The following is an 86,435-nucleotide window of genomic DNA, read 5'->3' as shown; positions in this document are numbered from 1 at the left end:
GTGGCAAGCGAGCTTGGAGGATGAGTCGGACGGTTGATGATCGCGCTGCGGGTAGTGGGAATAGCGCGTCAACCACGCCACAGCGCGCAGCCGGGAGCCGCCGACGCCGGGAATGGGTGGTTCGGCAACCACGGTCGCTTTTGTTCGTCGCTATTGGAAGATGCGGTTGCTTTTCATTGCGACCGAAAGGCACGCAAGCTTCGGGGTCGTGGCTGCCACTCAATGAAGCACAGCAATGGCTTTGTGCGGGTAACGGAGGCAAACAAGAGGCAACGCAAGCGCAGGCGTCATCGGTTGCGTAACATTGCGTAACGTCAGGTCATGTAGATGCCCCCAAAGGAAGTTCGGTCGTATGGGTTCCGTGTGGCGAGCTTATCCGCTGTGCAAGGGATGATTGAAAGAAGACGGACTCAACGAACGAGCCGAGAAAGAGGGGGCGAAGTAGCTTTGTCGGTCGACTTTCGAGTGAAGCTTAAAAGATGAAGAATGTAGCCAAGACCAACTCAGCATTGAGTTGGTCCAGCGACTTTCAAGCGAAGCTTCAAAGATGTGCCAAGGAGGTAGAGCATGGGAACCGAAAGGATCAACAATCAATTCCCGACTCAAATCGGTTCAACGCGCGCCGAGATGTGGCGGCAGCGCACGAGGGCGGAGAGCAAATTTGACAACACGATCCCGCGAAGCCGTTTCACAACGCAATCGGAGCGATCACGCGCGCTGCATGGAACGGGCGAACGTACCGAGAGCGATGAAGAGAGGCTTCGTCAGCGAACCATCGAAGAATTGAAAACCTTGGTGCAAGCGATTCAAAGCGGCATCACCGACCCATGGCAGTTGACCGATTTGATCTTCTACGCGCGCCACCCAGAGATGCGCGGCATCTCGCTAACGGAAGAGAACCGCGCGTTGCTCGATGAATGGAACCAAATCAGCGCGCTGCTCGTTCACCCGACGCTCAACGAAGTGAGCGATATTCTCGGATTGGACCTAAGCAAAAACGAGATAAGTTCATCGCGGGAGTTCGCAACGGCTTTTGAACGCGCTTTTGGTGATAGCACCGGACCTCTTCCGGGCGGGCATGTAGATCGCTTCGACGATGTCATCGTTCACGCTGTCGAATGGTGTCCCGGACTATCGCCGGCGATCTTGAAGAGCCTTCTGGCCCAAGAATCGAATTTCAATCCGAAAGTCATCAACCAGTGGGGTTACGCTGGCATCGCGCAGTTCGGACGCGAGGCCGCACGCGAAGTCGGCTTGCGTGTGGGTCTGGCCGGAAGCCCGATGGACGAGCGTTTGGATCCATACAAGGCGATCCCGGCGGCAGCCAAATTGCTCAACCTCAAAGCGCAAAGGCTCGGCCAGATCGCCTTCTCACGTTACGGACAGCCGAACGGCACGGAGTTTTGGAAGTTCGTTTTGGCGGCCTACAACGGCGGTGAAGGGACGGTCGCGCTCGCTATGGGCCATGCATACAGACGCGGTTTATGTCTGGCCCGCGAAAAAGGGTTGGTCGGCGCCGATGCCGTGCGATTTGCGCGTCAATACGCTTCGAAGTGGGAGAACGTCGTCGCCGGAGGACTCAGTTCTCCGCTCGGACTGGCCGTGGCGCGCTATTTCCCTCAACTCATTGAAATGAAGTACCGCGAGATCAGCAGCTATCCGACGGCCATCATCGCACGGGCCATTGGTGCCAAGGGATAGAGGCGAAAAGCGCATGTGCGCGATAAAAACGACCGCGCAAAGACCGTTTGCCATGGGACCGGGTAGCGAGTTGAAAATTCGAGAGCGATCGGGTCGGCAGCGGCCACTTTCACCGTCAACACCGGGAAGAGGGCTGAAACTGATAAGGAAGCGATGACGCGAACAAACGGGGAGAAGCGCAGATGAGCGATGTCAAGATTACTTCGGGAGACCGGCACATCGGGCCTGATGAGGCGCGTGATCCTCATGCATCCGCCAACAGCGGCGCAAACACACCATCAAAACCCGGTCACGATCCGAACTCCACTGCCCACTCTAACCGACCGGACAATCGCCACATCGGCCCACCGCAAGCAGAGCGCGGCGCGAAACATTCGCCCCCAGATCAAATCAAACGCGGCGCAGCAATGGACCCGCGGCACATTCCCGAGCCGAATGCGCGCGTCGCCGAACTCAAGGTGCTGGGCGATTACAAGAAGCACCAGACTCTTTCGCATCCGTCACAAAGACAATCGAAAAGTCCGTCCTCGGCTGAATCGAGCCACACCGGTGCGCGCCTTGGCACGAGCGTCGAAGTGCCAATCGGAGAGCGATCGGTTTCGGTCCGTGCAAACGTCGGCGGCGCGTCGAACACCGCGGCATCCAATTCCAATGCTGATCGGCAAGAAACGCGCCTAACCTCACAGGGACAAACCGCAGTCGAAGCGTCAAAAGGAACTTCCAGTCGCCCACAAACGACCGCTACAGAAGAAAAGCGGCGAAGCCAGCCAGAAAGAAGCGGGAAGACAACGGCGGCGCCCGATGAACGCTCGTCCGGCGAACGATTGAGCAGAGCTTCCAAGGGTTCAGGACGAACCGATCAACCCCCATTTGAAGAAGCCCCACGGGAAACGGCGCGCGCGCATGGAAAACATCACCGCGAAACCAGCATCAACCTCAGCGCGAACTCAGATGCGTCGCTCAACTCCACCCAATTGCGCGTTAGAAAACAGACAGACAGCGGCGCTGCCCCGACGCAAGAAATGGCTGATCCCATTGAGCAGTTCTTGGCGATTCTGGGCAGCGCGAAAGGAACAAAACGAGCGGCACGTGGAGCGGAACAACTGTTTTCATCCCTGCTGAAAGAGACGTTTGCATCGGACCAGCACGAACGCCTCACATCGCCGACGCTTCGCGCGGCTCTAGATGAGTTCACGCAAGCTGTTGCCCGGCTTTCGGGAAGAAACGATGGCGGAAGACAAGCGTTGGCCGAAGCGGTTGATCGCTTCTTGCAAGCCGTACAATTGGACAAATACCTGCAACGCGCCGGAAGAGCGAGCAGCGAAGCGGTCCGTCAAGCAGAAGCGAACATCGCCCGCGCGCTTTACGCTTCCAATTCAGAGCTTGCGCGTCGGGCAACGCAACAACTCCCTTACGCTGGGGAGATGAGCGGACTTTTGCTGGAAAGGCTGCGTCCGACCGTAGCGGAGGCGTTGCGCGATCTACGTGCTGGCCTGTTTTTGCCTGCGCAAGAGGCTCGTGGGCCTTTCATCTTAAACGAGCGTGCGCGCGTCGTTACCGAGTTGATGGAGCTGGCGCGTGCGCTTGATGGTATTGAGCGGCTGGCGCGTGCGCTCGAAAGATTCGAAGGACAGATCTCACAAGAGGCGAATCAAACGACAGGGATGCGCCCACTCTTGATTGAAGGCGATGGAGAAGCGAGTCGCAGTCTCGCGCCGTCGCTGGCGTTGGAGTTCGCCGGTCTTGCGCCTGAAGCTAGAGCCGAACTTGAATCCCTGCTTTCCCTTCTCTCGCAAGCTCTGCCCGGTCGCGCCGGGCGCAACGGCACTTTTCACTTCATCGTTGCTGCGGATGGCATGCTCGTTGATCCGCAAGGCCGCTTCTTGGCGCTGCGCGACACAGGCACGCCGCTTAAATTAAACCAACTGTTGCTTTTCGTCACCGCTCAGGGAACGCTCGAAGGGCCGGCGGAACCGATGACGTCGCGTCCGGCGCCGCTTTTGCTCTACGGACTCGACGCGCTTTACTCGATGATCGGCTTCGACGGACGCACGCTGGCCGCTCCACACTTCGCCGCAATTCACACCAACATTGAAGGCGCGAGACCTGAATGGGTCTTCGGACACGAAGAACTGAGCGAAGGGTGGCTGCGCGCGATCATCGAACGATTGAAGGACTCGGCCAACGTGCAACACAATGCGCTCGGCGAAATGCTTGAAGAAGCGCTGGCCGATGGCAGATTCCACTTGATTTTAATCAACGGTTCGCCTGCGGAAGAGTCGTACCATGTCGGCGCTTTCTTCCCCGGAGCACAAGCGCGCATAGCGGCTTGAGCAGCGCGATTCGATTTGACGCGCAGTTGAACGAAAATCCCACGAGTTTGAGGCGCACCACCGCACCTCGACCAAAATTTTTTCGGGCTAACAGCGCCGCCGCGACCGTTTTCATTCAGGTTGTGATGCCGGAAACTTTTCCATATACGTCGGGCAACTACGACCAGCGCTCGTTACAGCACGAACGACGCATGATCGCTGTTTATCGTCAACAAGCGCTCCGCGGCGAGGCGCTTCAACCCCTGGCCAACGCTTGCTGGCGCGCCGCAAGCTTCGAATGGGTGTTATATGGCGACCGTCAAACTGTGCGCCAACTTTGGGCCGAAGGGGCGCGCGCATTGGCTTTGGGCTTCAGCAAAAGAGGCGCGACTTTCGATCCGAGTCCAGATCAATACATCCTCTGTCTTCATCTGGCGCTTGCCGCCAGCGGTGAGCGCGACGCGCTCGCGCAGGCGTTGCGCCTTGCGCCTAATCTACGTGATGGAGCGCTGCGCAACGCACAAGCCTTTCGCCATTCGCGCACCCATTTTCATCTCGCTGAAGCATATGCGTTGACGATCTCGTCCGTCGTCGCCCGCCGGGCGTACGAAGCTCGCTTGGCCCTGTCTTCTGCGGAAGCGGCTTTGGCGACCGATCAAAGCGATTGGTGGGAAGGTCAGTATCCGAGTCCGCTCGAAGCCGCTTGGCATAGAAGCGAACACTTGGCCGTGTGTGAAGCGGTCCGCCTCATGGCACGCGCTCTTGCCGACCAAGGTGCGCCGCCGACGCCGTTTGACCGACATGAGTGGGGAGAAGAGCTAGCGCGCACGATGGATCGCGCGCTCGAGAGCCTGCTCGCTTTCGTCCAATCTTCTCCCAATCACCATCCGAAACTCTACGTCTGGCTGCCCGGCATCGCGCTCTGCAATCTCGCTACGCAGGCGGACCTCGCCATGGAATGGCTCGCCACGCGCAGCGAATTACCGAGTTATCAGCGCCTACCGCTGCCGCTGCTCACCTTAAGCGAGCAGCAATGATGAGAGGCTGAGCGTTCCGGCAAACGCTCGAAAACCCGCCTTGCGCGCCAGTTTCACATCGGACGTCGAGTTCGCGCCGCATTGCGCTTCGCCCAAACCTGCGTTCACCACGCGCTGACTACACATCGGACTCGAGTTCGCGCCCCCGCCATGACTCGCCGACCGTTGGCCGCTGGTGCTATCATCGGGCGCGCGTAAATCTTTCACGCGATCGAGACGCTTAATGAGAACGGTGAGCTTGTTGCGTCGCACAGCGCTCCTTTTGTTCGTCGTCTGGACGGTGGTGTCGGTGGTGACGCTGTTGATCGAACTCGTGCCGGGCGATCCAGCCTACGCCATCCTGGGCGATCAAGCGCGCCCCGAACAGATCGCGCAGTTCAGACAAAAGCACGGACTGGACCGCCCAGCCTTTTTCTTCTCGCTCGCCCGCGCTCAAGATGGGCAACTGCGCTTTGTCTGGCACGGGGCGCAGAACCGTTACGTGGAATATTGGAGCGGGCTGTTGCGCGGCGACATGGGGCTGTCGTTTCGCACCGATCGTCCGGTGAGCGAACTCATCCTGCAACGCTATCCGGCAACCGTCGAACTCGCCATTGCGGCGCTTTTGGTCGCCGTTGCCATCTCTATCCCGCTAGGCGTCGCGGCGGGAAGCCGTCGCGGGACGTGGATCGACAATCTGCTCTCGGTCGTCGCGCTCGTCGGCATCAGTCTGCCGAGCTTCGTCATCGGCCCATTGCTCATCTACATCTTCGCCGTCAAGCTCGGCTGGCTTGCGCCGTCGGGCCGCTTCGACTGGACCGATATCATCCTTCCGGCAGTGACGCTGGGCGCAGCGCTGGCGGCTTTTCTGACGCGCATGGTGCGCTCCTCCGTCATCGAGGAGATGACGCAAGATTACGTCCGCACGGCGCGCGCCAAGGGTCTGAGCGAACGGGTCGTCCTTTACAAACACGTCCTGAAGAACGGACTGATTCCGGTCGTCACCGTGCTCGGACTACAACTCGGCGTACTGCTTGCTGGCGCCATCATCACCGAAAAGATCTTCAACTGGCCCGGCCTCGGTCTGCTCTTGGTCGAAGAGGGCATCAACAAACGCGATTACCGCGTCGTGCAAGGTTGCGTACTGGTCATCAGCATCACGTACATCTTCGCCAACACCGTCACCGACATGCTCTATCGCGTGCTCGATCCGCGCATCAGAATCAGGTGAGCGAACGATGAATCGTCTGGCAAAGATCGGACTCGCCATCATCTTCGCGCTGACGATCGCCGCGCTGTTTGCGCCGTGGATCGCCACGCATGACGTCGGTGCGACTGACCTTTCGGCACGTTATCTGCCGCCATCGGCGACGCACTACTTCGGCACCGATGCGACGGGGCGTGACATCTTCTCGCGCGTCATCTATGGAGCGCGCATCTCGCTGCGCGTCGGCGTTACGGTGGTGGCGATATCGTCTCTCGTCGGAGTCGTCATCGGCGCGCTTGCCGGTTACTACGGCGGATGGATAGATCGTCTCATCGCCGGTTACCTTTTCAACGTCTTTCTCGCTTTTCCCGGATTGTTGCTGGCCATCGCCATGGTCGCTTTTCTCGGCGCTGGAATAAACAAACTGATCCTCGCGCTGGCGATCATCGGGTGGGTCGGGTACGCGCGCGTCATGCGCGCACAAGTATTGAAGGTGCGTGAATTAGATTTCGTACAGGCCGCGCGCGCGCTTGGTGCGAGCGACCTGCGCATCCTGCTCTTTCACGTCCTTCCGAATTCCATTCAACCGCTCATCGTGCAAGCCACTTTGGGAATGGCGGGGGCCGTGCTATCGGAAGCCTCGCTCTCCTTTCTCGGCCTCGGCGTGCCGCCGCCGTCACCATCATGGGGCGTGATGCTCGAAGAGGCGCGCGACTTGGCGACGCTGCAGATGGCACCGCACGCGCTCATCTTCCCTGGCGCAGCCATCGCTTTGACCGTGCTCGCCTTCAACTTCGTCGGCGATGGACTGCGCGAAAGGCTCGACCCGCGCCAACGCGCGCGCTAGATGTGAACGTGGAAGCCGCAGTGCAAATCACGGAGATGGCGAGCGAAGCGGCGCAAGATGCGCCGCGACGAGCCGCCATCGTGGCTGAAAACTTACACAAAACCTATCCGGTTCCGCTCGCGCGCCTTGGTCGTCTCCTGCGACGCCCGTTGCGCGAGCCGGTCGAAGCCCTGCGCGGCGTGTCGTTCGCCGTCGCAGAGGGCGAGATCTTCGGTCTGATCGGCAGAAACGGCGCTGGCAAAACGACCCTCGTCAAGATCATCGCGACGTTGGTTCAACCGACCGCTGGGCGCGTGCTGGTCCACGGTTACGACAGCGTGCGCGATGAAGTGCGCGTGCGCGCGCTGGTCGGGTTATCAACGGCTGAAGAAAGAAGTTTCTACTGGCGTTTGACGGTGGAGCAGAACATGCTCTTCTTCGCGCGGCTCTACGGTCTATCGGACGCGACGGCCCGACAGCGCGTCTGCGACTTGCTGGACCAATTCGAACTCTCCGCTCAAGCTCGTCGCCGCTTCGCCGAACTCTCCACCGGCAATCGGCAAAGACTGGCCGTCGCCCGCGCGATGCTTAATTCGCCGCCCGTGCTGTTGCTCGATGAACCGACGCGCTCGCTCGATCCGGTCGCTGCCGCCTCAATGCGCGCCGTCATCTCTCGCGCGGCGCGCACCGAACGGACGACCATTCTGCTTACGTCGCACAACCTGCATGAGATCGAAGAGCTTTGCGCGCGCGTCGCCATCATCAGCCGAGGCCGCCTCGTCGCGCTCGATGCGCCGCAAACACTGCGCGCACGTCACCGACAGACCGAGCGCGTGCACCTCGTTTTGCGAAGCATCTCCCGTACCGACGCGCTACGGTTGATCTCTCAGCTCGACATCGCAGCCGAAGGAGCGGAACGAAATGGCCTCGTCGAACTGAGCTTTCTGCGCGCGCCGGAAGACGAACTGCTCGATGCAGCGCTGCGCGCCCTTCAATCCAAAGGCGCGACGGTGCTCGATTGTCGGACGGAACGAGCGACATTGCTTGATGTGCTGGAAAGCTACGAACGCGATCAAATGCCCTCGCATGATGAACGCGAAACCGAAGCCGCTTCGCCAGTTTGATTGCAGAGCGCTTAAAAGCGTTCGCAAAGCGCTGATCGTTCAACGGTGACGGACGCACATGACCGACACCTCCTTGAGGGGAAAAACCGAAGGAACCGAATCGGGAGAAAACACGGATGAAAGCTTTGATCTTGTTGCTCCGCCGCGTGCGCGCTTTCGTCATACGTGACTTCCAGTTGACCGTCAGCTATCGCGTGGATTTCGCTCTGCGCGTGCTCTCGGTTCTGCTGGTCGTCACTACGCTCTTCTTCATCGCGCAGATCTTCGGCGGACAGAGCGCGACGCCGCTGGCCGCCTGGCACGATCCGCTGGCAGCGTGGATCACCGGTTTAGCCGTGCTCAACTATTTTATGACCGGCTTTTCGAGTCTCGCCAATGCTGTGCGCGCCGAACAGGCGCAAGGGACGCTTGAAAGCCTGCTGATGACGCCGATCAACATCCCGACGCTGGTGATCGCCAGTTCGGCATGGGACTTCGTGCAAGCGACCTTCTTCTCATCGCTTTACATCTTCTTCGGCTGGTTTCTCTTCGGCGTCCGCTTTCGCGGCAGCTTTATGCTCGCCCTTGCCTTTTTGATTCTGACGACGATGGTGCTCGCTTCCATCGGCATCCTTTCGGCCAGTTTCGCCATGGTCTTCAAACGAGGCGATCCGTTCAGCGTCTTTCTCGGCGCTGGCTCGGCCCTCTTCTCCGGCGTCTTCTTCCCGACGGAGTTCCTAGGGGACTTTCGCGCCGTGTCGCGCGTTCTCCCACCCACGTATGGACTTGAAGGCATACGCCGCGTGCTAATCGAAGGCAGATCGTTCGCAGAGGTGCGCGATCCTTTCCTTGCTCTCTGTGCTTTTCTCAGCGTGCTCCTCCCATTCTCTTTGTGGGTCTTCTCACGCGCCATCGCGCGCGCAAAACGCGAAGGGAGTCTCGTCCAGTACTGAACGACGCGACGCAGCGAAGAAGGATCGTCGGAAGCGCCGATTCATCTTTTCATCCGTCGCGCCTCTCTTTGCGAGGGGCATACGCAACGCTCTTTCGCGCGCCCGCCGAATTCGTCTTTTCACTCTTTCGTAACCGAACGCGCTTGGCATCACACGACAAGCTGCGTGATTTGAAAGCAGCGCCCGCCGAGTGCTAGACTTAAAGTTTGCTTTAGAAGTCTATTTCAGCTCGATCACACTGAAGGTTATGCAAGCTCTCATTCTCGCAGGCGGCAAAGGGACTCGTTTGCGTCCCTTGACTGTGCACACGCCGAAACCGATCGTTCCCATCTGCAATCGACCGTTTCTGCTCTATCAGATTGAGATGTTGCGTCGAGCCGGGATCACCGATATCACGCTGTCGCTCTCATATCAACCGCAGAAGATCGAGCAATTGCTCGGTGACGGCTCGGCCTTCGGCGTCAAGCTCCGTTATACGGTCGAACCGCAACCGATGGGCACTGCGGGCGCTTTCAAGTTCGCTGAAGATCTCATCCGCGAACAAACGGTTGTGCTCAACGGCGACATCTTGACGGATCTCGATTTAGCCGCCGTCATCCGCCAGCACAACGAACGCCAAGCGTTGGCGACCATCGTCTTGACGCCAGTGGACAACCCGAGTTCATACGGGGTTGTGGAGACGGATGAAGAAGGGCGCGTGCTTCGTTTCATCGAGAAACCGAACATCGACGAGGTCAGCGTCAACACGATCAACGCCGGAACCTACGTGCTGGAGCCGCGCGTCCTCGACCTCATTCCGACGGGCGAGAACTACTCTTTCGAGTACGGTCTGTTTCCGGATCTTTTGCGCCGCAACGAACCCTTCTACGCGCACATCCCGCAAAACACCTACTGGCTCGACATCGGCACGCCCGCACGCTACTGGCAAGCCCACGACGATCTGTTGAACGACCGCGTCGGAAGGATGCGCATCAGCGAGAGACGCGGCAAGTTCGAAGCGACCAACGCTGAGATCGACGAGCGTTCGATCATCGCCGACGACTGCGTGCTCAAGTCCGGTGTCGAAATCATCAACTCCGTGCTCGGACAAGGCTGTTACATCGAAGAGAAGGCGCGCATTGAGAACTCCGTCATCTGGCCGCACACGCGCGTCAGCACGGGAGCGCACCTTTCGGGCGCCATCGTCGGGCGCGGCTGTCACATCGGGCGCTTCGCTCAAGTCGGGCGCGGCGCCGTGCTCGGCGACAAGACGTCGCTCGCCGATTACACGCAAACGGGAGGTCAACTGTGAGCAGCAGAACAGAACGCGCAACGATCCGTTTCGGAACGGATGGCTGGCGCGCCGTGATCGCCGGCGACTTCACCTTCGCCAACGTCGCGCGCGTCGCCCAAGCATACGCCGACTACCTGCTCGAACAAACGCGCAACGAAGAGCTGCCGACCAGTCCCGAGCCGCGCGTCATCGTCGGTTACGACCGGCGCTTCTTGTCAGAGCATTTCGCCCTCCTGACGGCGGAAGTTCTCTCTGGCAACCGAATCGATGCGTTGCTCTTCGAGCAAGACATGCCGACGCCCGTCATCTCATGGACCGTGCGCGATCGTCGCGCACACGGCGGCGTGGTCATCACCGCTTCGCATAATCCGCCAGAGTTCAACGGCTTCAAGATCAAAGCCCCGTGGGGCGGGAGCGCGACGCCGGAGGTGACTTCGGCGGTGGAAGCGCTCGTCGATCGCCACGAACCGCAGCGTGAAGAGCATCGCCCACACGGGCAAGAAGAGCTAGCGCAAGCCGTCGCCAACTATCGCGTGCAAGTCGAAAGCTACGTTGATCTGGACCGACTGCGAGCCTTGCGCGCGCGCGTCATCGTCGATCCGATGCATGGCACGGGCGCGCGTTGGGTTGAGAGCTTCCTGCGCGGCGGCGCGCTCGAAGTCGAAACGATCCGTCCGAATCGCGATCCGCTGTTCGGTGGCGTCAACCCCGAACCAATCGATCAAAATCTCGGCCCGCTCAAAGAGCGCGTCACACAAACCGGCGCGCTCGTCGGACTGGCCACCGACGGCGACGCCGATCGCGTCGGCGCCGTCAACGAACTGGGCCAGACGATGACCATGCACGAGGTCGTGCCGCTGGTCCTTTTGCACTTGGCGCGCCATCGCCGTATGACGGGCGGAGTCGTCCGCACCTTCTCGCAGTCCGTCCTTCTGAAGCGCATTGCCGACGCTCATGGCCTCAAACTATACGACACGCCTATCGGGTTTAAGTACATCGCTGATCTGATGTTGCGCGAAGACATATTGCTCGGCGCAGAGGAATCAGGCGGCATTGGCGTCAAAGGGCATATCCCTGAACGCGATGGCATTCTGAACTCGCTCCTCTTTCTCGAAGCGATCGCGACCGCTGGCAAGCCGCCTTCAGAGATGGTACGCGATCTGCACCGCGAGTTCGGCGAGTTCTACTTCGGACGCCGCGATCTACACATGGAAGTTTCGCGCGGCAAGGCGCTGGTCGCTGAACTCGCTGAGAAGACGCCGACAGAAATCGCCGGCTACAAGGTGGCTTCGATCTCTACAATGGATGGGACGAAGCTCATCTTCGATGACGAATCGTGGCTTCTCTTCCGACAATCCGGGACGGAACCGGTGCTGCGCATATATGCCGAAGCGACCTCGATCGAAAAGATGAATGCACTGCTCGACGAAGGCTGCGCCATCGCGCAGGGGCCGCGCGCCGTCAAAGCTTAACTCATGCCGCATCCAAACGCGGAACACGCGAGCGCTGCGCTCAGCTATGCCCGAGCTACCAGAAGTCGAACTCGTCGCACAAGCGTTGAGGGAGTTCATCGTAGGTCGAAGCTGGACCTGCGCGACCATTCTGCGCCCGCGCCTTCTTCCAGATTCGACGCCGGAACGCTTCGCTGAAAGATGCCGCGGGGTGAGCGTCGTTGACGTGCGCCGCCGCGGCAAATACATCATCATCGAACTCGATAACGGCTTCGCGCTGCTGGTCCATCTGCGAATGTCCGGTCGCCTCCTGATCCTTCCGCCAGATCGCCCCCTGCCGAAGTTCACACACGCTATCTTCGAGATGGATGATGGGAGACGGTTCATCTTCTCCGACCAGCGCCACTTCGGAATGATGAAGCTCGTCGCAGCCGACCAGCTCGCGCAGGAGTTTCAGAAGCTGGCGCCTGAACCCTTCTCCGAAGATTTTTCAGCGGAGTATTTGCGAACGACGCTCGCCCGGTCGCAACGCACGCTCAAAGAGACGCTGCTCGATCAATCGAAAGTTGTCGGCTTAGGCAACATCTACGCGGCGGAAGCGATGTTTCTCGCGCGCATCAACCCGTTCATCAAAGCGGCACGGGTATCGCCGCGCCGCGTGTCGCGCCTTCATTGCGCCATTCTCGAAGTGCTCGCCGAATCGATCGCGTATGGCTCGACGCTCAACGTCGATCCAACCAATATCGACGGCAGCTACTACGGCGGAGCGTACGAGGGCCGGTGGCGCGTGTATGGACGCGAGGGCGAAAGGTGTTTCGTTTGCGGAGCACTGATCAAAAGGGCAGCGCAGGCCGGGCGTTCCACCTACTTCTGCCCGCGTTGCCAAAAAAGATGAGTTGCTGACCGATTAGCATCGCGTTTTGAAAGCGCGATGGTCAAAGTCTAAGGCTCGGCCATCGAGGTTGGGCGTTCGCGCAGCCGAGGGTTGAAAACTGCGAGGCTTCGAAACAGACGCTAGACAAGTCGGTTATCCTGTTCACATAAAGGTGCGGCCCCGTAGTCCAAAAAGCAGCGCCCTTGCCACGAGCGTGTTGCCAGGCGCGGCGGGAAATCACGAGAGGTGGACATCGGAGGTTGCCTCTGCGCAAGGCCAGTGGATAAAACGGAAAGCAACCGGGGCACGCTGTTACACGACAGCGTGCCCACAAATTGCAGAACGGTCTAGATCCGAACCGGTACGGACGAAGGCGGAATCGGGGCCGCTACTCGCTCCCCTATCCGCCTCACATAGTTGAACTTTAAGCAGCAATCTTGGGAAGAAAGCTTTCGCCCGCCTTCAGCCTCAAGCCGAAATTGTCGGCGATCGTTTGACCGATGTCGGCGAGCGAACGGCGCGTGCCGAGATCGACGCCGCGTCGCGTGCGCTTGCCGACCACGAGCAATGGCGTGAACTCGCGCGTATGATCCGTGCCGCGAAAAGCCGGATCGTTGCCGTGATCGGCGGCGAGGATCAATAGATCGTCCTCCTTGAGCGCCGCTTCGATCTCCGGCAGTCGCTCGTCGAAATACTCAAGCGCGCGTCCGTAACCTTCGACATCGCGGCGGTGACCGTAGAGCATATCGAAATCGACCAGGTTAGTGAAGATCAGTCCGCGCGTCGGCTCTTTAAGCGCGGCGATGGTCTGATCGATTCCTTGGGCGTTATCTTTGGACGGAAGCGATCGCGTGACGCCGACGTAATCGAAGATCGAAGCGATCTTGCCGACCGAAACGACATCCAGATCAGCATCGGCCAACGTGACGAGCAGGTTCTCGCGCGGCGGAGGCACGGCGAAATCTCGGCGCCGCTCCGTGCGACGGAAGTTTCCGGGCGCGCCGACGAAAGGACGAGCGATGACGCGCCCGACCTCATGCTCTCCGCGCAAGATGGCCCGCGCTTTCGCGCACATCGCGTAGAGGCGTTCAACGGGGATCACCTCTTCATGTGCCGCGACTTGAAAAACTGAATCAGCCGACGTATAAACGATCGGTTTGCCGGTCCGCATGTGTTCTTCGCCGAGTTCAGCGATGATCTCCGTTCCGGAAGCGGGCACGTTGCCGAGCACGCCCGGCACGCCCGTCTCGGCGATGAACCGTTCGATGATCGCTGGCGGAAAACCTTGCGGGTAGGTCGGGAAGGGACGCTCTAGAATGATGCCGGCGATCTCCCAATGGCCCGTCGTTGTATCCTTGCCGTTGGAAAGAAGCGCACATCGCCCATAACAGCCCGCCGGCTGGTCCACTGGTCCGATGCCACGCAGTGGACGGATGTTGCCGAGTCCCAAGCGCTGCATGTTCGGTAAGCGAAGCCCGCGTTGCTCGGCGATGTGTCCCAAAGTGTCTGCCCCTTGATCGCCCCACTCGTCGGCGTCCGGCATCGCACCGATGCCGACGCTGTCAAGAACGATCAAGACGACGCGCTCGAAAGGTCCTCTTGCTCTCATCATCTTCTCCTGAAAGAACTATCTCCGTTTACGCACCAACTGCACAACCGTCTCGATGTGATGAGTTTGCGGGAACATATCGAAGAGCGAGATGGCCTGAAGAGCGTACCCCTGCTCGACGATCTTGCGTACGTCTCGCGCCATGGCCGCCGGATCACATCCGACGTAAGAGATGCGTGCCGGAGCGAGCTGCAACACGCGCGCAACCGTTTCGTTCTCCAATCCGGCGCGTGGCGGATCGAGCAAGACGAAATCGACCGGCCCGGCGATTTCCGCTGCGCGTAACCAATCCAACACGGACGCGCACCGCACTTCGATGTTGACGGCATCGGCGCGCTGCGCGTTCACGCGCGCAAAGCGACAAGCGGATGGATTCTCTTCCACAGCAACAACGCGCGCAGCGCGCTTTGCCAGCGGCAACGTGAACAACCCAACCCCGCTGTATAGATCGAGCGCAAGATCGCCACCTGCGCCATCGGTTGCCGCTCGGATGAGTGGAGTCAAGACGTGCTCATTGACTTGAAAGAAGCATTCGGCGTCAAGGCGATAGGTCATGCCGTTCACCGTACGCTGCACCGCGCGCGGTTGTGCCCCCCATTCGGGCACAAGCTCTCCCACCGACGAGGGAGCAAGCGAGATGCTGCCGTCATCTCCAGCGAGCGCGTGAACCGACCGTACCGAAGGCGGCAAGCGACCGAAACGGTCGCGCTCGCCTAGCGCCACCAATGCCTTCATCAAAGGCGGCGCGAGCACGGGACATTCCTTGATCTCGACCACTTCGTGCGATCCGCGCATGAAGTAGCCAATTCTTCCAAACTCCCGATTCAACTGCCATTCGGCTCGCGACCTGTAGCCCCACTGCGCTGGCGACGGCACAACACTCAAAGGATCTGACTCCAAGCGCGCGATGCGGCGCAAACAATCGCGCACGATCTCGACCTTGGCGGCCAGTTGCGCGTTGTAGTCCAACTGCTGAAAGTCGCACCCACCGCAGCGCCCGAAGAACGGGCAGCGCGGCGCAACCCTCGCAGGCGAAGGCTCGATCAGTCGAGCGATGGAAGCGAACTGAACGCGCGAAGAGACGCGCTCAATTCTGACGCGCGCGCGGTCTTTCGGTGCCGCCAGCGCAACCATGATCGTTGCGCCATGCGCGTGAGCGAGTCCCCATCCGCCCGGAACGATCCTTTCGATTTCAACCTCTATTTCCTCTCCGATGCGCATTGGTCCCAGTTTAGCTTCGCGCCGTCAAACCGACAAACGAAGAGCGGCGTTCGGTTCGGAAGGAGGGGTTGCCGTTTGCTAGGGAACGAGAGCATCGAAACCGCTCCGCTGGAGCGGGTCAATTCGATCGAGGTTGTTATCCGTTAGCGGACGAAGGGATTTTGATCTCGGTCTCGGCAGGACTCTTGCGCCGATCCAGCGATCTTGGAAGCGGTGATAAACGCTTGCGCTCACAAAACGCCATGCAGCTCAAAGGCGTTTCGAGCAGTTCATAAACAAAAGCGAGCGCTTTACGCTTACACAGCACAGCGCAGCTCGAAGGCTTTCGCGCGCTTTGATCGCTTCGCCCGCCGCTGTTAACGCCCGACGCGCAAGCCGATAATCAAAAAGAGCTAGCCCGTCCGAAGGACGAGCTAGCTTTGAGGTGTGTGGATCGGCCCCACACGGTGCTGGAATTTATCGGTTCTTGCGACGGCGACGCGCCCACATTCCCGTTCCGGCCATTCCCGTGCCGAGCAACAAGAGCGTGGCCGGTTCCGGTATGGGCTGGCCAACGGGAGCCGCCAGCCCCGTAACGAGCAATCCGTTGCCGATTTGGCCGATGAGCGTGGCCGCTCCGGTGGCCAGATTGATCTGGTATAGCGAAGAAAAAGTCGCGCCGCGCGGCGTGAGCGCAGCGTAAGCGATCCCGGTCAACCCTGATATGTCGAACCCAGCGATGCTTTCGGCATCAATGCCGAGCGAACCGACGAGGTTGAGCGTCCCATTGTTGGGCGGGTTTTGGATGAAGAGTTGATCCGTAGATGAATCGATCACGTAAAGAGTGGTAGTCGTCGCTCCAGCGAAATTGTTCGTGTAGGCGGCGGCGACGACGTTCGGATTGCCCGGATTGAGCGTACCATCAACGATGGTCGCGCCCGTATCGACGTTGATCCGCAAGTTTTGATCGGCGTCGCTGACTACTCGCAGTCGGTCGGGAACCGGATTGAAGTCAACGCCGAAAGAGCTTCCGACGGGCGTCGTCGTCGTCTGCGACTGAAAGACGGCGACGCCGGTCAGAGGATTCAAGATGTAGATTCTTCCTTGGTTGGTGATGCCATAGAGTTGACCGTTGGCCGGACGCCGATCGATCCCGATCAAGGTCTCACCTGACACTAAGCCGGTGATGGCCGCCGTGTTGGTGATCGTGCCGGGCGCGGCGCTATCGAAAGTGACTAACGTGTTGGCCGAGGTCAACGCGACGAGAGGTTCAGCTTCGGCTCGTCGCGTCGCGCCGACAAGGCAGAGTAAAAGGGCGATCAGTGCTAGCAGCCCCCATCGTGTGTGGATCATCTTCAATTGCCTCCGTATCCTGCAAGTGATCTCGTCTGCTCAGGTCCTTGAAAGCGCATTCCAGATCACAATTGATTCAAAGAGGATGGCAGACCACTGCCGTCAACAAGATCAAAAGGGCGGAATGGCTCAAGCGTCTAGCTGTCGCACAAGCGCTTGCCAACCGAAAAACGCTCCTGACAAAATGAAACGCTCGGCCATTCCGCAGTGCGGGCCGCCTTGTCTACTTGCGCCGACGACGCCTCAAAGCGGCACCGATGCCAGCCAAACCGGTGCCTAGCAGGACCATTGTGGCCGGTTCGGGAACGGGCACGACAGCTCCCGGCCCATCAATGGTCGCCGTGAAGGCACCGGAATCTTCAAACGGTATGCCCGGCCCACCGTTCTTGCCCGTGACGACCAGAATGTAGTTCATTCCGGTTGACAACGTGCGCGTGAAGCCGGAGCGGGTCGTATCGCCCATGAGATCGTCATTGGCGACGACGAAATTGGTCAGAGGGCTTGAGGGGTTGAAGGAGGTAACATAAAGGACCAAAAACGGATCGTAGTTGACTGGTTCGAGCGATTGCAAGACGAACGAGTACGATCCCGGCGCCGACACCGAAAAGGCGAAGGCTTTGTAAGGCACGCTCGTCCCCAGGGGCGAAAGCATGGTCCCGCTCTCTTCCGGACGATTGAAACGTCCGTCGGAGTTGGTGAAAGTGTTGCCTGTGAACGTAAAAGTTGCGGCCTGTGCCAAGCTCAAAGCGCTGAGGATCAACAGAGCGGCAAACGCCATCTTGAAACGCATGGTCTATTCTCCTCCTTGATCGAGAATTTTCTTCGCCTATCGGATGGCACCGTTAAGACGGTTCGGGAAGAAACCAAAACCAGCCGACCGACCCCCGAGATAGACGATGCTGAGAACTTGCGTCGGCGTGCGGCTGAAAGCGATGCCGTTGGCATCTGCCGGGACGATGTTAGCCTTGCCGTTCATCACGATGCCCTGATCGAGATCAGCCGGACCGTCGGCCGCATCGCGCAAGTCCGAGATGCGCTGCGCAGCGTCGAAGAACCCGCGTGCGTAGAGCACCGTGCGAATGTTGCTCGCATGGTAAGCTTCCACCGCGAGGATGCCGGCAGCGGCTTCCAGAAAGTCTTTGTTTGACAGAAAACGCGCAGCCCCTTTATACGCCGTGACGCCGACGTCCTCGAAAATGTAGGCAGCGAGCAAGAAGTTGTTCTCGTTGGCGTATGGGTCGAAGGTTTCGGTTGGACCGATGAGGCCCGCGGCCCGCGCCGCCTTGGTGAAGCTATCTTGTAGATCGATGGTCGGACGCGCCACCGCGACGTTGCCCAAACCGGCGCGCAAGAAGCGGACGTGAGCTTCTTCGTCGGCGGCGATCTCTTCAGCGTACTCGCGTATGCTCTCCGTCGCGAAAGGCACTTGACGCCCGCCGATTACGGGACCGAGCCTGCCTGTGCCCGTTACGTCGCTGTCGCTCAAGCCACGACCGAAAGCGGCGCGAAGGTAGAATTCGGCTTCGAGGTACTCCAAGTTGAGAGCGAAATTGAGGATTTTGACGTCGTTGAGTTCGCCGCTCTGCGCTAGTAAATCCACCTCTCCGAGGTGAGTTGCGCCCAGAACGCCGAGCCCAGCTACTCCCGCTTGTTTCATGAACCGGCGACGAGTCGCGCGGCTTTGACGAATCTTCTCCAAAAGATCGGACATAAAATACTCCCTCCTTTCAAGCGCATGAAGACAAAGGTCGGCCTTCGTGCGCGACGGTGGTGATCGCAGCTTCAGTCTGTTTGGTGGGCAAGCCGTGTTCGCCCACATTATTCTTTTTCTGAATATATGTACGAATGCCAGCAGTCGATCGGATTTACCCCAGCGGCTTGAATTTCAAAGGATCGCACGCTCCGCACACCGACAAGAGCCGCGTCCACCGTTTCCGCGAAGAATCGATGTGGTCGAAGCTCGACCGAGCGCATACCGAAAGGCATCGCTGCGAAACAACCGAAGGCTGTGTTATACTCTCGAAGCTCTGAAGAGTTGTGGGCCATAAGCTTGCGCGAAAAGCGTCTCTTTTCGCGTCGAACTGGTGAGGTGGTAGAACCACGATTCAAAAACGAGTCCGACGTCGAACTCGTTCGCGCCATCGCTCAAGGCGACGAACAAGCGTTAGCTGCTCTCTATGACCGCCATGGACCAACCCTATTCGGCCTCCTGCTCCGTATATTAAATGACAGGTTGGAAGCCGAGGACGTTCTGCAAGACGTTTTCGTGCAAGTTTGGCAAGAGGCCTGTCGGTTCGACGAATCGCGTGGACGTCCTTTCACTTGGTTGGTGACGATCGCGCGCAGTCGAGCCATTGATCGGGTGCGTGCTCGCGGCTCGCGCGACCGTAAAGAGACGGAAGCGAGTCGTGCAAACTGGGAGGAGACATACGACATCGCCGACGATGCGATCCGTTCGGAAGAGAGCGAATTGATCCATCGCGCGCTCGCTGAAATCCCCCGCGAACAGCGCGAAGTGATTCTGCTCGCTTACTTTCACGGACTATCGCAATCGGAGATCGCATCGCGCACAGGCACGCCGCTCGGCACGATCAAAACGCGCATGCGCGCTGGGATCAAAAGGTTGAAAGCGATCTTATGCCAAAAGATACATGGAAGAGGGGACGAGAAAAACTGACGCGTTGCGATGACTTTCCCCGAGCATCGCACGGTCATGCAAGAAGAGAATGAACCACGAAGAATTCACAGAATTGATCGAACTCGAAGCGCTAGGCCAGCTCGATGAAAGTCAACGTCGAGCGCTGGAAGAGCATCTTGAAAGCTGCGCCGCGTGTCGCGAAGAGTTCGCTCAAACCAAAGATGCAGTGGCGATGTTGGCCTATCTCGTCCCACCAACGGCGCCGCCCGAACGAGCGCGGCGAAAGATCATCGCGCGCATCCGCCGGGAAAGATTCTCGCTCATCTCTTCCGAGCCGAGAACCAATGACCGAAGGCAAGGGCGACCATGGTGGCGATGGGGGCTACTTGCTGCATCGCTTGCTCTGCTCGTCTTCGGCACGCTCCTGCTTCTGCTTTGGCAAGAACGACAGCGGACGAAAGAGGAACTCGCGCGTCGCGAAAGCGCTCAGCGTCAGTTGCAAGAGCAGATCAAAGTTTTGGAAGAGAACCTCGAGCGCGAACGCCAACTGCGTCAACTGTTGTCTGACCCGAACACGCGCGTCGTGGAACTTTCCGGCACGAACGTCGCGCCGCAAGCCCGCGCCAAACTCGCCTACGACGCGCGTACTGGCCGCGCTGTGCTCTTCGCCACCGATCTTCCGCCGACGCCGCCAGACAAAGCTTATCAACTCTGGTACATCACGCCTGAAGGCAACGCGCTCCCCGGCAACGTCTTCCGGCCCGAGGCCGGAGGTCGCGCCGAGATCGCCGGATCAGTTCCATCTGCCGGACGCGCAGTCAAGGTTTTCGCCGTGACGCTGGAGCCAGCCACTGGCATGCCGGCCCCGACCGGGGAAAAATTTCTGATCGGCACAATTTCTTAACACTCGCGCAAAACTGCCAGCATACATTCATACGTAAATTAGGAGGTCGAACGAAATGAGTGCGGCCAGAGTGGCAACCGCTGGCCGGAAGCTTTCGCGGCTTCATTTTGGTTCCCCGGTTTGCTCAGCAAGGCCGGTCACAGGAAACAATCTCTCAGAGGGGGAAGATCAAGATGAAAACCAAAATGATGCAACTAGCTTTCGTCGCCATCGCCTGCGTGGCGTTTGCGGCTTCCACGCTGGCCCAGACCATGCAACAGTCCGGACAGATGGGCATGCAAGATGACATGTCCATGCAGGCCAGCAAAGACATCGTCGAAGTCGCGATGAGCGATCCGCGCTTTTCAACGCTCGTCTCGCTCGTTCAAAAAGCGGGCTTGGTCGATACATTGAAGGGACCGGGGCCGTTCACCGTCTTCGCTCCGACCAATGATGCCTTTGCGAAGATTCCGAAGAAGAAACTCGATGAGTTGATGAACAATCCGGACAAACTCCGTTCCGTGCTCCTTTATCACGTCATCAACATGAAAGTGACGGCCAGCGATGCGCGAACCATGCCGGCACCAACTGCTGCCGGGGCGCAACTGAGCGTCAAAACGAGCATGCGCGGCGGTATGAAGTCCGTCATGGTCGACAACGCCAAAGTGATCCAAGCCGACATCATGGCATCGAACGGCGTCATTCACGCCATTGATACCGTGTTGATGCCGAAGATGAATAAGATGGGCAAACAAAGGTCTGCAAGGATGCGCTAGGTCTCCTTTGCGGTCCGAAAGTAATAAAGCCCGCTCATCGCGAGCGGGCTTTATTACTTTCATCGAGAAGCCAATTTCAACCGCACGAACGAGCGGATTAGGGGTCATCTTCTGGCCCAACGCCGAAATAGCGCATCCATTCGTCCAGATCATCTTCGACTTTGAAGATGGGCCGGTCTTCATCCGATCTAGCTGACAGCTCTTCCACCTTGCATCGGAACTGGTCGCAGCTTATGACCTGCACGCCGCAACGCCGAACGTAATCGGCGAGCGTGCGGTCCGAGGTGACGACGATCAACGTCTGTCGGTCGCGAGACCTTTCGACCAACGCTTTGATCCGTTCATCCGCATTCGACCAACGCATCGCGTAAAACACGGTGATGCCGCGATAACGCGAACCATCGGGGAAAAAAGGATCCGGGGCACCATCGAAGACGACCGAAACCGATACGCCTTTGGTCATCGCAAACCAAGCTAACTCTTCCAAAAGTTGACGCCGTGCCCGTTGAATGTTGCGGTGCCAACCGACGCGCCGCGCCATCATGTTGTTTCCGTCAATGAGGTATGGCATAGGACCACCTGTGTGGAGAATCGGCCATAGCCCGCGCGGGTGAGCTACGGCGCTTTCTGCCATTGTCGCACGACGGAGACGAAAGGTGTCAATAGCGCGCTCGTTCGCAGCCTGAGGGTCGCCTCTTCCGAATGAGGTTGATCCCGAGTTCAGTCGCCATGGAGAGGACAGACGCAAGGGAAAGGTTGAACGAAATTCGGACTGGATCAAGCCTTGCGAAGTCAAATCCTGCTCTGCCCGTAATCACAATACTCGACGATGGGACAACGCTCGCAGCGTGGCTGGCGCGGGCGACAGATGGTGCGCCCTAAACGGATCAAGTTGATGTGAAACGAATAGAACTTGCCGGACGGGACCACGCGATCCATGACAGCATGCGCGCGAGCTGGCGAGCAACGCTCCGGCAACAGCCCGAGGCGCCGAAGCACGCGGAAGATGTGCGTGTCGATGGGAAAGATCTCTTTGCCGCAGGCGAACAGCAATGTGCAAGCGATGGTCTTCGGACCGATGCCGCGAAATTGCGCTAGATACGCCGCCGCTTCCTGCGTCGGCAGGGCGCAGAGAAAAGAGAGGTCTAACGAACCGCGCTCTTCTTTCAACTGACGCAGCAGGTCTCGAATCACGACGGCTTTTTGATTGGCCAGTCCGCCGATGCGAATGGCGGCGGCGATGGTCGAGAGCCGAGCCGAAAGCAGATCCTCCCAACGCGGGAAGCGCCGCTTCAAAGCGGCAAAAGCGCGGTCGCTGTTCGTGTCGCTGGTCGCTTGCGACAGTATGACGTTGATCAACGTTGCGAGCGGATCACCCCACTGTCGAGGCTGAGGCTCGCCGAAGGCGAGTTCGAGATTCCGTATGATCTGCGCAAGCGGTTTTTCTTCCAACGCTTGTGCGACGTGCTCGTCGAAGCTCTTGCCGCGACTTCTCGCGCCGCCTCGTTGGCGTCGCCGTTCGCTTCTCGCCACGACGCTTTCATCAGCCGATTCAGAACCGGCGATGTGAATACGCTCGCGACCAGACGTGACCTGCCGCGTCGCTCGTTTGCGCGCTCGGCGACCCCCCAACCCCTTCATGCACCGCCCCCGGTCAAGACCTTCTCGTAAAAAGCGATGTAGCGAGGGATGATGAGATCCGTGCTGTAGCGTTCGAGCGCGCGCTGGCGGGCGCGCCGCCCCATCTGTTGCCGTCTCTCCGGATCGCGCAGCAGCGCCACTGCGTCAGCGCTCATCTTCTCGACGTCGCCAACGTCGCTGAGCAAGCCGGTTTCCCCTTCCACGACCACTTCCGGCACGCCGCCCGTGCGCGAAGCGATGACCGGGACCTCACACGCCATCGCTTCGAGCGCCGCTAGACCGAAGGACTCATGTTCAGATGGGAGCAGAAGCAGATCGGCAACCGATAGGTAATCAACGATGCGCGGTTGCTTGCCGACGAAAGTACAGGCTTCGGCAACGCCCAAGGAGCGAGCGCGATGCTCGACGCGCGCGCGCTCAGGTCCGTCACCGACCATGACGAGACGCACCGCCAGCTTTTGAAGCAAAACGCGCGCTAATATCTCGACGCAATCGGCTGGGCGCTTCACGGGACGAAAGTTCGAGACGTGGACCAGAAGATGTTCGCCGCGCGGCGCAAGCTGCGCGCGCAATTCGGGAAAGGGTCGCCGACGGTACTCCTCACCGCAAACGAAATTGGGGATCACTTCGATCCGATCGAAACCAAAAGTTTCGATGGTCGCGCGCTTCAAGTATTCCGAAATGGCCGTCACGCCGTCCGATTCTTCCAGACAGTAGCGCGTGATCGGCAAATAGGACCGATCCGCGCCGACCAGCGTGATGTCAGTCCCGTGCAACGTCGTGATGACGGGCAAACGGCGCTCGGCGCGCAAGACCTCACGCGCTAAGATGGCGCTCACCGAATGCGGGATGGCGTAATGGACGTGCAGCAAGTCAAGTCGTTCGGCCTCCGCCACTTCGACCATTTTGGTCGCCAACGCGAGCGTATAAGGTTGATGCTCGAAGAGCGGATAAGACATCATCTCCACTTCATGAAAGTGGATGCTCTCGTTCAGCTCGGTCAAGCGCGTCGGCAACGCTGATGAGATGAAGTGGACCGTGTGGCCGCGCCGCGCCAGCTCTTTGCCCAGTTCGGAACCGACGATGCCGCTGCCACCGTAGCTCGGATAGACCGTGATGCCGACTCTCATAACATGTGCACGGAGGCGCCGAAAAGTTCAAGAGGCAGACGACCCTCGCTATCGCCTGCCTCTCGTCTCGCCCACCTACCCGTAGAGGATAGGTGAGCGAGACTGCTTGCAAACTACTTCTATCGGGCACGCTTGTCAAGGGCATGCACACAAAGGACTTGACAAAGGTCCGCGCAACCAGAGCTTTTCAGCCGACGGGCGCCGAAATCGGCCCCAGCGGCTTTTGGCCTTTCTCGATCCCGCGCGACATGCGCTCTCGTATCCAAAGAGGTATAATAATCGCCTAGGAGCGAAAGATGCCGAAGATAGCCGACATTCAAGAGACGCCCAACCCAAATGCAGTCAAGTTCGTGCTGCGCGAGCCGGTGTCTAACGCGCCACGCTCTTTCCAGAACGCGGACGAGGCCGCGAACGACCCGCTCGCCAAAAGGTTGTTCGACATCGGCCACGTCGTGTCGGTCTTCTACATGGACCGCATGATCACGGTCGAAAAGGACGACGAGGTTGATTGGGACGAGCTTTTGCCGAAACTCGCCGAACCCATTCGCGCTGCGGCACCGCTCGGCGAGCAAGTCTCAACGCCCAAGGCGATGATCGAAGCGGCGGCGAGCGACGATCCTCGTCTGCAACAGATCAACAAGATCCTCGACGAACGCATACGTCCCGCACTAGTCGGCGACGGTGGTTGGCTTGAAGTGGTCGGTCTCGATGGAAACACGTTGACCGTTCACTACCAAGGCGCGTGTGGCAGTTGCCCAGCTTCAGTGACGGGCACGCTCATGGCCATCGAGGGGATACTGCAGCGCGAAGTAGATCCGGATTTGGAAGTGATCGCCATCTAAAGGTCACCGGACCGCCTATGCCAAGCTGCGCTTTGGAGCGGCAGGACCAGCCCTTGCTTGCGCTCTGTCTCGCGGTCGCTCGAACCTACGAGTAGATATTCATCGGGCGCGTCAACAACGCCACTGGATCATCGACGTTCAACGCTTCGTGCACGTAGAAGGCTTCGCCAGCCGCGACGCCGATCAACGCGCCGTAGTAACGCATGCGCCATTCGATCTGCTCGAGAAACTCTTTGCGACTGATGCGCGTCTGCGGTTCATCGGCGTCCGGACGGTAGAACTGCGAGGCATGCGCGCGAATGGCGGCCATCTTCTGCTCAACGAAATCCGAAACGTCCACGATGAACGAAGGGACGACGCGGCGTGAGTGGACCGGATGAGCGATGGCGGGCATCCTGATCGTCTCCTGTCCGTGATGCTCATCGTACCGGCGCATGGTCGCCAACCGCGCCGCTTCGCGCACGATGCGGCTCGTATTGGCGTGGTCCGGGTGTGGGTCGTCCCAATGAGGCGCGAAGACAACGCGCGGACGGTAAGCGCGCAACACGCGCACGACGGCGCGCCGCGCCTCTTCCGTGACGTGTAGGTGGCCGTCCGGCAACTCCAAGTTGAGGCGCACGTCCAACCCGAGAAGGCGCGCCGCTTCGCGCGCTTCCTCGGCTCGCACTTCGGGCGTCCCGCGCGTGCCCATCTCGCCGCGCGTCATATCAACGATGCCCGTGCGGTAGCCAAGAGATTTCAACTTCAGCAATGTTCCGGCGACGCTCAACTCGGCATCATCCGGATGCGAAAAGATCGCCAGCACGTCCAATCCGTTCGATTCCATCTGTTCACCTGCAATCGCTTGAAGAAACGCCCCGAAAGTTTATCTACCACATCTCAACACCGCACGCGAAGTGGAGCAAGGCGAGTTTCGCGCCGGCTCGGCTTCGTGCGCCGCTCGGCACGCGAAGAGGAGCAAAAACTGCGCAGCGATTGCGGCTGTTCCCGGCGTTCATCTTATACTTGATGCTCGGCGTATGTTGGAATTCGACGTAATTGTTATCGGCGCTGGAATCGCTGGATTAGCGGCAGCAGAAAGGATCGGCGAAGCGGGACGTCGCACATGCATCATCGAAGCGCGCGAACGCATTGGCGGACGTGTGTACACGACCGGTTCGCCCGCGAGCGTGCCAATTGAATTGGGCGCGGAGTTCATTCACGGACGCCCGCCTGAACTGTGGTCCATCGTGCAAACGACCAAGCTGCGCATTGCTGAGGCGCGCGGCGTGAGCTGGTGCGCCCAAGATGGCAAGCTCGCGCCATGCAGCGAATTCGCGCGCGTGGGCGCAAGCATGAACCTGATTCTCGAACACGCGCCGCCGCCGGACCAACCGGACGTCCCTTTTCAGAAGCTGCTCGATGTTTATTTCGCCGAAGAACGTTTCGCTGAAATGCGCGCGGCAGCGACGCGCTATGTCGAAGGTTTTCATGCAGCGCGGGCCGAACGCATCAGCGCGCAAGCCTTGGTTCGTGGCGAAGCAGCTTCCGCCCGAACAGAAGGGGGTCGCGCCTTCCGTTTGCTCGACGGCTACGGAAAGGTAATCGAACATTTGTGCGCACGTTTGAGCGGCGATGTTCGCCTTGAGCTTTGCACTGTGGTCGAAAGGATCTATTGGGAACAAGGCGCGGTCAGCGTCTGCGCGCAAAGGGCCGATGGTACGGGCGCGACTTTCCGCGCTCGCGCCTGCATCGTGACGATCCCGCTCGGCGTCCTTCGCGCTTCGCCCGATGCCCGCGGAGCCATTCTCTTCTCTCCCGATCTTTCGGAGAAACGGGCCGCCATGCTCAAAATCGAGGTCGGTCAAGTCGTGCGCCTCAACCTGATCTTTCGCCGTCGTTGGTGGCCGGAATTTCTTCGCGCAAGATATGATCAGCGAAAAGCGACGGAGCGGATGGGCTTTCTTTTCGCGCGAGATGAGCCTTTTCCGACTTGGTGGACGCAGCATCCAGCGCACACGCCCGTGCTGGTCGGTTGGGCAGGTGGCAGCCGCGCCGAAAGGTTGCTCGCTAGCGGCGACGTCGTCGAGCAAGCCATAAGTTCCTTGTGCCGTATCTTCGGCAGCGAGCGGCGCGAAATGGAAGCGCTCATCGAAGAGGTTCGATGGCACGACTGGTCCGCTGATCCGTTCGCACGCGGCAGTTATTCGTACATCGGAGTCGGTGGGCTTTACGCGCCGCAGGCGTTGGCTCAGCCAGTGGCTGACACGCTCTTTTTCGCTGGCGAAGCGACGAACACAGCGGGACACGAAGCGACCGTGCACGGGGCGTTGCAGACCGGTCAGCGCGCTGCAGAAGAGGTGATCGCCGCGCTCGCTAAAAAGAGTTGAAGAGGAGACCCATCCTTTTCTTCGGAAGAGGGCTCGTCTTCTCTTCGGAATCGGGCGCCTCTATTCCCCATGCGTCAAGCGCAAGATCCGAAAGCGGACCCGTGCTCTATGCGAAATCCATCGGAGGCCATTTTCAGCGCGCCCGTTTCGTCAAACGATGCAACCGCTCGGCAGCAGCGAGCAATGTCTCTTCCTTTTTGCAAAAGCAGAACCGCACCTGTTGTGCTCCACGTGCAGGTTGACTGTAGAAAGAGGAGCCAGGCACGCAAGCGACGCCCACGTCGCGCACGAGAGCGCGCGCAAACTCGATATCATTGCTGAAGCCAAAGTGGCTGATGTCGGTCATGATGTAGTATGCGCCGTCGGGACGCCAGACGCCGAAGCCGGCTTCTTCGAGCGCGCCGAGCAGCAGTTCACGTCGGCGCGCGTAATCGCGGCGCAACGCGGCATAGTACTCGCGCGGCAGATGCATCGCCGCCGTTCCAGCCGCTTGCAATGGAGCGGCGGCACCGACGGTGAGAAAATCGTGCACCTTGCGAATCGCGCTGGTGATCTTTGGCGGCGCGATGCAGTAACCGACGCGCCAGCCGGTTACCGAATAGGTCTTCGACAAAGAGTTGACGATCACCGTTCGCTCGCGCATCCCAGCGATCTGCGCCATGGAGATATGCGCGCATGGCTCGTACACGATGTGCTCGTAGATCTCATCAGTCAAACAGAGCGCGTCGTATTCTTGGCAGAACGCGGCGATGCTCTCCAGCTCCTCGCGCGTGAAGACCTTGCCCGTAGGGTTGTTCGGATTGCAGAGGATGATCGCTTTAGTCCGACGGTTGAAGGCGCGACGCAATTCCTCCGGATCGAACTCCCAGCGCGGCGGATGAAGCGGCACGTAGCGCGGACGCGCCCCCGAAATGATCGCATCCGGCGCGTAGTTTTCATAGAACGGCTCGAAGATGATCACCTCTTCATCGGGATCGACCGTCGCCAGCATCGCCGCGATCATCCCTTCGGTCGAACCACACGTAACGGTGATCTCCGTTTCAGGATCGATTTCGAGTCCCAACGACCAGCGAACCTTGTCAGCGATCGCTTGGCGGAAAGGTTGCGCCCCCCACGTGATGGCGTACTGATTGACGTCGCCGGCAATCGCTTCGATGGCCGCCCGTTTGATCTCTTCGGGCGCGGCGAAGTCCGGAAAGCCTTGGGCCAGATTGATCGCGCCGTACTTGATCGCTTCGCGCGTCATCTCGCGAATGACCGATTCGGTGAACAGGCCCGCCTTGCGCGAAACGTGCTCTTTTTTCGGCTCAAGAGCGCTCATCTGTCCTCTCCTTTGTGTCGCTCGATTGTACCGAAAGAGGCTGGCAAAAAGCACCGTTTCGCGTTGACGCTGCCGCGTGGGGTTTGCTAACTTTCCCGCAGTCGGAAAACCGATCAAAGAGTGAAGATGAAGATCGTGATTCTGGGGTCGGGCACCTCCGTGCCGCATCCGAAACGCACGGCCTCTGCCCACTGGCTGGCCACCGAAAAGACCACGCTGCTGCTCGACTGCGGAGCGGATGCAGCTCATCGCATGGCCGCGCACGGACTCGCGTGGGAGGATCTCGGGGCGATCTGGCTCAGCCACTTTCACTTGGACCACATCGGCGGCCTGCTTCCTTTTCTCTTCGGCACCAAGTACGCGCCGCAGACCCAATCCCGCCGCCATCCGCTCGTCATCTACGGTCCGCGCGGGACGGCGCTCCTGCTCCAACGACTCGACCGCGCCAACGACTACGATCTGCTGGACCAGCCTTTTCCGCTCGAGGTGCGCGAAGTCAAACCAGACGAAGAGTTCGAGATTGGCCCACAACTCACGGCGCGCGCGTTCAAAACGCCGCATACCGACGAAAGCCTCGGCTTACGCTTGACCGACGAGCGCGGGCGCATCGTCGTTTACACCTCCGATACGGGTTTCGACGAAAAGTTGGCGACCGAAGCGCAAGGAGCATCGTTGCTCATCATCGAATGCTCGTTTCGGCGCGATAAACCCGTCGCCACGCATCTGGAGTTCAACGAAGCCGCTGAGATCGCAAAGCGTGCCGGCGCGGACAAAACGGTGTTGGTTCACCTCTACCCTGAATGGGATGACGCCGAGACGAACGCGATCAACGGTCTTAGGCTCGCCGACGATGGACTCGAAATCGAGCTTTGAAAGATTGCGCTGTCGTAGGTTGACCTGCGGATAAAGCGCAGCGCGTGCCCTTTGATTCAATCCCTTTGCGGCGCGTCGCTGTACCGATCACAGCTCGATCTAAGGCGCGGATCGAGCTGTGGCGATGCGCGAAGCGTCGAAAGTTCATACGAGGATGAAAGCTAAACTGATAGTCAATCCGGTCTCCGGGACAGATTCCGCTCCAGACTACTTGCAAACGATCAATCAGAGTCTGCGGCAGAAGTTCCTCGATCTTGACATCGTGATGACCACCGGCGCGGGCGATGCGATGCAAGCCGCCGCGCGCGCCGTCGAACAAGGTTGCACCCATTTGTTCATCGCTGGCGGCGATGGGACGTTGAACGAAGTCCTCAACGGCGTCATGCGTCTTGACGAAACTTCAACCGGCGTCATCTTCGGCTTGATACCGCTCGGAACGGGCAACGATTTCGCCGTCGCCCTCGGGTTGCCTGAGGACGTGCCGACGACGCTCGACATCTTGCTTGCCGGACGCACCGTTGAAGTCGATGTCGGACAATTGAACGACAGATTCTTCGTCAACGTCTCGGCGGGCGGGTTCATCGCCGAAGTCTCCGATGCCGTCGATCCGCGCTTGAAAAGCTTAGCTGGCAAGCTCGCTTACTTGGTCGGCGGCGCGCAAGTGCTCTTCGACTACGATCCGGTCGAAACGAGCGTGCAGATCATCGAAGAGGAGAAATCCTTCGCGCTCACGATGCAGATGTTCGCTGTCTGCAACTCGCGTCTGATCGGCGGAGGGCGGATGATCGCGCCCGATGCGCGCATCGACGACGGACTTCTCGATGTTTGTCTCATCGAAGCGATGCCGACGCTCGATTTCATCGGCTTGCTGACGCGCGTGTCGAGCGGCGACCATGTAGAAGAAGAACGCGTCCACTATTTCAAGGCGCACGAACTGAGAATGGAGTTCGCGCGCGCAGTCAAGGTGAACACGGACGGCGAGGTGTTCGAAACGCGCGAGTGCCGCTATCGTGTGTTGCCCAAAGCAGCGCGCTTCATCGCCGGCGAAGTGCCCTATTCATCTGATGACGCGACGTCGCAGTGACGCGCTTGGCTCGACGATGGATGCCTCATCGCGGTCTTCGCGTGGCGAGAGGCTGAGGTTCTGTTGTGAAAGCGACGCCAGATCATCGTTTTGCAACATCGCTTCCAACATCCCTGAAGGGCGCCGAAAGATTCGCTCCGCAAGCATCCAGCGGTAGTTCCGCTCTTCCGCTTTTGGCGTTAGAATTTGTGTCGTTATGCGGTGCAGTCTGGGTTTCGCTTGCATCCTCATTGCGGCGCTTTTTCTCCGCTCCGGCGCGGAATCCATTTGGTTCTCTTCGACTTGGGGCGACGACGCGGCGCTGCTCGAAACGGGAGCGCTTGCGCGCACGCCCGCGCCACGCGTGCCGCGCGAAATCAAGATCGTTTCGTACAACATACGCTGGCGCAGCGGCCAGGAATTGGAAGAGATCATTCGTCTTCTTCAAACCGATGTCGAGATCGGCAGCGCACAGATCATCGGATTACAGGAAGTCGATCGCCGAAAGAAGCGCAGTGCCTACACCAACACGGCGCGCTTGATAGCGGAAAGGCTCGGAATGAACTACGCTTGGGCCGCGCCGCCACAAGCGGCTGATGTCACAGAAGAGGAGACGGGCGTAGCCCTGTTCAGCCCTTATCCGCTGACCGAGATCGAAAGGCTCGTACTGCCGCACCCAGGTCCGCGCGCACGGCGTCGCGTCGCGCTGGGAGCGACGGTTCAACTCGCGCCCGACCGTTCGGTGCGCGTCTACGTCGTTCACTCGGAGACGCGCATTGAAGTTTGGCAGAAGATGGAGCAATTGCGCACCATCTTGAAAGACCTCGAACGACGTTCGCCGATCAACCGAGCCATCGTGCTCGGCGATTTCAACACGGCTGAAGTCGCCGCGATCAAAGGCACGCGCCGTCTCTTCGAGCAAGCGGGGTTTGCGACGCCGTTTGCCGACGATCAACCGACTTGGCAGTTCACAACGCTCGGGCTGAAGATGCTAGACCTTAAGCTAGATTGGATCTGGTTGCGCGGTTTCAAACCCACAGCTTGGGGCATCGCGCGCCGCATAGATTACTCCGATCATTGGCCGCTCTGGATCCGTGCCGAGTTGAATTGAAATGCGCTTGGCAGGAACGGCAGTGCTTACAGTCAACGGGCGAAGCGAGCGAAGGGACCGAATCGAACATTCCGGATCGCCGCGTCAGCCTTGAATCGATTGCGGGAAGGTGCCGAATTCGCACCTGAAGGCAAGCGACCTAGGGCTATTAGGGCTATTGTCGAGGAGACACGCGATTGTTTATCATCCGAAGATCTCGTTTGAACTCTGCTGGTTCGAGGTCAAATGGTGAAAAAAGCAGCGGTTGCTCTGATCGCCCCCGTTACAGTTCTGTTGATCGCCCATGCGCTCGGCGCGCAAGATGTCCGACAAAACGACGTGCTCGAGCTGCCGCGCCTGTTGCAGTTGCCGGGACTGCAAGCGCGCGTAAGCCTGCGTCGCGATGGGCGCGGCATTCCATACATCGAAGCCCAAACCGAAGATGATCTGTACTTCGCGCAAGGCTACGTGACGGCGAGCGATAGGTTGTGGCAGATGGACCTGCTGCGGCGCACGGCGCGCGGCGAGTTATCGGAGATCTTCGGCAAAACGACGCTCGAAGAGGACAAACGCCGAAGACTGTATGGCTTCGCATCGCTGGCCGAAGCGGCTTACGCCAAGGCGTCGCCTGAAACGCGCCGCGCCCTTGAAGCTTATGCGCGCGGCGTCAACGCTTTGATCGCGTCGCTTACCGAAGAACAACTTCCGGCAGAATTTCGCCTCTTGCGTTATCGCCCGCGCGCGTGGCAACCAACCGACTCGATCGTCGTTGGGAAGATATTCGCCGAAGTCCTCTCGACGACTTGGCAACTGGACCTGATGCGGGCCTCGCTGCTCGATCTTCCAGCAGAGAAGCGTCGCCAGTTGCTGCCAAGCGCGTCGCCGCTCGACGTCATCATCGTCGGGAGCGATCAACGGCGTGGACGGCCCGCGTTCGAGCAATCGAGCCGCATCGAAGTGGCCCACACGTCCGCTTCCGTGAGCCCATCGGTGCTGGCCGAGATGAAGCGCGCGATGGAGCTGGACCGGCGCGCGCTCGAAAGAGTCGGGCTGTACGTCGAGGATCTTGCCGCAAGCAACAACTGGGTCGTGGCGGGCGCACGATGAGCGGGCAACCGCTGCTCGCCAACGATCCGCACCTACCCGCGTCCGCGCCTTCCATCTGGCACATGGTTCACCTATCCGCCCCGGGCATGCGCGTGGCCGGGGTGACGGCGCCGGGCGCGCCGGGCGTCATTCTGGGCCACAACGAACGCATCGCATGGGGCGCAACCAACCTCGGTCCAGACGTACAAGACCTTTACCGCGAGAAGTTCGACCGCGCCGACCCGCGACGCTACCAGACGCCGCGAGGCTGGCAAGTTGCCGAGATGCGCCGCGAGGAGATCAAAGTCAGGCGCAACTTCACCGATACAGCGACGGATGTCGTGGTCCAAGAGGTGGCCGTCACGCGCCATGGACCGATCATTATCGAGCGCGGTGACGAACGCTACGCCCTGCGATGGACCGCTCTCGATCCGAACGCCATTGAGTTCGAAGCCTTTTACCGGCTCAACCGAGCGCGCAACTGGGCCGAATTCTGCGCCGCTTTGCGTCAGTATCGCGGCCCGACTCAGAACTTCGTTTACGCCGATGTCAACGGTCACATCGGTTACTACGGGGCTGGCATGATCCCCATCCGCCGTTCAGGCGATGGCAGCTTGCCGTACGACGGAGCGACCGACGAGGGCGAATGGATCGACTATATTCCGTTTGAAAAGTTGCCGCATGTTTTCGACCCGCCTTCGGGTGTGATCGTTACGGCCAATAGCCGCGTCGTCGGCCAAGATTATCCGTACCATTTGACGCACAATTGGTCCGCGCCATACCGTTCTCGCCGGATATACGAACTGCTGACCGCCAAAAGCAAATTGAGCATAGAGGACTTCGAACGGATTCAAGGCGACACTTATTCCATCGGCGGGCACCTGTTTGCGCGCGAAGCCGCAACGCTGCTCCGTGACTATGCTACCGATGAGGCGACGAAGCGCGCCGCTGACACGCTCGCCAGTTGGGATGGCAAGCTCGAGCCCGCTTCGCGCGCCGCGCCGCTCGTCGCCGAAATGAAGCAAGCTTTTCGTCAGCGCATCATCGCCGCAGCGATCGGACCGGAGCGTGCGCGCGATTTCCGTTGGGGCAACGAGGCGACCTTGCTCGACCGATTGATCGTGGAACGTCCGGCGGAATGGTTGCCCAGCGAATTCAAAACCTATCGAGAACTGGTGCGCGCCTGCTACGACGATGCACGTCGGGCGCTGATCGCGCGTTTGGGCCAAGACGAAAACGCATGGACTTGGGGGCGCTACGCTCAAGCCCGCTTTCCACATCCGCTCGCCTCCATCCCGTTGATCGGACAGGCGTTCGCCATCCCCCCTGTGCCGCAACGCGGTAGCGGCAACGGATTGATCGCGACGATCAACGTCGGAGCGGGCGTCTCGATGCGCTTCATCGCCGATGCGAGCGATTGGGATCGGACGCGACAAGGGATCGCGCTCGGCGAATCGGGCGCTCCATCAAGCGCACACTGGAAAGATCAACTCGAAGAATGGCTCGCCGCGCGCCCGAGCGCTTTCCCCTTCTCCGCCGAAGCCATCGCTGCCATGTCGAAACTCGTCACGGTGTTCTCCCCGTTGACGACAGCGAACGGGAAATAAATGGATCCTTCTCGCGTAAGAGAACGGCGGCGGATGCTTCTCCTAGTTCTGCGTTCCGAGCCCTGAACTCTGAGGTCTCTCGCGCACAATGAGAGCAACGGACAGACCGAAAGGATCGCGCGCAAACCACACGGAACGAGCGCGCCTCTTTTGCGCCATCGAGCTTCCCGCCGAGTTGCGCGCGCTCATCGCGGCCCGAAGCGAAAAGCTGCGTTCGTCTGCGTATGGAACGGCAGCGCGGTGGGAAGCGAGCGAGAAACTTCATCTGACGCTCAAGTTCTTGGGCGAGATCGAGACGACGCGGCTGTCGGCGCTGGCGCTCGCCGTCCAAAGAGCGACCGAACGAATCGCGTCCTTCGAACTACAATTGGGCGGACCAGGAGTCTTTCCGCCGCGTGGACCAGCACGCGTGCTCTGGATCGGCCTGAACGATCCGACCGGACGACTCGCCGCGTTGCAACAAAAGCTCGAAGCGGAGTGTCGCAAACAGGGCTTTCCGCCGGAGACCAAATCCTTTCATCCGCACGTCACCATCGCGCGACTTCGCACGCAAGCGCCGCCGCTCCTCGCCCTCCATCTGGAGACGGCGATCGAGAGTCGGCGTTTCACCGTTCGAGAGGTCGTCATCATGCGCAGCGAGCTTCGCCCCGAAGGCTCACGTTACACCTCGCTCGCCTCGTTCGACTTGGGCCATGAAGTTTAACCATCGAACGGCCCGCTCGCTTCAAAACAGGCATCTGAGTTGCGCGTTGAAGGAGCGCGGCGGCGCGTAGTTGGTTCCGCCGAAGACCGAAAGGAAGTTGTACAAACCAATGCGGTTCGTCAGATTGAGCGCGTCGAGTTGCAGGCGAAGGCGACGCGACGAGGACCTCGCGAGATCGTAACCGACGGAAAGATCGGATGTCGTGCGCGCGCACACGGGGTCCTCTGTGATGAACGTACTGCCACCAATCCTTTCCCGGCGGCTCCTCCCCTCGGCTACGAGCCGTGAGATGGTTGACTGAGACTTTGCTCGCCGTCAACGCCCGACTGATTCAATTCATCAGCGGGGCAGTTGGCGCGTGCGTCCTGGCGGGAGCGCGGCTGTGGTCTCTTCTTCATCCCGTTTTTCGCCGGTCTCGGTGAAGACCTCTTTGATCGCTCCGACGCTTGACAACACGCTGGCCGTTTCAACCGGCATGAAGATCACTTTTGAATTGTTGGCGCGCGCCATCTCTTTCAGGCTCTCGATGTAGCGCGTGGTCAACAAGTAGTGCGATGGGTCTCCCTGTCCGAGCAGGGATTGCGAAATGCGCGCGATGGCTTCGGCCTCTGCGGCGGCAGCACGCAGACGGGCTTGCGCAGCACCTTCGGCTTGCAGAATAGCGGCCTCCTTTTCGCCCTCGGCGCGCGTGATCGCCGCTTGCTTTTCGCCCTCGGCGCGCGCGATGGCCGCCTGCTTTTCGCCTTCGGCTTGAAGCACGAGCGCGCGTCGGTTGCGTTCGGCGGTCATCTGTTTTTCCATCGTCACGCGCACGTCTTCGGGCGGCGAGATGTTCTTGACATCGACGCGCGTCACTTTGACGCCCCACTTATCGGTCGCTTCATCGAGTATGACGCGCAGCTTCGAATTGATCTGCTCGCGCGACGAAAGCGTGTGATCCAAGTCCATTTCGCCGATCACGGAGCGCATGCCGGTGATGGTCAACTGGATGATCGCGCCGACCAAATCAGCTACTTCGTAAACGGCCTTGATCGGATCGGTGATCTGCCAATAGACGACCGAATCGACGTGGATCGTCACGTTATCGCGCGTGATCACGGGCTGCGGCGGCAGATCGATGAACTGCTCGCGCAGGTCGATGGAAGTAAGGCCGGAGCGCGTCCCAGTCCAGTAAACGGCGCGCGGCCGGTCCAGAAACGGGACGATGACGTTCAAGCCGCTGGTCGCCAACCGACTGAACCGGCCCAACCTTTCGATCAACATGACGGTCGCCTGCGGCACGATCTTGATCGTTTTGGAAGCGATCACCAAGGCGGAAATGGCCAGAAAGAAGAGGAGAAAAAGCGGGAAGAAATCCATGTCTCGTACCTCCGTTTCGCTGCTTGACCCGCTAGCCGACACGCCCGCGCGTGCGGTTCGGCGTGCGCGATCATGAGCGTCTCTTTGCTCAACGCGGGCGGCGCTCGACCGCGCGCTCGCTCCTTACGTTGAAGATTCTACTTCGCCCCCTGCTCCGCCACCAACAGCTCGATGAACTTTTTCGCCACTGTGCTCAACGCGCGGTCGCTGCGGTAGATGATCCCGACCGAGCGTTTCCACTCCGGCTCGGCCAGCGCCACCACGGCCAATTGTCCGCTTCGCTGTTCGTCGAGCACGCTCGGACGAGGCACAATCGCTAACCCCATGCCGACTTCAACGGCACGTTTGATCGTCTCGATGTTATCGAACTCGACCACGCGCCGGACCGAAACGCCGTAGGACCGCAGAATGCGGTCTGTCGCGCGTCGTGTCGGGATGTCGCGCTCGAAGAGGATGAAACCCTCGCCGTCGAGATCTTTGGCGCTCACCGTGCGCTTTTTCGCCAATGGATGGCCCGGCGGGCAGATGAGCACCAAACGGTCCCCTTGCAACGGAACCACTTCAAGGCCGCGTTTCTTCTCCGGATAGGCGACGATGCCGAGATCGACTGCACCGTTCAACACATCGCGCACGATGCGCGTCGTCCGGCTGTATTCGAGATCTATTTTGGCCTCCGGGAAAAGCGTCATGAAGCGTCGAACCACCGGCGGAAGCTCATGCAACCCGACGCTGTAAACGGTGGCGACGCGCACCGTGCCGCTGACGCTTCCGGTCAAAGAACGCATCCGCTCTTCCAGATTCTCGTACGCCGCGAGCACCTTGCGGCTCTCTTCGTAGAAGACTTCGCCCGCCTCCGTCAAACGGATATCGCGCCGCCCGCGCACGCGTTCCAGCAACCGTCGCCGAAACTTCTCTTCAAGCGCGCGCACCTGCTGGCTGACGGCCGATTGCGTCACCAAGTTGCGCTCGGCCGCTTGCGAAAAGCTCCGCGTCTCGACCAAGTCGCAAAAGATCTTGAGCGTTTCGAGTTGCATCGCCCTTGATTAGAAACCTTTAGATTCTTGGTCAAAATTTTTCATTTTACCTTATAAAGGATTATCGCTTAAAATAGGCTCGGTGTGCAATCACGAAGCGTTCAGAGGCGACGGAGTGGAAGATGGCTGTACGTCCGAGTCGAACCTTTATCTTGCGCAAGATACATCAGCTTTCGGGAATAGTCCCGCTCGGCATCTTTTTGCTCGAACACTTTTACACCAACTCCAAGGCGATGCTTGGGAGCGAAGCTTTCAATCAAGCCGTGGTCGATTTGCAGGGCATCCCGTACATTTTGTTGATCGAGATCTTCGGCATCTTCATTCCGCTCATCTACCACGCCGTTTACGGGCTGTTGATTACGTGGGAGATGCGCCCCAACAACCTGCACTATCCGTATGCGCGCAACTGGTTCTACCTGATCCAGCGTGTCACCGGGATCATCCTCTTCTTCTTCATCACGTTTCACGTGCTCAACTTTCGCTTCGGGATGATCCCAGGATTGAACGATCTGGCGGTTGCGCACCATCCGGACATGGCGTTCGAGATCGTCTCGCGTGAATTTCAGTTGCCGTTGATCTTCGCCGTTTACGTCGTCGGCATCACGGCGACAGTATGGCACTTGGCTAACGGCATCTGGCTCTTTCTGGTTGACTGGGGCGTCGTGATCGGACCGAGTGCGCAACGCGCCGTCGGCTATGCCTGCATGGCGTTCGGCGCGGCGCTTCTTTTCGTCGGCCTCAACGCCGCAGTGGCGTTCATCCGTCCGGGAGGACTTCTGGGAGGTATCTTGTACTAGCATGGCCAAGAACGACATTCGCATCGCAGTTGTCGGTGGGGGCTTGGCCGGACTTTCGGCGGCGATGAAGATCGCCGAGGCTGGCCATCACGTGGACCTATTTTCGGTCGTCGCCGTGCGCCGGTCCCACTCGGTCTGCGCGCAAGGCGGCATCAACGCGGCGGTTAACACCAAGGGCGAAGGCGATTCGCCGTGGAAGCACTTCGACGACACGGTCTACGGCGGCGACTTTCTCGCCGACCAGCCGCCGGTCAAGGCGATGTGCGAGATGGCTCCGTCGATCATCTATCTTTTCGATCGCATGGGCGTGCCCTTTTCGCGCACTAAAGAGGGCTTGCTCGACTTTCGTCGCTTCGGCGGCACGCTTCACCACCGCACGGCTTTCGCCGGCGCTTCCACAGGACAACAGCTCCTTTACGCGCTCGATGAACAGGTGCGCCGCTACGAAGCCTTGGGGCGCGTGACGAAGTACGAAGGGTGGGAGCTGCTCTCGCTCGTGCTCGATAGTCATCAAGTCTGTCGCGGCATCGTCGCGATGAATCGGCAGACGCTTGAGGTTCGAGCCTTTCCCGCCGATGCCGTGATCATGGCGACAGGCGGTCCAGGGTTGATCTTCGGCAAATCGACCAATTCGCAAGTCTGTACGGGCAGCGCCGTCAGCGCTTGCTACCAGCAGGGCGCGCGTTACGCCAACGGCGAGTTCATACAGGTTCATCCGACGGCCATTCCGGGCGAAGATAAACTCCGTTTGATGTCCGAATCGGCGCGCGGCGAGGGCGGGCGCGTCTGGGTGCCGCGCAAGAAAGGCGACACACGTCCGCCGCAGGAGATCCCCGAAAAGGAGCGCTGGTACTTCCTCGAGGAGAAGTATCCGGCCTACGGCAATTTGGTCCCGCGCGATATCGCGACGCGCGAGATCTTCATGGTCTGCTTGCAAGGGTACGGCGTCGGCGGCAAGAACCAAGTCTACCTCGACCTGACGCACATCCCGGAAGAGGTCCTCAACCGCAAGCTCGGCGCCATCCTCGAGATCTACGAGATGTTCGTCGGTGACGATCCGCGTCATGTCCCGATGCGCATCTTCCCCGGCGTCCACTACTCGATGGGCGGTTTGTGGGTTGACTACAACCAGCGGACCAACATTCCGGGCTTGCTTGCCGCCGGCGAATGCGACTTCTCGATCCACGGCGCGAACCGCCTCGGCGCCAACTCCCTCGTCTCCTGCGTCTACGGTGGCTTCGTCGCCGCTCCGGCGGCCATCGAGTACGCGAAGAACATCGAACGCAACGGGGCCGACGGCTCCAAGATCTACGAAGACGAGGTGAAACGGCAGCAAGAGATCAATGAACGTCTCATCCGCCAGACGGGCAACGAGAACCAGTACGCCATCCACGAAGAGATGGGCCGGTGGATGACCGAAAACGTCACCGTCATACGCTACAACGATAGGCTCAAAGAAACGGACAACAAACTCCTCGAATTGCTCGACCGCTACCAGCGCATCTCGTTGAACGATTCGAATATGTGGGCGACGCACGCGTTGCCGCACGCGCGTCAGCTCTACAACATGCTTCAGCTTGCGCGCGTCATCACTTTGGGCGCGCTCAATCGCAATGAATCGCGCGGCGCGCATTACAAACCGGAGTTCCCCGAACGCGACGATGAGAACTGGTTGAAGACGACCATCGCCGAATACTCGGACGAAGGTCCGGTCTTCTCCTACCTTCCGGTCGATGTGAGCCTGATCAAGCCGCGCAAGCGCGACTACAGCAAAGCGAAGACGCCCGACACCGTGAACGTCGCGACCGCGGCAGTACAACACGCTTCGAAAGAGATCCGCGAGCAAGCGACGGCGTCGGGGTTGCCAGTGCCTGAGTCGGCGCAGCAGATCCCGACCGAAGGTTGGGAGCAGAAGCCACGCGACTTGAGCGGCCCCGTCATCTGGGCACAGGATAAAGAGCAGGTCGAACAGCTCGTAAACGAGCGACCGAAGACCAGTCAGGAACAAAGTAAAGGGATCGAAGACGCGGGAGGCAAATCGGACAAACTATGAGCGCGAAAAATGGGAAGAAGCCAGACGTCATCGAACTCAGAATCCGCCGACGCGCCAATCCGCAGGCGGAGCCTTACTGGGAAGAGTTCACCATTCCCTATCGTCCGAACATGAACATCATCTCCTGTTTGATGGAGATCAGAAAGAACCCGATTACCAAAGACGGTAAACGGACCACGCCCGTCGTCTGGGAGATGAACTGCTTGGAGCAGGTCTGCGGCATCTGCACGATGGTGATCAACGGGCGCGTGCGCCAATCCTGTTCGGCTTTGGTGGACCAACTGGAGCAGCCGATCACGCTCGAACCGATGTCGAAATTCCCGAACGTGCGAGATCTCGTCGTCGATCGCTCCGAGATGTTCGAGCATCTGAAGCGCGTCAAGGCATGGATCGAAATAGATGGGACTTACGACCTCGGGCCGGGGCCACGCATGTCGCAAGAAGAGGTCGATGAGCGATACGCCTATTCGCGCTGCATGACGTGCGGCTGCTGTTTGGAAGCCTGTCCGCAATACGGCGACGGCAACTACATCGGACCGCAGGCGATCGCGCAGGTACGTCTGATGAACATGCACCCGACCGGCAAGATGACGCGCGATGACCGCCTACAGGTCTTAATGGAAGAGGACGGAATTCACAAGTGCGGCAACGCGCAGAACTGCGTCCGCGTCTGTCCGATGAAGCTCCCCTTGACGAAAGCCATCTACGAAGAGAACCGCGAGACGACTTGGCGCGGCTTGTTCGGCTGGCTGCGTCAATGATGTTGAGGTCGCCGCGTCAACGAGAGGCTTTTCTGTGCGAAAAGCCTCTCCAATTGAAAACCGCTCGAACTCGATCCGGTTGAGCTACGGTCATAGCCGCAATCCAAAGTTATAAGCTCAAGTGAGCACAACGCGAACGCGCCTTGGCCCAAGGGATCTCGCGCATAACTTAGATCCGTTGCAAGCCCCGAGCCCCACTTAAATTTCGGCAAACTCAGCCTATTGGCCGACCAATACAAAGATCATCAACGCTTTGGGGTAACAAGACGGCCACCTAGCCGCCAAGTGGCGCACGGCGACGCAGTGGGCCTTCACGGCGGCGCTCGCAGCAGGCTACCTGGTCGAAGATTTCTATCGCTGTAACCGGGATAAAAAACGATTCGGCCTCTATCTCCTTCGGCGCGGCAAAAGCATTGATGATTACGTTTGAAGTTCTGCGCGCCCATCACAAGTATCGCTGTAACCGGGATAAAAAACGATTCGGCCTCTATCTCCTTCGGCGCGGCAAAAGCATTGATGATTACGTTTGAAGTTCTGCGCGCCCATCACAAGTTTGGACTTGGCGGCCTTCTTAAGTGCTGCTCAGCCTTGGCAAATCAACCTTGGCGGTCCTTTTAGCGTAGCCGAGCGAATCCCTCACCACGCGATTGCGGGCTGGCGACGCGATGCTCCTCGAACCGCTCGAAAAGAGGCTCCTTGAGCAGTTTAAACACGCAACGCGACATTCGCGAGCGTCCGCAAAATGCTGAGATCACGCGAGCAGGCTTGTCATCTTAACCTAAGATCGAGTACTATTTCGCAGAGTATGGAAAGTTCTGGCGGCTATAGTTCAGCTGGTTAGAACGCTTGACTGTGGATCAAGAGGTCGCGGGTTCGAGTCCCGCTAGCCGCCCCAATCCCATCAACCCCAACGCAGAAAAGCCTCCTTCCGGCTCGATCAAACGATGCGCCATGAGCTTATTCTTTTAGGTTTATTATGGCTGACGGTGAGCTGCGGTCGTCGGACCAGCAGCGCGCGAACGGCGCAGATAAGCGGCATAGCGGATCAATCCAGCGACCGCGCGCTGGCCTGAGACTTTTGACGGGCAGCCGGAAGCAAGCGGCATGCTCCGACCGCCCTCCAAGCCGATACAGATCGAGGACACGCCTCCTGCGCGGCAAAGTTTTGGCGCTGCTCGTGCGAACCGCCGCGCCACAGACCGAGCACCTCCACTAACTCTTGCGCCGCGCTTTTTAGATCACGCTTCGCCGAATCGAGCGTCCGCTAGAGACCGAGCACCTTCACCAGCTCTTGCACCGCTGCGGCGCTCTTTTGGAGCGCGATCCGCTCTTCGGTCGTCAAGTTGATCTCGATGATCTGCTCGATGCCGCGCGCGCCGAGTTTGACGGGCACGCCGACGAACAGTCCGTTGATGCCGTATTCGCCTTCGAGGTAGACCGAACAGGGTAGTATTTTCTTCTTATCTTTCAAGATAGATTCGACCATCTCGACCGCCGCCGCTGATGGCGCGTAATAGGCTGATCCCGTCTTGAGCAATGAAACGATCTCCGCGCCGCCGTTGGCCGTTCGCTTGACGATTTGATCGATCTTCTCTTTCGGCAGGAGTTCGGTGATGGGGATGCCGGCGACCGTCGAATAGCGCGGCAGCGGGACCATGGTGTCGCCGTGACCGCCGAGCACAAAGGCCGTTACGTTCTCTACGGACACGTCCAATGCCTCGGCGATGAAGGCGCGCATGCGTGCTGAATCAAGCACGCCAGCCATGCCGATCACCCTTTGCTTCGGAAAACCAGAGCGACGCAACGCCACCTGACACATCGCATCGAGCGGATTGGAGATGACGACCAGAATCGCGTCGGGCGAACGCTTAACTGCCTCATCAACCACCTGCGAGACGATCTCGGCGTTGGTCTTCAACAGATCGTCGCGGCTCATCCCGGGTTTGCGCGGCAATCCAGCCGTGATGATGACGATGTCCGATGCGCGCGTCTCATCGTAGCCGTTGGTCCCGACGAGCTTTACATCATAACCTTCGATGGGAGCAGCTTGGGCTAGATCCAACGCCTTTCCCTGCGGCACGCCTTCAACGATGTCAACCAGCACGACATCGCCCAGCTCTTTGCTCGCAAGCCAATGGGCGCAAGTCGCGCCGACGTTGCCTGCTCCAACGACTGTGATCTTGTATCTTCTGGCCATAAGGTCATATATTCCTTTCTCGTATTTGAATCGACCGTACGTTCATCAAATAGCAGAACTCGGCGCGATGTTCAAACCGACGCTGCTCATCGGCCTTTTGCGACGCGCGCGGCGAGGATTTCGTTTGCGCTTTATGCAGCCCGCTCCAGACGATATCGCTGCCCTCCCGTCCGACGGGTCTTTCGCCGAAACCGCCGCCGCCCAAATGGCCTCAGACGAAGAAGCGACCGTGCCCTTCCCAGAACCGTTCGCGCTGGAAATCGGTGATATCTTCGATCTGCACACGGTTCAGCCGCGCGAGGCGCGCTTGGCAGTGGAAGCTTACTTGCACGAGGCTTACGAACGAGGCTTCCGTTCGGTCCGCATCATCCACGGCAAAGGACAAGGCGTGCAACGAGCCATGGTTCATAAGGTGCTATCGCGCACGCCCTTTGTCGCCGCTTGGACCGATGCGCCGCCCGACGCTGGAGGTTGGGGCGCCACGGTCGTTTACTTTCGGCAGACAGACGCGCCCTGACCCGCTCGTTTGCGAAGGGGAATGTAGATCGTGGGCGCACGTCCGTCGGTTCTCGCACTACGGACGCCCAACGGAACGCATCTTTGCTCTCATAGCATCACGCCTCCGTGAACTCTGGATGCGCTTCGCTTGAACCTCTCTTCCTGCGCTCAGGTCTTCGCTCAAAGAGAGCGTCGGAACAAACGAGAGATCTTGATGAAGAAGGTGCGTCTGTCGCGTTGAAATCCGGGCTCTAACTTCCCCGTAAAAGGATTGAAGCCGTTGTAGCGCACGTCGTCGTCGTAGCCGATATAGAGGGCAGTTCCCGGGCGCGGCGTCCAGCCGAACAGGAATTGATTGCGCACCCTGGCGTTCAGGGTGGCGTAATCGACGCGCGCCCGCAAGAAAGAGAAGCGCGTCAACTGATACGCGATGCGCAACGAAAAGATATTGTCATCAAAAGCCGTGCGTCCCGTGTCCTCACGCACGAGCCGACTCCTCTCGTAATTGAGCGAAGCGCGCAACGACGCTGTGGGCTGATAAATGAACCTCGATTCCATGCGCAGCGACCGCCCCGGTCCAGGATCAAGGGGAGCGTCCGGGGAGTGCAGCGCAGCAGGACTGACGCGAGGGAATCGCGGACCCGCACCGAAGTCGTAGTCAAATTCGCCCACCGAGTAGCCGATGTCCCCTGAGAGCGAATACCTCTTGCTCGGCGTTGTCTCCCAAAATCCGTATACGGCCCGGTAGTAAGCCGAGCGTTCAGGATCGACGCCGGCAAAAGCGCCCGCTCTTCCCGGAGCACGCTTCGGACCGAACTCTTCTTCGAAGAGTCTTTCGTAACCTAAGCTTACGCCACCACCGATCACCGTTTGACGCTGAAGCCTGAATTTCACTTGCGGCTCGCTGGACCAGTTCTGCAACCGCCCGCGCCAATCGAACTGCGCTCTGGCGGATTGCCTCAAGTGCCACGAAACGAACCACGCTTTTGGACGCGGCGCGGAATCGTATCGCACGAAAAAGCTCTGGAGGTTTGTATCTGTGCGGCGCGTGAAACCGACATCAGCGCGATAATCGTGCGTTCTGCCCGAACCGTAGTAGTTCCAGTTCCAATGCCTCCCCGGACGATCCAACATGAAGTAATAGCCGAATCCGTTTCCCGTCCGAAACGCGTTCTTTCCTTGGTCGGGATCGAAGAAGAAGCGGCGCGATCTGGTTCCGAGCAGTTGAAAATCGAAGGTCGTCTGCCTATTCAGGCGGAAGCGCCCGTCGAATCCACCGACGTGATTATGCCTCTCGACGAAATTGTAGGTGGTAGCGATCAAACCGAGGCTATTTTCGCGTCCGACGTCGCGTCGCAATCTCGCGACGCCAACGAGCGCTTTCTTGCCGATGAACTTCTGAATCTGCGGCAACAGCGTCGGATCGTTCCGTTCCTCTTCGCTGTAGTTGCCCGGCGCGCTGTCGGCGGCGGCGAGCAACCCGAAGACGTTGCGTCCCCGCTTGCCCGTGAATTTGACGGCCACGTCAGGATCGACGATGGCCCGCGTGTTAACTGCTTGCAGGGGGGTTTGGAAAATATCGATGCCTTCGAGAAAGAATGGACGCTTCTCTTCAAAGAAGATCGGGAAACGCTGGTTGGCCGTGATCACCGGTTGATCGGCCTCGATCTGCGCAAAATCTGGGTTGAGCGCAAGATCGACCGTGAGATTTGAAGCGAGACCGAGTTTGACGTTCAATTCTGGCGCGAACTTCAATGGCCCGTTGACGAGGCGTCCCGGATCAGACGTGCTGGGCAAAGAGAGCGCGCGCCGACCCGTCTCCGAGATCGTCACTCCCGAGATCAACTCCAAGTTCTTTTCGGACGCGATGCCTTCCAAGCCCGTGATCTGACCGGCAAAATTCAACAAACCAGACGCTCCACGCGGAATGGGCATCCATGAATCGATTTCGTCGTTGAAGTGCTTGATCTTGCGAAAGAGGTGTATGCCCCAAGCTTTGCCGCGACCCGCCTCGTAACGAAGCGATTTGAACGGCAGGGCAACCTCGACGACGTAGCCATCATCGGTCAGCGTGCCTTTGGACTCCATCACGATGTCGACGCTGAAATCTTCTCCCCTCCCTTCGGTGAACATGCCATCGGCCTGTACCCCGAACGGATTGAAGAAAATCATATAGGCGCGGCGTCGGTCGTTGAACGTATCGAGATAGACGCCAACGATGTCATCGTCGAAGATCGCGTCGCGCCTGGCGATCGTCGCGCGCACCTGCTGCGGATCATCGACAGCGTGAAACGCTATGTAAAGATTGTGAGCGTCGTAACCCATGTAGACTACGGTCGGCTTGGATGACGGGGCAGCATCGCTCGGTCTGATCTGCTGAAAATCCTTGAAGGTCGCCGCCTCCTTCCAAACCTCATCGTCGAGACGCCCATCAATCTTTGGCGGATGAGCGAAACGCGGGATGCGGACGGGATTCGCTTTTTCCGGTGACGGGATCTGCCCACCACTTGCAACTCGATGCGCGCTCGACGCAATCGCCGCAGCGAGCGCGAAGCAAAGCAATACGAAACGGCCCCTTCGCAAATGGATCATGGCGATGTTCGATTTGGACGAAAAATATCGAAGAACAGCCGACAAAATCGCGGCCATGGCTGATGAATCACCCTGAAGAGCAACCTTCCGTCACGCGAGCCCCTGCAATCCTCAGAACGTTACGCTATCAAGCCTATTTCGCACGACCACGGATGCAGGAAGACGCGCTCATGTGCACCACGGCTTCGCCGACAAAGCGATGGACCGCGATGCGCACATTGCCGGTGGGCGCCTGAAGCTCTCCTTGACGACTCAAACTCGCCGTCATCCGCCGCAAGTATCGCGGATGCCGATGACACGCACGTCGCCGTTGCCCGTCTCAAGCTTTAGGTTCGCCCGGCGCGCCACGAACAGCTTCAGAGAAGCGCCGCCGTCGAGCGCGCCATTATCTTTTACGACGCGCGCGTTGATGGTGTTCCCTTTGATTTCGGTCGAAAGCTTGACGGCGCGAAGCCGCGCGGCTTAGTCTAGGTAGACTTTGCGCGAAAGCAGACGCCTCAGCGCGTCCGCCCGCCATGAGGAGCCCAACTTGAAAAGCAAACTCGCGCCGTTGATCTCGATCGAACGGCTATTGACTTTCTCTCGCCGTTTGGCATAAAACTCGCTTCGAGTCAAGCTTCCGCTTCGAGGCGCGTCTTAACTCCCAACCGGGTTCGCGGCTTGCTCTGCGAAGAAAGCGAGGCAACGCTATGAAGACCACCGTCCGCCTAAGAGTCAACGGCGTGGAACGCAGCCATCAAATCGAACCACGCTTGCTGCTCGTTCACTACTTGCGCGATATCCTGGGGCTGACGGGCACGCACATCGGCTGTGACACTTCAACTTGCGGTGCGTGTACTGTCCTCTTGAACGGCCAAGCGGTCAAATCGTGCACCGTGTTCGCCGTGCAAGCCGATGGCGCCGAAGTGACGACCATTGAAGGGCTCGCGCGCAACGGCGAACTCCATCCTGTGCAAGAAGGCTTCTGGGAACATCACGCTCTGCAGTGCGGGTATTGCACGCCCGGGATGATCATCGCCGCAGCGCAACTGCTCGCGCGCAACCCCAGCCCGACCGAAGATGAGATCCGACACGGGCTGGAGGGAAATCTGTGCCGTTGCACCGGTTATCAGCATATCGTCGAAGCCGTGCAGTACGCCGCGCAAAAGATGAGGGAGCGGAAATGACGGCGATGGCGAGAACCGACCGAAATCGGCGAAGGTTCTTGCTCCTTGAGGAGGCGTTATGGCTAAGTACATCGGACGGAGAATCAAACGCACGGAAGATCCGCGCTTAATTAAGGGGTTGGCCCACTACGTCGATGACATCAAGCTGCCGGACACCCTTCATGTCGCCTTCTTGCGTTCGATCTACGCGCATGCGCGCATTGCGCGGCTCGACACGAGCGAAGCGGCCAAGGCTCCGGGCGTCGTCGCTGTTTTCACCGGCGAGGATGTCGGCGAACAGATCGGACCAGTGCCTTGCGCGAGCGCGCTCGAAGGATTGAAGGTGCCGGACCATCGTCCGCTGGCGCGAGGCAAGGTCTATTTCGTCGGCCATCCCATCGCCGCCGTCGTCGCAACCGACCCGTATGCGGCGCGCGATGCCGTTGACCTCATTGCGGTCGATTACGAAGAGCTTCCAGCGGTGGTCGATGCGGAAGAGGCGGCGAAGCCGACAAGTCCTGTCATCCACGAACAGTTCGGCGATAACATCGCTTATCGGCTCACAGCGGGCGAAGGCGACATCGATGCAGCGCTCGCCTCAGCCGATCGCGTCATTCGTCAGCGCATCGTCAACCAACGCCTTGCGCCAGTAGCGCTGGAGCCGCGCGGCGTGCTGGCCCGATATCTTCCGGGCGAAGAAGAGCTGACCATCTGGTCTTCAACCCAAATCCCACACCTTCTTCGAACGCAGCTCGCCATCATGCTCGGCATCCCCGAAAACAAGCTGCGCGTGATCGCACCGGAGGTAGGCGGCGGATTCGGCTCGAAGTTGAACGTCTATGGCGAAGAAGCGCTGCTCGGTTGGATCTCGAGGCGACTCGGCAACCCCGTCAAATGGATCGAAACGCGGCGCGAGAATCTTCAGGCGACGATTCACGGGCGCGGTCAAGTCGGCGAGATCGAGATCGGTTGTAAAAACGATGGCACAGTGACGGGCCTTCGTTACAACGTCATCGCCGACCTCGGCGCTTATCTTCAACTGTTGACGCCCGCGATCCCGACCTTGACGGGCCTGATGTTGTCGGGCAGCTACAAAATCCCCGCCATTCAGATCAATGTCACCGGCGTCTTCACCAACAAGATGGCGACCGATGCTTACCGCGGTGCAGGCCGGCCCGAAGCGACCTATGTCGTTGAACGCGCGATGGATTTGGTCGCCGCCGAGTTGGGCCTCGATCCGATTGCGGTGCGTCGCAAGAACTTCCCGCGCCCGGAAGAGTTTCCATTCAAGACGGCGACTGGGCTGTTCTACGATAGCGGCGACTACGAGGCAGCGCTCGATAAAGCGCTGAAGATTTCGGACTACGCGAAATTGCGCGAAGAGCAACGCCGCGCGCGCGACGAAGGCAGGCTCATCGGCATCGGCGTTTCGTCCTACGTCGAGATCTGCGCGCTCGGCCCATCGCAAGCGATGCCCGCTGGCGGCTGGGAGAGCGCGACCGTTAGGATCGAACCGACGGGCAAAGTGACGGTTCTGACAGGCGTCTCGCCGCACGGTCAAGGACAAGAGACGAGCTTCGCGCAGATCGTCGCCGACGAACTGGGCGTCGATATAAACGATGTCGCGGTCATTCACGGCGATACTTCGATCGTGCAATACGGCATCGGAACCTTCGGCAGTCGCGCCACCGCCGTCGGAGGAACAGCCGTCCTCAAAGCGGTCGAGAAGCTGAAAGAGAAGCTCAATCGCATTGCGGCGCATCTGCTCGGCGCAGATGCTTCGCAACTGACATTCAGCGAAGGCCGCTTTTCGGTTCAAGAGGCGAAACGCACCACGGCGGCGGCAGTTGGAGAAGCGCCCGCCACAAGCTTGCCGGAGCCGAAAACCAACGGTAAGCGGAGTTTGACGTTGAAGGACATCGCGCTCGCCGCGCATTTGGCCAAAGACCTGCCGCCAGATATGGAACCGGGCCTTTCAGCCACTTACTTCTTCGAGCCGAAGAACTTCACCTTCCCGTTCGGCACGCATATCGTCGCCGTCGAGATCGATCGCGAAACGGGCGAAGTGAAGTTCTTGCGCTACGTCGCCGTTGATGATTGCGGCAAAGTGATCAACCCCATGCTCGTTGAAGGTCAGATCCAAGGCGGCATCGCGCAGTCGATCGGACAAGCCCTTTATGAAGAGGTCGTCTACGACGAACAAGGGCAAATCGTCACGGGCACTTTGATGGACTATGCCGTGCCGCGCGCGCGCATGGTTCCGCGCCTAGAGCTTGATCGCACGGAAACGCCGACGGACGTCAATCCCTTGGGCATCAAGGGCGTTGGCGAAGCCGGGACCATCGGCGCGACGCCAGCCATCGTCAATGCTATCGTCGACGCGCTTGCGCCCTTCGGCATCCGTCACTTGGATATGCCGATCAAGCCGGAAACGATCTGGCGCATCGTTCGACGGTGAGACGAATTGATCTTCAATCCCACGCTTGCGCGATCGGGCCTCTACATGGTCTGACCCGTGCATCTAGATCCGTCGCCTTCAGCGAAGAGAGCGCAAGGGGAGCATCGCAGCGGCGGAATCGAAGGAGGAACATATGATCCCAGCGCCATTCGATTACTTCGCTCCAACGACTTTGGATGAAGCGTTATCGCTTCTTTCGCAACACGGGGACGAAGCGAAGATCCTCGCCGGAGGGCACAGTTTGATTCCGGCGATGAAGCTGCGTTTGGCACAACCCGCCATGCTCATCGACCTCGGGCGCATCAAAGATCTGTCTTACATCCGCGAAGAGGATGGGGAGATTCGCATCGGCGCGATGACGACGCACTATGAGATCGAATCTTCAGCGCGATTGCGCGCCATCTGCCCTTTGCTGCCCGAATGCGCCGCAGCGATCGGCGATCCCCAAGTGCGAAACAAAGGGACGATCGGCGGAAGCCTCGCGCATGCTGATCCGGCGGCAGACTGGCCAGCGGCGATCATCGCGCTTAATGCTGTGCTGGTCGCAACGAGCGCCAGCGGCGAACGTGCGATCCGCGCCGATGAATTCTTCATCGACATCTTCACAACGGCGCTCAAGCAGGCCGAAGTCTTGCGCGAGATCCGCATCCCCGTGCCGCCGGGACGAACCGGTCAAGCCTACTTGAAAGCGGCTCAACCGGCTTCGGGCTTTGCTGTTGTCGGCGTCGGCGTCAGTCTCACGCGCGGTGCCGATGACTCCTGTCAAGCGATCAGCGTCGGCATCACAGGTGTGGGCCCGAAAGCCTACCGCGCAAGCGCCGTCGAAGACGCCCTGAAAGGCAGAGCGCTCGACGAACAAACGATCAAAGATGCGGCTTCACACGCTGTTGATGGAATCGACGCGAACAGCGATCTTTACGCTTCGGCGGAATATCGCCGACACCTAGCCACAATCTACGTGCGCCGCGCCATCGAAGCGGCGCTCGCAAGAAGCAAAGGATGAAGAGGTGCGCCTCTAAAACGTCGCACGGACGAAGCGGGCGCTTCCCATTGCTACCTTCTGTTTTCGCGCGGCGAGACGTTGAACGTCCGCTTCTCGATTTTGATGAGCTCACGTTCACCGCCGCTCGCCGTCCTGAATCTTTCAACGGTTCTTATGAGGATCGAGGGCACACACTCCCTTCGCGCACGGCGTGAACGCATCTTTCAAGCGTTGACCGATCCGGCGGTCCTGCAAAGGTGTCTGCCGGGTTGCGAGCGGCTTGACAAGATCGGCGAAAACGCCTTCTCGACCACTTTGAAAGCGGGCGTCGGTTCAATCAAAGGGGTGTTCACCGGCAACGTCCGGCTCGAAGATGTCCGCGCGCCCGAGCATTACCACATCGTGGTCGAAGGTCGAGGTCAGCCCGGCTTTTTGAAAGGCGCAGGCGACTTGAATCTCGAAGAACAAAACGATGGGACCACTCTGATCCGCTACGCAGGCGACGTACAGGTCGGCGGCACGCTCGCCAGCGTCGGACAGAGAATGATCCAAAGCGCGGCGAAGATGATGGCCACGCAATTTTTCACCGCCTTGGAAGCGGAAGCGCAAACGCGAGAAGGCACAACGCCTCCCAAACACGGCTTTTTTCGCACCGCCCTGAGGTGGATCTCAGGGCGCATTCGACGAATCTTCGACAAACTGCTTTTCCCGAAACGCGATCTTCGATCACGATCTCTCAAGGATTGAACGCGCCCCCGCAGAATCAGCCCCTCATCTGATAGGGCGAGCGAAAGCCAAGCTCGCCGCAGACGAAGCAGCTATGGCGACATGCCTTTGGGTCCTCATCCGATAGCGCGAGCGAAAGCTAGAGGAGGAAAGCCCTCATGAAGCGTGGAGACCGTTCGCCGCACACAAGACGCAAACCTCAGCATCGCAGCCGCACATGAAACCGATATGATGGCCTAAAGGCCAACGATCCGATTCGCAGTCGGAATGGCGTTGATTCTGAACGTGAGTGACGTGAAGACTTCCGCTATAATCTTTTCGTGAACGAAAGACCACAAGCCAAACAACCCTCTGCGATGGAGCGCGATTTCGACGGGTTAAAGCCTTCCGCGCAGATGGACCCGCTGCAAAGCAGTCCGTTCATGCGTGCCTGTCGGCGTGAACCGACGTCCTACACGCCGATCTGGCTGATGCGCCAAGCCGGACGCTACATGCCCGAATACAGAAGCTTACGCGAACGAGTGCCGTTTCTCGACCTCTGTAAACGGTCGGAACTAGCCGCCGAAGTGACCGTCATGGCGGTGAAGAGATTGGGCGTCGACGCAGCGATCATCTTCGCTGACTTGTTGCTGATCGTCGAACCGCTCGGCTTTGCCCTCGAATACACCAAAGGCGATGGGCCAGTCATCCATCATCCTATCAGGACCGGCCGCGACGTCGAGCGGGTGCGAGAACTTTCAACCGTCGAACCGCTCGATTACGTCTTCCGCGCTGTCGAACTTGCGCGCCGCGCGCTGCCGAACCACATTCCGCTGATCGGCTTCGCTGGCGCCCCCTTCACGCTCGCCTCGTACTTGATCGAAGGCGGAGCTTCACGCAACTTCATTCACACCAAAACGCTCATGCGTACCGATCACGGCGCATGGCACGAATTGATGTCGCGCTTGGCGCGCGCGCTCGCGCGCTATTTGAACGCGCAGATCAAAGCTGGCGCGCAGGCCGTCCAGCTCTTCGATTCGTGGGTCGGCGCCCTCGGCCCCGACGATTATCGCCGCTACGTCCTCCCACACACGCGAGCCGTCATCGAACAGATAACGCCCGGCACGCCGGTGATCCACTTTGGAACGGGCACCGCCGGACTGCTCGAGGCGCTGAGCGAAGCGGGCGGTGACGTGATCGGCATCGACTGGCGCATCCGTCTCGACCAAGCGTGGCCGAGGATCGGCGAACGCGCCATCATGGGCAACTTGGATCCGACGACGCTCTTTGCCGATCTCGCCTTGGTGCGTCAAGAAGCGGGCGCGATCCTCGATCAGGCGCAAGGACGCGCTGGCCACATCTTCAATCTCGGACACGGCATTCTGCCGCAAACGCCGATGCAAAACGTCATCGCGTTGGTGGAAGCCGTTCATGAGATCTCCTCTTCGCGCCCGCGCGATATTGGGACGCGCATGAGCGCCCCCGAATGACATTGGCGAAACAAATCTGTTTGGAGGCATTTATGAATCAAGCTTATGATGCTCTTTTGGTCGTCTCATTCGGTGGTCCGGAGGGCATGGACGAGGTGATGCCTTTCCTCGACAACGTGCTCCGTGGGCGAAACGTCCCCGAAGAGCGCAAGCGCGAGGTGGCGCACCATTACGAGATGTTTGGTGGCGTCAGCCCCATCAATCAGCAAAACCGCGAACTCATCGCCGCGCTGCGCCGAGAATTGGACGCGCACGGGCTGAGGCTGCCCATCTATTGGGGCAATCGCAACTGGCATCCATTGCTCCCCGACACGCTACGCCAAATGGCGCGCGACGGCGTGCGCCGTGCCCTCGCTTTTGTCACCTCGGCTTACAGTTCTTATTCTGGCTGCCGTCAGTACCGCGAAAACATTCAACAAGCGCAGTTGGAAGTCGGGCCGGAGGCGCCGCGCATAGACAAGATCCGAGTCTTTTACAACCATCCCGATTTCATCGCGGCGAATGTCGATCGCGTGCGCGAAGCGCTGAATCAGATCGCCGAAGAGCGCCGCTCGGCTGCCGCTTTGACCTTCACGGCACATAGCATCCCCATGTCGATGGCCGAATGCTGCGATTACGAAGCGCAGTTGCTTGAGACGTGCCGACTCGTCGCCGGAAGTTTGAACCATGCCGATTGGCGCTTGGTCTATCAGAGCCGCAGCGGACCGCCGACGCAAAAATGGCTCGAACCGGACGTTTGCGATCACCTTCGTGAACTGAAAGAGGTCGGCAAAACGGATGTCGTCATCGCTCCGATCGGCTTCATTTCGGACCACATGGAGATACTCTACGATCTCGACACGGAAGCGCGCGCTGTCGCCGATGAGCTCGGATTGAACATGGTGCGCGCGCGCACCGTAGGGACGCATCCGGCCTTTATCCGGATGATCCGCGAACTCATCATGGAAAGGCTTGACCCGAGCCATCCGCGACGCGCGTTGGGAGAGCGCGGGCCGAATCACGATTTCTGCCCAGCGACCTGTTGTCTTGCAAGCAGGCCAGCGGAGCAGCGCGTCGCGCCCATTGCGCGATGACGGGAAGAAACGAACTCCATTGCATTGTCATCGGCGGCGGAATCGCCGGTCTCGCGGCGGCCTACAGTTTCGCGCAGAGCGCAGCGGAACGCAGAGTTGCCCTGCGGTTCGCGCTGCTCGAAGCCGAAGCGCGACTCGGCGGTCTCATTCAGACGGTTCGTCGCGATTCTCTCGTCATCGAGACCGGACCGGACGCTTTCATCACGGACAAGCCGGAAGCGCTCGAACTGGCACAACGCTTGGAACTCGAAGATCAACTGCTTCCGACCCATCACGCCCACCGCCGCAGCTTCATCGTCCGTGACGGCAAGCTTCGCCCTTTGCCTGCTGGCTTTCATCTTCTTGCGCCATCGCGCCTGTGGCCTTTCATCGCATCGGAGATAATCGGCTGGACCGGCAAAGCGCGCATGTTATGCGATCTCGTTCGACCGCGCGGCAACGTCCGAGCGGATGAAAGCCTCGCCTCCTTTGTCCGCCGCCGCTTCGGCGAACAAGCGTTGCACCGCATCGCGCAACCGATGGTGGCCGGAATCTACGGTGCCGATCCTGAACGTTTAAGCCTACGCGCCACCGTACCGCGCTTCCTCGAACTGGAGGAACGTCACCGCAGCGTCATCCTCGGACTACGCCGCGCACATCGCCACGAACAAGACGCGCGCGGAGCGCGGTACGGCCTTTTTCTCTCTTTCAAAAGCGGGATGAGCACGCTCGTCGAACGGCTCGCTGCCCGTTTGCCGCAAGGCGCTCTGCGTTTGCGGGCGCGAGTTCGCGCCGTCGCTCGTCAAGGCGACGAATGGATTGTGGAGACGGAACAGGAGCGCTTGCGAGCGCACACGCTATGCTTGGCGCTTCCGGCTCATGCGGCAGCTCGCCTGCTCGCGCCAGTGGATCGCTCCCTAGCCGACGAACTCGCTTCGATCGAATACGCTTCCACCGCGGTGATCAATTTGATCTTTCGTCGGGCCGATGTCCCGCACCCGCTTGACGGCTTTGGTTTCGTCGTCCCGCAAGTAGAGCGACGCGCGCTCTTTGCTTGCACGTGGAGCAGTGCTAAATTCCCTGGGCGCGCTCCAGCAGATCGCGCGCTCTTGCGCGCGTTTGTCGGAAACGCGTTGCAACCGGAACCGCTCGCGCTCGATGACGCGGCGTTGCTCGCTGCCGTGCGCGACGATCTGCGCGCGTTGATGGGCATTGAGCATCCACCGCTCGACGCGCACGTTCAACGTTGGACCGATTCCATGCCGCAGTACGCGGTGGGACATCTCGCGCGGCTGGCCCGCATCGAAGAGGCCCTCGCAGCGCACCCATCGCTCGCACTCGCGGGAAATGCCTACCGGGGCGTCGGCATACCGGATTCCATTCGCAGCGGTCAGCAAGCGGCGGAGAAACTCTTCCGTTATCTGGAACGATGCGCGCCGGTCACAAAGTGATAACGTACGCCGGCGGATCGACTGCCACAGCGGCATAGAACTGCGGGAAACAACCGGCGACGACGCCTTCAACCAACCCTTTCGGCTTCACCTGACCGAGACCGCATTGCGTGAAATCCCCTTCAGCCAGATGACGCCGAAGGGCACACTGGTCACAGACCATCAGCAGCATCCCCCTCTCCGCAGCCACTTTCGCTAGTCTCTCCCCGACCGGGTCGGTCCGCCGTAAACAGAAGATGTTGTCATCGAAAAACATCATCCCGACCACTTCAGCGCCGTGAATGTTCTGCTCCAACTGCGGCAAAATCATGGTCGCCAGCTTGTGCGTGCTGGCCATATTGGTGGCGAAAACGTATGCGACTTTCATTCGACTCTCACCTCGAATGGATTTGATTTAACAGAGGATACGTGTTCGAACCGACCGCCATCGCGCTCATCGCTTCATGCAAGTCCCGCCATCCTTGCAGGTGTTCCGTCAGCGAGTGCGTCGCCTGTGGAAAGGACTTCAAGCATCGCGCGTGGTACGAAGTTCCCATGAGACCGTTGACCCATCTTTCGTAAGCTTCGATCCATGCACAGAGCCGCGCGCACATGCGTGCCGCGACCACTAGCCGCGACGCTTCCTCCGGCACGCTCGCGTCCGGTAACTGATCCTTGCGCCATAGCGGAAGCTTCAACAAGTGCTGCGGCGTCCATCGCGGCAGGAAGCGAAATCGGTCGAGAAAGATGCCGCCGGCGCCTTCCGTCCCGTAGAAAAGACCGAAGCCCCACAAGATGAGGCACGATGTCTCGCGCGCCGGAACGAGCGCGAGGAGGTAAGCGCTGCTCCCTTCCACCCCTTCAGGTGGGCGGAAACGCTCGAATCCGTACTGCACGAGCAGATTGCCTGCCGGAGATCGGATGTCTTGTCCCCAGAACCAGCATTGCGTGTGCAAAAGTCTGGAGCCTTTTTTGATCAGCTTGGCCGAAAAGAACGGCCCACCAACTTTTCGGCTGAACTGTAGACACATCCAATCGCAAAGACTACGCTGTGCCTCGCGCGCTCTTCGACCTCTTTTCAACGGACGGGCGTTCAACTCGGATGAGGCGTCGCCCGCCGACGACGAACGGCCCGCGCCTTCTGCCATTGAACCGACGCTGAAGTTCTGACCGAGGCGGAACAGCGGAACGACTTCCCATCTGCCCTCGCTTCTGCTGTCTGATGCGGGACCGCCTCTCTACGAGCGCGAGCGATTTGCGTTTCTGGCCCACTCATCTGCTATGCTTGCACGCGGGTTCTGATCCGCAAAACTGCAGGAGCGTTCAACCGAAGCGATGGCCGTCGAAACGATGCGCCCGTTGCTATACGATCAGCGAACCGCTAGAAAGGTGACCGAAGTGCTGCATCAAACGGCACTTACCCTCTGGTTTTTGCTCCTTTTCTGTTCATCTCTCGCCGCGCAGGTGTCCCCTCTTGATCTACTCATCGTCAACGGAATAGTGTTCGATGGGAAAAGCATGCGGGCGAGAAGGGTTGATGTTGGCGTCCGCGGCGATCGCATCGTTTATGTCGGCAACATCAAACGCATGCAGGCGCGGCGCGTGATCGATGCGCGCGGATTGATCGTCGCTCCAGGCTTCATTGATCCGCACACGCACACGTTGGAAGATCTTTCCGACCCAAATCGGAAAAGCAACGTCAACTACCTGATGCAAGGCGTCACCACGGTCATCACGGGAAACGATGGCGGTGGGCCGATCGAGATCGAAAGGACGCTGCGTCGTTGGGAAGAAGGAGGCATCGGGACCAACGCCGCGCTGTTGGTCGGACACGGCACAGTACGCCGCCAAGTAATGGGAATGAGCGACAGCGCGCCGACCGAAGATCAGCTCGCGAGAATGAAGGAGTTGATCGGGCGCGCCATGGATGAAGGCGCATTCGGCATGTCAACCGGTCTATACTATGCTCCTGGGAGCTACGCGCGCACTGAGGAAGTCATCGAACTGGCGAAAGTGGTCGCTGCCAAAGGCGGCATCTACGATACGCACATGCGCGACGAGGACTCTTATTCGATCGGCTTGCTCGGCTCCATTCGCGAGACCCTCCGCATCGGGCGCGAAGCTTCGATCCCGGTTCACATCTCACACATTAAAGCGCTGGGGCGCGAAGTCTGGGGACAAAGCGGCGCAGTTATCAAGCTGATCCATCGAGCGCGCGTCGAAGGTATAGAGGTGACGGCAGATCAGTATCCTTACACCGCTTCGGGAACCAGCCTGATCGCCGCGCTCGTCCCGCGCTGGGCCGAAGCCGGAGGCAGAGATCAACTGCTTGCGCGCTTAGCGGATGAACCGACCCGCGTGCGCCTGCTCGCTGAAATGGAGCGGAATCTGCAAAGACGTGGTGGTCCAGCGTCGCTTCTGATCACGTCGAGCCGCGATCCCAGCCTGCGCGGCAAGACCTTAGCCATCATCGCAGCGGAACGCCACGCAAAACCGGTCGAAGCAGCGCTGGAGATCATTCGAGAACTGGGCGATGTGGGAGTCGCTTCGTTCAACATGAACGAACGCGACATCGAGAATTTCATGAAGCAATCATGGGTTGTCACCGGCTCAGATGGTTCGACCGGTCATCCGCGCAAGTACGGAACATTCCCGCGCAAACTTCGTGAATACGTCTTCCGCCGACGTGTGATCAGTCTGCCTTTCGCCATTCGAGTGAGCAGCGCGTTAACCGCTGAGATCTTTCGCCTCCCGCAACGTGGCCGCATCGCGCCGGGCTATTTCGCTGACTTGATCGTGTTCGATCCGCAAAAGGTGGCCGACCGCGCAACCTACGAACAACCCGAACTGCTCGCTGTGGGGATGCGTTACGTCATCGTCAACGGGCAACTCGCGGTAGAGGATGGCCGGTACACGGGCGCGCTCGCCGGGCGCGCTCTGCGCCGGTAGCAACTCTTCGCGCTCCCGAAGAACGATCGGCGACGGCGGCTCGATGCCAGCCCCGCCGCCGTTTACTGATCAACGCGGCGATTCGCTTGCGCCTTCGCCGCTAGTCAGGATGCGCCCCTCAGGATCGACCAACGTGATCTTCGCCCCCAATTCCGGCAACGAACGCAGTCCGGCTTCGATCGCTCGTCGATCGCCGACCACAAGGACCGTCATGCGCGAAGGATCTAGATAGCGCTTCGCGACGCGGTTAACGTCGTCGAGCGTGACAGCACGAACGCGCTCGATGTAGCGGTTGAAATAATCGTCGGGAAGGCCGTAGATGACGATATCTTCTAAACGCGCGGCGATCTGGCCCGGTGTCTCGAAACCGCGCGGGAAACCGCGAAGGAGCGCTTGTTTAGCATACTCGAGTTCGCGCGGCGTAATTGGTATGTCGCCGCGCACGCCACGCAACTCTTTGAGAAACTCTTCAACTGATTCTTTGGTCACGCCTGTGAAGACGCCTGCTGAGGCGACGAACGGTCCGGCGAAGCGGCGGAAATCAAATGCTGTGCGCGCGCCATAGGTGTAGCCTTTGCTCTCGCGCAAGTTCAGGTTGACGCGCGAGACGAACTGCCCGCCGAGGATGGTATTCAGCACCAACAACGGGAAGTAATCGGGCGTGGTTCGTTCGACGCCGATCTGGCCGATTTGAATCACCGACTGCGCGGCGCCGGGCCGATCGACGACGTAAAGTCCGGGATGTTGGTTTGCCGTCGTAGGGATCTTTACGGATGGCACTTCGGCTGGTTTCCACGAGCCGAAAGCGCGTTCCAATTTCGGCAAGATCGAGTCGGGCGTTACGTCGCCGACGATGATGAGCGCAGCGTTGTTCGGGCGCATGTATGTCTCGTAGAAACGGCGCACGTCGCTTTCGGAGATCGCTTGCACGGACTTTTCATCTCCGGCAAGCGGATGACCATATGGGTGTTCGCGTCCGTAAAGGAGCGAGGCATAGACGATCTGCGCGATCGCTTCGGGGCTGTCGCGCCGTTGACGGAACGAGGCCAAGCGTTGCGCGCGCAATCGCTCAAGCTCTTTCTGCGGGAAAGCAGGCTCGGTGACGACATCGGCGAAGATATCGAGCGCACGGTCCAGATGGCGCGTCAACGTCAACAAGCTCGCGCCTGACGCATCCCATCCTGAGCCGATCGTCAGTTGGGCGCCGATGGAAGCGAGCGCATCGGAGATCTCCAGCGCCGAGCGTCGCCGCGTCCCTTCGTCGAGCATGTCCGCCGTCAGGTTGGCCAATCCCGCCTTCTCGGGCGGATCAGCGGCACCGCCCGTCTTGAAGACGAGGCTCATCTGGACCAGTGGTAGCTCATGATGCTCAACCACCAAAACGTCGAGTCCGTTCGACAAACGACGCCGCTGAATCGGCGGCAGGCTGAACTTCGGATCGGGCTTCGGTTTCGGCAAATTGTAGTTCTTCTCCCCGCCCTGCTTGCCAGCGCGTCGGGCTTCGGTGGTCGCCGGAGCCGCTCCGGCAAGAGGCGTCGTCGCGCGCTCGGATTTAGTTTGAGCTTGCGCGCCTGCTGGTTGTGTGCTGCCAGCTTGCGAGGGCTGATTCGTTGATGGGCGCGCGCTTGGTTCGACTGCGAGGCCGCCAGCGCTCGGTTTGCGCTGCGATGTTGGAACAACGCTCAAGACGAATCGCTTATCGGTCAGGTAAGTCCGCGCTACGCGCTGCACATCCTGTGGCGTAACGCGGCGGTAGCGCGCCAAATCCTTCTCGAAGTATCCGGGATCGTTGAGAAAGATGGCGTACTGATTGAGTTGATCGCTCTTCCCGCCGAAACCGCCAACGGTCTGCAGACCGTAGATGAAGTTGGCCTCGATGGCGTTGTAAGCGCGTTCGACCTCTTCGCGCGTAGGTCCTTCGGACTTGATCTTTTCCAACTCGGCGTTGATCGTACGTTCCAGTTCGTCCAATGACCGGCCCGGCTTGGCCGTCGCCACGATCTGAAACTGACCGGCGATCTCGCGCGCGAAGTTCGCGGAGAAGACGTCTTGCGCGATCTGCTGCTCATAAACGAGCGACTTATACAGACGCGAGCTTTTACCGCCGCCGAGAATGCGCGCCAGCACGTCGAGCGCAGCATCGTCCGCAGTCCACTGCGGCACCGCGTGCCACGTGATATAAAGGCGCGATAGCGAAACGCGGTCCTCCATCGTCTGCCGAATCTCGCGGTCGAGTCGCGGCTGCGGCGCAGCGACTCGCTCGACGCGCGGCCCCCGCGCAATCGGACCGAAGTACTTCTCGACCCACCGTCGCGCTTCGCGCGGATCGAAATCGCCAGCGATCGCTAGGCTTGCATTGTTCGGCGTGTAGAAACGACGGAAGAAGGCTTTGACATCTTCCATCGAGGCGACATCCAGATCGGCCAGCGATCCGATGGTCAGCCAGTGATATGGGTGGTTCGGCGGATACATCACTTCGGCGATGCGGGCTGGTACCAATCCGTACGGTCGGTTGTCGTAATTCTGCCGCTTCTCGTTCTTGACGACTTCACGCTGGTTGTTCAACTTCTCTTCCGTCAATGCGTCGAGCAGACCGCCCATGCGATCGGCTTCCATGAAGAGCGCTAGCTCGAGAAAGTTCGACGGGACCACTTCCCAATAGTTGGTTCGATCGGCATTGGTCGAACCGTTCAGCGTGCCGCCAGCTTCTTGAATCGGCTTGAAGTAATCATCGTCGTAATTCTTCGAGCCTTGAAACATCATGTGCTCGAATAGATGGGCGAATCCCGTCTTGCCCGGCACCTCGTTTTTCGAACCGACGTGATACCAAATGTTAACGGCGACGATGGGCGTCGAACGGTCTTCGTGAAAGATGACGCGCAATCCGTTCGGCAACCTGAACTCGGTGTAGCGGATGGGCGGGAGAACGGCGTCGGGCTGCGCGCGCCGTGCAGCCGCTCGTCTTTGCGCCGGGACGAGCGTTGGGACGAGAAGCGAGAAGACGAGCGCGCAGGCAATCCATGCCCTGATCTTCATGTTCGATCATCCTCCGTCCAAGTGTTGGAATTTCCGGTCTGCTGGAAAGTTACGACGTTCTTCAGGAAGTCTGACGAGCCGCGATTCTATCCTCGCACCGCCTCGTCACGCAAGCGGTGGAACGACCGCGCGCTAAGACGAAGAGCGCGCACGAAGCGACGAACGCCGTTGCTCGCATGGGAATCGAAAGGAAGGTTCGCCATCGATCGGCACGGGAAGAAAGGCGTCGAAGGGTGAGAAGAGAGGGCGCTGTGAGATCGTGGTGAGCGTCTTGTATGGGCAGACAGAGCGAGAGCGCGCCTTGAGCGTTGCAAGCTGCGCTCTCGCTCGAAACTTTTCTGGCCCCTTCTTCGCTTCTGACGCTTACGTATCAGCGTTCATCCGTGACGCGCGCTTGTTTGACCGAGTGAATTAATCCCAAGGCTTGCAACGCGCGAATCGTCCACCAGTTGATGTCTATTTCATACCACGCCAGCCCATGGCGCGCCGAGGTCGGGTGAGCATGATGGTTGTTGTGCCATCCTTCGCCGAAGGTGAGCAGTGCGACCCACCAGTTGTTGCGCGAATCGTCCCGCGTTTGGAAGCGCTGCTGGCCCCACATGTGCGTTGCCGAATTGACGAGCCACGTCGCATGCAAGCCGATGGTGACGCGCAAAAAGACGCCCCACAACACCCACGGCCAACCGCCAAGCGCGTAAAGGACGACGCCCGACGCAATCAGCGGCACGTAGTAGAAGCGGTTGATCACCCGATGCACGCGATCTTTCATCAAATCGGGCGCATATCGTCGCAACGTCGCTTCCGGATGCTGTTGTGCTGTGCCGACCAGAATCCAACCGATGTGCGACCACCAACGGCCATCGCGCGGCGAATGCGGATCGCCTTCGTCATCGGCGTGCGCGTGATGTATGCGATGCGTGGCGACCCAGTTGATCGGACCGCCTTCGAGCGCCAACGTGCCACACAACGCGAGGAAATATTCGAACGCACGCGACGTCTTGAACCCCCTGTGCGTCAACAGTCGGTGATAGCCAACGCCGATGCCCAACCCGCCCGATACCCAGAGCAGAAAGAGCATCACCAAGAAACCCGTCCAACTCCAGTTAAAAAGCGCTACCACAGCGCCGGTGTGAAAGACGATCATGGCGACGGCAGTGGTCCAATTAAGCCCCGTGCGTCGCCACGTCTCCAGCGTTTTGGCCCTTCTACGTCTTGCAACCACGCGCGCGCGCGCTTGTTTCCCGAAGGTTCCTGCGTTCTGCATTCTTGATTCTCTCGCGCCGCCGCCCTTGAAGCGACGGCCTGCGGTCCTTTCCTCGATCCAATTGAAATCAATAAAGAGCGCATGATCGAAAGCGCCCCGAAGGGCGCCTTCCAAATATCGAGCTTACCAACGCGACGGACGGCGATGGCCACCACCGCTCGGACGACCGCTGCTCCGGCGATTGTCGCTCCGCTCTTCGCGCGGCCGCGCTTCATTCACCTTCAGGTAACGCCCGTCCAATTCCTTGCCGTTGAATTGTTCAATGGCCCGCTCGCCTTCCTCACGATTCGTCATCTCGACGAAACCGAAACCACGTGAGAGCCCCGTTTCGCGGTCCTCTATGACGCGCGCCGATTCCACCGCGCCCGCCTGCGCAAACAGATCCGTCAGATCTTGGCTGGTGGTCTGAAAAGCGAGGTTACCGACATACAATCTGATCGACATAAGATTTTTATCCTTTCTCCTCGATGAGGAGCGTAAAGAGAAGCCTCCAGAGCGCGCTTCGATGTTAACGGTAAACAACGAAGTCTTGGTTGATTGCCCGAAAGATAAGGCTCCTACCGTTCAACTTCAGCCCATCTCTCGAACCATCCAAAGACGCCGCCGCGACGCGGGGCGCATCACCGTTGATGCGCGAGAGAAGGAATGTGACGTCCGCAATCATGGACCATCGGGGCGGAAAAAGCAAGCCGCGACGGAAGTTTTTTTAACCGATACGAAAACGACACCTCAACGAACGTTTTTGTGCCTCGCAAGCGTCCGTGTTGTTTCAATCTCCGGTGTTTTTGCTTCCAGTGTGATGGATGAGCAAGGCGGATCGGTCTAGCTGGTCCAGCGAGCGCGTTAAGACATCTGCGCTACGTCGCGGATCACGAGATCGAAGGTTCCAGGCGCGACTTTACGGAAACGGCGGTTGCGATTGAGCGACACGGCGATGCTGATCGTTGGGTGCTGGCCGGTGAACTGGAAACCGCCCTCGAGCAATCGGTTGTAGATCTCGTTGACATGGAGCGGACCACCAGCCTCGCGCAAGAGCACTGCCGCAGCTTGCGGGATGGTCCGGTCGGCGAAGCGCGTGCTCTTCGGTTCGATGTCGGAGCGTACTGGCGGCGGTTGATGGCGTGCAGCGTGCGCGTTTTTGGCCTCATCGCGGCGCAGTGCCGCCTCGATCTCTTCATCGGAAGGGACCGAAAGCGCTATCGAGTTTGTGGAGCTGCTTGCACCGAGCACGGAAGAGAGGATCCGCAACATAGCCGCTTCCGTCTGATTGGCGAGCGCATCTACTTCGGCTAACTCCGTCCGCACCTTTTCGGCTTCGGCTTCAAGCTCGGCTAAGCGCGCGGCTAACCGCGCGCGCGTCGCCCGCGCTTGACGCAAGCTCTGCTCCAAAGTGGTCAAGAGGTTTTCGTCCGGCATCTGAGAAACTCACCAGCAAAAAGCGACGCGATCAAAAGACCGATCGGCATTCAACGCAAGCCACGTCTCCGTTCAAGCGACGAATCGGCAGCCGAAAGGAAACGATGAAGCCGATCACGCCTAAGCTTACTCAAAGTTCGACGAAAAGCAAGATCAACGATCGCGTTCGAGGATGTAGTTCGGGATGGCGCAGAGCGCTTCGCGGTAGATCGAACTCGGAAGCTTCTCGGCGGCGCAAGCCGCTGCGGCGAACTCCGCTGCCTTGGCGCGCGCCCGTTCCAACGCGCCGCTTTCTTCCGCCGCCCGCAACAACGCGGCGCGCGAGATCTCCGCATAACTTTCGGACCGCATCACCGCTTGCACTTTGCGTCGCATTTGCGGCACGCTCTCGAGCAGGTAGATGATCGGCAACGTCACTTTGCCTTCCAACAGATCGAGACCCGCCGGTTTGCCTAGAATCTCTTCCGTGCCGGTGAAATCGAGCAGATCGTCGATGAGTTGAAAGGCTGTGCCGAGGCACATCCCGTAATCGCACAGCGCTTTCTGCTGCTCCGGCGTTGCACCGCCCAAGATCGCGCCTATCTCACAACAAGCGCCGAACAGATAGGCCGTTTTACGCTCGAGCACGTCGAAATATTGCTCTTCCGAGATGTCGGCGCTCCCGAGCAGGGTCAGCTGCATCAACTCGCCCTCGACCATCTTGCGCGTCACTGCCGTTAGAATATCCAGAATGGGCAGCGAACGTTCGGCCAGACTCGTCTCAAAAGCCGACATGTAAAGCCAATCGCCCATCAAGACGGCGATCTGATTGCCGAAGCGCCGGTTGAGCGAAGCCCGATTGCGTCGCGTCTCGGCGTTGTCGATGATGTCATCGTGAACGAGCGTCGCCGTATGAAGGAACTCGACCACAGCCGCCATCCTCACGACGCTGTGGCGAGCGGCGTCTCCGCCGACGGCGCGCGTCGCTAGAAGCAACAAGGCCGGACGCACTCTTTTGCCACCTGCTGACCAGAGATATTCGTTCAGATGCGCGATGATCTGCACGCTCGAGCGCGCTTGTCGTTCGAGTTCCGCTTCGACCAATGCCAACTCCGGCGCGATCACACTAAAAATGCGCCGCGCGGAAAGTTGAACGTCATCGACAATGGCCGTGTTGCTCGACATCAGGTTCAAAAAGTCGCTTTCAGGTTCTTCCGCTCGCGGTAATCTAACGCGCACGTTTCTCAAAATGATCTCGATAAAGTTTCAACTGCAACCAAAAGGATGCAAAAACTTCGCGCAGCATAACAGATGGGCCGATCGTCTTTCAATCAGTGGCGCATCGGATCCATGTTGGTCTGCACGCTCTACTGCCTCCGCCGCGAAGCTCGTCGCAACCGCATCTTCGTCACACGCACAAAGATCGCGGTGGTCTCCGATGTGGATTGGCAAATCTCTTCAGGGCCCCCTCATCATAAATGACGATCACGGCAAGAGCGTCTTTATGCTCCCAACGCGAAAAAGGCGGGCGAAGTTCTCAGTCGTGTGCCGCCCGATCTCTTCTCGACTCATGCCGTGTATTTCCGCCAAAGAGCGCGCGACTTCGACGACATAAGCGGGCTCGTTGCGCTGCCCGCGATGCGGGACCGGCGCAAGATATGGCGAATCGGTTTCGATGAGAACTCGATCGAGCGGCACGCGGCGCGCGATCGAGCGTAGTTCGTCGGCTCTTTTGAAAGTCAAAATGCCGGCGAAAGAGATCATCAGGCCGAGCGCCAGCGCCTCTTCCGCTGCCCACGCGCTGCCCGTGAAGCAGTGCATCACGCCGCCGAGATCAGGCGACAACTCGCGACGCAAGATGGAGATCGTATCTTCATCCGCTGCGCGCGAGTGGACGATGACAGGCTTGCCCGCCGCGCGCGCAAGCTTCAATTGCGCGGCGAAAGCAAGCTGTTGCTGTTGGCGCGGGCTGTTGTCGTAGTGATAGTCTAGCCCGATCTCGCCCAACGCGACCACCTTGGGATGCTGGACCAAATCTTTCAAGCGTTCCGCAGCCGCTTCGCTGAAAAGGCGCGCATCGTGCGGATGGACGCCGACAGATGCATAGACCATCTCTTCTCGTTCGGCCAGTTCGATGGCGCGCTCCAGAGCGCCGCTCAAAGGGTCTCCCGTGCCGACGGTGAGCACGGCGACGACGCCCGCCGCACGCGCTCGTTCTAAAACTTGCGCGCGGTCGGAATCGAATTCCGCACTGTCGATGTGCGCGTGTGAATCGACGTACATGTTCGTTGATGCTCGACGAGCGATGCTCGGTCATGCCTTCTTTCGCCCGCACTGCGCGCGAGTCGAGGTCATTTGAGCTTCGCGCCGTTGGGCACGTCTTCCACAAACGTCGCCAACACAGGGCGATCCTCGGAGCCGACCGAAGCGGCCAGCACCATCCCTTGCGACTCGAACCCTCGCAGTTTGCGTGGCCTCAGGTTAGCGACGACGATGACCTTGCGACCGACGAGCTTCTCCGGTTCGTAGTAGCCGGCGATGCCAGCCAAGATTTGACGCGGTTCCGGTTCGCCCAAGTCAATGGTAAAGCGCAGGAGCTTATCTGATTTCGGCACCCGCTCAGCGGTCAGAATCTCGCCGACGCGAAGATCGATGCGGGCGAAATCCTCGATGCCGATCATCTCCGCGAGGGGCGCAGCCACGCCGGATGACGTTGCTCCTTGTGGCGGCGAAGTCGTTTCAGTTGAAGGCGCTTTCGCCGATTCTTGAAGGGTATGGGTTGGCTCTCCTCTGTTTTCGCGTTCTATTTCAGCCATAACCTTTTTGCGATCGAGGCGCGGGAAGAGCGCTTCAACCTCGCCGATGAGCGTTCCCGCGCGGAGTTCGCCCCATTTCAATTTCGCCGGATCGAGTTCGGCCGGGTCGCCCGTCAATCCCAGTTGCCGCCAGATGGCGCGCGTCGCATCCGGCAGCACCGGGTGCAACATGACAGCGAGCCATCTCAAAGTTTCCGCCGCACGATAGAGCACAGCATTCAACGTCTCGCGCTGACGTTCGTCCTTGACCAATTCCCAAGGCTTTGCATCCGAGAGCAACTTATCGGTGCGCGCGATCAAGCTCCAGGCAGCCTCCAACGCGCGGCTGAAACCGTATTCGTCAAACTGCGTCGTGAATTGGTCGCGCGCCAGCTCCAGCGTCGAAGCGTGGTCCGACGGATCCGGATTGACGCCCGCGCGTTTGGCTTGCAGATAGTTCTCTTGGCTGATCTCCGGCGACGGAATCGCTCCCGCGCAATATCGCGCGATCATCGTCAAGGTGCGGCTCACGAGGTTGCCGAGACCGCTCGCCAGATCGCTGTTCGCGCGCTCGATGACCGCTTCGTAGCTGAAACGCCCATCCTGCCCGAAGACCATCTCGCGCAGACAGAAGTAGCGCACCACATCGTTAGAGAAGTGGCGATGGAGCACGTCGAGATCGATCGTGTTGCCGAGCGTCTTGGACATTTTGCGCCCCTCGCGGTCGAGCCACATGCCATGAGCGACGATGGCGCGAGGCTGTTCCAATCCAGCGGCCATCAAAAAGGCGGGCCAGTAAACAGCATGAAAGCGTAGGATGTCTTTGCCGACCAGATGGACGGCGGGCCAAAACTTCTCGAAACCGATCGCCCGTTCACGCTCTTCGTTGCCGAAGCCGATCGCCGTGATGTAGTTGGTGAGCGCGTCGAACCAGACGTAAACCGTGTGCGCCGGATCGTCTGGCACCGGGATGGCCCAAGCGACGGAGCTTTTCAATCTGCTCACCGACAGGTCCTGCAATCCGGCACGCACGAAACTGACGACCTCGTTGCGCCTCTCCTCCGGCCAGACGAAATCTGGGCGCCGCTCGTACAGCTCCAGCAAAGCTTCGCCGTAATCCGAAAGGCGAAAGAAGTAGCTCTCCTCCGAGACGCGATCGAGCGGCGCTTCATGAACGAGGCAACGCGGCGATTCATCAGCCGTCGGCGGTTTGATGTATTCGTCTTCGGTCTTGTAGGCCGCGCAGGCGGCGCAAAACCACCCTTCGTAGTGCCCCTTGTAAATAGCCGCGCGCCCTTTAGGCGTGCGCGCGCGCGCGACACGACGCCAGAACTCCTGCACGCCGGCGTAGTGGAAGGATGCCGTCGTGCGCATGAAGATGTCGTAGCCGCCATGCGCACCGTCCAATCCGAACGCGGCGAACGTTCGTTGAAAAGTCTCGGCGACGCGATCGACGAACTCCTTCGGTTGAAGGCCAGCACGCTCGGCTGCGCGCTGCACGTTGATGCCGTGTTCATCCATGCCGGTTAGGAAAAGCGTCTCATAGCCGCGTTGACGTTTGTAACGCTTGAGCGCATCGGCGACCAAAGTGGTGTAGAGGCTGCCGAGGTGTGGCAAACTGTTGGCGTAATAGATCGGCGTCGTGACGTAAAAGGTCTTCATCTAGCTTGGAACGAATGACTCCTGAAATAGCGCCCCAATGGGACAAACGTTGATCCCGCTTGAACTTCACGAAGTCGAGATCCTACTTCGGCGTCGTTTCCCTTCTCGCCTTGGCAAACTCATCGTTCGGATTGTAGCGCGGCATCTCGCTCGCGTTGGCGACGCGCAAGCCGATGTCGAGCGCGATTTCAGCTTCCTGCACCGTGCCGCGTAGGTCCCAGGATGGATCGTACTCATCCGAAGGCTGATGATAACGTTTCGTGTTGTATTCGTTGAAACGTTCTTGTCCCCAACCTGCCGGACGCCCGATGAAATCCTCGCCGCTCTCTAGGCTAATGGCCGGCACGCCCGCTTTGGCGAGCGGGAAATGATCCGAACGGAAGAACGAGCCTTGTTCGGGTCGCGGATCGGAGCCGACTTTCAGTCCGCGATCCCGCGCCACGGCTTCGACCACCTGCTGCAAAGTCGAGCGGTTCGCACCCAAAGCGACGAAGTCGCGCGTCGTACCGAGGACGTTGAGCGCATCGAGATTGATGTCCGCCGCAATGCGGTCGAGCGGCACCGTCGGATATCGCGCGAACCATTCGGCCCCGAGCAGACCTTGCTCTTCAGCAGTCGTCATCAGAAACAGGACCGAACGGCGCGGACGCTCGCTCTCCGGCAACCTCGTCAGAGCATCCGCAATGGCGAGTACGGCGGCGACGCCGGTCGCATTATCCACCGCGCCGTTGTAGATCGCATCGCCGCGCGCGTCCGGTTCGCCGATGCCCAAATGGTCCCAGTGAGCGGTGTACATGACGTACTCGTTGCGCAACTGCGCGTCGCGCCCGGGCAGCAAGCCAAGCACATTGGGAGCTTCCACACGCTTCAGTTCGCTTCGAAGATCGATCTCGGCTTGCAGATTGAGCTTAACCGGCTTGAAATCGCGCGACGCGGCCCGACGACGAAGCTCGTCGAGATCGAATCCGGCGAGTTGAAACAAACGTTTGGCCGCATCGTTGGTGATCCACGAACGGAGTTTGAGATACGGCGTGGTGTCGTTCGCTGCGCGCGCCAGATCGTACCTCCACGACCCGTTCGACGTGCGCACAACGCCCCATGGGTAGCCTGCCGATTCGTCCGTGTGAATCAGAATCGCGCCCGCCGCTCCGCGCCGCGCCGCCTCCTCGTATTTGTAGGTCCAACGACCGTAGTAGGTAAGCGCGCGACCGCCGAAAAGATTGGGCTCTTCGCTGGTCGCTGGCGGATCGTTGACCATGATGACCAATATCTTGTCGCGGAAATCCTCCGGGTCACCCTTGTAGTCGTTCCAACGATACTCCGGAGCCTCGATGCCGTAACCGACAAAGACCAGCTCGGCTTTCAGCGCGACGCGGTCGGTCTGCGCGCCAGTGCTCGCAACGTATTCGTCACCGAAATTGAAGCTCGCCTCACGCCCGTTGCCACGCACGATGAGTTTGGTCGAAGGGTCGGCTTTGACGCCGACCAATCGAACTGGCTGAAAGTAACTGCCGTTTACGCCAGCAGGCTCTAATCCCATCGCCTCGAACTGCGCGGCGATGTATTTGGCCGCCAACTCGCCACCGCGCGTCCCCGGCGCACGTCCTTCAAGCAAATCATCCGACAAGAACTTGATGTGCGCGCGAATGGCCCTTTCGCTCACTCTTGGGCCAGCCGCAAAGACGGAACCGCCGAAATCAGAGGTCAAAGAGATCATCGCTAGACAAAAAAGAAGAAACGAAATCGGGAAGAACAAAGCCCGTTTGGCAGAAGGTCCAACCCTCATCGCTTGCCTCTTGCTCCCTCCTTCCATCGAAAAGCAAAACGTTATATTTTAACCGAAATGTGCTCCGTCTGCCGAATCCAGGCTCGGAAAATCTCTCGCGGACGAGCTTGCGCGGTATCGGCGAGGGTGGCGCCGTCCGTGGCAACCGCCTCTCGCTTCGCCGCCCGGAGCGGTCATGATGAGCACGCAATTGAACCTCTTCCCTTGACAAACCCGTGTGGACCAGCGCATCCACGCCGCTTCTCCGGTTTGCGAACATGCGATCAAACTTTTCCCTTGATGAGCGCCATCGCTTCAGCGCGCGTCCGCTGATCTTTGCGGAAGCCGCCGCGAATGGCTGAGGTGATGGTGAGCGATCCCGGCTTTTTGACGCCGCGCACGGTCATGCAAGTGTGCTCAGCCTCGATGACGACCATCACGCCGACCGGCTTTAAAGCTTCGTAGAGCGTGTCAGCGATCTGCGATGTCAGACGCTCTTGAACCTGCAACCGCCGCGCGAAGGTATCGGCGAGCCGGGCCAGTTTCGACAGCCCGACGATGCGACCATCTTTCGGGATGTAGGCGATGTGGCAGCGCCCGACGAACGGCGCAAGATGATGTTCGCAGAGCGAAGCGATTTGGATGTCTTTGACGATCACCATCTCGTCGTGCGTATCGCCGGGCAACGGCACGATGTACTCTTGTGGATCTTCATCCATGCCCGCGGTCAGCTCGGCATACATTTCGGCCACGCGCTGCGGTGTGCGGCGAAGACCGGGCCGATCGGGATCCTCGCCGATCCCTTCGAGAATCAAGCGTACGCCTTGCGCGATCTTGTCGAGATCGACTTGGCGCCGCACAGGCGCTTCGACGACCTCTTCGTCCGGTTCCGTTGCAGAAAATTGCGTGTTCATCCTCTATGCTCTCCCATCAAGCGAAACGCGCTCAGACTCCGACGAGAATCAGGCTATTCGGGCCACGCTCGCCAAGAGCCGTCTTCGGCAGTTGGGTTGATAGCCTACGACTAACTGTTCGGCCCGCGCTCACCAGTGGCTGTCTCCCTTCGTCGCAAAGGAATCGTTTCGTGCTCGCCAAGAGCTGGCTTTGTTTATCAGGAGACTAACTTGGAGAAGGCGGCGCGCGCAGCCGCTTCCACCTCGCGCAGCGGCACACCACATCTTTCAGCCACCGCGCGACACCGCTCGTATTCGGGCGTGCCGCCGATGATCCTCCCATGCAGACGGGCGACCTTGATCGCCACCGGTCCGTATGGCGTCTCCACATCGAGCGAAGCGCGCTCGAGCGCCCGTCGTTCGACTTCGTGCGCCCTCACGCCGAGCGTCGTCGTCTCTTTGAAGAGCAACTCCATCATGCGCTCTTTGTCCTGCACACGGCAGAGCACAGAGATCAACACTCCGGGACGGTTCTTCTTCATCTGTGCGGGCGTGAAGAAGCAATCAAGCGCTCCGGCCTGAAGGACCCTTTCCATCAAGTGGCCGAGAAGCTGTGGCGAAGCGTCATCGACGTTGGTCTCCAACATGAACAGCCGTTCGCTTGCCGCCTCGCCCGGGGCTTCGCCGATCAGCACGCGGAGCGCATTCGGAAACCTTCTATATTCGCGTGCGCCAGCGCCGTAGCCGAAACCATCGAGCTTGATGATGGGCATCGGTCCGTATGAATCGCAAACCGTGCTGATGATGGCCGCGCCTGTCGGTGTGACCAATTCGCCCTCGATATCAGTCGCATAGATGGGTGCGCCGCGCAATAATTCGACCACCGCTGGCGGCGGAACGGGGAAACGCCCGTGCGCCATCTCGACCGTTCCGCGCCCGACGTGAAGCGGAGAAGCGACGAATCGCTCGATGCCAAGGGCTTCAAATCCGATGCAGGCGCCGACCACATCAACAATGGCATCGAGCGCGCCCACTTCATGGAAGTGTATGCGTTCGACGGGCACGTTGTGAACGCGCGCCTCGGCCTCTCCCAAGCGCGTGAAGATAAGCGATGCGCGCGCCTTCACATCGTCGCTCAATCGCGATTCGCCGATGATGCGGAGCACGTCGCTCAAATGGCGATGCGCTTTCGCCTCGCTCGTGCGTACCTCGACGCGCATGCAACTGATTCCGGAGCGATCCACTGGGCGAAAATCCAAGTCGTATCCGGAAACGCCGAGCAGCGCCAAACGCTCGCGCAAAATTTGCGGCTCGAGTCCAGCGGCAACCAACGCGCCCAAGATCATGTCGCCGCTCGCGCCGGCAAAGCAGTCGAAGTATAAGGTTCTCATCATTATTCGCGAACCCGTAAGGTCATTTCGCCTTGTTTGCAGTCTCGCCTTGCGCTCTCATCGTTGGCCGATTTACGACGCGATCCAGCAGCGGAAGCAGATCGCCAGCGCGCCCGCGCAAAGATTCGTGACAGATGCTGGAGAGCGGAGTCTCTTCCGGGTTGATCTCGACGAGAAACGCGCCCGCATCGCGCGCCATCTCCGGCAACATGGCTGCCGGATAGACGATGGCCGAGGTCCCGATGACGAAGCAAACGTCGCACTGGCGCGCGGCTCGCCCGGCTTGCGCGAAAACCTCGGTCGGCAAAAATTCGCCGAAGAGCACGACATCAGGGCGCATTTCGCCGCCGCAAGCGCGACATTTCGGTGGTCGTTCGCCCGTATCTTCGGTCCGCAAGTCTCTCCGCGCGCTGCATTTCAAGCAACGCGCGCGCCATATTTGGCCGTGAAGCTCCAAGACGTCGCGCGAACCGGCAAGCTCGTGTAATCCGTCTACGTTCTGCGTGGCCAGCGTAAACTCGGCGAAAACATCTTGCCAACGCGCAAGCGTCAAATGTGCTGGATTTGGTTGCGCTTGTTCGACGATGGCGCGCCGATAGTCAAACCACGCCCACACTTCCAAAAGGTCTTGCTCGACCATGATCGCCGAAGAGATGACGCTAAACGGCATCCCTTTCCAAACGACCGCGCCGCCACCACCGCGAAAAGTGGGCACGCCCGATTCTGCCGATACGCCTGCCCCGGTCAAAACGAAAACGCGCTGCGCCGTTTTCAAACGCTCGCGCAAGCGCGCCGAAATAGCTTGTTCAAAGGCTCGATGCATCGCAAGAAGGATGATGGTAGCAGAGCGCTCCGCCGAGCTGTCAAGGAAGCGATCCGCTCCTTGTGCGACGCTGCGTCGCGCAGAGAATTTCTCGGAGAGGGGCGTCACTCGAATCGGCAGAAGGATCGCTCAGCCTCCCGCCGCCCGAAGTCCGATTTCGGAATGCTCAACTTGCAACAGATGTGTTGGCGACGTCTCGATCTTTGCCCTTGCTCAACGCGCTTGGCGCAAAAAATCCTGCGTCCTGACATCTTTCGGCGCGTAGAGAAGCTCTTTTGCGCGGTCGTGCTCGATCACCTCGCCGCTTTCGATGTAAAGTAGGTGGTCGGCTAAGTCTTCGAGGAAGCGGATCGAATGCGAAACGACGATCATCGTATGGCCCTGCGCAACGAAACGGCGCAAAAGAGCGCGCACGTTCGCGCTTCGCTGCGGATCGAGCGCGCTGGTCGGTTCATCGAATAACAGCACTTCAGGGCGCATGACGAGCGCGCGCACGATCGCCACGCGCTGTTGCTCGCCGCCCGAAAGGGATTCCGGATAACGGTGAGCCAAGCCTTGCAATCCGATCTCGGCGAGCAACTCTTGCGCCTCGCGCTCGACTTCGCTCCGGCGCCTCCCAAGCACGTGAATGGGCGCTTCCATGATGTTTCCAAGCACGCTCAGATGCGGGAACAAATGCAGATGTTGAAAGACCATGCCGACTTGTCGGCGCAGCGCTCGAGCGCGCCGTTCGTATTCGGCATCGGACAGGTTGGCGTCAAGCCTGATGTCGCCGCATTCGATGGCACCGCGGTCGATGCGCTCCAAGCCGTTCAAACAACGCAAAAGCGTCGTCTTGCCGCTTCCCGATGCGCCGATGATGCCGAGCGTCGTACCGGAAGCGACCTCGAAACTGACGCCGCGCAAGATCGGTTTGCCGTCCTTGCTCTTGTAGAGGTTTCGCGCGCGGATCACGTCATCACCTCCGCCGCCTGAAGTTGCAACGCCCGACGGCGCGCTTGTCGCTGTTCGAGTCGGCGAGCGGCGTGGGCCAGCGGCAAACTCATCGCCAGATAGAAGGCTGATACCACCGCGCCGAGCAAGAGGAATTCGCCCGTTGCATTCGCCAGCTCGCGGTAAGCAGTCGCCAACTCCCAGACCGAAATAGCAAACGCGACGGACGTATCTTTGAAAAGCGAAACGAAATCGTTGGTCATTGGCGGCAGCGCAACGCGCAATGCTTGCGGCAACACGATGCGTCGAAAGGCGAGCACCGAACTCATCCCCAACGAATAGGCCGCCTCCCATTGACCGCGTGGTACAGCTTCCAAAGCTGCGCGATAGACTTGCGACTCATACGCTGCGTAGTTGAGACCGAGTCCGACGAGCGCCGTCAACCATCCGGGCAATGCCACGCCGATTTGCGGCAAGCCGAAGTAGAGGAAGAGCAATTGCACGAGCACGGGCGTGCCGCGAAAGAACTCGATATAGGCCGTGCACAGAGCGCTCAGCCAGCCACTGCCTTTTGATTGCCCGATGGCTAACAGCAACCCCAGCACAAGCGCGATGAACATCGCCCCGAAAGCGAGCGCGACCGTGACGACCGCCGCCCGCGCCAGCCGCTCCAGCGCATCGCTCCAGTTGAAAGACGCGGCGGTCATCGTGTAGCTTACCCCTTCTCCTCTGCGCATGGCCGCATGAAGTTCGGCTTGCGCTTCATCCCACAAATTCCATCGGCGCAAGATCCGCTCCAAGGTTCCATCGCGCATGATCGCATCGATGGCAGCGTCGATCTCGGCTTTCAAGGCTTCGTCGCCTCGGCGCAAACCGACGACATAGACGCCACCTCTAAAGGGTGGGCCAACCGGCCGCAAGCGCGGATTGTCGCGTGCATAATAGGCTTCCATCGGCACGTCCATGAGCACAGCATCGAGACGCCCGAGTTCTAAATCGCGGTAAGCGGCGACCGGATCAGCGTAGCCGCGAAACGGCACCCTTCGCTCTGCTAACAGACGCGAGGCAGCCGTATTGCCGAGCGTGCCGACCAATTTATCCCGACAATCTTCCAGCGAGGTGATCCGGCGCTCTTCGCGGCGAACGGTGAGTTGCAGGTTGAAGACGTAGTAGGGCTTGCTGAAGAGTATGCGCGCGGCGCGGTCCTCGGTCGGCTCCAATCCGTTGACGATGATGTCGAATTCGCCTCGTTCGAGCGCTGGCACGATCGCTTCCCAATCAGTGGCCACCATCACAGGCCGACGCCCCATGTGCGCGGCCAGCGCTTCGATCATCTCTTTTTCGTATCCGATGTATTGGTTTGGATTGGCCGGATCAGTGAAGACGTAAGGCGCGCCGCCGCTCGGATCTGCACCCCACCGCAAGACCTTTTGCGCCTGTCCGGAGACGGCGCACAAAATCACGAGGTAAAGGGCAACGACGCCCCGCTGCTTTCTCCCGCTCAAAGCATGACTCCTCGACGAACTCGATCCGCAGCGCCCCTTTGGCGCTTCGATTTCGGCCCTTTCAGCACAGCACGGTATATTACAAACTACGGGCTGTGGATGAAAGAGAAAAAGCGGCTCGGGCGCAGCGCAGATCGCCATCGGTGTGATGTTCGCCGCCGCGTTCTCTATGTCGGGCGCGGCGTGGCTTGCCCTCTCGCCTGCGCGCGCCTTAAAATTAGTTCTTTTCCGCAAACGACGTCGAAATGAGCACAGAATCCACTTTGCAGAAGCTGCAAACCGAATTGCGCATGCGCCTTGCGCGTGCGGCGCGCGAACGGTTTGGCATCGCGCTCGAACAGATCGTCACAGAAGTTCCGCCGCGCGTCGAACTCGGCGATCTGGCCTTTCCAGTCGCCTTCGAGCTCGCCAGAAGGATCAAGCAAACGACGGGCGAAAAGCGCGCCCCGCGTCAAATCGCCGAAGAACTCCGCTCAACCCTCGAGGATGTTGCCGCCGTCCAGCGCGTGGAAGTGGCAGGCGCCGGATACTTAAACGTCTTCTTCGACCGGGCCACCTTGCTGGCAACGCTCAGCGCAAAAGCTCCATTTGGCGAACCGGTCGAAGAGACCGATCGAGCGAAAAGGATCGTTGAGCACACGAACATCAACCCGAACAAGGCGGCCCACATCGGCCACCTGCGCAACGCCGTGCTGGGCGATGCTTTCGTCCGCCTCCTGCGCGCTGTGGGCGAGCGCGTCGAAGTCCAAAACTACATCGACAACACGGGCGTGCAGGTTGCCGACACGGTGGTCGGCTTCATTCACCTTGAACGGATGACGTTGCCAGATGTGCGCGCCTTGGACCAAGCGCTTCCGCCAGATCGCCCGTTCGATTACTACTGCTGGGACCTTTACGCCCGCGTCGGACTTTTCTATCGAAACGGCGATCCAGATGGGCCGGAAGATGCGGACAAGCTACGCTTGCGCGCCGAGGTTCTTCACGCTATTGAGGCGGGCGGCAATGATGTAGCCGAACTGGCCGAGTACGTTTCGATGCGCATTGTCGCCTGTCACCTGAAGACGATGGAACGGCTCGGCATTGAGTACGATGTGTTGCCGCGCGAATCCGAGATCCTTCATCTACACTTTTGGGAGCGCGCCTTCGAGCGATTGAAACAAGCGGGCGTCGTGCGCTACGAAACCGAAGGGAGAAATGCCGGCTGCTGGGTCATGCCAACCGACCTGCACAAAGGGACGGAGGAGCACGAAGCGGACAAAATACTGGTCCGCTCAAACGGCACGGTCACCTATGCCGGCAAGGATATCGCTTATCAACTCTGGAAACTTGGGCTTCTCGGACTAGATTTCTATTACAAGCCTTTTCGCATCTATCCGAACGGCCATACCGTCTGGGTGACGACGAGCGACGCGCGTGAACACGATCCGTTGGCGCCGAAGTTCGGCGGCGGAGCGATCGTTTATAACGTGATCGACGCGCGCCAATCCTACACACAAGAGGTCGTTCGACGGGCAGTGGCCGTGCTCGCTCCCGAAGCGGGAGAGAAAGCGAGCATCCATCTCGCTTACGAAATGGTCGCCCTCAGTCCCGCCGCTTGCGCCGAACTCGGCATCCAATTGAGCGATGAAGACCGCGCCCGTCCATTCATCGAGATGAGCGGGCGTAAAGGCTTGGGCGTCAAAGCCGATGATCTAATCAATCGATTGGAAGCCGGAGCGCGGCGTGAAGTCGAAGCGCGCCACGCCGACTTAACCGAAGAGGAGAAATCAACGGTGGCGCATCAGATCGCCGTCGGCGCGTTGCGCTATTTCCTCTTGAAATGGACGCGCAACTCCGTAATCGCCTTCGATTTCAAAGAGGCGCTCTCATTCGACGGCGAGACCGGCCCTTACTGTCAGTACGCGGCGGTGCGCGCCGGCTCCATCTTCCGTAAACTCGATGCCGAGAAGATGGCGCAAGCCGAAAAGCTGATGCGCCGTGCCGTCGAGGACAAGGAAGCGGCAGAAGCGTTGCGGCGCGTCTTCGACGGCGACGCCGGCGACGAACTGTGGTCTTTGGTGATGCTCGCCGCGCGCCTCGAAGAGGTGACGGCACAAGCGGCGGCGATGGAAGAACCGGCCCACTTAGCGAAGTACGCTTTCCAATTGGCGAAAGCTTTCAACCTCTTCTACCATCGTCACCGTATCATCAGCGAAGAGGACGAGACCCGACAAGCGGTTCTGATCGCCATCGCCAAACTTGCGCGCAACAGGCTTGTCGCTGCGTTGGGGACGCTCGGCATTGAGGTGCCGGAAAAGATGTGACGTCGGCGCGACGAAAAAGCCCCGAACAGAGTTTTCACAGCGGAGAGAGACGAAGATGCTCATCGTCATGAAAGCGGATGCGACCGAAAGCGAGATCGAGGCGGTCGCGCGCGTTATTACCGAAATGGGATTGCGCCCCCACGTTCTGCCGGGCGCACACCGCACGGCCATCGGCATCACCGGAAACCAAGGGCCGCTCGACCCGACTCGATTCGAGAGCATGCCCGGCGTGGCCGAAGCCATTCGCGTCACCAAGCCGTACAAGTTGATCACGCTCGACCTGCGCCCCGAAAAGACCGTGGTTCGCTTAGGCGATGCCACCATCGGCGGAGAAGAGCTGGCGATCATCGCTGGACCATGTGCGGTTGAGAGCCGCGAACAAGCGTTCGCCGTCGCCGAAGTGGTCCGGCGCAGCGGCGCACGCTTCTTTCGCGGCGGGGCTTTCAAACCACGGACCTCGCCATATGCTTTTCAGGGTTTAGGCGAGGAGGGATTGAAGATCTTAGCCGAAGTGCGCCAAGCGTATGGATTGAAGATCGTCACCGAAGCGCTCGATGAGCACGGCGTCGATTTGATCGAGCGCTACGGCGACGTGATTCAAGTCGGAGCGCGCAACATGCAGAACTTTTCGCTGCTCAAGCGCGTCGGGCGTTCTCATCTTCCCGTGCTGCTCAAACGCGGCATGGCGGCGACGCTCGACGAATGGCTGCTCGCCGCCGAATACATCATGGCCGAAGGCAACTACAACGTCATCTTATGCGAGCGTGGCATTCGCACCTTCGCACAGCACTCGCGCAACACGCTCGACTTGGCGGCAGTGCCCGCCGTGCGGCGCATCTCGCATCTGCCGGTAATCGTCGATCCATCGCACGGCACGGGCAAAAGCTACATGGTGACGCCGCTTGCGCGCGCGGCGGTTGCCGCCGGCGCCGATGGGTTGATGATCGAGGTGCATCACCATCCGGAGTTGGCGCTGTCGGACGGCTCGCAGGCGTTGACGCCCGCGCAGTACGAGCAACTTGTAGGCGAGGCGCGCGCCATTTACGAGCTGTTGGCACCGGTGAGCGCATGACCGCTGCAAAGATCGCCCTTCAACCCGATGAAGAGATGGCGCTCGCACAGTAAACGACGCAGCGCGTGAATCGAGTGAGAACCGCTCTTCAGCCCGACGAAGAGACCGCTTGGGCTTTCGTCCGCGGCATGACCACCGTGAAGACGCCCTTCAGCTCGTTCCGCACCCGATCGCTCCATCGCGCTTGCGCAGAGGTCGGGGGGTTGTCCTCCGTTGATACGCCTTCAATTCGTTCCGCACCCGATCGCTTCGTCACGTGCTCATCTGTTCGAACGCTCGTTTATACCTCTCCTTCCAACCCGACAAGGATTCTTCTGATAACGTGTTGAGCAGATCCGAGATGCGCTGCACCGAGCTTTGAACCCGCTCCATGCTCTTCGGATCAGGACGCGAAGCGCTCGCCATGATGATCGTCAATTGATTGTTAACCACATCGCGCAACATCATCTGCAGTTCCTTGATCGACTCGCGCCTCACTTTCCTTTGGCGTCGGCGGACCAACCAGAAGATCACGCCATGCAACAAGCCAACGGTGATGGCCGTTGCTGCCGTCACTTTCCAAATGTCGTGCCCACGAAAAACAAATGACGGTATCGACCAGATAACGAGAAGACCAGCGAGACTCAAGATGAGTTCGAGGTTGTCGAGGAAGAATTTCATGTTGGGCTCCTTTCTGGCCAAGCGCCTTGATCGAGGGTTCAAAGAGCTTCCCGCTCAATGCGACGATCTAAGGACGAGCCCTTTCGGGCAAAAAACGCGACAAAAGAGCGTTCTCTTGGGCGAGACGGCACGGACGAGCTGTCACGACCGGCTCGCCACGAATGATTTATACACTCAGCATCGAAAATATGGAATGGGATGAAGCTTCCGTCAAATGGCAACGCAAGCTGACGGCACGATGGGACATGAGCTAACGGGTCGGCCCATCTGCTGACGCGACGAGCACGCCCTAGGGTAAAACGTTGCAGCATGAACCCTTGTGCGAACGCGACACAAGCTAATCTCCTCACGTCGGCAAAAGACCGGCGAGGCGATTCTTGCCCGCTCGTCTAGCTCACTCAACCTCTGAAAGGACACAAATATCCGCGCGAAACCTCTCTTTGAATCGAAAAGGTCTCGATCTTTTCGGGACTGTCTGTCGAGGCGGATGTGCCCGGGAAGTTATTCGGTGGTCGTCGCAAAATTAATGCGATCTTCCATCGAAGCTTTATCTTTTTGCGAACGGCGAAAGATTTAAGAGTTAATGCGCCTTGCTAATCGCGATGGAGTGGGCAGCGGATGCGCAAGGCTTTCGGCATGATTTCGAAGGTGGCAGGCAAACGACCTGCCGTCTCACCGTCTATCTCCAGACCGACGTTCGTCTCGCGTTCGACCGGACGGGCTACGCAACGGCGTGCGCGCGCTGCGCGGACCTGTTCAATCCCGAGATGAGTGCCGAGGTATATGCTGCAAGCTTTGAGGATCACTTCTGCCGACGGCATATCGCCGATGACGACGATATCAAACGCGCCATCGACCATGTTCGCTTCCGGGGCGATCTTCATTCCGCCGCCGAAATAGCGCGCGTTGGCGACGCAGAAGTTAAGCACTTCCAACTGCACTTCCGGACCATCGTCGAGCGCAACGGCGACGCGCGGCCTCGTGAAACTCAAGACCGTGCGCATCATGGAGTAGGCGAACGCTGCCCTCCCGCCGAGCAATTTCGTCACGGGTCCGGAAAGAGCCGCTGTGCGTTTGAGTCGCGAGATCACCTCGCCGCCCATGCCGAATGAAGCGACGTTGACGAAGAAGCGCTCTTGCTCCTCGCCCGAAGGCGCGATATACGTGGCGCGCCCGACATCAATCGTCCGCGTCTTTCCCGTGCGCAAGGCGCGCGCCGCATCTGCCGTTCGCTTCGGAATCCTCAACGTTCGACGAAGGTCCCCGCCCGTGCCGCTCGGCAATATCCCCAACTCCGCATCGCTCCCCGAACGCAACAACCCGTTGGCCACTTCCGAAATGGTCCCATCGCCGCCACAGGCGATGATCAATCGTCGCCCCGAACGCGCTTCGTCTTCGGCGATGCGTGCTGCGTCGCCAGGTCGCGTGGTGAAAGCGCAAGCGAACGGGCCGAAATGCGTGCGCAGTTCGCTCGCAAGACGTGGCCAGCGGCGGCGCGTTGTCCCCGCAGCGCTGGTTGGGTTGACGATCACAAGCGGAAGTTCGACGCCCACAAGCAACTACCTCGACTCGTTGACGCTTTTAATCACGGTAAGATTCGACCGCTTACAAACGCTCCCGACGGCTTTGTCCGCCTTGCGCCCGTTCGACGATCGAGTGCGAGTCGGTGCAGTTCGAGAATCCGTACTCCCGTCTATCCTCTTCGGCCAATTCGGCGATCCTGCTCATGACGAAATCGGCGATCTCCTTGTAGGTCTTCAATCCGCCGCGCCGTCCGGCAAAGCGCGCCAGATCCAGCGGGGTGCCGAAACGCACCCGAATCTTTTCGCCGTTGGTCCAGTTGCGCAAGATCTGCCGCGGCAAACTGTTGCACAGACCCGCGACGAAGACCGGGACGACCTGTGGTCGGGCTTCCAAGATCAGTCTCCCAACGCCGGGTTGCGGCGGCAGGAAAGAGTATGGGTCCAGTCCCTTGTTGCGCGTCCCTTCGGGATGAAAGCCGACGATGTGGCCGCGTCCTTCGCGGCAAAGCTCGATCAGACGACGCATCGCATAAGCGTCCCAGAGGCGCTTTTCCGCCGTCGCGAAGAAGGGCGGATACATGGACCACCAGCCCATGACGAAATTGACCACTGCGCCGAGCGGCGACTGATAGAAGAACCTGCCGCGCACTGGAAAGAAGAGTTTCTTCGGCCAATCGGTCCGACGGAAGAGGACGGTCGAAACCGCGTACATATCGAAAAACGAACGGTGATTGGCAACGAGCAGGATGGGGCGCTCGGACGAGATGCGCTGCAGGTTTTCCAGCCCGTAAACGCGCATGATGTTGTAAGTCGCCAGATGGATCCAACCGGCCCCGATCGTCCGTTGACACCATGTCCAGAACAGCTTCCATCGCCCACCGTTCATCCGATGGACCAGTCGGAAGATGGCGCGCTCCATTGGCGAGAGCACAGCCAACTCCGCTGCTGAAGGCGAACTGGGCGCCGATGGCAGCGTGACGTTTCGCGTCCGATCCTCGGTCAGCGCTTCCGTTTCGAGCAGAGGCATTTGCAACTAAACTTCAGCGAAAAGAGGTTCGTTCGAAATCGAGGAGGCTTCCTTCGATCGCGCGGTCGGGCGGATGACGCCTAGCCCGGCTAATCGATCGAGAAGTATTTGGCCTCTTCGTGATGGACGATGATAGCCGAGGTCGATTGCTCCGGGTCAAGTTGATGCTCCTCGGTCAACTCGACATCGATGCGCGATGGATCCAGCAGCTCGAAGAGCTTCTCTTGGTCTTCGAGGTTCGGACAAGCTGGATAACCGAAGCTGTAGCGCGATCCTTGATATCCTTGACGAAAGAGCATGTTCAATTCTTTGGCATCGCGATCGGCGATCCCCAGCTCTTCGCGTATCCTTTTATGCCATAGCTCGGCCAAAGCCTCCGCCGCTTCGACGCTCAATCCATGAAACAACAGGTACTCCGAGTAGCGATCCGCCGTGAACAGCTCGCGCGAATACTCGCTCGCACGCCTTCCCATCGTCACGAGATGAAACGCAACGACATCGATGCGCCCCGAATCCTTCGCCGCGAAGAAATCGGCCAAACACAATCGCCGACCCGAAGATTGGCGCGGGAAAGTGAAACGAAGCCACTCCGTGCGCCCATCATCCCGATAAACGATCAGATCGTTGCCTTCCGATTGGCAATGGAAATAGCCATAGACGACGCGCGGCACGAGCAACCGCTCGCGTTTGGATCTTTCCTTCAGCTCATCGTAGATGGGCCGGACGTGTTCGGCGACGAAGGCGCGATACTCTTCCGCCGACCGTCGCCCTTGCTTGAACTGCCATTGCCCTTTGAAGAGCGCCGTCTCGTTGACGTAAGCGAAGACCTCATCGAGCGGAACATCCTCGACGACGCGCGAGCCGTAAAAAGGCGGGGTCGGGATCGGCACGTCCGTGCGCACGTCCGAACGAAGGCGTCCATCCGACGCAGCGCTTGCGCACGAAGAGCGAACGCGCGCCGCGCGCGTCCTTCGTGGCTGGCCCAGTTTCGCCTCTTCGGCGAGCGGGACATCTTCTGCGTCGCCCGCCTCTTTTCCGGTCTCTTTTTGAGTTTTGCCGTTTCCGCTCGTCAGCATGTCCATGACGTGCAATCCGTCGAAGGCGTCGCGCGCATAGAAGAGCGGCCCGCGGTAGAGCGGCTTCAAATCCTCTTCGACGTAACGACGCGTCAGAGCGGCTCCGCCGAGCACAACCGGTACGGTGATGCCGCGCTCGTTCAGCACTTCCAGATTCTCCTTCATGATGACGGTCGATTTGACGAGCAGACCGCTCATCCCGATGCAATCGGCTCCGCTCTCTTCGTAAGCCTTGATGATGTTCTCGATCGGCTGCTTGATGCCGAGATTGATGACGCGATACCCGTTGTTCGTCAAGATGATGTCCACGAGGTTCTTGCCGATGTCGTGCACGTCGCCTTTGACCGTCGCAAGCACCATCGTTCCTTTGGCCGCGTCGGTCGCTTTCCGCTCCATGAAGGGTTCGAGAAAGCGAACCGCCGCCTTCATCACCTCGGCGGATTGAAGGACGAAGGGCAACTGCATTTGACCGCTGCCGAAAAGGTCGCCGACGACCTTCATCCCTTCGAGCAGGATGTTGTTGATGATGTCAAGCGCCGAATGTTTTTCAAGCGCGAGGCGTAGGTTCTCTTCGAGACCGATCTTCTCGCCGTCGATGATGTGCCGCTTGAGGCGTTCCTCGACCGGCAGATCTTCGGCGATCACCGTCTCGCGCTTTGCGGTCGCGCCCGCGAACAGATTGGTGAATTCCGCCAAAGGATCATAAGTGCAGATCTCTGCTTCGAACCGGCGCTTGTCGTAGATGAGTTCACGTGCAACCTCGAGCTCGTGCTCGCTGATGCGACTGAGCGGCAGGATCTTCCCCGCGTGAACGATGGCCGCATCAAGCCCTGCTTCAGTCGCTTCGTGCAGAAAGACCGAGTTCAAGACGACGCGCGCCGCCGGATTCAAGCCGAACGAGACGTTGGAGACGCCGAGCAGCGTGAAGCATCCAGGAAGCTCACGTTTGATCCGCCGGATGGCTTCGATCGTCTCCGCCGCGTTGCGCCGGTCCTCTTCCGAACCGGTCGAGATCGGCAGCGCCAGCGGATCGAAGAAGATCTCGTAAGGCGGCAGGCCCAGCTCCTCGGTCGCTTGACGATATGCGCGGCGCGCGATCTCGAACTTCTTGTCCGCCGTGCGCGCCATGCCCTCCTCGTCTATCGTCCCAATGACGACCCCTGCGCCATATCGTTTCGCCAGTTCGATCACCTTCTTGAAGCGCGGCTCGCCGTCTTCGTAGTTGGTCGAATTCAAGATGCACTTGCCGCCCGCATGCTCTAGCCCCGCCTCCATCTTCTGCCAATCGGTAGAATCGAACATGAGCGGCAACTGCACGCCCGTCACGAGCCGCGACGCCAGCTCATGCATGTCGCGCACGCCGTCGCGCCCGACGTAATCAACGTTGACGTCGAGGACGTGCGCCCCTTCGCGCGCTTGCTCGCGCGCGAGCGACACGAGGCCATCCCAATCCTCGGCGTTGAGCAGATCGCGACACTTCTTCGAGCCGGAAGCGTTCAATCTCTCGCCGATGATGAGAAATGAATTCTCTTGACGATAAGGCTGCTGAATGTAGAGTGAGCTTGCCGCTGGCGTCCATTCAGCGCGCCGTTCTTTCGGCACGACGTCTTGCACCGCTTCAACCACGGCGCGCAGGTGCTCGGGCGTCGTCCCGCAACACCCGCCGACGATCGAAACGCCGAAGTCGCGCGCGAAATGTCGCAAGGCCGCGGCAAAGGATTCCGGCGTCTCGCGATAAACGGCGCGCCCGCCGATGTTCTCTGGGATTCCGGCGTTCGGCAGCACCGAAACGGGGAACGGAGAGTTCTGACAAAGGTAGCGAACGTTGTCGGTCATCTGCTGCGGACCGGTCGCGCAGTTCATGCCGAAGACGTCAATGGCGAATGGCTGAATCGCCGTTAACGCCGCGCCGATCTCGGTCCCAAGAAGCATCGTTCCGGTCGTCTCGATCGTCACTTGGACCATAACGGGGACGCGCCGTCGGAGTTCGGCAAAACAGTCGAAGACAGCAAGCAGCGCGGCTTTGGTCTGCAAAAGGTCCTGACACGTCTCGATGAGCAGAATGTCGGCCCCGCCATCGAGAAGTCCGCGCACCTGCACCTCATATGCCGCCTTCATCTCGCGGAGGCTGATATGACCGAGGCTCGGAAGTTTCGTGGTCGGACCGATCGAGCCAGCGACCCAGCGCGGGCGCTCCTTTGTCGAAAAATCCGCCGCGACGCGCTTCGCCAGTTGTGCGGCTTTCAGGTTCAGCTCATAAGCGCGCTCGGCGATGTCATATTCGGCGAGCACGATAGAGGTCGAGCCGAACGAATCGGTCTCCACAACGTCGCACCCGACTTCGAAGAAGCTCGCGTGAATCTCGGCGACGACATCGGGACGCGAAATGACTAGGTATTCGTTGCAACCATCGAGACCGTGAAAATCGTCCGGCGTGAGGCCTTTGGTCTGAATGTTTGTCCCCATCGCGCCATCGAAGACGATGATCCGTTCGCACAGAGTCGAGAGGAAATCTTTCATCTTGTGGTTCGTTTCCCTTTCCGACGCGCCTTGTGCCGATAAACCAAGAAGCCCCGCGCTCGGACGACGCAGGGCCTCTCGCCTCATCTTCGAACCGTTGAACTTGAGCGGCGGAAAGACGCGCCGAGCTGTTTAGCTGCTTGTTTTACGTGGCCGCAAGTCGCTTTAAATCACCACGTAATCAAATTTCGCATTGAACCATTTTTCGCTCGTTTGTGTCAAGCGAGTCCGAAAATTGAAGGGTTGAATCGATTGAATGGGCATTGAGGATCGTCGAACGCGCGCCCCGACTGCGACAAATGCTTTGGCACCTCCGTCAAAATCGCGCAGCGCGAGTTTAGAAAAACGGGGGAGCGCGAGTGGGCTGTAATCCCCCTCAATTCATTGAGG

At 59.5% G+C, this 86,435-nt stretch carries 67 protein-coding genes, 1 tRNA gene, 2 pseudogenes and 1 riboswitch; of the genes and pseudogenes, 35 read left to right on the top strand and 35 right to left on the bottom strand.

The genetic code is table 11. The annotated features are described in order from the left end of the window. Positions 1-567: 567 nt before the first annotated feature. The 10 genes from C4334_RS02600 to mutM all read left to right on the top strand — a co-directional run bounded on the left by C4334_RS02600 (position 568) and on the right by mutM (position 12,737). Complete coding sequence (locus tag C4334_RS02600; RefSeq protein ID WP_352430521.1) at positions 568-1,701, top strand: transglycosylase SLT domain-containing protein; 1,134 nt, start codon at positions 568-570, stop codon at positions 1,699-1,701. Between the two features lie 1,022 nt (positions 1,702-2,723). Continuing rightward, positions 2,724-4,034: a hypothetical protein gene (locus C4334_RS02595; RefSeq protein ID WP_352430520.1), complete on the top strand. Its 1,311-nt coding sequence runs from the start codon at positions 2,724-2,726 to the stop codon at positions 4,032-4,034. A gap of 125 nt (positions 4,035-4,159) precedes the next feature. After that, positions 4,160-5,050 carry a hypothetical protein gene (locus C4334_RS02590; protein WP_352430519.1) on the top strand — a complete coding sequence of 297 codons (891 nt, stop codon included), beginning with the start codon at positions 4,160-4,162 and terminating at the stop codon, positions 5,048-5,050. A gap of 223 nt (positions 5,051-5,273) precedes the next feature. Then, positions 5,274-6,260 (top strand): ABC transporter permease, encoded by a 987-nt coding sequence (locus tag C4334_RS02585; RefSeq protein WP_352430518.1) that lies wholly within the window; start codon positions 5,274-5,276, stop codon positions 6,258-6,260. A 7-nt stretch (positions 6,261-6,267) separates the two neighbouring features. Next, positions 6,268-7,083, top strand: coding sequence for an ABC transporter permease (locus C4334_RS02580; RefSeq protein WP_352430517.1), 816 nt, complete (start codon positions 6,268-6,270; stop codon positions 7,081-7,083). A gap of 8 nt (positions 7,084-7,091) precedes the next feature. Then, the gene (locus tag C4334_RS02575) at positions 7,092-8,186 is read left to right on the top strand and encodes an ABC transporter ATP-binding protein (RefSeq protein WP_352430516.1); all 1,095 of its coding nucleotides are present in this window, start codon (positions 7,092-7,094) and stop codon (positions 8,184-8,186) included. A 116-nt stretch (positions 8,187-8,302) separates the two neighbouring features. Then, positions 8,303-9,118, top strand: a complete 816-nt coding sequence (locus C4334_RS02570) for an ABC transporter permease (RefSeq protein ID WP_352430515.1) — start codon at positions 8,303-8,305, stop codon at positions 9,116-9,118. A gap of 247 nt (positions 9,119-9,365) precedes the next feature. Then, on the top strand, positions 9,366-10,409 hold the full coding sequence (locus tag C4334_RS02565) for a nucleotidyltransferase family protein (RefSeq protein WP_352430514.1): 1,044 nt from the start codon (positions 9,366-9,368) through the stop codon (positions 10,407-10,409). Beyond that, the gene (locus C4334_RS02560; RefSeq protein WP_352430513.1) at positions 10,406-11,863 is read left to right on the top strand and encodes a phosphoglucomutase/phosphomannomutase family protein; all 1,458 of its coding nucleotides are present in this window, start codon (positions 10,406-10,408) and stop codon (positions 11,861-11,863) included. The genes C4334_RS02565 and C4334_RS02560 overlap by 4 nt, the downstream gene beginning before the upstream one ends. Positions 11,864-11,909: 46 nt before the next feature. Continuing rightward, the gene (mutM, locus tag C4334_RS02555; protein ID WP_352430512.1) at positions 11,910-12,737 is read left to right on the top strand and encodes a bifunctional DNA-formamidopyrimidine glycosylase/DNA-(apurinic or apyrimidinic site) lyase; all 828 of its coding nucleotides are present in this window, start codon (positions 11,910-11,912) and stop codon (positions 12,735-12,737) included. Positions 12,738-13,140: 403 nt separating this feature from the next. Here mutM and C4334_RS02550 read toward each other — a convergent pair whose 3' ends face one another. The 5 genes from C4334_RS02550 to C4334_RS02530 form a co-directional block, all read right to left on the bottom strand. Further along, positions 13,141-14,328, bottom strand: a complete 1,188-nt coding sequence (locus C4334_RS02550) for a phosphopentomutase (protein WP_352430511.1) — start codon at positions 14,326-14,328, stop codon at positions 13,141-13,143. 15 nt (positions 14,329-14,343) lie between these two features. Beyond that, complete coding sequence (locus C4334_RS02545) at positions 14,344-15,546, bottom strand: class I SAM-dependent RNA methyltransferase (RefSeq protein ID WP_352430510.1); 1,203 nt, start codon at positions 15,544-15,546, stop codon at positions 14,344-14,346. A gap of 456 nt (positions 15,547-16,002) precedes the next feature. Continuing rightward, positions 16,003-16,878: a DUF4394 domain-containing protein gene (locus tag C4334_RS02540; RefSeq protein WP_352430509.1), complete on the bottom strand. Its 876-nt coding sequence runs from the start codon at positions 16,876-16,878 to the stop codon at positions 16,003-16,005. A 223-nt stretch (positions 16,879-17,101) separates the two neighbouring features. Next, complete coding sequence (locus C4334_RS02535) at positions 17,102-17,668, bottom strand: PEP-CTERM sorting domain-containing protein (RefSeq protein ID WP_352430508.1); 567 nt, start codon at positions 17,666-17,668, stop codon at positions 17,102-17,104. A 36-nt stretch (positions 17,669-17,704) separates the two neighbouring features. Further along, positions 17,705-18,589 (bottom strand): ferritin-like domain-containing protein, encoded by an 885-nt coding sequence (locus tag C4334_RS02530; RefSeq protein WP_352430507.1) that lies wholly within the window; start codon positions 18,587-18,589, stop codon positions 17,705-17,707. 378 nt (positions 18,590-18,967) lie between these two features. Between C4334_RS02530 and C4334_RS02525 the strand changes: the two genes are divergently transcribed. The 3 genes from C4334_RS02525 (at position 18,968) to C4334_RS02515 (ending at position 21,175) form a co-directional block, all read left to right on the top strand. Continuing rightward, the gene (locus tag C4334_RS02525) at positions 18,968-19,555 is read left to right on the top strand and encodes a sigma-70 family RNA polymerase sigma factor (RefSeq protein WP_352430506.1); all 588 of its coding nucleotides are present in this window, start codon (positions 18,968-18,970) and stop codon (positions 19,553-19,555) included. A 49-nt stretch (positions 19,556-19,604) separates the two neighbouring features. Further along, the gene (locus C4334_RS02520; protein WP_352430505.1) at positions 19,605-20,420 is read left to right on the top strand and encodes an anti-sigma factor; all 816 of its coding nucleotides are present in this window, start codon (positions 19,605-19,607) and stop codon (positions 20,418-20,420) included. Positions 20,421-20,671: 251 nt separating this feature from the next. Continuing rightward, the gene (locus C4334_RS02515) at positions 20,672-21,175 is read left to right on the top strand and encodes a fasciclin domain-containing protein (protein ID WP_352430522.1); all 504 of its coding nucleotides are present in this window, start codon (positions 20,672-20,674) and stop codon (positions 21,173-21,175) included. Positions 21,176-21,272: 97 nt separating this feature from the next. Here the strand turns inward: C4334_RS02515 and C4334_RS02510 are convergent, their stop codons facing one another. From C4334_RS02510 to bshA, 3 genes are all read right to left on the bottom strand, one after another. Beyond that, complete coding sequence (locus C4334_RS02510; RefSeq protein WP_352430504.1) at positions 21,273-21,746, bottom strand: NYN domain-containing protein; 474 nt, start codon at positions 21,744-21,746, stop codon at positions 21,273-21,275. Between the two features lie 221 nt (positions 21,747-21,967). After that, on the bottom strand, positions 21,968-22,708 hold the full coding sequence (locus C4334_RS02505) for an endonuclease III domain-containing protein (protein WP_352430503.1): 741 nt from the start codon (positions 22,706-22,708) through the stop codon (positions 21,968-21,970). 104 nt (positions 22,709-22,812) lie between these two features. After that, positions 22,813-23,946, bottom strand: a complete 1,134-nt coding sequence (gene bshA, locus C4334_RS02500) for an N-acetyl-alpha-D-glucosaminyl L-malate synthase BshA (protein ID WP_352430502.1) — start codon at positions 23,944-23,946, stop codon at positions 22,813-22,815. Between the two features lie 296 nt (positions 23,947-24,242). Here bshA and C4334_RS02495 point away from each other — a divergent pair, with 296 nt between their 5' ends. Continuing rightward, on the top strand, positions 24,243-24,788 hold the full coding sequence (locus C4334_RS02495) for a NifU family protein (RefSeq protein ID WP_352430501.1): 546 nt from the start codon (positions 24,243-24,245) through the stop codon (positions 24,786-24,788). 85 nt (positions 24,789-24,873) lie between these two features. Here C4334_RS02495 and bshB1 read toward each other — a convergent pair whose 3' ends face one another. Beyond that, positions 24,874-25,614, bottom strand: a complete 741-nt coding sequence (bshB1, locus tag C4334_RS02490; protein ID WP_352430500.1) for a bacillithiol biosynthesis deacetylase BshB1 — start codon at positions 25,612-25,614, stop codon at positions 24,874-24,876. Between the two features lie 193 nt (positions 25,615-25,807). Between bshB1 and C4334_RS02485 the strand changes: the two genes are divergently transcribed. Further along, positions 25,808-27,157, top strand: coding sequence for a flavin monoamine oxidase family protein (locus C4334_RS02485; RefSeq protein WP_352430499.1), 1,350 nt, complete (start codon positions 25,808-25,810; stop codon positions 27,155-27,157). A gap of 133 nt (positions 27,158-27,290) precedes the next feature. Here C4334_RS02485 and C4334_RS02480 read toward each other — a convergent pair whose 3' ends face one another. Beyond that, positions 27,291-28,478, bottom strand: a complete 1,188-nt coding sequence (locus tag C4334_RS02480) for a pyridoxal phosphate-dependent aminotransferase (protein ID WP_352430498.1) — start codon at positions 28,476-28,478, stop codon at positions 27,291-27,293. Positions 28,479-28,604: 126 nt separating this feature from the next. Here C4334_RS02480 and C4334_RS02475 point away from each other — a divergent pair, with 126 nt between their 5' ends. The 5 genes and pseudogenes from C4334_RS02475 to thpR all read left to right on the top strand — a co-directional run bounded on the left by C4334_RS02475 (position 28,605) and on the right by thpR (position 34,900). Beyond that, positions 28,605-29,351, top strand: coding sequence for an MBL fold metallo-hydrolase (locus tag C4334_RS02475; protein WP_352430497.1), 747 nt, complete (start codon positions 28,605-28,607; stop codon positions 29,349-29,351). A 154-nt stretch (positions 29,352-29,505) separates the two neighbouring features. Next, positions 29,506-30,435 carry a diacylglycerol/lipid kinase family protein gene (locus C4334_RS02470; protein ID WP_352430496.1) on the top strand — a complete coding sequence of 310 codons (930 nt, stop codon included), beginning with the start codon at positions 29,506-29,508 and terminating at the stop codon, positions 30,433-30,435. A 196-nt stretch (positions 30,436-30,631) separates the two neighbouring features. Further along, positions 30,632-31,525: an endonuclease/exonuclease/phosphatase family protein gene (locus tag C4334_RS02465; protein WP_352430495.1), complete on the top strand. Its 894-nt coding sequence runs from the start codon at positions 30,632-30,634 to the stop codon at positions 31,523-31,525. Between the two features lie 225 nt (positions 31,526-31,750). Beyond that, positions 31,751-34,197, top strand: a pseudogene (locus C4334_RS02460) (penicillin acylase family protein). Between the two features lie 88 nt (positions 34,198-34,285). After that, complete coding sequence (thpR, locus tag C4334_RS02455) at positions 34,286-34,900, top strand: RNA 2',3'-cyclic phosphodiesterase (protein ID WP_352430494.1); 615 nt, start codon at positions 34,286-34,288, stop codon at positions 34,898-34,900. A gap of 21 nt (positions 34,901-34,921) precedes the next feature. On the opposite strand, the gene C4334_RS02450 is transcribed toward thpR, so the two are convergent. The 3 genes from C4334_RS02450 to C4334_RS02440 all read right to left on the bottom strand — a co-directional run bounded on the left by C4334_RS02450 (position 34,922) and on the right by C4334_RS02440 (position 37,293). Further along, positions 34,922-35,116: a hypothetical protein gene (locus C4334_RS02450; protein WP_352430493.1), complete on the bottom strand. Its 195-nt coding sequence runs from the start codon at positions 35,114-35,116 to the stop codon at positions 34,922-34,924. A 123-nt stretch (positions 35,117-35,239) separates the two neighbouring features. Continuing rightward, a complete protein-coding gene (locus tag C4334_RS02445) occupies positions 35,240-36,259 on the bottom strand; it encodes an SPFH domain-containing protein (protein WP_352430492.1) in 1,020 nt (339 codons plus the stop codon). A gap of 137 nt (positions 36,260-36,396) precedes the next feature. Continuing rightward, positions 36,397-37,293, bottom strand: coding sequence for a LysR family transcriptional regulator (locus C4334_RS02440; protein ID WP_352430491.1), 897 nt, complete (start codon positions 37,291-37,293; stop codon positions 36,397-36,399). A 122-nt stretch (positions 37,294-37,415) separates the two neighbouring features. Here C4334_RS02440 and C4334_RS02435 point away from each other — a divergent pair, with 122 nt between their 5' ends. The 4 genes and pseudogenes from C4334_RS02435 to C4334_RS02420 all read left to right on the top strand — a co-directional run bounded on the left by C4334_RS02435 (position 37,416) and on the right by C4334_RS02420 (position 41,799). Continuing rightward, positions 37,416-38,090: a succinate dehydrogenase cytochrome b558 subunit gene (locus C4334_RS02435; RefSeq protein WP_352430490.1), complete on the top strand. Its 675-nt coding sequence runs from the start codon at positions 37,416-37,418 to the stop codon at positions 38,088-38,090. 1 nt (position 38,091) lies between these two features. Then, positions 38,092-39,870, top strand: a pseudogene (sdhA, locus tag C4334_RS02430) (succinate dehydrogenase flavoprotein subunit); the annotation flags it as partial. Between the two features lie 269 nt (positions 39,871-40,139). Further along, complete coding sequence (sdhB, locus tag C4334_RS02425; protein WP_352430489.1) at positions 40,140-40,904, top strand: succinate dehydrogenase iron-sulfur subunit; 765 nt, start codon at positions 40,140-40,142, stop codon at positions 40,902-40,904. Positions 40,905-41,722: 818 nt separating this feature from the next. Continuing rightward, positions 41,723-41,799 (top strand) — tRNA-His (locus C4334_RS02420). Between the two features lie 79 nt (positions 41,800-41,878). Here the strand turns inward: C4334_RS02420 and C4334_RS02415 are convergent. Beyond that, on the bottom strand, positions 41,879-42,010 hold the full coding sequence (locus tag C4334_RS02415; protein WP_352430488.1) for a hypothetical protein: 132 nt from the start codon (positions 42,008-42,010) through the stop codon (positions 41,879-41,881). Positions 42,011-42,168: 158 nt separating this feature from the next. Next, positions 42,169-43,101: a malate dehydrogenase gene (mdh, locus tag C4334_RS02410; RefSeq protein WP_352430487.1), complete on the bottom strand. Its 933-nt coding sequence runs from the start codon at positions 43,099-43,101 to the stop codon at positions 42,169-42,171. Between the two features lie 67 nt (positions 43,102-43,168). Between mdh and C4334_RS02405 the strand changes: the two genes are divergently transcribed. After that, positions 43,169-43,618: a Smr/MutS family protein gene (locus tag C4334_RS02405; protein WP_352430486.1), complete on the top strand. Its 450-nt coding sequence runs from the start codon at positions 43,169-43,171 to the stop codon at positions 43,616-43,618. Positions 43,619-43,779: 161 nt separating this feature from the next. Here C4334_RS02405 and C4334_RS02400 read toward each other — a convergent pair whose 3' ends face one another. Next, on the bottom strand, positions 43,780-46,191 hold the full coding sequence (locus C4334_RS02400; RefSeq protein WP_352430485.1) for a DUF5916 domain-containing protein: 2,412 nt from the start codon (positions 46,189-46,191) through the stop codon (positions 43,780-43,782). 689 nt (positions 46,192-46,880) lie between these two features. On the opposite strand from C4334_RS02400, the gene C4334_RS02395 reads away from it, so the two are divergent. The 7 genes from C4334_RS02395 (at position 46,881) to hemG (ending at position 55,474) form a co-directional block, all read left to right on the top strand. Next, positions 46,881-47,357: a (2Fe-2S)-binding protein gene (locus C4334_RS02395; RefSeq protein ID WP_352430484.1), complete on the top strand. Its 477-nt coding sequence runs from the start codon at positions 46,881-46,883 to the stop codon at positions 47,355-47,357. 58 nt (positions 47,358-47,415) lie between these two features. Next, entirely contained in the window at positions 47,416-49,794 is a 2,379-nt protein-coding gene (gene cutA / locus C4334_RS02390) for a glyceraldehyde dehydrogenase subunit alpha (RefSeq protein ID WP_352430483.1), read from the top strand. 133 nt (positions 49,795-49,927) lie between these two features. Beyond that, positions 49,928-50,797, top strand: coding sequence for an FAD binding domain-containing protein (locus C4334_RS02385; protein WP_352430482.1), 870 nt, complete (start codon positions 49,928-49,930; stop codon positions 50,795-50,797). 102 nt (positions 50,798-50,899) lie between these two features. Then, a complete protein-coding gene (locus tag C4334_RS02380; protein WP_352430481.1) occupies positions 50,900-51,523 on the top strand; it encodes an SRPBCC family protein in 624 nt (207 codons plus the stop codon). 335 nt (positions 51,524-51,858) lie between these two features. Further along, positions 51,859-52,971 carry a uroporphyrinogen decarboxylase gene (gene hemE, locus C4334_RS02375; protein ID WP_352430480.1) on the top strand — a complete coding sequence of 371 codons (1,113 nt, stop codon included), beginning with the start codon at positions 51,859-51,861 and terminating at the stop codon, positions 52,969-52,971. 32 nt (positions 52,972-53,003) lie between these two features. Continuing rightward, the gene (locus C4334_RS02370) at positions 53,004-54,044 is read left to right on the top strand and encodes a ferrochelatase (RefSeq protein ID WP_352430479.1); all 1,041 of its coding nucleotides are present in this window, start codon (positions 53,004-53,006) and stop codon (positions 54,042-54,044) included. Further along, on the top strand, positions 54,041-55,474 hold the full coding sequence (hemG, locus tag C4334_RS02365; protein ID WP_352430478.1) for a protoporphyrinogen oxidase: 1,434 nt from the start codon (positions 54,041-54,043) through the stop codon (positions 55,472-55,474). The genes C4334_RS02370 and hemG overlap by 4 nt, the downstream gene beginning before the upstream one ends. On the opposite strand, the gene C4334_RS02360 is transcribed toward hemG, so the two are convergent. Both C4334_RS02360 and C4334_RS02355 read right to left on the bottom strand, forming a co-directional pair. Then, positions 55,464-55,841, bottom strand: coding sequence for a SaoD/DsrE family protein (locus C4334_RS02360; protein ID WP_352430477.1), 378 nt, complete (start codon positions 55,839-55,841; stop codon positions 55,464-55,466). The two genes, hemG and C4334_RS02360, sit on opposite strands and share 11 nt — an antisense overlap. Before the next feature lie 7 nt (positions 55,842-55,848). Continuing rightward, positions 55,849-56,484 (bottom strand): hypothetical protein, encoded by a 636-nt coding sequence (locus C4334_RS02355; protein WP_352430476.1) that lies wholly within the window; start codon positions 56,482-56,484, stop codon positions 55,849-55,851. Positions 56,485-56,971: 487 nt separating this feature from the next. Here C4334_RS02355 and C4334_RS02350 point away from each other — a divergent pair, with 487 nt between their 5' ends. Then, complete coding sequence (locus C4334_RS02350; RefSeq protein ID WP_352430475.1) at positions 56,972-58,402, top strand: N-acyl-D-amino-acid deacylase family protein; 1,431 nt, start codon at positions 56,972-56,974, stop codon at positions 58,400-58,402. Between the two features lie 69 nt (positions 58,403-58,471). Here C4334_RS02350 and C4334_RS02345 read toward each other — a convergent pair whose 3' ends face one another. The 13 genes from C4334_RS02345 to C4334_RS02285 all read right to left on the bottom strand — a co-directional run bounded on the left by C4334_RS02345 (position 58,472) and on the right by C4334_RS02285 (position 75,864). Then, a complete protein-coding gene (locus tag C4334_RS02345) occupies positions 58,472-61,438 on the bottom strand; it encodes a M16 family metallopeptidase (RefSeq protein ID WP_352430474.1) in 2,967 nt (988 codons plus the stop codon). 370 nt (positions 61,439-61,808) lie between these two features. Next, complete coding sequence (locus C4334_RS02340; RefSeq protein WP_352430473.1) at positions 61,809-62,702, bottom strand: acyl-CoA desaturase; 894 nt, start codon at positions 62,700-62,702, stop codon at positions 61,809-61,811. Between the two features lie 123 nt (positions 62,703-62,825). Continuing rightward, a complete protein-coding gene (gene rbp / locus C4334_RS02335) occupies positions 62,826-63,146 on the bottom strand; it encodes an RNA-binding regulator (RefSeq protein WP_352430472.1) in 321 nt (106 codons plus the stop codon). 399 nt (positions 63,147-63,545) lie between these two features. Continuing rightward, entirely contained in the window at positions 63,546-64,118 is a 573-nt protein-coding gene (locus tag C4334_RS02330) for a hypothetical protein (protein WP_352430471.1), read from the bottom strand. A 153-nt stretch (positions 64,119-64,271) separates the two neighbouring features. Next, positions 64,272-65,282: a polyprenyl synthetase family protein gene (locus C4334_RS02325; RefSeq protein ID WP_352430470.1), complete on the bottom strand. Its 1,011-nt coding sequence runs from the start codon at positions 65,280-65,282 to the stop codon at positions 64,272-64,274. A gap of 300 nt (positions 65,283-65,582) precedes the next feature. Beyond that, positions 65,583-66,380, bottom strand: coding sequence for a TatD family hydrolase (locus C4334_RS02320; RefSeq protein ID WP_352430469.1), 798 nt, complete (start codon positions 66,378-66,380; stop codon positions 65,583-65,585). Between the two features lie 68 nt (positions 66,381-66,448). After that, positions 66,449-68,554, bottom strand: coding sequence for a methionine--tRNA ligase (metG, locus tag C4334_RS02315; protein WP_352430468.1), 2,106 nt, complete (start codon positions 68,552-68,554; stop codon positions 66,449-66,451). Between the two features lie 82 nt (positions 68,555-68,636). After that, positions 68,637-70,271 carry a M28 family peptidase gene (locus tag C4334_RS02310; RefSeq protein ID WP_352430467.1) on the bottom strand — a complete coding sequence of 545 codons (1,635 nt, stop codon included), beginning with the start codon at positions 70,269-70,271 and terminating at the stop codon, positions 68,637-68,639. Positions 70,272-70,603: 332 nt separating this feature from the next. Further along, positions 70,604-71,233: a GTP cyclohydrolase I FolE gene (folE, locus tag C4334_RS02305; RefSeq protein WP_352430466.1), complete on the bottom strand. Its 630-nt coding sequence runs from the start codon at positions 71,231-71,233 to the stop codon at positions 70,604-70,606. A gap of 197 nt (positions 71,234-71,430) precedes the next feature. Further along, on the bottom strand, positions 71,431-72,606 hold the full coding sequence (gene larC / locus C4334_RS02300; RefSeq protein WP_352430465.1) for a nickel pincer cofactor biosynthesis protein LarC: 1,176 nt from the start codon (positions 72,604-72,606) through the stop codon (positions 71,431-71,433). A 19-nt stretch (positions 72,607-72,625) separates the two neighbouring features. After that, positions 72,626-73,426 carry an SIR2 family NAD-dependent protein deacylase gene (locus C4334_RS02295; protein ID WP_352430464.1) on the bottom strand — a complete coding sequence of 267 codons (801 nt, stop codon included), beginning with the start codon at positions 73,424-73,426 and terminating at the stop codon, positions 72,626-72,628. Between the two features lie 213 nt (positions 73,427-73,639). Further along, positions 73,640-74,380 (bottom strand): amino acid ABC transporter ATP-binding protein, encoded by a 741-nt coding sequence (locus C4334_RS02290; protein WP_352430463.1) that lies wholly within the window; start codon positions 74,378-74,380, stop codon positions 73,640-73,642. Next, on the bottom strand, positions 74,377-75,864 hold the full coding sequence (locus tag C4334_RS02285) for an ABC transporter substrate-binding protein/permease (RefSeq protein ID WP_352430462.1): 1,488 nt from the start codon (positions 75,862-75,864) through the stop codon (positions 74,377-74,379). Before C4334_RS02285 ends, C4334_RS02290 begins: the two co-directional genes overlap by 4 nt. Before the next feature lie 245 nt (positions 75,865-76,109). On the opposite strand from C4334_RS02285, the gene C4334_RS02280 reads away from it, so the two are divergent. Together C4334_RS02280 and aroF are read left to right on the top strand one after the other, a co-directional pair. Then, positions 76,110-78,167, top strand: a complete 2,058-nt coding sequence (locus tag C4334_RS02280) for an arginine--tRNA ligase (protein WP_352430461.1) — start codon at positions 76,110-76,112, stop codon at positions 78,165-78,167. Between the two features lie 55 nt (positions 78,168-78,222). Continuing rightward, entirely contained in the window at positions 78,223-79,239 is a 1,017-nt protein-coding gene (gene aroF, locus C4334_RS02275) for a 3-deoxy-7-phosphoheptulonate synthase (protein WP_352430460.1), read from the top strand. Positions 79,240-79,491: 252 nt separating this feature from the next. Here aroF and C4334_RS02270 read toward each other — a convergent pair whose 3' ends face one another. The 4 genes from C4334_RS02270 to metH all read right to left on the bottom strand — a co-directional run bounded on the left by C4334_RS02270 (position 79,492) and on the right by metH (position 86,045). Next, entirely contained in the window at positions 79,492-79,899 is a 408-nt protein-coding gene (locus C4334_RS02270) for a hypothetical protein (protein ID WP_352430459.1), read from the bottom strand. 593 nt (positions 79,900-80,492) lie between these two features. After that, positions 80,493-81,452 carry a diacylglycerol/lipid kinase family protein gene (locus C4334_RS02265; RefSeq protein ID WP_352430458.1) on the bottom strand — a complete coding sequence of 320 codons (960 nt, stop codon included), beginning with the start codon at positions 81,450-81,452 and terminating at the stop codon, positions 80,493-80,495. 52 nt (positions 81,453-81,504) lie between these two features. After that, a complete protein-coding gene (locus C4334_RS02260) occupies positions 81,505-82,449 on the bottom strand; it encodes a lysophospholipid acyltransferase family protein (RefSeq protein ID WP_352430457.1) in 945 nt (314 codons plus the stop codon). A gap of 89 nt (positions 82,450-82,538) precedes the next feature. After that, positions 82,539-86,045: a methionine synthase gene (gene metH, locus C4334_RS02255; protein ID WP_352430456.1), complete on the bottom strand. Its 3,507-nt coding sequence runs from the start codon at positions 86,043-86,045 to the stop codon at positions 82,539-82,541. Between the two features lie 111 nt (positions 86,046-86,156). After that, positions 86,157-86,232: riboswitch (SAM riboswitch) on the bottom strand. Between the last annotated feature and the right edge of the window lie 203 nt (positions 86,233-86,435).

This window comes from Pyrinomonas sp., assembly GCF_040289685.1.
In the GTDB taxonomy this organism is placed as follows: Bacteria; Acidobacteriota; Blastocatellia; order Pyrinomonadales; family Pyrinomonadaceae; genus Pyrinomonas.
The sequence above is the reverse complement of the archived record's forward strand: the minus strand, read 5'-3'. Positions and strand labels throughout refer to the sequence as shown.

Excerpts from the sequence above, each read along its gene's own strand:
- C4334_RS02415 (WP_352430488.1), bottom strand. The coding sequence starts at position 42,010 with ATGCCGCTTGCTTCCGGCTGCCCGTCAAAAGTCTCAGGCCAGCGCGCG.
- metH (WP_352430456.1), bottom strand. The coding sequence starts at position 86,045 with ATGAAAGATTTCCTCTCGACTCTGTGCGAACGGATCATCGTCTTCGAT.
- C4334_RS02350 (WP_352430475.1), top strand. The coding sequence starts at position 56,972 with ATGCGGGCGAGAAGGGTTGATGTTGGCGTCCGCGGCGATCGCATCGTT.
- hemG (WP_352430478.1), top strand. The coding sequence starts at position 54,041 with ATGACGGGAAGAAACGAACTCCATTGCATTGTCATCGGCGGCGGAATC.
- C4334_RS02535 (WP_352430508.1), bottom strand. The coding sequence starts at position 17,668 with ATGCGTTTCAAGATGGCGTTTGCCGCTCTGTTGATCCTCAGCGCTTTG.
- C4334_RS02600 (WP_352430521.1), top strand. The coding sequence starts at position 568 with ATGGGAACCGAAAGGATCAACAATCAATTCCCGACTCAAATCGGTTCA.
- C4334_RS02470 (WP_352430496.1), top strand. The coding sequence starts at position 29,506 with ATGAAAGCTAAACTGATAGTCAATCCGGTCTCCGGGACAGATTCCGCT.
- C4334_RS02550 (WP_352430511.1), bottom strand. The coding sequence starts at position 14,328 with ATGATGAGAGCAAGAGGACCTTTCGAGCGCGTCGTCTTGATCGTTCTT.
- bshB1 (WP_352430500.1), bottom strand. The coding sequence starts at position 25,614 with ATGGAATCGAACGGATTGGACGTGCTGGCGATCTTTTCGCATCCGGAT.
- C4334_RS02340 (WP_352430473.1), bottom strand. The coding sequence starts at position 62,702 with ATGCAGAACGCAGGAACCTTCGGGAAACAAGCGCGCGCGCGCGTGGTT.
- thpR (WP_352430494.1), top strand. The coding sequence starts at position 34,286 with ATGAGAGCAACGGACAGACCGAAAGGATCGCGCGCAAACCACACGGAA.
- C4334_RS02445 (WP_352430492.1), bottom strand. The coding sequence starts at position 36,259 with ATGGATTTCTTCCCGCTTTTTCTCCTCTTCTTTCTGGCCATTTCCGCC.
- C4334_RS02485 (WP_352430499.1), top strand. The coding sequence starts at position 25,808 with ATGTTGGAATTCGACGTAATTGTTATCGGCGCTGGAATCGCTGGATTA.
- C4334_RS02270 (WP_352430459.1), bottom strand. The coding sequence starts at position 79,899 with ATGAAATTCTTCCTCGACAACCTCGAACTCATCTTGAGTCTCGCTGGT.
- C4334_RS02260 (WP_352430457.1), bottom strand. The coding sequence starts at position 82,449 with ATGCCTCTGCTCGAAACGGAAGCGCTGACCGAGGATCGGACGCGAAAC.
- C4334_RS02510 (WP_352430504.1), bottom strand. The coding sequence starts at position 21,746 with ATGCCATACCTCATTGACGGAAACAACATGATGGCGCGGCGCGTCGGT.
- C4334_RS02595 (WP_352430520.1), top strand. The coding sequence starts at position 2,724 with ATGGCTGATCCCATTGAGCAGTTCTTGGCGATTCTGGGCAGCGCGAAA.
- C4334_RS02295 (WP_352430464.1), bottom strand. The coding sequence starts at position 73,426 with ATGCATCGAGCCTTTGAACAAGCTATTTCGGCGCGCTTGCGCGAGCGT.
- C4334_RS02520 (WP_352430505.1), top strand. The coding sequence starts at position 19,605 with ATGAACCACGAAGAATTCACAGAATTGATCGAACTCGAAGCGCTAGGC.
- rbp (WP_352430472.1), bottom strand. The coding sequence starts at position 63,146 with ATGTCGATCAGATTGTATGTCGGTAACCTCGCTTTTCAGACCACCAGC.
- hemE (WP_352430480.1), top strand. The coding sequence starts at position 51,859 with ATGGAGCGCGATTTCGACGGGTTAAAGCCTTCCGCGCAGATGGACCCG.
- C4334_RS02320 (WP_352430469.1), bottom strand. The coding sequence starts at position 66,380 with ATGTACGTCGATTCACACGCGCACATCGACAGTGCGGAATTCGATTCC.
- C4334_RS02515 (WP_352430522.1), top strand. The coding sequence starts at position 20,672 with ATGCAACAGTCCGGACAGATGGGCATGCAAGATGACATGTCCATGCAG.
- C4334_RS02360 (WP_352430477.1), bottom strand. The coding sequence starts at position 55,841 with ATGAAAGTCGCATACGTTTTCGCCACCAATATGGCCAGCACGCACAAG.
- C4334_RS02585 (WP_352430518.1), top strand. The coding sequence starts at position 5,274 with ATGAGAACGGTGAGCTTGTTGCGTCGCACAGCGCTCCTTTTGTTCGTC.
- bshA (WP_352430502.1), bottom strand. The coding sequence starts at position 23,946 with ATGAGAGTCGGCATCACGGTCTATCCGAGCTACGGTGGCAGCGGCATC.
- C4334_RS02405 (WP_352430486.1), top strand. The coding sequence starts at position 43,169 with ATGTTCAAACCGACGCTGCTCATCGGCCTTTTGCGACGCGCGCGGCGA.
- C4334_RS02580 (WP_352430517.1), top strand. The coding sequence starts at position 6,268 with ATGAATCGTCTGGCAAAGATCGGACTCGCCATCATCTTCGCGCTGACG.
- C4334_RS02345 (WP_352430474.1), bottom strand. The coding sequence starts at position 61,438 with ATGAAGATCAGGGCATGGATTGCCTGCGCGCTCGTCTTCTCGCTTCTC.
- cutA (WP_352430483.1), top strand. The coding sequence starts at position 47,416 with ATGGCTAAGTACATCGGACGGAGAATCAAACGCACGGAAGATCCGCGC.
- C4334_RS02395 (WP_352430484.1), top strand. The coding sequence starts at position 46,881 with ATGAAGACCACCGTCCGCCTAAGAGTCAACGGCGTGGAACGCAGCCAT.
- C4334_RS02385 (WP_352430482.1), top strand. The coding sequence starts at position 49,928 with ATGATCCCAGCGCCATTCGATTACTTCGCTCCAACGACTTTGGATGAA.
- C4334_RS02465 (WP_352430495.1), top strand. The coding sequence starts at position 30,632 with ATGCGGTGCAGTCTGGGTTTCGCTTGCATCCTCATTGCGGCGCTTTTT.
- folE (WP_352430466.1), bottom strand. The coding sequence starts at position 71,233 with ATGAACACGCAATTTTCTGCAACGGAACCGGACGAAGAGGTCGTCGAA.
- C4334_RS02435 (WP_352430490.1), top strand. The coding sequence starts at position 37,416 with ATGGCTGTACGTCCGAGTCGAACCTTTATCTTGCGCAAGATACATCAG.
- C4334_RS02565 (WP_352430514.1), top strand. The coding sequence starts at position 9,366 with ATGCAAGCTCTCATTCTCGCAGGCGGCAAAGGGACTCGTTTGCGTCCC.
- C4334_RS02530 (WP_352430507.1), bottom strand. The coding sequence starts at position 18,589 with ATGTCCGATCTTTTGGAGAAGATTCGTCAAAGCCGCGCGACTCGTCGC.
- sdhB (WP_352430489.1), top strand. The coding sequence starts at position 40,140 with ATGAGCGCGAAAAATGGGAAGAAGCCAGACGTCATCGAACTCAGAATC.
- C4334_RS02480 (WP_352430498.1), bottom strand. The coding sequence starts at position 28,478 with ATGAGCGCTCTTGAGCCGAAAAAAGAGCACGTTTCGCGCAAGGCGGGC.
- mdh (WP_352430487.1), bottom strand. The coding sequence starts at position 43,101 with ATGGCCAGAAGATACAAGATCACAGTCGTTGGAGCAGGCAACGTCGGC.
- C4334_RS02310 (WP_352430467.1), bottom strand. The coding sequence starts at position 70,271 with ATGATCTCTTTGACCTCTGATTTCGGCGGTTCCGTCTTTGCGGCTGGC.
- C4334_RS02475 (WP_352430497.1), top strand. The coding sequence starts at position 28,605 with ATGAAGATCGTGATTCTGGGGTCGGGCACCTCCGTGCCGCATCCGAAA.
- C4334_RS02370 (WP_352430479.1), top strand. The coding sequence starts at position 53,004 with ATGAATCAAGCTTATGATGCTCTTTTGGTCGTCTCATTCGGTGGTCCG.
- C4334_RS02495 (WP_352430501.1), top strand. The coding sequence starts at position 24,243 with ATGCCGAAGATAGCCGACATTCAAGAGACGCCCAACCCAAATGCAGTC.
- aroF (WP_352430460.1), top strand. The coding sequence starts at position 78,223 with ATGCTCATCGTCATGAAAGCGGATGCGACCGAAAGCGAGATCGAGGCG.
- C4334_RS02540 (WP_352430509.1), bottom strand. The coding sequence starts at position 16,878 with ATGATCCACACACGATGGGGGCTGCTAGCACTGATCGCCCTTTTACTC.
- C4334_RS02570 (WP_352430515.1), top strand. The coding sequence starts at position 8,303 with ATGAAAGCTTTGATCTTGTTGCTCCGCCGCGTGCGCGCTTTCGTCATA.
- C4334_RS02545 (WP_352430510.1), bottom strand. The coding sequence starts at position 15,546 with ATGCGCATCGGAGAGGAAATAGAGGTTGAAATCGAAAGGATCGTTCCG.
- larC (WP_352430465.1), bottom strand. The coding sequence starts at position 72,606 with ATGATGAGAACCTTATACTTCGACTGCTTTGCCGGCGCGAGCGGCGAC.
- C4334_RS02440 (WP_352430491.1), bottom strand. The coding sequence starts at position 37,293 with ATGCAACTCGAAACGCTCAAGATCTTTTGCGACTTGGTCGAGACGCGG.
- C4334_RS02400 (WP_352430485.1), bottom strand. The coding sequence starts at position 46,191 with ATGATCCATTTGCGAAGGGGCCGTTTCGTATTGCTTTGCTTCGCGCTC.
- C4334_RS02355 (WP_352430476.1), bottom strand. The coding sequence starts at position 56,484 with ATGTGTCTACAGTTCAGCCGAAAAGTTGGTGGGCCGTTCTTTTCGGCC.
- C4334_RS02325 (WP_352430470.1), bottom strand. The coding sequence starts at position 65,282 with ATGTCGAGCAACACGGCCATTGTCGATGACGTTCAACTTTCCGCGCGG.
- C4334_RS02380 (WP_352430481.1), top strand. The coding sequence starts at position 50,900 with ATGAGCTCACGTTCACCGCCGCTCGCCGTCCTGAATCTTTCAACGGTT.
- C4334_RS02330 (WP_352430471.1), bottom strand. The coding sequence starts at position 64,118 with ATGCCGGACGAAAACCTCTTGACCACTTTGGAGCAGAGCTTGCGTCAA.
- mutM (WP_352430512.1), top strand. The coding sequence starts at position 11,910 with ATGCCCGAGCTACCAGAAGTCGAACTCGTCGCACAAGCGTTGAGGGAG.
- C4334_RS02280 (WP_352430461.1), top strand. The coding sequence starts at position 76,110 with ATGAGCACAGAATCCACTTTGCAGAAGCTGCAAACCGAATTGCGCATG.
- C4334_RS02590 (WP_352430519.1), top strand. The coding sequence starts at position 4,160 with ATGCCGGAAACTTTTCCATATACGTCGGGCAACTACGACCAGCGCTCG.
- metG (WP_352430468.1), bottom strand. The coding sequence starts at position 68,554 with ATGAAGACCTTTTACGTCACGACGCCGATCTATTACGCCAACAGTTTG.